This window comes from Mesorhizobium sp. RCAM 05104, assembly GCF_059683645.1.
The window spans coordinates 4,880,529-4,993,200 of the sequence record NZ_CM185033.1; the positions used below are offsets into that span (position 1 = coordinate 4,880,529).

The 112,672-nt window shown below is 62.6% G+C and carries 106 protein-coding genes and 5 pseudogenes (1 of these 111 running past the window's edge); 57 read left to right on the forward strand and 54 right to left on the reverse strand.

The window, feature by feature from the left end:
* Window positions 1-237: 237 nt before the first annotated feature.
* A complete protein-coding gene (locus tag AC56QP_RS23935) occupies window positions 238-1,314 on the reverse strand; it encodes a methyltransferase (RefSeq protein WP_489863212.1) in 1,077 nt (358 codons plus the stop codon).
* Here AC56QP_RS23935 and AC56QP_RS23940 point away from each other — a divergent pair.
* Window positions 1,313-2,704: an alpha/beta hydrolase gene (locus AC56QP_RS23940; RefSeq protein WP_489863211.1), complete on the forward strand. Its 1,392-nt coding sequence runs from the start codon at window positions 1,313-1,315 to the stop codon at window positions 2,702-2,704. The two genes, AC56QP_RS23935 and AC56QP_RS23940, sit on opposite strands and share 2 nt — an antisense overlap.
* Window positions 2,705-2,839: 135 nt before the next feature.
* Here the strand turns inward: AC56QP_RS23940 and AC56QP_RS23945 are convergent.
* Window positions 2,840-2,983 (reverse strand): annotated as a pseudogene (locus tag AC56QP_RS23945) (IS91 family transposase); the annotation flags it as partial.
* A 93-nt stretch (window positions 2,984-3,076) separates the two neighbouring features.
* On the opposite strand from AC56QP_RS23945, the pseudogene AC56QP_RS23950 reads away from it, so the two are divergent.
* Window positions 3,077-3,834 (forward strand): annotated as a pseudogene (locus AC56QP_RS23950) (IS5 family transposase).
* A gap of 263 nt (window positions 3,835-4,097) precedes the next feature.
* Here the strand turns inward: AC56QP_RS23950 and AC56QP_RS23955 are convergent.
* The 3 genes and pseudogenes from AC56QP_RS23955 to AC56QP_RS23965 form a co-directional block, all read right to left on the reverse strand.
* A pseudogene (locus AC56QP_RS23955) lies at window positions 4,098-4,417 on the reverse strand (IS21 family transposase); the annotation flags it as partial.
* Window positions 4,418-4,881: 464 nt separating this feature from the next.
* Window positions 4,882-5,871 (reverse strand): methyltransferase, encoded by a 990-nt coding sequence (locus AC56QP_RS23960; protein WP_489863210.1) that lies wholly within the window; start codon window positions 5,869-5,871, stop codon window positions 4,882-4,884.
* Window positions 5,872-6,034: 163 nt separating this feature from the next.
* Window positions 6,035-7,687, reverse strand: a complete 1,653-nt coding sequence (locus AC56QP_RS23965; RefSeq protein WP_489863209.1) for a hypothetical protein — start codon at window positions 7,685-7,687, stop codon at window positions 6,035-6,037.
* Between the two features lie 247 nt (window positions 7,688-7,934).
* On the opposite strand from AC56QP_RS23965, the gene AC56QP_RS23970 reads away from it, so the two are divergent.
* Entirely contained in the window at window positions 7,935-8,264 is a 330-nt protein-coding gene (locus AC56QP_RS23970; protein ID WP_489863208.1) for a hypothetical protein, read from the forward strand.
* Between the two features lie 45 nt (window positions 8,265-8,309).
* Here the strand turns inward: AC56QP_RS23970 and AC56QP_RS23975 are convergent, their stop codons facing one another.
* Window positions 8,310-8,612, reverse strand: a complete 303-nt coding sequence (locus AC56QP_RS23975) for a DUF736 domain-containing protein (protein WP_489863204.1) — start codon at window positions 8,610-8,612, stop codon at window positions 8,310-8,312.
* A 387-nt stretch (window positions 8,613-8,999) separates the two neighbouring features.
* Between AC56QP_RS23975 and AC56QP_RS23980 the strand changes: the two genes are divergently transcribed.
* From AC56QP_RS23980 to AC56QP_RS24000, 5 genes and pseudogenes are all read left to right on the forward strand, one after another.
* Complete coding sequence (locus AC56QP_RS23980; protein WP_489863207.1) at window positions 9,000-10,226, forward strand: tyrosine-type recombinase/integrase; 1,227 nt, start codon at window positions 9,000-9,002, stop codon at window positions 10,224-10,226.
* Entirely contained in the window at window positions 10,220-11,137 is a 918-nt protein-coding gene (locus tag AC56QP_RS23985) for a tyrosine-type recombinase/integrase (RefSeq protein WP_489863206.1), read from the forward strand. The genes AC56QP_RS23980 and AC56QP_RS23985 overlap by 7 nt, the downstream gene beginning before the upstream one ends.
* Window positions 11,137-12,144 (forward strand): tyrosine-type recombinase/integrase, encoded by a 1,008-nt coding sequence (locus tag AC56QP_RS23990; protein WP_489863205.1) that lies wholly within the window; start codon window positions 11,137-11,139, stop codon window positions 12,142-12,144. Before AC56QP_RS23985 ends, AC56QP_RS23990 begins: the two co-directional genes overlap by 1 nt.
* 327 nt (window positions 12,145-12,471) lie before the next feature.
* Window positions 12,472-12,774 (forward strand): DUF736 domain-containing protein, encoded by a 303-nt coding sequence (locus AC56QP_RS23995; protein ID WP_489863204.1) that lies wholly within the window; start codon window positions 12,472-12,474, stop codon window positions 12,772-12,774.
* Window positions 12,775-12,936: 162 nt separating this feature from the next.
* Window positions 12,937-13,104 (forward strand): annotated as a pseudogene (locus AC56QP_RS24000) (DUF736 domain-containing protein); the annotation flags it as partial.
* An 87-nt stretch (window positions 13,105-13,191) separates the two neighbouring features.
* Here the strand turns inward: AC56QP_RS24000 and AC56QP_RS24005 are convergent.
* The 3 genes from AC56QP_RS24005 to AC56QP_RS24015 form a co-directional block, all read right to left on the reverse strand.
* A complete protein-coding gene (locus AC56QP_RS24005; RefSeq protein ID WP_489863203.1) occupies window positions 13,192-13,722 on the reverse strand; it encodes a Ros/MucR family transcriptional regulator in 531 nt (176 codons plus the stop codon).
* Window positions 13,723-14,270: 548 nt separating this feature from the next.
* The gene (locus AC56QP_RS24010) at window positions 14,271-14,519 is read right to left on the reverse strand and encodes a conjugal transfer protein TraD (RefSeq protein ID WP_489863202.1); all 249 of its coding nucleotides are present in this window, start codon (window positions 14,517-14,519) and stop codon (window positions 14,271-14,273) included.
* A gap of 1 nt (window position 14,520) precedes the next feature.
* Window positions 14,521-14,847, reverse strand: coding sequence for a conjugal transfer protein TraD (locus AC56QP_RS24015; protein WP_489863530.1), 327 nt, complete (start codon window positions 14,845-14,847; stop codon window positions 14,521-14,523).
* A 172-nt stretch (window positions 14,848-15,019) separates the two neighbouring features.
* Between AC56QP_RS24015 and traA the strand changes: the two genes are divergently transcribed.
* Together traA and AC56QP_RS24025 are read left to right on the forward strand one after the other, a co-directional pair.
* Complete coding sequence (gene traA / locus AC56QP_RS24020; RefSeq protein WP_489863529.1) at window positions 15,020-18,073, forward strand: Ti-type conjugative transfer relaxase TraA; 3,054 nt, start codon at window positions 15,020-15,022, stop codon at window positions 18,071-18,073.
* Window positions 18,074-18,201: 128 nt separating this feature from the next.
* Window positions 18,202-18,414, forward strand: a complete 213-nt coding sequence (locus AC56QP_RS24025) for a helix-turn-helix transcriptional regulator (RefSeq protein ID WP_489863201.1) — start codon at window positions 18,202-18,204, stop codon at window positions 18,412-18,414.
* Between the two features lie 283 nt (window positions 18,415-18,697).
* Here the strand turns inward: AC56QP_RS24025 and AC56QP_RS24030 are convergent, their stop codons facing one another.
* Complete coding sequence (locus tag AC56QP_RS24030) at window positions 18,698-19,342, reverse strand: hypothetical protein (RefSeq protein WP_489863200.1); 645 nt, start codon at window positions 19,340-19,342, stop codon at window positions 18,698-18,700.
* A 182-nt stretch (window positions 19,343-19,524) separates the two neighbouring features.
* On the opposite strand from AC56QP_RS24030, the gene AC56QP_RS24035 reads away from it, so the two are divergent.
* Entirely contained in the window at window positions 19,525-19,731 is a 207-nt protein-coding gene (locus AC56QP_RS24035) for a helix-turn-helix domain-containing protein (RefSeq protein ID WP_489863528.1), read from the forward strand.
* Between the two features lie 80 nt (window positions 19,732-19,811).
* Here AC56QP_RS24035 and AC56QP_RS24040 read toward each other — a convergent pair whose 3' ends face one another.
* The 7 genes from AC56QP_RS24040 to htpG all read right to left on the reverse strand — a co-directional run bounded on the left by AC56QP_RS24040 (window position 19,812) and on the right by htpG (window position 28,148).
* Window positions 19,812-21,185, reverse strand: coding sequence for a tyrosine-type recombinase/integrase (locus AC56QP_RS24040; protein WP_489863199.1), 1,374 nt, complete (start codon window positions 21,183-21,185; stop codon window positions 19,812-19,814).
* A gap of 310 nt (window positions 21,186-21,495) precedes the next feature.
* Window positions 21,496-21,771 (reverse strand): hypothetical protein, encoded by a 276-nt coding sequence (locus tag AC56QP_RS24045; RefSeq protein WP_489863198.1) that lies wholly within the window; start codon window positions 21,769-21,771, stop codon window positions 21,496-21,498.
* A 282-nt stretch (window positions 21,772-22,053) separates the two neighbouring features.
* A complete protein-coding gene (locus AC56QP_RS24050) occupies window positions 22,054-23,232 on the reverse strand; it encodes an ABC transporter ATP-binding protein (RefSeq protein WP_489863197.1) in 1,179 nt (392 codons plus the stop codon).
* On the reverse strand, window positions 23,225-24,367 hold the full coding sequence (locus tag AC56QP_RS24055; RefSeq protein ID WP_091577989.1) for an ABC transporter substrate-binding protein: 1,143 nt from the start codon (window positions 24,365-24,367) through the stop codon (window positions 23,225-23,227). Before AC56QP_RS24055 ends, AC56QP_RS24050 begins: the two co-directional genes overlap by 8 nt.
* A complete protein-coding gene (locus AC56QP_RS24060; RefSeq protein WP_489863196.1) occupies window positions 24,364-25,203 on the reverse strand; it encodes an ABC transporter permease in 840 nt (279 codons plus the stop codon). The genes AC56QP_RS24055 and AC56QP_RS24060 overlap by 4 nt, the downstream gene beginning before the upstream one ends.
* Complete coding sequence (locus AC56QP_RS24065; protein ID WP_489863195.1) at window positions 25,200-26,078, reverse strand: ABC transporter permease; 879 nt, start codon at window positions 26,076-26,078, stop codon at window positions 25,200-25,202. The genes AC56QP_RS24060 and AC56QP_RS24065 overlap by 4 nt, the downstream gene beginning before the upstream one ends.
* Before the next feature lie 183 nt (window positions 26,079-26,261).
* The gene (htpG, locus tag AC56QP_RS24070; RefSeq protein WP_489863194.1) at window positions 26,262-28,148 is read right to left on the reverse strand and encodes a molecular chaperone HtpG; all 1,887 of its coding nucleotides are present in this window, start codon (window positions 28,146-28,148) and stop codon (window positions 26,262-26,264) included.
* Window positions 28,149-29,028: 880 nt separating this feature from the next.
* Between htpG and katE the strand changes: the two genes are divergently transcribed.
* Window positions 29,029-31,125, forward strand: coding sequence for a catalase (katE, locus tag AC56QP_RS24075; RefSeq protein ID WP_489863193.1), 2,097 nt, complete (start codon window positions 29,029-29,031; stop codon window positions 31,123-31,125).
* Window positions 31,126-31,502: 377 nt separating this feature from the next.
* Here the strand turns inward: katE and AC56QP_RS24080 are convergent, their stop codons facing one another.
* Window positions 31,503-32,717, reverse strand: a complete 1,215-nt coding sequence (locus AC56QP_RS24080) for a YihY/virulence factor BrkB family protein (RefSeq protein ID WP_489863192.1) — start codon at window positions 32,715-32,717, stop codon at window positions 31,503-31,505.
* A 285-nt stretch (window positions 32,718-33,002) separates the two neighbouring features.
* Between AC56QP_RS24080 and AC56QP_RS24085 the strand changes: the two genes are divergently transcribed.
* Window positions 33,003-33,323 carry a hypothetical protein gene (locus AC56QP_RS24085; RefSeq protein WP_489863191.1) on the forward strand — a complete coding sequence of 107 codons (321 nt, stop codon included), beginning with the start codon at window positions 33,003-33,005 and terminating at the stop codon, window positions 33,321-33,323.
* Between the two features lie 48 nt (window positions 33,324-33,371).
* Here the strand turns inward: AC56QP_RS24085 and AC56QP_RS24090 are convergent, their stop codons facing one another.
* Complete coding sequence (locus AC56QP_RS24090; protein WP_489863190.1) at window positions 33,372-33,536, reverse strand: hypothetical protein; 165 nt, start codon at window positions 33,534-33,536, stop codon at window positions 33,372-33,374.
* A 569-nt stretch (window positions 33,537-34,105) separates the two neighbouring features.
* Between AC56QP_RS24090 and AC56QP_RS24095 the strand changes: the two genes are divergently transcribed.
* Entirely contained in the window at window positions 34,106-35,254 is a 1,149-nt protein-coding gene (locus AC56QP_RS24095; protein WP_489863527.1) for an extracellular catalytic domain type 1 short-chain-length polyhydroxyalkanoate depolymerase, read from the forward strand.
* 90 nt (window positions 35,255-35,344) lie between these two features.
* Here AC56QP_RS24095 and AC56QP_RS24100 read toward each other — a convergent pair whose 3' ends face one another.
* Window positions 35,345-35,947 (reverse strand): general stress protein, encoded by a 603-nt coding sequence (locus tag AC56QP_RS24100; RefSeq protein ID WP_497101007.1) that lies wholly within the window; start codon window positions 35,945-35,947, stop codon window positions 35,345-35,347.
* Window positions 35,948-35,971: 24 nt separating this feature from the next.
* Window positions 35,972-36,721, reverse strand: a complete 750-nt coding sequence (locus AC56QP_RS24105; RefSeq protein ID WP_489863526.1) for a DUF4142 domain-containing protein — start codon at window positions 36,719-36,721, stop codon at window positions 35,972-35,974.
* 240 nt (window positions 36,722-36,961) lie between these two features.
* Between AC56QP_RS24105 and AC56QP_RS24110 the strand changes: the two are divergent.
* The 3 genes and pseudogenes from AC56QP_RS24110 to AC56QP_RS24120 form a co-directional block, all read left to right on the forward strand.
* Window positions 36,962-37,096, forward strand: a pseudogene (locus AC56QP_RS24110) (ATPase domain-containing protein); the annotation flags it as partial.
* Window positions 37,097-37,708: 612 nt separating this feature from the next.
* Window positions 37,709-38,017: a hypothetical protein gene (locus AC56QP_RS24115; RefSeq protein WP_489863189.1), complete on the forward strand. Its 309-nt coding sequence runs from the start codon at window positions 37,709-37,711 to the stop codon at window positions 38,015-38,017.
* A 133-nt stretch (window positions 38,018-38,150) separates the two neighbouring features.
* Window positions 38,151-38,786 (forward strand): outer membrane protein, encoded by a 636-nt coding sequence (locus tag AC56QP_RS24120; protein ID WP_489863188.1) that lies wholly within the window; start codon window positions 38,151-38,153, stop codon window positions 38,784-38,786.
* Here AC56QP_RS24120 and AC56QP_RS24125 read toward each other — a convergent pair.
* The gene (locus AC56QP_RS24125) at window positions 38,783-39,487 is read right to left on the reverse strand and encodes a GNAT family N-acetyltransferase (RefSeq protein WP_489863187.1); all 705 of its coding nucleotides are present in this window, start codon (window positions 39,485-39,487) and stop codon (window positions 38,783-38,785) included. The two genes, AC56QP_RS24120 and AC56QP_RS24125, sit on opposite strands and share 4 nt — an antisense overlap.
* 370 nt (window positions 39,488-39,857) lie before the next feature.
* On the opposite strand from AC56QP_RS24125, the gene AC56QP_RS24130 reads away from it, so the two are divergent.
* The gene (locus AC56QP_RS24130) at window positions 39,858-40,160 is read left to right on the forward strand and encodes a DUF982 domain-containing protein (protein ID WP_489863186.1); all 303 of its coding nucleotides are present in this window, start codon (window positions 39,858-39,860) and stop codon (window positions 40,158-40,160) included.
* Between the two features lie 156 nt (window positions 40,161-40,316).
* Here the strand turns inward: AC56QP_RS24130 and AC56QP_RS24135 are convergent, their stop codons facing one another.
* From AC56QP_RS24135 to AC56QP_RS24145, 3 genes are all read right to left on the reverse strand, one after another.
* Window positions 40,317-40,502, reverse strand: coding sequence for a hypothetical protein (locus AC56QP_RS24135; protein WP_091577971.1), 186 nt, complete (start codon window positions 40,500-40,502; stop codon window positions 40,317-40,319).
* Window positions 40,499-40,732, reverse strand: coding sequence for a hypothetical protein (locus AC56QP_RS24140; RefSeq protein ID WP_489863185.1), 234 nt, complete (start codon window positions 40,730-40,732; stop codon window positions 40,499-40,501). The genes AC56QP_RS24135 and AC56QP_RS24140 overlap by 4 nt, the downstream gene beginning before the upstream one ends.
* Before the next feature lie 101 nt (window positions 40,733-40,833).
* On the reverse strand, window positions 40,834-41,055 hold the full coding sequence (locus AC56QP_RS24145; protein ID WP_489863184.1) for a DUF6894 family protein: 222 nt from the start codon (window positions 41,053-41,055) through the stop codon (window positions 40,834-40,836).
* Window positions 41,056-41,288: 233 nt separating this feature from the next.
* On the opposite strand from AC56QP_RS24145, the gene AC56QP_RS24150 reads away from it, so the two are divergent.
* Window positions 41,289-42,008 carry a Crp/Fnr family transcriptional regulator gene (locus tag AC56QP_RS24150; RefSeq protein ID WP_489863183.1) on the forward strand — a complete coding sequence of 240 codons (720 nt, stop codon included), beginning with the start codon at window positions 41,289-41,291 and terminating at the stop codon, window positions 42,006-42,008.
* 180 nt (window positions 42,009-42,188) lie between these two features.
* Here the strand turns inward: AC56QP_RS24150 and AC56QP_RS24155 are convergent, their stop codons facing one another.
* Window positions 42,189-42,686, reverse strand: coding sequence for a YciE/YciF ferroxidase family protein (locus AC56QP_RS24155; protein WP_269908807.1), 498 nt, complete (start codon window positions 42,684-42,686; stop codon window positions 42,189-42,191).
* 224 nt (window positions 42,687-42,910) lie between these two features.
* Window positions 42,911-43,777 carry a DUF4118 domain-containing protein gene (locus tag AC56QP_RS24160; RefSeq protein ID WP_497101006.1) on the reverse strand — a complete coding sequence of 289 codons (867 nt, stop codon included), beginning with the start codon at window positions 43,775-43,777 and terminating at the stop codon, window positions 42,911-42,913.
* Window positions 43,778-44,598: 821 nt separating this feature from the next.
* Between AC56QP_RS24160 and kdpF the strand changes: the two genes are divergently transcribed.
* The 7 genes from kdpF to AC56QP_RS24195 all read left to right on the forward strand — a co-directional run bounded on the left by kdpF (window position 44,599) and on the right by AC56QP_RS24195 (window position 52,856).
* Window positions 44,599-44,688 (forward strand): K(+)-transporting ATPase subunit F, encoded by a 90-nt coding sequence (gene kdpF / locus AC56QP_RS24165; protein WP_091577964.1) that lies wholly within the window; start codon window positions 44,599-44,601, stop codon window positions 44,686-44,688.
* 29 nt (window positions 44,689-44,717) lie between these two features.
* Window positions 44,718-46,421, forward strand: coding sequence for a potassium-transporting ATPase subunit KdpA (kdpA, locus tag AC56QP_RS24170; RefSeq protein WP_489863180.1), 1,704 nt, complete (start codon window positions 44,718-44,720; stop codon window positions 46,419-46,421).
* A gap of 7 nt (window positions 46,422-46,428) precedes the next feature.
* The gene (locus tag AC56QP_RS24175; protein WP_489863179.1) at window positions 46,429-46,644 is read left to right on the forward strand and encodes a hypothetical protein; all 216 of its coding nucleotides are present in this window, start codon (window positions 46,429-46,431) and stop codon (window positions 46,642-46,644) included.
* Window positions 46,641-48,734: a potassium-transporting ATPase subunit KdpB gene (kdpB, locus tag AC56QP_RS24180; RefSeq protein WP_489863178.1), complete on the forward strand. Its 2,094-nt coding sequence runs from the start codon at window positions 46,641-46,643 to the stop codon at window positions 48,732-48,734. Before AC56QP_RS24175 ends, kdpB begins: the two co-directional genes overlap by 4 nt.
* Before the next feature lie 73 nt (window positions 48,735-48,807).
* Window positions 48,808-49,374 (forward strand): potassium-transporting ATPase subunit KdpC, encoded by a 567-nt coding sequence (gene kdpC / locus AC56QP_RS24185; protein WP_489863177.1) that lies wholly within the window; start codon window positions 48,808-48,810, stop codon window positions 49,372-49,374.
* A gap of 57 nt (window positions 49,375-49,431) precedes the next feature.
* The gene (locus AC56QP_RS24190) at window positions 49,432-52,167 is read left to right on the forward strand and encodes a DUF4118 domain-containing protein (protein WP_489863176.1); all 2,736 of its coding nucleotides are present in this window, start codon (window positions 49,432-49,434) and stop codon (window positions 52,165-52,167) included.
* On the forward strand, window positions 52,164-52,856 hold the full coding sequence (locus AC56QP_RS24195) for a response regulator transcription factor (RefSeq protein ID WP_489863175.1): 693 nt from the start codon (window positions 52,164-52,166) through the stop codon (window positions 52,854-52,856). The genes AC56QP_RS24190 and AC56QP_RS24195 overlap by 4 nt, the downstream gene beginning before the upstream one ends.
* Window positions 52,857-52,990: 134 nt before the next feature.
* On the opposite strand, the gene AC56QP_RS24200 is transcribed toward AC56QP_RS24195, so the two are convergent.
* From AC56QP_RS24200 to AC56QP_RS24230, 7 genes are all read right to left on the reverse strand, one after another.
* A complete protein-coding gene (locus tag AC56QP_RS24200; RefSeq protein ID WP_489863174.1) occupies window positions 52,991-54,427 on the reverse strand; it encodes an MFS transporter in 1,437 nt (478 codons plus the stop codon).
* 204 nt (window positions 54,428-54,631) lie between these two features.
* On the reverse strand, window positions 54,632-55,114 hold the full coding sequence (locus AC56QP_RS24205) for a DUF992 domain-containing protein (RefSeq protein WP_489863173.1): 483 nt from the start codon (window positions 55,112-55,114) through the stop codon (window positions 54,632-54,634).
* A 91-nt stretch (window positions 55,115-55,205) separates the two neighbouring features.
* Window positions 55,206-55,682 (reverse strand): DUF992 domain-containing protein, encoded by a 477-nt coding sequence (locus AC56QP_RS24210; protein ID WP_256751411.1) that lies wholly within the window; start codon window positions 55,680-55,682, stop codon window positions 55,206-55,208.
* Window positions 55,683-55,899: 217 nt separating this feature from the next.
* Window positions 55,900-56,742, reverse strand: coding sequence for a tetratricopeptide repeat protein (locus AC56QP_RS24215; protein ID WP_489863172.1), 843 nt, complete (start codon window positions 56,740-56,742; stop codon window positions 55,900-55,902).
* Window positions 56,743-56,882: 140 nt separating this feature from the next.
* Window positions 56,883-57,161, reverse strand: a complete 279-nt coding sequence (gene rpsU, locus AC56QP_RS24220; RefSeq protein WP_023810129.1) for a 30S ribosomal protein S21 — start codon at window positions 57,159-57,161, stop codon at window positions 56,883-56,885.
* Window positions 57,162-57,341: 180 nt separating this feature from the next.
* Entirely contained in the window at window positions 57,342-57,728 is a 387-nt protein-coding gene (locus AC56QP_RS24225) for an SET domain-containing protein (RefSeq protein WP_091577946.1), read from the reverse strand.
* A 123-nt stretch (window positions 57,729-57,851) separates the two neighbouring features.
* Window positions 57,852-57,983 carry a hypothetical protein gene (locus AC56QP_RS24230; RefSeq protein ID WP_489863723.1) on the reverse strand — a complete coding sequence of 44 codons (132 nt, stop codon included), beginning with the start codon at window positions 57,981-57,983 and terminating at the stop codon, window positions 57,852-57,854.
* A 244-nt stretch (window positions 57,984-58,227) separates the two neighbouring features.
* On the opposite strand from AC56QP_RS24230, the gene AC56QP_RS24235 reads away from it, so the two are divergent.
* The 8 genes from AC56QP_RS24235 to AC56QP_RS24270 all read left to right on the forward strand — a co-directional run bounded on the left by AC56QP_RS24235 (window position 58,228) and on the right by AC56QP_RS24270 (window position 66,010).
* The gene (locus tag AC56QP_RS24235; RefSeq protein WP_489863171.1) at window positions 58,228-59,481 is read left to right on the forward strand and encodes a sarcosine oxidase subunit beta; all 1,254 of its coding nucleotides are present in this window, start codon (window positions 58,228-58,230) and stop codon (window positions 59,479-59,481) included.
* A complete protein-coding gene (locus tag AC56QP_RS24240; protein ID WP_489863170.1) occupies window positions 59,481-59,903 on the forward strand; it encodes a hypothetical protein in 423 nt (140 codons plus the stop codon). Before AC56QP_RS24235 ends, AC56QP_RS24240 begins: the two co-directional genes overlap by 1 nt.
* A gap of 11 nt (window positions 59,904-59,914) precedes the next feature.
* On the forward strand, window positions 59,915-60,226 hold the full coding sequence (locus tag AC56QP_RS24245; RefSeq protein WP_489863169.1) for a sarcosine oxidase subunit delta: 312 nt from the start codon (window positions 59,915-59,917) through the stop codon (window positions 60,224-60,226).
* On the forward strand, window positions 60,223-63,216 hold the full coding sequence (locus tag AC56QP_RS24250) for a sarcosine oxidase subunit alpha (RefSeq protein WP_489863168.1): 2,994 nt from the start codon (window positions 60,223-60,225) through the stop codon (window positions 63,214-63,216). The genes AC56QP_RS24245 and AC56QP_RS24250 overlap by 4 nt, the downstream gene beginning before the upstream one ends.
* A complete protein-coding gene (locus AC56QP_RS24255) occupies window positions 63,209-63,793 on the forward strand; it encodes a sarcosine oxidase subunit gamma (RefSeq protein ID WP_489863167.1) in 585 nt (194 codons plus the stop codon). The genes AC56QP_RS24250 and AC56QP_RS24255 overlap by 8 nt, the downstream gene beginning before the upstream one ends.
* Before the next feature lie 59 nt (window positions 63,794-63,852).
* A complete protein-coding gene (locus AC56QP_RS24260) occupies window positions 63,853-64,083 on the forward strand; it encodes a hypothetical protein (RefSeq protein WP_489863166.1) in 231 nt (76 codons plus the stop codon).
* A gap of 76 nt (window positions 64,084-64,159) precedes the next feature.
* The gene (locus tag AC56QP_RS24265; RefSeq protein WP_489863165.1) at window positions 64,160-64,945 is read left to right on the forward strand and encodes a ThuA domain-containing protein; all 786 of its coding nucleotides are present in this window, start codon (window positions 64,160-64,162) and stop codon (window positions 64,943-64,945) included.
* A gap of 15 nt (window positions 64,946-64,960) precedes the next feature.
* Window positions 64,961-66,010: a Gfo/Idh/MocA family protein gene (locus tag AC56QP_RS24270; protein WP_489863164.1), complete on the forward strand. Its 1,050-nt coding sequence runs from the start codon at window positions 64,961-64,963 to the stop codon at window positions 66,008-66,010.
* A gap of 43 nt (window positions 66,011-66,053) precedes the next feature.
* Here the strand turns inward: AC56QP_RS24270 and AC56QP_RS24275 are convergent, their stop codons facing one another.
* From AC56QP_RS24275 to AC56QP_RS24300, 6 genes are all read right to left on the reverse strand, one after another.
* Window positions 66,054-66,302 (reverse strand): DUF680 domain-containing protein, encoded by a 249-nt coding sequence (locus AC56QP_RS24275; RefSeq protein ID WP_489863163.1) that lies wholly within the window; start codon window positions 66,300-66,302, stop codon window positions 66,054-66,056.
* Window positions 66,303-66,492: 190 nt separating this feature from the next.
* The gene (locus AC56QP_RS24280; RefSeq protein ID WP_489863162.1) at window positions 66,493-67,137 is read right to left on the reverse strand and encodes a TetR/AcrR family transcriptional regulator; all 645 of its coding nucleotides are present in this window, start codon (window positions 67,135-67,137) and stop codon (window positions 66,493-66,495) included.
* Window positions 67,138-67,229: 92 nt separating this feature from the next.
* The gene (locus AC56QP_RS24285; protein ID WP_489863161.1) at window positions 67,230-68,006 is read right to left on the reverse strand and encodes an SDR family NAD(P)-dependent oxidoreductase; all 777 of its coding nucleotides are present in this window, start codon (window positions 68,004-68,006) and stop codon (window positions 67,230-67,232) included.
* Window positions 68,006-69,040, reverse strand: a complete 1,035-nt coding sequence (locus AC56QP_RS24290) for a phosphotransferase (protein WP_489863160.1) — start codon at window positions 69,038-69,040, stop codon at window positions 68,006-68,008. The genes AC56QP_RS24285 and AC56QP_RS24290 overlap by 1 nt, the downstream gene beginning before the upstream one ends.
* Entirely contained in the window at window positions 69,037-69,522 is a 486-nt protein-coding gene (locus AC56QP_RS24295) for a MaoC family dehydratase (protein WP_269905276.1), read from the reverse strand. The genes AC56QP_RS24290 and AC56QP_RS24295 overlap by 4 nt, the downstream gene beginning before the upstream one ends.
* Window positions 69,523-69,561: 39 nt before the next feature.
* A complete protein-coding gene (locus tag AC56QP_RS24300; RefSeq protein ID WP_489863159.1) occupies window positions 69,562-70,377 on the reverse strand; it encodes an SDR family oxidoreductase in 816 nt (271 codons plus the stop codon).
* 122 nt (window positions 70,378-70,499) lie between these two features.
* On the opposite strand from AC56QP_RS24300, the gene AC56QP_RS24305 reads away from it, so the two are divergent.
* The 6 genes from AC56QP_RS24305 to AC56QP_RS24330 all read left to right on the forward strand — a co-directional run bounded on the left by AC56QP_RS24305 (window position 70,500) and on the right by AC56QP_RS24330 (window position 76,420).
* Window positions 70,500-71,741: an acyl-CoA dehydrogenase family protein gene (locus AC56QP_RS24305; RefSeq protein WP_489863158.1), complete on the forward strand. Its 1,242-nt coding sequence runs from the start codon at window positions 70,500-70,502 to the stop codon at window positions 71,739-71,741.
* Window positions 71,742-71,798: 57 nt separating this feature from the next.
* On the forward strand, window positions 71,799-72,836 hold the full coding sequence (locus AC56QP_RS24310; protein ID WP_489863157.1) for a zinc-binding dehydrogenase: 1,038 nt from the start codon (window positions 71,799-71,801) through the stop codon (window positions 72,834-72,836).
* Between the two features lie 219 nt (window positions 72,837-73,055).
* Entirely contained in the window at window positions 73,056-74,222 is a 1,167-nt protein-coding gene (locus AC56QP_RS24315; RefSeq protein ID WP_489863156.1) for a glycosyltransferase family 87 protein, read from the forward strand.
* Complete coding sequence (locus AC56QP_RS24320) at window positions 74,215-75,198, forward strand: glycosyltransferase family 2 protein (RefSeq protein ID WP_489863155.1); 984 nt, start codon at window positions 74,215-74,217, stop codon at window positions 75,196-75,198. Before AC56QP_RS24315 ends, AC56QP_RS24320 begins: the two co-directional genes overlap by 8 nt.
* Window positions 75,195-76,013 (forward strand): ChbG/HpnK family deacetylase, encoded by an 819-nt coding sequence (locus AC56QP_RS24325; RefSeq protein WP_489863154.1) that lies wholly within the window; start codon window positions 75,195-75,197, stop codon window positions 76,011-76,013. The genes AC56QP_RS24320 and AC56QP_RS24325 overlap by 4 nt, the downstream gene beginning before the upstream one ends.
* The gene (locus AC56QP_RS24330) at window positions 76,010-76,420 is read left to right on the forward strand and encodes a GtrA family protein (RefSeq protein WP_489863153.1); all 411 of its coding nucleotides are present in this window, start codon (window positions 76,010-76,012) and stop codon (window positions 76,418-76,420) included. The genes AC56QP_RS24325 and AC56QP_RS24330 overlap by 4 nt, the downstream gene beginning before the upstream one ends.
* 77 nt (window positions 76,421-76,497) lie before the next feature.
* Here the strand turns inward: AC56QP_RS24330 and AC56QP_RS24335 are convergent, their stop codons facing one another.
* The gene (locus tag AC56QP_RS24335; protein ID WP_091578076.1) at window positions 76,498-77,325 is read right to left on the reverse strand and encodes a MurR/RpiR family transcriptional regulator; all 828 of its coding nucleotides are present in this window, start codon (window positions 77,323-77,325) and stop codon (window positions 76,498-76,500) included.
* A 236-nt stretch (window positions 77,326-77,561) separates the two neighbouring features.
* Between AC56QP_RS24335 and AC56QP_RS24340 the strand changes: the two genes are divergently transcribed.
* From AC56QP_RS24340 to AC56QP_RS24395, 12 genes are all read left to right on the forward strand, one after another.
* The gene (locus AC56QP_RS24340) at window positions 77,562-78,377 is read left to right on the forward strand and encodes an N-formylglutamate amidohydrolase (protein WP_489863152.1); all 816 of its coding nucleotides are present in this window, start codon (window positions 77,562-77,564) and stop codon (window positions 78,375-78,377) included.
* A 21-nt stretch (window positions 78,378-78,398) separates the two neighbouring features.
* Window positions 78,399-79,961: an amino acid permease gene (locus AC56QP_RS24345; RefSeq protein WP_489863151.1), complete on the forward strand. Its 1,563-nt coding sequence runs from the start codon at window positions 78,399-78,401 to the stop codon at window positions 79,959-79,961.
* An 87-nt stretch (window positions 79,962-80,048) separates the two neighbouring features.
* A complete protein-coding gene (locus AC56QP_RS24350; protein ID WP_489863150.1) occupies window positions 80,049-81,419 on the forward strand; it encodes a glutamine synthetase family protein in 1,371 nt (456 codons plus the stop codon).
* Between the two features lie 187 nt (window positions 81,420-81,606).
* Window positions 81,607-82,995 (forward strand): aldehyde dehydrogenase family protein, encoded by a 1,389-nt coding sequence (locus tag AC56QP_RS24355; protein ID WP_489863149.1) that lies wholly within the window; start codon window positions 81,607-81,609, stop codon window positions 82,993-82,995.
* Between the two features lie 17 nt (window positions 82,996-83,012).
* A complete protein-coding gene (locus AC56QP_RS24360) occupies window positions 83,013-84,185 on the forward strand; it encodes an iron-containing alcohol dehydrogenase (protein WP_489863148.1) in 1,173 nt (390 codons plus the stop codon).
* A gap of 241 nt (window positions 84,186-84,426) precedes the next feature.
* The gene (locus AC56QP_RS24365; protein WP_489863147.1) at window positions 84,427-85,533 is read left to right on the forward strand and encodes an ABC transporter substrate-binding protein; all 1,107 of its coding nucleotides are present in this window, start codon (window positions 84,427-84,429) and stop codon (window positions 85,531-85,533) included.
* A 186-nt stretch (window positions 85,534-85,719) separates the two neighbouring features.
* Window positions 85,720-86,511 (forward strand): ABC transporter permease, encoded by a 792-nt coding sequence (locus AC56QP_RS24370; protein ID WP_497101032.1) that lies wholly within the window; start codon window positions 85,720-85,722, stop codon window positions 86,509-86,511.
* Window positions 86,508-87,299: an ABC transporter permease gene (locus AC56QP_RS24375; protein ID WP_091577904.1), complete on the forward strand. Its 792-nt coding sequence runs from the start codon at window positions 86,508-86,510 to the stop codon at window positions 87,297-87,299. Before AC56QP_RS24370 ends, AC56QP_RS24375 begins: the two co-directional genes overlap by 4 nt.
* A gap of 16 nt (window positions 87,300-87,315) precedes the next feature.
* A complete protein-coding gene (locus AC56QP_RS24380; protein WP_256751440.1) occupies window positions 87,316-88,380 on the forward strand; it encodes an ABC transporter ATP-binding protein in 1,065 nt (354 codons plus the stop codon).
* Window positions 88,381-88,773: 393 nt separating this feature from the next.
* Window positions 88,774-90,324 carry a cation:proton antiporter gene (locus AC56QP_RS24385; protein WP_489863145.1) on the forward strand — a complete coding sequence of 517 codons (1,551 nt, stop codon included), beginning with the start codon at window positions 88,774-88,776 and terminating at the stop codon, window positions 90,322-90,324.
* A 99-nt stretch (window positions 90,325-90,423) separates the two neighbouring features.
* The gene (locus tag AC56QP_RS24390) at window positions 90,424-91,341 is read left to right on the forward strand and encodes an endonuclease/exonuclease/phosphatase family protein (protein WP_489863144.1); all 918 of its coding nucleotides are present in this window, start codon (window positions 90,424-90,426) and stop codon (window positions 91,339-91,341) included.
* 7 nt (window positions 91,342-91,348) lie between these two features.
* Window positions 91,349-92,194: an EamA family transporter gene (locus tag AC56QP_RS24395; RefSeq protein ID WP_489863143.1), complete on the forward strand. Its 846-nt coding sequence runs from the start codon at window positions 91,349-91,351 to the stop codon at window positions 92,192-92,194.
* Window positions 92,195-92,338: 144 nt separating this feature from the next.
* Here AC56QP_RS24395 and AC56QP_RS24400 read toward each other — a convergent pair whose 3' ends face one another.
* The 13 genes from AC56QP_RS24400 to AC56QP_RS24460 all read right to left on the reverse strand — a co-directional run bounded on the left by AC56QP_RS24400 (window position 92,339) and on the right by AC56QP_RS24460 (window position 107,180).
* Window positions 92,339-92,617 (reverse strand): Dabb family protein, encoded by a 279-nt coding sequence (locus tag AC56QP_RS24400; protein WP_489863142.1) that lies wholly within the window; start codon window positions 92,615-92,617, stop codon window positions 92,339-92,341.
* Window positions 92,618-92,638: 21 nt separating this feature from the next.
* Window positions 92,639-94,267, reverse strand: a complete 1,629-nt coding sequence (locus AC56QP_RS24405) for a GMC family oxidoreductase (RefSeq protein WP_489863141.1) — start codon at window positions 94,265-94,267, stop codon at window positions 92,639-92,641.
* Window positions 94,268-94,279: 12 nt separating this feature from the next.
* Window positions 94,280-95,041 carry a 3-ketoacyl-ACP reductase gene (locus AC56QP_RS24410; protein ID WP_489863140.1) on the reverse strand — a complete coding sequence of 254 codons (762 nt, stop codon included), beginning with the start codon at window positions 95,039-95,041 and terminating at the stop codon, window positions 94,280-94,282.
* A gap of 160 nt (window positions 95,042-95,201) precedes the next feature.
* On the reverse strand, window positions 95,202-96,716 hold the full coding sequence (locus AC56QP_RS24415) for a GMC oxidoreductase (protein ID WP_489863139.1): 1,515 nt from the start codon (window positions 96,714-96,716) through the stop codon (window positions 95,202-95,204).
* Window positions 96,717-96,721: 5 nt separating this feature from the next.
* A complete protein-coding gene (locus AC56QP_RS24420; protein ID WP_489863138.1) occupies window positions 96,722-97,837 on the reverse strand; it encodes an ABC transporter ATP-binding protein in 1,116 nt (371 codons plus the stop codon).
* Window positions 97,838-97,841: 4 nt separating this feature from the next.
* Complete coding sequence (locus AC56QP_RS24425) at window positions 97,842-98,786, reverse strand: carbohydrate ABC transporter permease (protein ID WP_489863137.1); 945 nt, start codon at window positions 98,784-98,786, stop codon at window positions 97,842-97,844.
* Window positions 98,783-99,739, reverse strand: a complete 957-nt coding sequence (locus tag AC56QP_RS24430) for a carbohydrate ABC transporter permease (protein ID WP_489863136.1) — start codon at window positions 99,737-99,739, stop codon at window positions 98,783-98,785. Before AC56QP_RS24430 ends, AC56QP_RS24425 begins: the two co-directional genes overlap by 4 nt.
* 178 nt (window positions 99,740-99,917) lie before the next feature.
* Window positions 99,918-101,171 carry an ABC transporter substrate-binding protein gene (locus AC56QP_RS24435; RefSeq protein ID WP_489863135.1) on the reverse strand — a complete coding sequence of 418 codons (1,254 nt, stop codon included), beginning with the start codon at window positions 101,169-101,171 and terminating at the stop codon, window positions 99,918-99,920.
* A gap of 57 nt (window positions 101,172-101,228) precedes the next feature.
* On the reverse strand, window positions 101,229-102,740 hold the full coding sequence (locus AC56QP_RS24440) for an aldehyde dehydrogenase family protein (RefSeq protein ID WP_489863134.1): 1,512 nt from the start codon (window positions 102,738-102,740) through the stop codon (window positions 101,229-101,231).
* Between the two features lie 16 nt (window positions 102,741-102,756).
* Window positions 102,757-103,533, reverse strand: a complete 777-nt coding sequence (locus AC56QP_RS24445; protein WP_489863133.1) for an enoyl-CoA hydratase/isomerase family protein — start codon at window positions 103,531-103,533, stop codon at window positions 102,757-102,759.
* The gene (locus AC56QP_RS24450; RefSeq protein WP_489863525.1) at window positions 103,526-105,076 is read right to left on the reverse strand and encodes an acyl CoA:acetate/3-ketoacid CoA transferase; all 1,551 of its coding nucleotides are present in this window, start codon (window positions 105,074-105,076) and stop codon (window positions 103,526-103,528) included. Before AC56QP_RS24450 ends, AC56QP_RS24445 begins: the two co-directional genes overlap by 8 nt.
* Before the next feature lie 47 nt (window positions 105,077-105,123).
* Window positions 105,124-106,140: a Gfo/Idh/MocA family protein gene (locus AC56QP_RS24455; protein WP_489863132.1), complete on the reverse strand. Its 1,017-nt coding sequence runs from the start codon at window positions 106,138-106,140 to the stop codon at window positions 105,124-105,126.
* Window positions 106,137-107,180 carry a LacI family DNA-binding transcriptional regulator gene (locus AC56QP_RS24460; RefSeq protein ID WP_489863131.1) on the reverse strand — a complete coding sequence of 348 codons (1,044 nt, stop codon included), beginning with the start codon at window positions 107,178-107,180 and terminating at the stop codon, window positions 106,137-106,139. Before AC56QP_RS24460 ends, AC56QP_RS24455 begins: the two co-directional genes overlap by 4 nt.
* Before the next feature lie 242 nt (window positions 107,181-107,422).
* On the opposite strand from AC56QP_RS24460, the gene AC56QP_RS24465 reads away from it, so the two are divergent.
* The 5 genes from AC56QP_RS24465 to AC56QP_RS24485 form a co-directional block, all read left to right on the forward strand.
* Entirely contained in the window at window positions 107,423-108,577 is a 1,155-nt protein-coding gene (locus AC56QP_RS24465) for a dihydrodipicolinate synthase family protein (RefSeq protein WP_489863130.1), read from the forward strand.
* 97 nt (window positions 108,578-108,674) lie between these two features.
* On the forward strand, window positions 108,675-109,739 hold the full coding sequence (gene gmd, locus AC56QP_RS24470; protein WP_489863129.1) for a GDP-mannose 4,6-dehydratase: 1,065 nt from the start codon (window positions 108,675-108,677) through the stop codon (window positions 109,737-109,739).
* A 12-nt stretch (window positions 109,740-109,751) separates the two neighbouring features.
* Window positions 109,752-110,726, forward strand: coding sequence for a GDP-L-fucose synthase (gene fcl, locus AC56QP_RS24475; RefSeq protein WP_489863128.1), 975 nt, complete (start codon window positions 109,752-109,754; stop codon window positions 110,724-110,726).
* A 6-nt stretch (window positions 110,727-110,732) separates the two neighbouring features.
* Window positions 110,733-112,157 (forward strand): O-fucosyltransferase family protein, encoded by a 1,425-nt coding sequence (locus AC56QP_RS24480; protein ID WP_489863127.1) that lies wholly within the window; start codon window positions 110,733-110,735, stop codon window positions 112,155-112,157.
* A gap of 46 nt (window positions 112,158-112,203) precedes the next feature.
* Window positions 112,204-112,672 carry the 5' portion of an O-fucosyltransferase family protein gene (locus AC56QP_RS24485; protein ID WP_497101003.1) on the forward strand. The gene runs 314 nt beyond the window's last position, so only the first 469 of its 783 coding nucleotides appear in the window; its start codon is at window positions 112,204-112,206; its stop codon lies beyond the right edge, outside the window.

Genomic DNA, 112,672 nt, shown 5'->3' on the forward strand with positions numbered 1-112,672 from the left:
CGGGTTCCTGCTATGGCTTGGACGCCAGTGGCCATATCTCGCAGGGGTCGTAGAAGCCCTTGGCAGCTTCGACCGCCTTGAAATGATGCCGGTCCCGGTTCTGGCGCTGGACGACGATGGGGCCAGGCCAGGAATCATCATTGTTCTGGCGGGTATTTTCCGGGCCAGCAGTTCCCTTCTTCCGACGTGACGCGGAATCATTGAAAAATTCCGCGTTATCACAGCTTGGCTATACCGTTATTCCTTCACGGCCTCGACGATGCCCAGCATTTTTGAGGGGGGATACCAGACCTTGCGGTATTTCCAGCCGGACCTTTCCAGTAGCGCAGCGTATTCCTCTTCCGTGCGTTCCCGGCCGCTGCCCCAAATCAGCATATGAACGTCAAACAGCTTGGAGAAATGCGAGGTGTCCGGGTCCGGGACGACCTGCTCGACGATCAACAGCCTGGCCTGCTTCGGCGCCGTCCGCTGCATGGTGGAGAGAATCTGCAGGCATTCCGAGTCGTTCCAGTCATGTAGAATGCGCTTCAACATGTAGGCATCGGCGGAAGGCACCGCCTGGAACATGTCACCAGCCACGTAGGTGCAGCGATCTCCGACCCTCATCTTCGCTGCCCACAACAACTCTCGATTGGCGATCACGCCAGGCAGTTCCAACACCGTGCCTTTGAGGTGCCGGTATTTGGCCAGCAGGTTACATAGGGCATAGCCATGGCCGCCGGCGACGTCGCAGAGATGCGAGACGCGGGAGAAGTCGTAAGTTTCGAGCGCTTGCAGCACCAGCATATTGTCCATGCCGGAGAAGCTGCTCATCGCCGCGTTAAATACGGCGCCGTAATTCGGATTTCGGGCCGCATACTCGAAGGCGGGCGCACCAAACTCACGAGCAAAGCCGTCCTGGCTCCCTTCTGCGATCAGGGCGCTCAGGTGCTTCCACGCAGCGTAGTGCTCGGGACCTTCTTCCAGCAGGGTCATCGCGCGCAGGCTATGCGGGTGGTCCTCGCGCAACAGTTGGCCGCTCGCGGTCAATGAGAAGGTTTTGGCCCGATCCTCGCTCAACAGCCCCAAGGAACCGAGCGCCCGCATGAGCCGGTACAACAGGTCCGCATCCAACCCGCGCTCGCCGGCGACGTGGGCAGCGGTCTTGGGATCGCTCGCAAGGGCGTCGAAGACGCCCAACTTGGTTCCCGCATAGAGGATTTGGCTCCGCCATCGCCCGAAGATGGTTTCGATCACCTGTCCGCTGGCATCCCCGGCCGGACCGTGCTGAGGCGGCGAAACCTCGACCGGCTCTCGCAATTGCTGTTGCGGCATGGCAATCTCCTTTGCTGAAATCTTTGGTCGCCCCGGAGCGGGTGACCGCGCAGGCATTCAACGCTATGCTGGCGATGGTAGGCGTCGCAGCTCGGCGTGTAACGAAAGGCCGACGATGGTTCGCCGAAATTTCGACGAAAGCGCCCCAAGCCGCACGGACGCGGCGGCATCGCGGATGAAAGCCGACCTGCCCAGAAACCTTTACTTCGCCGGCTGGACCCTCAATCTCGCACGCCTTTCGCTGGAGCGCGAAGGTAGGGAGGTTTTTCTCAGGCCCAAATCATTTGAAGTGTTGCATTACCTGGCGGCGAACTCTGGCCGCGTTATCACCAAAGACGAATTGATGGAGAGGGTCTGGTCCGGGACCATCGTCACGGACGATTCGCTCGTGCAGTGCATAAAGGACATTCGCGAGGCGATCTGCGATCAAGAGCGGCGGATCGTCAAGACCCTTCCGCGACGCGGCTACCTGTTCGCGGCGGTCGTCACGGACGGCGCGACCCCACCAATTTCAGCGGATTCCGTATCCCCGATCCGCTTCGCCAAAAGCGGCGAAGTCCACATCGCCTATCGGGTTTGGGGAGAAGGTCCTCGCCATCTTGTGTTCTGCCCCGGTTTTGTCACCCATATCGAGAACGCGTGGACCGAGCCGAGCATGGCCCGGTTTCTGCGCCGCATGGGACAGTTCGCTCGGGTCGTCATGTTCGACAAACGCGGGACCGGCATGTCGGACCGTGTCGAAAGGGTTCCTGGCCTTGATGCGCGCGTAGATGATTTGCGTGCCGTTCTGGATGCTGTGGACGTCGAACGGGCGGCCATCATCGGTCCGTCCGAAGGCGGCTCGCTCGCCGCCTATTTCGCCGCCACCCAGCCACACCGCTGCGAAGCGCTCGTGCTCTATGGTGCGTTCGCGCACTTTGCCTCTTGGATCAGAAGCGAAGAGGCCTTGCAGAGACTGTTGCAATACATCGATACGAGCTGGGGCAGCGGCGCGAGCTTGCCCATGTTCGCTCCCTCGATGGTAGGAAATGCGGCATTCCAAGAATGGTGGGGACGATACGAGCGGCTCGGCGCGACTCCCGCCGCGGCCATGGCGCTTATGCGTCTGAACAGCGAGATCGATATCACCGGTATCCTTCCCAGCATCCGCGTTCCGACCCTGGTCATTCACCGAACGGCAGACGCCTGCGTTAATATTGAAGGGGGGCGGCAGCTTGCCGCCAGCATACCGAACGCACGTTTGGTCGAACTCCCTGGCGCTGATCATCTCCCTTGGGTGGGCAACAACACTGATGAGATTCTTTGGCTCATTGAAGAATTTTTAGCCGGTCGGGAGCTCGCAGGCGCGGTACCGCCACCACGGCCGTTAAACTATCCAGCGCGGCACTGATGGTATTTTTCGGGTTGCTGACGTCGCCACAGCGCTGCTTATCGTTAAGCATCGCCCGATTGATGTCGATAGTCTCTAAACCCACCAATATTAGATTCAGCCAATTTTCCTCTTTGAATTTTGAATTCAAGATCACGTCTCCGACGCTGCCTTGAACAGCAGGTCGTAGACCAGCGCCTTGTTGTGGAATGCGATGTCAGCGACCTCGGCCGGCAGCGTAAACCCGACATGGACGTAGCCGACTGGCAGCAGGTCGGCCTCGCGCTCGGCCAGCCAAGCGCCGCCAAGCCCTAGGCCGGATCGACATTCAGGATTCCCAAATCATCTGATGTCTGATTCATGAGTTTCCGTGTTCAGGCCACGGAGCGGACGATGGGGATCAAGCGGTACGAATTGGATAAAGCGCAATGGCTGCGGATCGCGCTGCTTCTGCCTGGCAAGGCGCGTGATCCGGGCCGCACTGGCTCGGATAACCGTTTGTTCGTGAACGGTTGTTTGTGGGTCCTGCGATCGGTCGCGCACTGGCGCGACTTGCCCGAACGTTATGGCAAGTGGAAGACGGTGCATCGGCGTTTCAGCCGGTGGTGCCATGCCGGCGTGTGGGAACGCGTGTTCGACACGCTGACCGCTGACCGCGACAACAAGTACCTGATGCTCGACAGTACCATCGTTCGCGCCCACCAGCAGGCAGCGACCGGAAAAGGGGGGCCAAGGATCAGGCGCTGGGGCGTTCCCGAGGTGGACTGACCACCAAGATCCACATGCTCTGCGACACGCTTGGCCGTCCCTTGCGGTTTCTGATCACACCTGGCCAAGCCAATGACATCACCGCTGCTCCTGACCTTCTGAAGGGCCAGGAGGCCTGTGCCGTGCTCGCCGACAAAGCCTATGACAGCAACGATTTACGCCAACGCATCGCCGACATGAAGGCCGAGGCGGTGATCCCCTCCAAGCGCAACCGCAAGGTCGCCATCCCTCACGACACCGACGTCTACAAGCACCGAAATCGCATCGAACGATGCTTCAATCGCCTCAAGCACTTCCGTAGATTCGCCACGCGCTACGACCGACGCACAATTCACTTCACAGGCTTCGTACACCTCGCCGCCGCAATGATCTGGCTGCGGTGAATGTCGATCCGGCCTAGTATTTCGGGCAGTGCCGGTTGCGGCAGGAGTTGTAGGCGATCCGTCATTGGCTGCTGTCAATCGGCCCGCAATTGGGACCCTGGATCGGCGCGCAAAAGGGGGCAGCCTCAATCTCGCTGCATGTGAAGGCTGAAGTCGCGATTTTTCCGAGGGGGAATCAGCGCGATGGAACGGAGATCTGGGCCGACGAAACTTGCGCCGGCGGGCTTCGTCGTCGAGCATGCGAAGATCGACACGTGGCTCTAGTCAAACTGGTAGGCCTCGCTCGGCGGGAAGAACACCGGCACATAAGCTTCCGCCGTCGCTGATCCCTGAGCCTTCGCCCAGGTCTTGGCGTATCGGCGATCCGTTCGTAGCTGCCGTCGTATCCGAGACCGCGAAACTCCTTAAAGATCCGGATCAGCGTTAGCCGCTCGCGCCCAACCTTGCTGTGATTGCCGTTCAAAAATCCATCGAGCCGATCCTGCCAGGGGCCGATCTTCGGCATCGGCTGATGCTCACGCTCGTAGCGGAACTCCGTCGCGTCCGACCGCAGCACTTTCCGGACAACCTTCCGCGATATCCTTCGCGGCAGATCTCCTTGATCGGCGTTCCTCAGCCCATTTTGTGCAAAAGAAGTGCAAAGCTTCTTCGGCTTCATCCTTTTTCATGCACGAGATCATGGTTCGGGTGTTGCTCGAAACGCAAGGCGGTACCGGCTTCGGAGCCGCAGGCTCGGTGATCATCTTGTGTCGAGGTTGGAGTTGTAGGCCGGAAGACGCCGCGTGTCCAATGCGGGCGGTTCTCCATCGAAGCTGCAAACGCCACAAGGGCGGGGTTGCACACGATGTTGAAAACCGCAGCTGATAGATTGGTCTTCTATGACCCTAAAAACCGGCAGCGGCGGTGGGCAAGCTCGCAACACATCTACTCGCAATCGCCAGTCCGCCTTCGATGGTGTTGGCCGGGTCTCCTTTGGCCAAGACCCGGGCTGCCTATTGTGCGGAACCGGAACGTCGTGTGAGAGCAGCCGGCAAGGGCTATCTTTGATTAGGCTGGGCACGCCTCGAGGATGGAAATGGGTCCCCGGGTCTGAATCACTCGTTCAAGGCGCAGCCCAGCGGCGTCGAACAAGCTTGCATATTGGGCCTGCGTTCTCTCCAGGCCGCCAGTGACGGCGAGCATGACCACGTCGATACCCTTGATCTGGTTCGGTTCGTCACCCGGCGGCACGAGCGTCTCGGCCACAAGCACCTTCCCGTTCGGCAGCATTGCCTTGCGGCAATTTCGCAGGATCTCCGCGGCACGCCCATCATCCCAATCGTGAACGACCTTCTTGATGACGTAGACGTCACCGGTGGGAACACTTTCAAAGAAATTACCGGCGACAAATTCGGTGCGCGGCAGGTCGCCTCCGGCACCCTGGCGTGCTGCCGCGACGCCCGAAGGCAGATCGAAAAGCACGCCGTCCAGGTGAGGGTTGCGAGCCAGGATCGCCGAGAGAAGCTGGCCATGTCCGCCGCCAACGTCGACGATCCGCGTGAACGGCTTGAAATCATAGGCTTCGGCAACGGCCTCGTTACTGCCTTGGCTCAGGGCGACCATGGCACGCTGAAACAAGGCAGCCTGCTCCGGATGTTCCGACAGCCAGTCAAATCTTGGGCTCCCGAACACCTTGTCGAAGGCCGGCTTTCCGGTGCGGACAGAATGCAAGAGTTGCTCGAAGGCAAGATAGGCCTCGCTGTTGATCATGCGGACGAAGTTGCGGGGACCCGGCTGATCGGAGCGCAGCACCGCACCAATTTCCGTCAACTGGAAATGACGGGGCAGTACCTCCCTGAAGACCCCTTCAGGCGCGAGAAGTCGCATTACACGATAAAGCGCGTCAGCATCTGACTGAGTGGCAGCCGCTAGTTCATCCACCGATTGCTCGTTGACAGCAAGGAGATCGGGGATGCCGAGTTCGACAACGACGCGCAGCGCCTGCGACACGGCGAATCCAAAGCCTAGCCTCATGATCTGTTGTGATGGGTTGAGCATGACATCCCTCCGATACGGGAGCAACGCTGTTATCGCGCAGGCGCTTCCAGGCATGCCACCGAGCGCTCGAACGCAAGGTGGCCGTCATCGGTCGCAAGTATGAGCTGATGTTCCCGGCGCAGCCCGTTGGACGCGATCTGGGCGATGGTACGCGCCGGTGCGTCTAGCTTTCGAGCTGCTTTTTGCCGATTTCGTCGATGGCGCGTGCTCGTTGCTTCGCGTCCGGGATGCGATCGGCCTGCGAACGCATCGCGGCCCAGAACGCAGCCCAGGTGTCGGCTTTGAGGTTGAGTTCCGGATCGAAGGTCGAGTCGAACTTTGCCGCTCGGGACGGTGGGACCAGGGTGGCGCTGTGCGTGGCTATCAAGAAGATGCCTTCAGTGTCCAAATCCGCCAGCTTCGGCACCAGCGCCCGCATCTCCTGCTCAAGCAGCTTCACGCCCGCCCGGTTCAGGTAGGCAATCATGCGACGGGCATTGGACGGATCGTGTGAAGCCATGATGCTTGCAAACAATTGCTGGCGATGGTCCTGAAACGGCGTGGCGACGTACATCGTCGCCGTCAGCAGGCCGTCGTACTGCCACAACTCCAGCCCCGAAGTGTTCTGGAATGCATCGACGGCTCGTTGTCCCAGCTCCGTGGAGTTGAAAAGGAATGCACGGCATCGGCATTCGGCGGGCGTGGTCAACAAGCGAAGGATCTCATCGTTCAACAGATTGCGCTGCCCGGCATTCAGCTTGTCCGCGAACTTGCCGAGATCGGGCAGACGGCCGCCAAGGACGGAGGGGCTGCCATCGACCAGAATGTTGTAGGCCGCTGCCTTAATCATGTTGTCGTCGACGAAGCCGGCCCTGTCGAGCAGGGCGACGATGCTCAGCCCGCTGCGATGATCGCCTGCGGACACGAGTTCGTATGCATGCTTGGCCAGCGAGACCGAGTTATCCTTCGGCTTGGGCGGCAGAGATGGATCGAATGCATAGATCGCGCCGGCCATGGCCTGCGAAGTAAGGTTGACGTCGCCATAGCTCACCACCTCAAAAGGTCCCTGCCGCGTTTCCCAAACAGATTGCGCGCGGTTGAACGGTCCCATATTCATCATGAACAGCGGAACATAGGCGGGGACACGTGCCGAGATCCTGCGCCATTTAAGGGCGTCCGCCTTCTGTCCGTTCTCAACGACCACCGCCTTGAGTTCAGAAGACCAGGCTGAAGTCTGACGATTGTAGGGCGCATGAAGAATGTGGAGACCGTCCGGGACGGTGGCGAGCTTGGTTATCTTGAAGCACTCGTCGATCCTGCCAACCGTGCGAAGTTCAAATGTCGGGTCGTTTTTGGAGCAAGCTTCGCCGGAGGCCAGTGTCGTCTGCTTGATCGAGTTGATCGGCTTGGCGCGATCGTTGTCCGTGTAGCCGATCTCGACCTGCCGATCCACCACGCCCTCGGTGACAAAGGTGCGGCTGAAATTCAGATAGTCATCGACGACCAGGGTTTTGATCTTCGCCAGGCTCGGATCGATGTCGGGCGGCATTATCTTCGCCGCCTCGAAACTCAGATATACGCGCATGACAACGGAGATCAGGGCCCATCCGCCGAAGAACAGGACCGGCGCCCAGGCATAGCCGGATTTGCCGCGCCGCATGCCGCCCGCGACGAGGAGCAATGCGACCCCGAGAGGCAAGACGAGACTGACGAGCATGCCAACGCCGCCGAGTACCCCCATGGTCAGGGCGGTAATCGCCACCCCGCCATAGGCGCCAAGCCCGCAGGCAACCGCCAGGACGACAATGCCGACGGTAATTTGGCCAGTGCGCTCCATACAGTAATGTTTAGACAGGAGAGAGTTTCGGCTGCGCTAATGGCCATGCTTAAGATGGCTTAAAGAAAAAGGGCGGCATCGCTGCCGTTGTCGACTTCGACGCCTTTGGCTAGCAACGCATCCGCCAGCGCTACCGACTGTGGCGCGAGCGGAACGCCGGCGCCGACCGTTATGAAGACGGGCGGATATCGTTCTGACCGAACGGAAGGACCACCTCGATTATCTTCGGAAGAGGTTCGCGCCATTCGTGAAAAACCTGATTCTACGCGGCGGCGTATCGGCGAAAGATCGCAGAGCAGCCGGCATGGCATTGAATGTCCCGGATGACGATGAGCGGCTGATCCTCGCGACAGGCCGCTATATTGGCGAAGGCTTCGACGATACCCGTCTCGACACGCTGTTCCTGACGATGCCGATCGCCTGGAAAGGAACATTGGCACAGTGTGTCGGCCGGCTTCATCGCGAGCACGACGGGAAAAGGGATGTCCTGGTCGTGGATTATGTCGATCAGACGGTTCCTGTCTTCGCCCGGATGGCTGGGAAGGGACGGACGGGTATCGCGCGCTGGGCTACGTGATCGAGTAGCGGCGCCCCGCCGTGTTGGGAGGCGCCGCGGTGTCGATCAGCGTGACCAGATCAGCGCATATTTGCCATCGTCGCCTTCGAAGAGGTTGGCGTAGATGGGTGCGCTGAAGGAGGGATCGTCGAGCTTGACCGAGTGGTAGGTCCGGTCCTCCTTCGAGGTCCGGCGCCAGGCGGCACCGATCTCGACGCCGGAGACGATGACCCGCAGGTCGGGCGCCTTGTCGCTGGTGACGGCAGGATCGCTGGGGATGAGGCGCGCCTTGGCGTCGATGGCGAGGGTCTTGATGGTGCCAGTGTAGGTGCCGTCGTTGCTGAGGGTGAACGAACCGATCTGGGACATGGTGGAACTCCTGTGCTGTGTTCAAGCCCGCGACCATCGCGGCCTTGTGGCGATCGAGAGCCCCGGGACGGCCGACCCGCACCGTCAGGCCGCAGCGCATGCGAAGGACGGCGCGCGGCGATCTTGTTGTTGGGCGAGGAGCGGCGCAGCCGCGGGGAAGAAGATCGCCGCCGCGCTGTTGCGGGGAACAGGCCGGGTCGCAGACCGCATCGCGGGGCAGATCCGCCAGAACAAGGCCCGTCGGTCGCAAGGCATCACAGCACCCGGCAGAACCAGCCTGCAGAGGGCGTTCTCACGCCACCCGACAGCACCAGGTACTATCGCTGACGTTCCGAATGACAGCCACCTCGGATCATAGTCCCGCCTCCACATGCAAAAGGAGGCGACATGCCAACAGGTGTTTATGTTCGTAAGAACGCGGTCGAGGACCGCTTGAAGGCGGGGATGGCTGCGGAACACGCGGCGGACTTTGCGCAATGGCTTCGTGAGCGACGGTATACGCCACGCACCGTCATTGAGAAGATGCGGCTGCTTGCGAGCTGGACGCACTGGGCGCGCGCGGAGAATTACATGTTTGCCGCGGTCCGTGAGGCGTATGGGGCATCGTTCGCCTTGATCGCAGCGGGACAGTGCCCGCGCTTCCGAGGCGACGTCAACCAGGACGCGGTCGAGACCGCCAAGCTGTTCATCGCCTATCTCGAGGATCGCGGCGTGTTGGCACGCCTGCCGGCCAAACCGGTTGCGCCCCTGGTGACCGAGTTTGCGGCTTGGGCCCGCGAGCAGCGCGGTCTGGCCGAAACGACGCGGGCCACGTATCTTGGGACGATCATTCCCTTCATCGATGCGCTGGGGGAGACGCCGAGCGCCTACGACGCGGTGATGATCCGTGCGTACATGACCGAACGCGCGAAAGCGGTATCGATCGCTCGGATGAAGGGGATATCGGTCGGCATCCGCGCGTTCCTGCGCTTCCTGATCGCGACAGGACGATGCGGGCCTGGGCTCGACCACGCCATGCCCAATGTTGCTGGCTGGCGGCTGGCCTCGATCCCGCGCTTTCTGCCCGAAGCCGATATCACGCGGATCATCGGAGCGTGCGAGGGAGAGCGTCGCCTACGCGACCGGGCTATCATCCTGATGCTGGTCCGGCTCGGACTTCGGGCGAGCGAGGTGGCACGGCTCAGCTTCGGCGATATCGACTGGCGGCAGGGCAGCATCCGCCTGTTCGGCAAAGGCCGGCGCGAAGAACTGCTGCCGCTCACCCAAGAGATCGGCGACGCGCTGCTTGCCTATATCGACCGCAGCCGACCGACGATGGCCGTGCCATCCCTGTTCATTACCGAATATGCGCCGCTGCGACCGATCGACCGCATCACGGTCAAATGCCTGGTCAAGCGCGCGCTGGAACGCGGGGGTGTCGAGAGCCGCTATAAAGGCGCGCATATCCTGCGACACTCGGCGGCCACGGCGATGCTCCGCCACGGCGTCAGCCTGACCAATGTGGGCACGGTGCTGCGCCATCGGTCGCCGGATATGACCGCGCATTACGCCAAGGTCGATATCGCGCTTCTGGCGGCTATCGCGCAGCCCTGGCCGGGGAGGTCGCCATGCTGACCGATGATGCCGATCGTTACATCGAGCTGCGCCGCTCGCTCGGCTTCAAGCTCGCCAAGACGGCCCGACACCTCACCGCGTTCACGCGCTATGCGGTCGACTGGGGCGACACCCATGTTCGCGGCGAGACCGCGCTCACCTGGACGGCGGCCGTCTCGTCGACCCCGCGCAGCCACCAGCGGCGGCTTGGGGAGATCGCGCTCTTCGCCCGCTTCCTGCACGCCGAGGATCGCGCGCACGAGGTGCCGCACCATCATCCCAACCACAGTGCTGCAACACGTCCCGCGCCTTATATCTACACATCCGAGGAACTGGCGCGCATGCTCGACGCCGCAGGTAATCTGCGGCCCCAGAAGCCCAGCCCGCTCAGGCGCCACATCTATGTGATGCTGATCGGGCTGCTGGCGTCGACGGGCCTGCGGATATCGGAGGCTCTGAACCTGAGGTTGGACGATCTGCTGCCCGACGGCGTGCTGCACATCCGCCAGACCAAGTTCAACAAGAGCCGGATCGTGCCGATGCACGCCAGCGTGGTCGAGGCGATGCGGGCCTATCTTGAGGTCCGCCGGCGGTTCGCCGGGACGGACGACCATGTGTTCCTCTCGGTGGATGCCAAACAGATGCCGCTTCGAACTGTCGAGAGTACTTTCCATGTGATCCTGCGCCAGGCTGGCGTCGGTCAAGATAGGTCACGTCGCCCACGTATCCATGATCTGCGCCACACCTTCGCGACTCGCGTGCTGGAGCAATGCGCGACGCGCCGGGATGATGTTGCGCGGGACTTCGTCGCGCTCTCCACCTATCTCGGCCACGCAAACATCCGGCATACCTACTGGTATCTGGAAGCCACGCCTGACCTCATGGCCGACATTGCGGGGGCTGCCGAGGCGCTGATCGACGGGAGGCGCTAATGACGCCGCTCGCTCCGCTCATCACCAGCTTCATGCGCGTGCACATGCCGCAACAGCGCGGCTACAGTCCGCACTCTTGCGAGGCCTACGCATACAGCTTCCGGCTGCTGTTCGCCTTCGCTGCCGGGCGCTTGCATACGCGCCCGTCTTTGCTCCAACTCGAGCAAATCGACACGGAGATGGTGCTCGCGTTCCTGCATCACATCGAACATGATCGCGGCAACGGAGCGGCGACCCGCAACCTGCGGCTCGCCGCGATCAAGGCGTTCATGCGCTATGTCGAGCTCCGGCACCCAAGCGCCCTGGAGCAGATCGCCCAGATCAACGCTATCCCTGGCAAGCGTCATGACCACAAGCTCATCCGCCACCTGACCATGGACGAGGTCCGCGCCGTGCTCGATGCGCCTGATACAACGACGCGCCTGGGTCTGCGGGACCGGGCGATGCTGCACCTCTGCTTCGCCGGCGGCCTGCGCGTCTCTGAGCTGGTCGGCCTCGCCCTGGAGAACGTCACGCTGCAACCCAGTCCGAGCATCCTGGTGTTCGGCAAGGGCCGGCGCGAACGCAGCCTTCCGCTCTGGAAAGAAACGGCCCGCGACGTGCGAGCCTGGCTTGCCGTGCGCGGAAAGCCACCGGCGACGGAGCTGTTCGTCAATGCGCAAGGGATGGCGATGACCCGCGCCGGCTTCGAGTACATCCTCGAAAAGCATGCAAAAGCCGCCGCGGCTCGATGCCCGACGCTGGTCGGGCGCACACTGTCGCCACACCTTCTGCGGCACAGTTGCGCTGTCCTCATGCTGCAGGCCACACGCGACATCCGTAAGGTCGCGCTCTGGCTTGGCCACGCCGATATCCGCACTACCGAGGTGTACCTGCGGATGGATCCGTCCGAAAAGCTCGAGGCCATCGAGGCCGTGTTGCCGCCGGCGCTTCGTCGCGGTCGGTTCAAGGCGCCCGACGCATTGATCGCATCGCTGATGGCCGATGCGTATACCGTGCCGACATGAGGCGGGATGGGCCGTGTGAGCATCATGGCAATGCAGCCTGACCGGATCTGGGTGGTCCTGCTGGGTGCCGTGATGCCTTGCGACCGACGGGCCTTGTTCTGGCGGATCTGCCCCGCGATGCGGTCTGCGACCCGGCCTGTTCCCCGCAACAGCGCGGCGGCGATCTTCTTCCCCGCGGCTGCGCCGCTCCTCGCCCAACAACAAGATCGCCGCGCGCCGTCCTTCGCATGCGCTGCGGCCTGACGGTGCGGGTCGGCCGTCCCGGGGCTCTCGATCGCCACAAGGCCGCGATGGTCGCGGGCTTGAACACAGCACAGGAGTTCCACCATGTCCCAGATCGGTTCGTTCACCCTCAGCAACGACGGCACCTACACTGGCACCATCAAGACCCTCGCCATCGACGCCAAGGCGCGCCTCATCCCCAGCGATCCTGCCGTCACCAGCGACAAGGCGCCCGACCTGCGGGTCATCGTCTCCGGCGTCGAGATCGGTGCCGCCTGGCGCCGGACCTCGAAGGAGGACCGGACCTACCACTCGGTCAAGCTCGACGATCCCTCCTTCAGCGCACCCATCTACGCCAACCTCTTCGAAGGCGACGATGGCAAATATGCGCTGATCTGGTCACGCTGATCGACACCGCGGCGCCTCCCAACACGGCGGGGCGCCGCGCACATCAGCCCGTTATTGTGCGGCGCGAAACAGCCACAAAAGCCCCGGGATACCGGGACCTCCAGCACGCGACTCCGCATAATCCCGCGCTACGCATAATCGGTGTTATGCGGTGCACCGCATAACACAGAGTTCGGGGCGGCATGGAAGAAGACCTCGCGCGAGGGACGCGACTACCACTCCGTAAAGCTCGACGATCCCAGCTTCCCCGCTCCGATCTATGCGAGCCTAGTCGAGACCGACACCGATGGCGACTTCTCGCTCATCTGGTCCCGCCGCACCGCAGAATGATCCATCTCAACACGAAGCCCCACCGCAAGGCGGGGCTTCGCCATGTTCAGGTCAGGCGCAGCCTAGGCCTCTGTCAGATGCAGCAGGTTACGCTTTGGCCCGCGCCTTGCGCGCCTTCTTCACCGGCGACTTGATTGCCGCCGCAGTGGTTCTCGCTGCCGCCGCCCTGACGGCCGGTTTGCGTTTTTCTGCCGCGGCAGACGTGGGCGTCGCCGCCTTGCGCCCAAGTCCAATTGATTTCGCCAGGGCCGACCGGGTCGCCGCATAGTTAGGCGCCACCATCGGATAGTCCGCTGGCAGGTTCCACTTCTGCCGATACTGGTCGGGGGTCAGGTTAAAGTGCTGAAGATGCCGCTTGAGCGATTTGAATTTCTTTCCATCTTCCAGACAGATGATGAAGTCGGGCGTTACCGATTTCTTGATCGAAACTGCCGGCTCCTGTTTTACCACGGGTTCTACCGCCGGCGTGCCAATGCCATTCAGGGCGGCGTGGATGTCGCCGATTAGTTTCGGCAACTCGCCAACCGGTACTGGATTGTTCGATACATAGGCCGCGACAATGTCAGCCGTTATCGACACGGTATCCAGTTTGTTGCCTTGCTCGAGAGCAGTGGTCATATAATTTCCCTTTTTTGTATCGGATTAATTGAGCGACGATTGATTTTTCTGCCCTGCCCACGACGCAAATAGTACGTTTCTTCGTAAAATCCACCTCTCTTGCGCAACATGACAAGAGTAAGTTTCGCTTCTGTCATTCCATCGGCTGGGATGCCTTTGAAGATCTCATCTAAAGCGAGGAGCTTCCCTCGCTTTTCCGCCCGTTCCAGCTGTGCAGAGCAGTGCTGGCTCGCACCCTGGCTATAGAGTTTGTATCAACGCGCAGTGTGCATGATCGCATCTGTGGGGCGTGGGAGGTTTCGAGGGGAACACGATCTGGCATTTGAAGGTTGCTGATAGGGCAGCACCTGCTTTGACGAGCTTCGCCTACTCAAGTTTTGCGCCCTTCATCATCTGGATCAAGGCCTCGCGAGAGAAGATTGTCGCCGGTAGCGAGGAAGATCGCGAAAGCCTCCTGCGCAAGCGCTTGACTGCGGCGTCGGCGCTGGCGCACCGGCGGAAGTCTGCTGTTAGGGCTTCGTGCCGGCCGCTGCTCGCGCCAACTGTGGCTACGTTCGCCGTCCCATCTGCTCTTCACGCCGTTCAGCATCGAACGCCTGCCTACCCTTCGCAGTCCATAATCGTTGTGCTTGCTCTCCTTCATGGCTCTGCAGCTTCGCAGCGATCCAGAGCATCGCGCCGTAGATGGTAGCGCGATCTTCGTTGGTGAGCTCGACGATGCCTGCCTTGACGACGAGACCGCCAAGTTCGATCAGATGTCGCGTGCGCTGGCGTCGCTCGACCTGCCACCCGCGCATGTCACTGCGAGCCTGTGCCGCTTGCCGGCGATTGTGGGCTGCCCGGTTGTGTTGGAGCGCCGAGTGGGTTGCGCTGAGATGCCGGAGCAGTTCGCCGGGACCCGCTCTCGAAAAACATCACTCCACGCTTGGCCCATGCCTCACGCTTTGAGGTGTCTTTCGTCTCAGTGATCGCGACCAGCGCGCCGGCCAGTTCGTCGCTGCTGAGCTGATCGGCGCCGGTGGCAATCACCAGCTCGCCAAGTTGCTGCACCTTTCGCGTTTTGAGCTCTCGCGCTCTGTCTTCCAGCGCCTTCAGTTCGGCGTCGAAATCGCGTGGTTTACGCATGGCTGTCTCCATCGGTTGTCGATCGGAGGATGATAGGGGAGCGCCTGCGGGAAGGCTTCAGTGTTGCCGAGACAGCCCGGGACGGGCTGGTCCATCCCGAGATTTTTTCGAGGGAGGGCGCGCTTATACGTCGTGCCGACGTGCGCTTTGCCGTGCAAATGATCCCGTCGTGATGGCGATCTATCATCTTCATGTCAAAGTCATTGGCCGCAAGGCAGGCTCGAGCGCTGTCGCGTCGGCGGCCTACCGCTCGGCGTCGCGACTACGTGACGAGCGGATCGAACGCACTCACGATTTCTCGGCCAAGCGCGGCGTCGTCCATTCCGAGGTGATGCTGCCGGAGGATGCTCCGGAGGCCTGGCGCGACCGCGAACGGCTGTGGAACGATGTCGAAGCCTTCGAGGTCCGCAAGGACGCCCAGCTCGCCCGCGAGGTCGAGTTTGCGCTTCCACGTGAACTCAGCCAGGCGCAAGGCATCGACCTGGCGCGCGACTTTGTACAAGTCGAGTTTGTAAGCCGAGGCATGGTGGCCGATCTCAATGTGCATTGGGACAGCGCAGAGGATGGCAGCCCCAAACCGCACGCTCATGTCATGCTCACCATGCGGGCCGTGGACGAGAACGGTTTCGGGGCCAAGGTTCGAGACTGGAATGCTACCCAGATGGTCGAGCGTTGGCGCGAGCGGTGGGCGGAGCTGGCCAATGAACGCCTGGCCGAACTCGACATCGACGCCCACATCGATCATCGCAGTCTGGAAGCACAGGGCATTGCCCTGGAGCCGCAGACGCAGATCGGTGCGCCAGCCCAGCGCATCGAGGGCAGTGGCCTTGCTGCTGGCGACATTGAAGCCGATCGCGCCGAACTGCATCGCGAGATCGCGCGCAACAATGGTGAGCGCATTATTGCGGTACCGTCCGTGGCGCTCGACGCCATCACCCATCAGCAATCGACCTTCACCCGAAAGGACATCGCGAAGTTCTCGCATCGCCACAGCGACGGAATGGAGCAGTTCAACGCGGTCGTGACAGCCATCAGCAATGCACCCGATCTGGTCGAACTCGGCAAGGACGGACGCGGCGAAGACCGCTTCACCACTCGGCAGATGATCGAGACCGAACAGCGCCTTCACCGCGCGGCGGAGCGTATCGATTTGGACGAGCGCCACGCGGTGAGCAACGCACATCGCGAGGCAGCACTGGCGCGGGCTGCGCAACACGGGCTTGTCCTTTCGGGCGAGCAGGTCGATGCGCTTGAGCACATCACCGATGGTCGCGGTCTGGGTGTCGTCGTCGGCTTTGCCGGAACGGGCAAGAGCGCCATGCTGTGCGTTGCGCGCCAAGCATGGGCAGCGGCGGGCTATGAGGTTCGAGGCGCGGCACTCTCCGGCATTGCGGCCGAGAATCTGGAAGGCGGTTCAGGTATCTCGTCGCGTACACTTGCCAGTATGGAGCATAGCTGGGAACAGGGCAGGGATCTGCTCACCGCGCGCGATGTCCTGGTGATCGATGAGGCCGGCATGGTCGGCACGCGCCAGTTGGAGCGCGTGCTTTCCCATGCCGCGGACGCCGGCGCAAAAGTCGTCCTCGTCGGCGATCCGCAGCAGTTGCAGGCAATCGAAGCCGGTGCCGCATTCCGCTCGATTCACCAGCGGCATGGCGGCGTAGAGATCGGCCAGGTGCGTCGGCAGCGCGAAGATTGGCAGCGTAATGCGACCCGCGATCTCGCAACCGGCAGGATCGGCGCCGCGATCAGCGCCTACGACGCGCAAGGCATGGTGCACCAGGCTGCAACGCGCAATGAGGCGCGCAGCAATCTCGTCGCGCGCTGGGATCGAGACAGGCAGGCGCATCCAGAGGCAAGCCGGATAATCCTCACCCACACAAACGACGAGGTGCGCGCGCTCAACAACGCAGCGCGCGAGCGTATGCACGCTGCTGGCGAACTCGGCGACGAGGTTCAGGTGAATGTCGAACGCGGTGCAAGGGCCTTCGCCAGCGGCGACCGGGTCATGTTCCTGCGCAACGAGCGCGGGCTTGGCGTCAAGAACGGCACGCTTGGCATCGTGGAGGAAGTCAGCACCCAGAGCATGACCGTTCGCGCCGACGATGGGAGGTCGGTACACTTTGACCTGAAAGACTATTCCCACATCGACCACGGCTATGCCGCAACCATTCATAAGGCCCAGGGCATGACCGTCGACCGGACCCATGTGCTCGCCACGCCAGGCATGGATGCACATGGCAGCTACGTCGCCCTCTCGCGACATCGCGAAAGGATGGACCTGCATTACGGCGGAGAGGACTTCGCGACCCGCGAACGGCTCGTCCGGACGCTGTCACGCGACCGCGCCAAGGACATGGCGTCGGATTACGATCAGCTCGACCCGGCGCAGAGCTATGCCGAGCGGCGCGGGATCAAGTTCCGCGAGCGCGTGGTCGAGATCGTGCGCCGGATCGTTCCGGAGAAGCTGCGCGACAGGATCGGCGGACTGCTGGACGGGTTGCGCTCGCCTGGAGACGGCGAGCCCATGCAGGAACGTGGACCTGGACCGGAAAGGGAAGATGTAGGGGTGCGGATCGGAGATGCAGGCCCGACGCCCGGCAGAGGAAATCTCGCCACCGGCGTGCCGCGCGACACGAATGTGCCGGTGGACGCGGAAACAGAAATGCGGCGAGCCCGCACCCAGTCGCTTGTGCGTCACGCGCGCGCTCTCGACGCGATCCTCAGTGCTGGAAATGCCAACGGGCAGGGCAGTCCCGAACAGATCCGCGAGTTGAGGGATGCGCGCAACGCTTTCGAGAAGGTGCGGCCTCATGGCTGGCGCGATGCCGAAGCGGCCTATGTGAAAAATCCCGAGCTGGTTCGTGAAGCAAGCGCCGGCCGTGTCAGCCGCATCGTGCTTGCTCTACAGCTTGAGACGGAAATCCGCACCAGGATGGACATCGATCCCGTCCGCCGCGCCGACCGTTTCGTCGAGCGTTGGCAAAAGCTCGACCGTGCGGGACGGGCGCAATATCAGGCCGGCGACATGACCGGCTACAAGGCCACGCGATTGGCGATGGGTGACATGGCCAAAAGCCTCAAGCGCGATCCGCAGCTTGAATCCCTGCTTGCCAATCATAAGAAGGCGCTTGGCATCCAGGTCGAATCCGGCCGCCGCCTTGGTGCGGAACTCGCATTCACCCACGGCATCGACCTCGGGCGGGGCCGGGGCATTGGACTCTAGACAGTCCTATCTGCCGCCGTCTCTATGCCGGGGTACTATGACGCGGAAAACCCTCTTGCGCGCCCGCAAGTGTCTGTCCTCTCTTGATCAGGAGCAGTCAAAAACAACCAGCAGGAGGCAGTGCGTCCATGCGCGAACCAGACCGTATCATCCGCCTGAAAACCGTCGTCTCCCGGACAGGTCTGTCCCGGTCCACCATCTATCGCAAGATCGCCGACGGCACCTTCCCACGCCAGATCCAGATCAGTATCCACGGTGCAGGCTGGCATGAATCCGACATCAGTCGCTGGATCACCAATCCCGTTTCGTGGCGTCCGCAAGACCAGGGCGACAAATTGTGATCAGGGTGATGCACAATTCGCGGAAAGCTGGCCTTCACCGAGACGCAGCTGTCACGGCGGCAGGGTTACTGCCGTGTCCGTCAGGCGCGCCGCCGAGGCGAGCGAAAATGGCAAACCAGAAACGATGGTCGGCCTCGCGACTATCAAGATGGCTTGCTCAAGCAGGGCAACTTTGGAGCGAAGCGGCCGTAACGGGCTGCCTCCGATCCGGCTTCCTTCGAAGCAGGCTGCATCCTCACCCCTTATAAGGTCCGTCGGCTAACGATTGCCCGATCGATCGCGATCATCGCCGGATCGATATTTTATGGTGGCGGCCGAGGTCATCCAGCACCGAACGGATATGAGGCCAAGGGAAATCGGCGGGATGTTCCCAATGCTCACCGTCATGCAAGATAACGAGCAGCTTGGCTAAAATGCCCTCGATGGAGGTAGCGGCTGTCTGCGGTAGATTATCCAGAAGTTCGCTTTCGGCTATTTCGGATTGCCGTATCAGTTCGTCTGCTTTCGAATAGCCGATCTCAGCATCGGCGGCATCCCAACGCGCCTGGTGTGCCGCGAAGTCGGCAACCGCCCTGTTCCATTCGACTTCAATTTCATGAGAGTACGCGTCGTTCAGGCCTTCCATGGAATGGAGCGTTGATTCCGTACCATCGGCAAGCCGTACCTTGGCGCAGGGAAAGCCGACCGTCCTGGCGAGGTGTGTCTCCAACCTTTGCTGTTCGCGGCACAGCGCCAGTGTCTCGTTGTGGATCTTTTGCCAGTTCCCACACAGACGGAGAGCAGGATCAGCCGCGCTGCTGCCGTCCGTCAGTTCGGCGGCCCGTGACTTTACATGGAAGGGCCATGCCACGGCGGCCGTGGCCGTGCCCGCCAGCAAGCGCCGCCGGGTGACGAAAGACAAACTCGTGCTATTGTCGGAATCATCCATGATCCGAGCTCCATGAAAGCTGGGGTTGTGGTTAGGTTGGACAGGTGTGACCGCACCTGTCCAACCGCTCAAGATGCTTGTCGGCATCAACGGTAGTATCAGTGTTACTATCTATGGCCAGCAAATGCAACAACTTAGTAACAGGGTTACTACGAATGGCAATAACTTCGGCCCAGTGTCGGATGGCGCGGGCAGCTCTTCATCTAGGCATTCGAGAGCTTGCTGCCCTCGCCAAGGTCTCTCCCAACACTATCGCGCGATTGGAGCGCGGCGAGGTTCTGTTCGACACCACGCTGCAGGCGGTAAAAGGTGCCCTGGAGAACGCTGGCATCGAATTCATTCCAGAGAATGGTGGTGGGCCCGGCGTGCGCTTAGCCAGCCGAAATTAGAGGCGGCGTCACGCAGCACCCATCGAACTGAGCGGAACAACTCAGCGCCACCGCTGATAATTCCGGTTCGCCCAATACGATCAGCGACCGATATTGCTGAACAGCTTAGCGTTCCGTTTTTCTCGCGAGCTTATAGCCTTCGGCCAGCGTTGCCGAGGCTCATGTCTTAGAGCTTCGGTCCGTTCCCGCCCCCGCAAAAACGCAGCCCAATCGCTCATCATGGCGCGGCGCTTCTCAATCATGGTTTCGCGCCGGTATGCGGCCTCGACGTCGCTATTGATGGCGTGGGCGAGCGCAAATTCCCGCATGTCTCGGGGATAGTCGGACAACTCCCCTGCCCAATCAGAAAACGTTGACCGCAGCCCATGGGGCACGGCTGGACGCTTCGAGTTTTTGTCGAGCCAGCCCGTGCGGCCCGCCTCGATTTCGCTTTCGTGCATCCGTCTCATGGTGGCGCTCAACGTCATGTCGGACAGCATGCCGCCACGGATCGCTGGAAACACATATTCGGTATCGGCGGTCGCGGCCTCTTTCATCGCAGTTAGGATTGCCATTGCCGCATCGGATAGCGCCACAACGTGCGGGCGCCTCATTTTCATTCGCGATGCCGGCACCGCCCACAATTTGGCGCCCCAATCGATTTCCGGCCATTCCATGCCGCGTACTTCGCCGGATCGCGCAGCGGTCAATGTCGCGAATTCCAATGCCCGTGCACCCGTGCCTTCGCGTTTGCGCAATGCTGCGAACCACGTGGGCGCGTCTTTCAACTGAACGGCGGGCTGATTATCGACTGTCGCAACCTTGCTTGGCTTGGACAACATGGCATTGAGATTGCCCTTCCACTGTGCCGGATTGTCGCCCTCGCGGTGTCCGTGTGCCTTTGCCCAATCAAGCACCCGTTCGCAACGTTGCCGCAAACGCGTGGCCGTCTCCGTCTTGGTCGTCCAGATCGGCTTAAGGATTTCGACCATGTGATGTTTGGTGACTTCGGAAACGGCAAGATTGCCGATGACGGGCATTGCATACGTGTCCAGCGTGGATTGCCATTGCTTCCGATGCTTTTCGTTCCTGAATTCCGCCAGCGTGTCGGCAAGGAATTTGTCAACGGCATCGCGGAATGTGAGATGGCGCTTTGCGGCCTCGATCGCGGCTTTGCGACGCTCGCGCTTCTCTTGAAGCGGATTGATGCCGTTGCGGATTTTGTCTTTGGTCGCCTTCGCCCGCTCGCGGGCTTCGCCCAATGATACGTCATGCCCGCCAAGACCCATTTCGCAACGCCGGCCATTGACGTTTGTTGTGCGCAATAGCCATGACCGGCCGCTGCCCGGCGTGATTTGGAGCATGAGCCCGGCAACACCGCCAACAGCAAACACAGCGTTGCCCGGTGTGGTCGATCCGGGGTGTTTCAAGTTCTTGACGGCTAGTGCTGAAAGTTCCTTCGCGATCTTCGGCATTTCTCAATCCCATCATCTTACCCGCCAAAAATAGTGGCATTGGATGATACAGATTGCAACGGCGCGAGACAGCTATTTTAGATTAAAGTATTGATATTGCCTTATTATGTTCATTGGTTGAGACGACATGAGACAGCAATATGGCTGTCGCTCTCTCCGCCATCAATCCGATTGCCACATATGTTATTGATTTCACAGCAATTTAATCAACGTACTCAGTTGGCGGTGCCCCAAGGCGGTGCCCCAAAATATGGCTATTGTGACGCACGCATTTGGAACTGTGTGATAAATTCGAGCGCGTCCATCGCGGTTAGCCCCTCGTTTTCCCACGCTTTAACTGCGGATTCGAAATACGCCTCTTTTTTCTTGCTTCCGCAATCTTCCAAAGCTCCTCGCCGGCCTTTGTGAATAGAGCATTGCCGCAGATGAGAGTGTTGCCGGTTGGTGGCAGTGGGGCGTCTCCATCCGCAAACCTAAAAAAGATGGTTTTGTCGAAATAAGTGCGGGGCGCAATTGGGCCAAAACCTTGGCGCGAGAAACCACCCAGTGCCTCAAACGAGATAAGACCCGCTTTATCGAGATGCAACAACCCCTCATAAATCTGTGCAGAAGGGCTGTCACGGGCGGGTCATGACGTAAATAGCTTTCGTACGACTTGCAGGTCGAATGCAATCGCCTTGCTGGCAGAACTCCTCATAGCTGCCTCAGCCAAGGGAGCTGCCGACTGCGGAACCATAATCCCATCATGCATCGGTAGGGCCGCTATCCCCAGGGCCGGCCGCCGAATTAATTGCCGTCGTTCCGCTGTCGGCCCCTTCTCGGTATTCCCCATCTATGAGTTCACGGCCCGGGTCCTCGGCGATTTGCATCACGAAATCCGCTGACCATCCTCGTCGAGGAGAACGCAGCCCTCGGGATCGAAGCCGAGGTCGATCGCCTCGCCTTCGCGAAGCACCCGGCCACTAATCGGCGCATTGGCGCGGATGCTGGTCTTACCGCCGATATCGATCTCGTAGATGGCGCTACCGCCCAGATACGAGGCAGAGACGACGCGGCCGGGCAGACGGTTGGCGCTCGCCGCCGCGCCGACCGACAGTTTCTGCGGCCGCACGACGACAGTGACTTTGCTGCCGTCGGCAAGCGGCGTTGGACTGGCCACGTTGATCGTCTGGCCGGTGGCAAGCACCACCGCTGTTCCTTGGCCGGATCTCCTCACGGTCCCTGCCAGCATGTTGGCCTTGCCGAGGAAGTCGGCGACGAAGGCCGTGGCTGGTGCCTCGTAGACCTCCTGCGGGGTTCCGATCTGCTCCACTGCGCCGGCGTTCATCACCACGATGCGATCCGACATTGAGAGCGCTTCTTCCTGGTCGTGCGTGACGAAGATAGCGGTGATGCCGGTTTGCTTCTGGATCTTCTTGATCTCAACGCGCATTTCCTCGCGCATGTTCGCGTCGAGCGCCGACAGCGGCTCGTCGAGCAGCAGCACCTGCGGCTCGAAGACGATGGCGCGGGCGAGTGCGATGCGCTGCTGTTGCCCGCCCGACAGTTGCGAGGGCAGCTTCTTCTCGCTACCCGGCAGCCGCACCATCTCGAGCGCCTGGGCGACCTTGCGCGCAATTTCGGGCTTCGGCACATTGCGGTACTTCAGGCCGAAGGCGACATTGTCGAACACGTTCTTGTGCGGGAATAGTGCGTAGCTCTGGAAGACCAGCCCGATATTGCGCCTGTAGATCGGCACGTCGTCAACCCGCTGCCCATCGATCATGATCTGGCCGCCCGAAATGTCGACCAAGCCTGCGATGGAACGCAGGATCGTGGTCTTGCCGCAGCCCGAAGGCCCGAGCAGGGTGACGAAGCTGCCCTTGCGGATCGACAGCGAGAAATCGCGCACCGCCACGAACTTGCCATAAGCGATGTCGATGTCGCGGAACTCGACCGCCGGCTGGCTCGTCTCCGCGCCGCCCTGAGCGGATCCGCCCGCACCGGACCTTGCCACCCCGGCCGCGGCCGGCCGGGGTACCCCTGAAAAGTCGTGGCTGTCAGGCACCTTTCGAGATCCTGTGCCACTGCTTGTTCCAGGCGTCCTCATTGCTCGCCCAGTAGACCGGGTCGGCGAAGGTCAACGCCTTCATCGTGCCCGTTTTGTCAAAGGCCGGCAGCTTCTCGATCTTCTCGGTCAGCTTGACTTTTGTCGGGTCGAGCGATGGCGGATAGCTCTGGCCCTCCGCCACCGCGATGGCGGTCGCCGGGTCGAGCATGAAGTTGATCAACTCCTCACACTCGGCCATCGGCGAGCCTTTCAGGATCAGCATGTCCTCCATCCAGGCATAGGAACCCACGGGGTCGAGATAGCCGATCGGATGGCCCTGGTCCTGCAATGCGGCGACGCGGCCCGACCATGCGTCGGTTACCACGATCTCGCCCTTGGAAAGCAGGTCCATCAGTTCCGCGCCGGAACTCCAGAACTTCTTGGCGAGGTCTCGCGTCTCGCGCACCTTGGCCCAGATCGCGTCCATGTCCTTGAGGTTGTTCGGGTCCTGTCCGGTGGCGAGTGCGGCGTACCAGACGCGCGTGGTCATGTCGTCATAACCGCCGACCTTGCCCGCGTATTTCTTGTCGAGCAGCAGTGCGGCACCCTTTTCCTTGGCTTCCTCGGGCGAGATCACCTTGGTGTTGTAGGCGATGCCTGTCGTGCCGTAGTCATAAGGCACGGCCGAGAGTTTCGGCGTCAGCTTGCGGAACGGATCGATCATTGGCTGCAGCACATTCGCCATGTTCGGAATGTTGGCCTCATTGATCTCCGAGGTCAGGCCGCCGTTCACATATTTGATGTAATAGTTGACGCCGGAAGAATGGATGACCTGGTAGTCGCCGGGCTTGGCGGTCTTGATCTTGGTGATGATCTCGTCCTCGTCGCCGAACGTGCCCTGGACCACCTTGATCTTGGTCTTGGCGGTGTAGGGCTTGAAGGCATATTTGTCGATCGCATCCTGAACCGTGCCGCCCCAGCCGTCGAAGCGGACCTCTTCAACCGCGGCGAGGGCCTGCCTCATCCAGGGCATGTCGAGGCCCACCGCGGCCGCCGCAGCGGCGGTCAGCGTCAGGAAAGTACGGCGGCTCAGATCGCCGTTTTGATACCTATCGTGCAGCCGTTCAAGCCGCTTGCCGTTGGACAGTTTCATCGTGCTTCCTCCTTGGGTTCGCCGCGTCTTTTCAATCTGGTCAGGCTTTGCAGAACCAGGCCGCCGAGCAGCGGGATGCCGACGGTCACCAGGATCATCACGGTGCCGAGTGCGTTGATCTCCGGGCTGATCGAGATCTTGAGCATCGAAAGGATCTGGGTGGGCATGGTCTCGACACCCGCCGGCCGCCAGAACAGGCTGGCCGACGTATTGTCGAACGAGATGGTGAAGGCGAGCAGCGCGCCGCCAACGACGGCGGGGATGAGCAGCGGCAGCGTGATCTCGCGGAAGGATGAAAAGCGCGAGGCGCCGAGCGAAAGTGCCGCTTCCTCATAAACGCGCCGGATACCGACCATGCGCGCCTGGGTAATCAGCACCACATAGGGCACGGCGAGCAGGATATGGCCGAGCACCAGCAAAAGCATGGTTCTCGGCTGGTCGATCGCCTTGATCAGCACCAAAAGACCGACGCCGAGAATGGTTTCCGGCACCAGCGCCGGCAGGATCACCAGCGTGCTCAACGCCTGCTTGCCAGGGAATTCGAAGCGTACCAGCGCGAATGCCGTGACGACGCCTATTGCCGTGGTAACGGCGGCGGTGACCACCGCGATCCACAGCGAGGTGCGGAAAGCGGTCAGCACCTGCTCATTGGCCATCAGCTTGCCGTACCATTGCAGGCTGAAGCCGGTCATCGGGAAGCCGCCGAACATCGAGGCGTTGAATGACAGGATCACCGTCGCCACGATCGGCGCGAACATGAAGATGTAGACGCAGAGCGTGACGAAGCCGGTCAGACGCCAGCCCCATCTTCCTTCCTGCTTGCGCCGCGCCTTCATCCACCCAGTCCTTTGACGATCTGCGACATGCCCATGTAGCGCGTGTAGGCAGCGGCGAAGAAGCCGAGCACGATGAACAGCACGATCGAAAGCGTGGCACCCATCGGCCAGTTCAGCTCACCCATGATCGTGTCGTAGATCAAATTGCCGAACAGCGCGTCGCGGCCGGAACCCAGCAATTGCGGCGTTACATAGCTGCCGGCGGCCAGCACGAAGCAGAGCAGCAGGCCTGCCGCGAGGCCCGGCAACGAAAGCGGCAGCGTCACCTCGCGGAACGCCTGCGCGCTGGTGCAGCCCATCGAGCGGGCCGCCGCGATCAGTGTGCGGTCGATGCTTTCAAGGCTGACATAGACGTTGAGGATCATGTAGGGCAGCAGGAAGTGCAGCATGCCGAGGATGACCGCGCCCTCGTTGTAGAGCATCGGTAGCGGCTCGCTGATGATACCCAATTTCATCAGCGCAACGTTGATGACGCCCTGTTCGCCCAGGATGTTGATCCACGAAAAGGTGCGGATGGTGAAGCTGATCCAGAACGGCACGATGAGCAGTAGAAGCAGCAGCCATTTGTGCTTGAAGGTGGTCGCCCAGATGAAATAGGCCGGAAAATAGCCGAGCACCCCGCAGAGCACCGCCGTGATGGCCCCGACCCTCAGCGTCTTCAACAGGAAGCCGGAATAATAGCTGTCGGTCAGGAATTCATGCCAGTTCGCCGTCGTCAGCGCGCTGGTTTCCACGCCGGCGGTGACGAAGGTAAAGAAGGTGTAGGCCGCCATCACGGCTATAGGCAGCACCAGGAAGAAGATCAGCAGCAAAAGCACCGGCGCGACCAGTAGCCAAGCCAGTCGCGGATCATACAATGTCCATCGTCGTTTCATGACCACCCGGTGCGCTTTCTTTGAAGCGCCTGTTTGTTCCCGGGCCAAGATTGGGTGATTGGAGGCCCGATGTCTACAGTCGGCGATTGAGCCAGTGGACATCGGGTGCGCACCGGCTGCAATGGACGCCGAAACTCGGTCGGCGAACGGCATCGCAGCAGCTCCGGTGGTCGCCAGGGAAGCTCAGCCCTTCGAGATGCCGCGTGCGATCAGCCGCGCCAGACGCTGCGAAAACGCCCGGGCGTCCGCCGGCTTGTCGCCGTCGAGTACGCGTGCCTCGTCATAGAGAAGATGAGCCGCGTCGTCCTTGAAGGCCTGCTCGTCGTCGCCGAGGCTGGCTAGCGCCAGCACGCGCTCGTGGCGCGGGTTGATTTCGAGGATCGGTTTGGCCGCCTTGTCGAGGCGGCCGGCGGCGTTCATCAGCCGTTCGAACTGCCGGTCGGGGCCATGTTCGGGCGCGACGAGGCAGACCGCGCTTTCGGTCAGCCGGTCGGAGGCTTTCACATCCGAGACGGCGTCACCAAGCGCCGACTTGACGAAAGCGAGGAAGCCATCGACCTCCGGTGGAGCCGCCCCGTCCGGCTTCTTTGCGTCGTCGAGCAGCGGGATGTCGGACAGTTCCGCCACGCCCTGGGTCACCGACTTGAACGGCTTGCCGTCGAAGTCCGGCGCCATCGTCACCCAGAAGCTGTCGACAGGGTCAGTGAGCAACAGCACCTCGATGCCGCGCGCCTTGAAGCCTTCGAGCTGCGGCGAGGCTGCGAGCCGCGCGCGGTCATCGCCGGCCATGAAGAAGACCGCCTTCTGGCCTTCCTTCATCGCAGCGATATAGTCGGCCAGGCTGCGCCAGCCTTCGCCTGATGTGGTCGAGCGGAAGCGGGCGAGCTTCAGCAATTGCTCGCGCCGCTCGTAATCCTCGTAGAGCCCTTCCTTGAGAACGACGCCGAAATTGTCCCAGATCTTGGCATAGGCCTCGGCCTCGTTCTCCGCCAACTTGGCGAGGTCGCCCAGCACGCGGCTGGTCAGGCCCTTGCGGATGGCGGCCAGCAGCGGGCTTTCCTGGATCATCTCGCGCGAGACGTTGAGCGGCAGGTCGGCGGAATCGACCAGCCCGCGCACGAAGCGCAGATAGCGCGGCAGAAGGTCGGCATCGTCGGTGATGAAGACGCGGCGTACATAGAGCTTCATGCGGCCCCTGCGGTCCTGGTCGAACAGATCGAACGGACGCGAGCCCGGCACGAAGGCGAGCACGGAGTATTCCTGCCGGCCCTCGGCGCGGAAATGGATGGTGGCCGCCGGCTCGTCATACTGGCCGGCGACGCTACGGTAGAAATCGGTGTATTCCTCGGGTTTGATCTCGCTCTTCGGCCGCACCCAGAGTGCCGTGCCATCGGCGATGTCGCGCGCCTCGGCGCCGGGTTTTTCGACGAGCGTGATCGGCACCGGCACATGGCCCGACTGCGACTTGGCCAGTTGCTCGAGCCGGTAGGAGCCGGTGTAGGAGACGGCGTCGTCCATCAGATGCAGCACCACGCGGGTGCCGCGCTTGGGTGCGGCTTCGAGCGGGGCGGGTGCGATCTCATACGAACCCTTGCCGTCGGACGACCAGCGCCAGGCCTCTTCGCTTCCCGCGAGGCGACTGATGACGTCGACCCGCTCAGCCACCATGAAGGCGGAGTAGAAGCCGACGCCGAACTGGCCGATGAGCTGCGTGTCCTCTGTAGCTGCGCCGACGCGCTCGATAAAGGCGCGCGTGCCCGAGCGGGCGATCGTGCCCAATGCCTCGGCCATGTCGTCGCGGCTCATGCCGATGCCGTTATCCTCGACGATGATTTCCTTGTTGTCTGGATCGGCCGAAATCGAAATGCGCGGCTTGGGGTCGTCGCCCAGCAGTTCGGGGCGGCTGACAGCCTCGAAACGCAGCTTCTCGCAGGCGTCTGCGGCGTTGGAAATCAGCTCGCGCAGGAACACGTCCTTGTCGGAATAGACCGAGTGCACCATCATGTGCAGCAGCCGCGAGACATCGGCCTCGAATGCCTTGGTTTCCGTCGCTTTCGTATCCGTCGTCATTCAGATTTTCCCACGTAATCGTTCTGCCCGCCGCGCCATGCACGTTCCGGGCTCGTCCTTCAACCATTTTCAATTACGCCGGCAACCCTGTTCCGCAAGGCCGGCGCGATCGACAATATCGTAGCGCGATGCGAAGGCGACAAGGGGGTGAGGAATGATCCGCGCGCCGGAAAGCCAAATGGGTTTCTCGTATTGGCGTGTCCGCAACGTTCAAACGCTTGGCGACGAGTGACGTTCCTCATCCGTTGCTCGAACGTCGAGATATGGCGGTCCGTTCTGGTCTGGTTCGGCGTTGCCAGCATATGCGCGGCTGAGTGCAAATCGTCTGTCTGCAAGCCCTTCCCAAACCGCGCGGAAATTGGCTGGAGAAGTGCTCGGGCCGCCTCGTGCCGCGAGCACCTGACAGGGAGGCAAGGTCGACAGCGGTCCGCAACTCCCATGCCAGCGCTCCCTGACGATTGCTGAGCTCCAACGACAGGCGAACAGAGCTCCGCGTCTTCGTCTGGATCAGGGCGCGGAGCCGCGAGAAACAGGCTGCCCTTCACGCGCAGCAGCTCCTGCATCCAGCAAAGATCGCCGCTTATCTCGGCTTGCTGGATCGTCTCCTCGATAGGTGAAAATGCTTCCGCGGCTTGGCCCGTCGCTGCAAGGCCCTGAACGAACGAGATGTTGAGCGGTGTGGTGAGCAGTTCGTAGGGAGCGGCGTGAAGCTCGGCGAGGCAGGATCAAAGGCTCTCGACACCGCTGCGTGGTCGCAGGCGCCGTTTGCAGGCCGAATGCGTGGTTCGATCGCCGAGGGAAGCCTTCAAGGAACGCATTGTCGTCCGGGACATTGAGGAAACAGCGCAGCCCGCGCGTTCAACCTCAAGGAATTCCCGGCATGGCGAAGCAAGTATCAAAATCGGCCACGATCCACGATCAGAAACTGAACCGCGGCGAAGGTGGGGAATTGCACCAGGTCGCAGCCGGCTCGACGCCGGTGCTTACGACCGCACAGGGCGGGCCGGTCTCCGACGACCAGAACTCGCTCAAGATCGGCGCCCGTGGCCCGACAACACTCGAGGACTTCCACTTCCGCGAAAAAATCTTCCATTTCGATCACGAACGCATTCCCGAACGCGTCGTCCACGCGCGTGGCTACGGTGCCCACGGCTACTTTGAAACCTATGAATCGCTGGCGAAATACACGCGGGCCGATATTTTCCAGCGCGCTGGTGAAAAGACGCCGGCTTTCGTCCGCTTCTCAACCGTTGCCGGCAACAAGGGCTCGGCCGACCTCGCGCGGGATGTGCGTGGCTTCGCCGTAAAGCTCTACACCAAGGAGGGCAACTGGGACATTGTCGGCAACAACATCCCGGTGTTCTTCATCCAGGATGCGATCAAGTTTCCCGACCTGATCCATGCCGCGAAGGCGGAGCCGAACAGCGACTTCCCGCAGGCGCAGACCGCGCATGACAATTTCTGGGATTTCATTTCGCTCACCCCCGAAAGCATGCACATGATCATGTGGGCGATGTCCGACCGGGCCATACCACGCTCACTGCGCTTTATGGAAGGTTTTGGTGTCCATACGTTCCGGCTGCTCAACGCCAGGGACGAGTCGACCTTCGTCAAGTTTCTGTGGAAGCCAAAGCTTGGCCTCCAGTCGGTTGCCTGGAACGAGGCGGTCAAGATCAACGGTGCCGACCCCGACTTCCATCGTCGCGACCTATGGGACGCGATTCATGCCGGCAACTTCCCGGAGTGGGAGCTGCAGCTCCAGCTGTTCGACCAGGCCTTCGCCGACAGTTTCGACTTCGACATCCTCGATCCGACCAAACTCATTCCCGAGGAGGTGCTGCCGCCGATCGCGGTCGGGCGCCTGGTGCTCGATCGCATGCCCGACAATTTCTTCGCCGAGACCGAGCAGGTGGCGTTCATGACGCAGAACGTCCCGCCCGGCGTCGACTTCTCCAATGATCCGCTGCTGCAGGGGCGGAATTTCTCCTATCTCGACACGCAGATCAAACGGCTCGGAAGCACCAACTTCACCCACCTTCCGATCAACGCACCAAAGTGCCCCTTCCACAACTTCCAGCAGGATGGGCATATGGCAATGCGCAACCCGGTCGGCCGCGCCAACTATCAGCCGAATTCATGGGACGAAGGCCCGCGTGAATCGCCGGCCAAGGGGTTCCGGTCGTTCGCTGAAGTTGAAGCGGGACCAAAGGCGCGGTTGCGGTCGGAGACCTTTGCCGACCACTACAGTCAGGCGCGACAGTTCTACATCAGCCAGCAGCCCGTGGAGCAAGACCACATCGCCTCGGCGCTGACATTCGAACTGAGCAAGGTGCGAACTCCGGTCATCCGCGAGCGTATCGTGTCCCACCTTCTGAACATCGATGACGGGCTGGCCGGCAAGGTGGCGGATGCGCTAGGCTTGAAGGCGATGCCGAAGCCGGCCGATGCGGCTGTGCCGACGCGCCGGGACCTCGGTGCTATGGACTCGCTCAGCATTCTCAAGAACGGCCCCGGTCGTTTCGAGGGCCGCAAGCTCGGAATTCTGGTGACCGACGGAACGGACGCCGGCTTGCTGAAGGCGATCGTGCAGGCGCTGACCAAAGCCGGCGCAAGCTTCGAGATCATCGCGCCAAAGGTCGGCGGCGCCACGGCGAGCGACGGCAGCTGGATCGACGCACAGCAGATGATATCAGGCGGACCTTCGGTGCTCTACGACGCGGTCGCGCTGTTGCCGGCAAAGCCGGCAATGGCCGACCTGCTGAAGGACTCGACGGCCCGCGACTTTGTCGCGGACGCCTTCGCGCATTGCAAATTCATCGGCTTCGTCGAGGCGGCAGCGCCGCTGCTGGCGAAGGCGGGCGTGGTCGAGGATGAGGCGGTTGTCCGGCTCGCGTCGGTCAAGGATGTCGCGGGATTTGTCACCAGGCTTGGCGAACTGCGCTGGTGGGCACGTGAGCCAAAGGTCAAGCTGGGCTAGCCCTGCAATCGGATTGGCTGTGCTCACTGCCCACCTGGCACAGCCAAATCCAGCCGCATTTCCCTGGCGATCGAAAAGCCGGGGGCGAGATTAGACGCCCTCGCCGACATCGGAGGGGTGAAGGACTGCCATCGTCCAGCCGATCGTTCTCAAATGATCGACGCCAGGCTGCACAGGCTGCATAAGAGTGGCGGCCCCCGTTTCGCCGCGCGGCAGACGCGCCAGATGTGTTGAAGTTAGGTCACCAGAGGCCCCATTGGTCTCCCACCCGGAACGATTCCCTCGATCGCCAATTCGACACCCCTCAGCCTACGGGACGTAACGCAGCGATCCAGCGACGGGCTGTTGCGTCGACGAGACCTGAGCCAGAAGGCACCTCAATCCGCAATCTTGCCCAGAGTGTCGGCAACCACTGCACCGCGCTCCCCCATCGGCCGCGCCGGGCCCGTGGTGGAGTCCACCGCCGTCTGGTGTTCCATCTCGGCATTGACTGCGGCTCCAGCGATGAGAATGATGACTGAAATCCACGTCCACATCATCAAACCGACGACCGCGCCAAGCGATCCGTATGTTGCGTTGTAATTGGCAAAATGCTGCAGATAGAACGAGAAGAGCCATGAAGCTGAGATCCACACCGCTGTCGCGATGAAAGCGCCCCAGCTCAGCCATCGCCACTTCGCACGCTCGCGGCTTGGACCGAAGCGGTAGAGCAGGGAGATGCCGGTCAGCATCGCGCCCACCAATATTGGCCAGCGAGACACCGCAACGAGCGCTTCCGTCCACCCATCCAGGTAGAAGTAGCGCAGCAATGCAGGAACAACGCCCACCGTCAGCAACAGGACGATGCCGATCATCAAGGCTCCGACCGTGAACAGGATCGACATCAGGTTGAGGGTGATGAAGCTGCGCTTCTCGCGTTCCTCGTAAGCTATGTTCATGGCGTCGAAGAGCGCCTTCATGCCGCTGTTGGCACTCCACAGGGCGATGCCGAGGCCGACGAAAAAGCCGGTCCCGAGAGCGCCCGGCTTCTGGCTGGCCAACGCCTGCAACTGGCCGCGAATGAGATCGAGGCCGCCTGATGGCAGCAATCCGCCGAGATAGGCGACGTGATCTGCGACAGTGACAGGATCGGCGACAAAACCATAAATTGAAATGAACGCCGCCAGGGCCGGGAACAGCGCCAGCAGCAGATAGAAGGTTGCGCCGGCCGCGACTAGCAGAACCCGGTCCTTGTTGAACTCTTCCCACAGCCGCCAGAAAATATCTTTCCAGCCGAGCGCCGGGATCTGCGATGGCCAGGCCGCGTCGCGCCCACGCTCGCCTTGCTCGGATTTCAAGCTGGCCTTACTGGCCTCTGTGGTTGATGCAGCGCGACTGGCCGCTTCTCCATCGATCAAGGAGGAGCGGTTGCCGGGCGGCTGCTGGTTCTGCGTTACCTTCGAGGCCACTGGTCGCGCCCTATTCAGCAGCGCGTGCAGACAGGACGCCCGCAGAGGGGCCATCCCGACAAAGGCCTTTTTGGCCCGGCCAGGAGGTCTTGCCTTCGCCTCGTGCGCTGCTGGCAGCAATTCGCGGGCGGACGGATAGTGCATCCTGTGTCTGGCGCGCGACCCGCAGCGCATTGGCGCATTCGCGCGGGCGCACTTTGCCCGATGTCTTGAACACTAAGTCATTCATCGCCCGCCGCCTGACGTCCTCGAACCTGTTCCCGAAGCGTGACTGACAACGCGGGTGCGTGACACCTGTTCCCCTGACGTTGAATCCGCCCGCCTGGCTGATGGACCAGCAAAGGGGGATGACAATAATTATCGCCAACCCAGTGCATCTTTGGGGGCGGACGGGCGTTTGAGAATAAGTCCATCAACGCGGTGAGTTCCATGAATGCGTCGACCGAGCATGATCCAAAGGGCGAGGCGGACCTGTCCGAAGATGCCGATCTCATGGTCAACCGCACCGCGCATTTTGTCGGAGACTGGATCGAGGAGCACGTAATCGAGAAGCCCACCATCGTGCCGGTTGGTGTCGACGCCGCGGAAGAACTGGCCAGCCAATGCATTGCGGATGCCAACGATAAAGGCATCGCCGCTGAAGACATTTGGGATGAGGTAGGCGACCTGAAGGAGTACATCGCAAAGGCAATCGACGAGGAGATTGACCCGGCGGTTTCTACCCATACCCAAGAGAGCCAAAGGTCATAACAGGAGCGGACTGCCTCTACCTGCGTGTTGCCGGCGGGCGTGGGGGCGCTAGCCTTCGGCCTTGAAATTCTTTGCCTTTTCGGCGGCCTTCTTCTTGTCGTCGCCATGCTCGCGCAACAAATCCTTCGCCTGCTTCGGCGATACGTCCGTCGTCTCTGCGAGATGCATCGCCTCGCGATCCGTATCCTGGGCTTTGTTCTGGTCCTTCGGCATCGGTGATATCTCCGGTTGTGTGAAGAACAACAAGGAACTCGCAGGACGGTTCCCCCAATGTCGACCCGCCAGGTTCATGGAAATGAAACTGGCTCAGCAGGGCAGTTCGCTTTCAGCCGACCAAGAACACCCGGCAAGGCGGGGTGGAACGCGTTTCCTTCTTCACTTAGGCGCTTTCTTCCTAGCGGCTTGCGGGTTTTGCCCGGTGGCAGCGGAGGTTCTTGCGTCCGTGGAGTGTGCCGCGAGGGCGGGCCCCGCGCCTGTCGCCTTGCGCATGTCTCCCGTTTCCTTCCTGTCATCCGCTCTTCTGCCGGTCAGACCCGAAAACACCTTGCTGAAAAAACCCATTTCGTCCTCCTGAATGTCCGATGCGCGCCCTCGCGACGCTCAATCCATGAAGCTCCTCCCAAGACTTTGGTTCCTTCGGACAGTCGATGCCAAGCTCGGCCAGCGCTTCGTGCCCTGGTTGCCTGACCCAACGTAAGCTTGTTATTGTGCAGTGCAGCAACGATGTTGCCTGAACGTGCATTGTGCGCGGTTTCGCCACCCTGGCGGTCAAGGATCTCGATTTGCGAAACATCTCAGACACAATCACCCGCCTGACCGCAATGCGGGGCCGAACGGTTCTTTCACCGCAACGCCACGACGACCGCTTGTCCGACATAGCTGGTTTCGGATCCAATCCCGGTGCCTTGGGTGCGCGCTCATACGTTCCTGAGAATCTCACGCGTGGCGCTGCGTTGGTTGTCGTCCTGCATGGCTGTACGCAGACCGCTGATGGATACGATCATGGATCCGGGTGGTCGAAGCTGGCGGCCGAACAGGGGTTTGCGCTGCTCTTTCCGGAGCAGCGGCGTGGCAACAATCCTAATCTCTGCTTCAACTGGTTCGTGCCCGAAGATGTAACACGCGACCGCGGCGAAGCGCTCTCCATCCGCCAGATGATCGAAGCCATGGTGACAAGGCATGGCCTCGACCGCCGGCGCGTTTTCATCACCGGGCTCTCCGCCGGGGGAGCGATGGCAACGGCAATGCTGGCGACATACCCTGACGTGTTCGCCGGCGGAGCGATTATTGCAGGACTTGCCTATGGCAGCGCATCGACGATCCCCCAGGCTTTCGATCGCATGCGCGGCCATGGCGGCCCATCGAAGACTGGGCTCCAGCAGCGCTTGAGCGCCGCGTCCCCGCACGAAGGGATTTGGCCAAAGATCTCGATCTGGCAGGGCACGGCCGACAATACTGTGGCGTCTTCCAATGCCGATTCCATTCTTGCCCAGTGGCAAGGGGTACACGGAGTGGACGCTGGCCCAACGCGAAAAGAGGCGGTCGATGGGCACATGCGACAGGTGTGGTGCGATGCCGATGGCAACGAACTGATCGAAACATACACCATCGCTGGCATGGGCCATGGCACACCCTTGAAGACGTCGGGTGATGATGGCCTGGGCGTCGCAGCGCCATTCATGCTGGATGTAGGAATATCATCAACACGCCGGATCGCCGGCTTCTGGAGACTTACCGATGCCAGTGAGCCTGATCTCGAGAAGGCCCCGAGACGACGCGCATCGGGAACGGCTCTGCTCCCTTATACGCCGGCGGAAAATGTGCGGGCAGCGCGCGTCGCGCAACCGCAGCCCGACCGTCGAGCGGACTCGGTCAAAAGTGTTTCCAAGGTGATAGAGGACGCTTTGCGCGCAGCGGGGCTGATGCGTTAGCCGGGATGTCCCCGGCCGTCGGGAACGTACTGCGCATGCAACGAAACCTCCCGGACGAAGTTCGAAGTTTCGACCGGGAGGTCTTCTCAACTAGACTCGATTGACGTCGCGGCCACGGTCGCGCCCGATTTCATTTGCCGGGTAGCTTTCCGCGTCAGCATCAAAGCCGGTCCAGCCGCCGGCCTGATATTCGCCTCTGCGGTCTTCCAGATTTACGGACTTGGACTGGCTCAGAATCCGTTCGGCATTGGGAGCCAACTGTTCGTCGACCTTGGCTGTTACCAATGTGCCGCCGCGACGCACTCCCTCGGCATAGACATGGGCATCGTCTTCCGTGACGCCGGAATCCGTGAGAGCGCCGACGAGCCCCCCTGCGGCGCCCCCGACGACTGCACCACCGACAGCGCCAACCGCGGTGGCAGCCAGCCACCCAGCGGCCACGACCGGGCCAACACCAGGTATGGCCATCAAGCCAAGCCCTGCCAGCAGTCCGCCAGCTCCGCCGATCGCGGCGCCAAGGCCCGCGCCACCGGCGGCATCGTCTGCAGCCTTGGAGCCATCGCGATGGACGCGGTCTTTCGCGTTGTTGGCGACGATGCTGATATCCGAGTGCGGAACACCGCTGGCCTCAAGTTTGGCGACGGCGCTAGAGGCATCATCGTAGTTGTCGAAAAGTCCGGTTACCGTTTTCATGCTTTGGTCTCCTTGATCGTTGTTTTACTTGGTTCCGGCAACGACGTTGCCCTTGTAGTCCAGTGCCACGGTGGTGCTCTTGCCGTCCTTGTTCGCCTGTCCGCGCCAGATGCCTTGATCGTCCTTTGTCAGCTTCGAGACATCCGAGAAGCCCGCATCCTGGATGCGGCCTTTGGCCTGGTCCTCGGTGAAGCTGTTCGCGCCGGACAGGGGAGGGGTCGCATCGGGCGTGTCGCCGACCGTAACTTTCGGCGTCTCTGAACTCGACGTCTTGGTGTCGAGGGCCGCCGCGATTTTTTCGATCATGTCCTTGTGTGCCTTGAGTGTCGGCACGGTCTCCTGGGCGAACGTCTTCAGCTCGGCGTTGTCGCCCTCCTTGGCATAGCTCTCGAACAGCGTCACGGCGTCGGAATGGGCATCGCGTTGCATCTGGACGTACGATCCGTCGAAGGGGTCCTTGCCATTTTGCAGAGCGTCCAGATCGCCTTTGTGTTTGGCATCCAGTTGCGTCGGCACTTTCAGCTTCTGCTCGCCGGCGATCGTTGCCAGCTTGGCATTGGCCGCGCCATGATCTTCAATCATCTTGTGCGCGAAATCCTTGACGCCTGGATCCTGTGCTTTGCCTTCGGCGATCTTGCTCGAATCGACTTCGAACATTCCGCCTGCGGCGGCCTTGTCGACAAAGTCTTGCGCGCTGTCGGCGGCGAAGCTGGGCAGTGCGAAAGCCATGGCTGTGGCTGTGGCCAACGAGGCCAGCATTAGGCGAGTTTTCATACGATCGTTCCTTGTTTGGGCACACATGTGCTGTCGACCTAATCTGCGCCCATCGCCTTTGTTCCAGGCGATTGGCGATAAACAGGGCTGGATATTTTTCGGGTGCGGCCTAGTCCCGGCGATACCCGTTGGATCGAACCGGCCGCAGCGCCATGGCGGGTGACGGGCAACCATCAACGGGCTTCGCTGTCGGGGGAACCATTGAAAATCCACGGCGTTACGCAGTCCCTAAGGGGCAGCGTGATCCTTGACGATGCAACACCAATAGCTTCGGGCGTAGAAGGCCTCGACCATGTGCTAAGAGGGGGATACGCGAAGTTTCGGTCTCATCTCGTCGAAGGGAGACCTGGTTCCGGCAAGACCACGCTTGGCCTTGGGGACTGGCAGCTCGTCCGGCAGCAAATCGGGGTCAGGTTCACGCACGTCAGGCGTCCAGGTCGGCGCGTCCACCGGCGGTTCTTGGTCTGGCTCTGGTCTGGGCGGCATAGCTATTCTCCTGATCTGTGGTGGGACGTGGCGTCTTGCGGCTCACTGGTCGCGGTCGCTCCGTCTCCTGGGGTTCGGGTCTGCACGTGAGCCCGCGTCCTTGCCCGCCGCCGGCACTCTCCGGCTCCCTAACGATTGCCTCGCCAGGATCTTTGATCCTGGCCATGCCCGCTATCTCTTTTGCTGGCCAACCACCGGCAGCCAGGAATGTTCCAAGGACGGGGAACTCGCAGCACGCGGGGCTGTTATCGGTCATCACACTGGAGAACCGAAAATGTCTGGCAATGAAAACCGTCGCGAAACTGGAGCAACAAAATATCCCGCCAAGACAGGCGCCGACCCGTCGGATGCATTTTCCCAGGATGCGGCTGGCAACAAGAAGCCCAGGAGCGGGATTGGACTGACGCGGCCTACCGATGAAGTGAACGACAAGACGCATCAGTCAGATGGGCAAGATCCAGCGAGTCGGGGAACCTCGAGCAGCGGAAAAAGTGCTCGGCCATGAATGTCGCCAATCTTCAGCTCGAGGGGGTGATGATGGCACTCGCCTCGATCAACAATTTGCTGGTCCACAAAGGCCTGCTTTCGATCGACGATATCGACGCCGCCCTGCAAAAGGCGGAGGCCTCCGTCAGGGGTGACGAGCGGACCTATAAAGATATGTCGCCAGCCAATCGCGACGCGATCTGCTTCCCGATACGGCTCTTACAGATCGCAAACAGCGCACAAGGCGAAGCGGACATCCCGTCATTTTCGGAACTGGCGAAAATGGTTGGACAAACGAAAGAGCCTCACCACGATCAGATGTGATGGCCCTTGTGGCGGCGGCCTGCATTGTTCTCGACAATGCCGGCTTCGCCATCTGTGAGTGACGGACTGTGACGGCATTGCTACAGCTTTTTCGAAGCCGCGCGTTTATGGTGGGGTTGGGTTGGGGCATTTCATGATCAAAGTTTTCTATGCATCCGTTGCTCTTGCGGCTCTTGTCGCGCCAGCAAATGCGCAAGACGTCAACTGGACCGGCTATTATGCGGGTGCCGAAGTCGGGGCAGGATTTTCTCACCCGGGTTTTGATGGCGGTTTCGCCGTAAGCGGCTCGGACTTCAACGAGAACGCATTTGTCGGTGGTGTTTTTGTCGGTCACGATTGGCAGTCTGGCCAGTTTGTATACGGTGGCGTGGCGAGCTTCGACTTCCTCGGCTTTCATGACCAGACGGCAATAGACCCACTGTTCGGCGGCAAGACCAATTCGTATACCTATGACCTGGACTGGGTCGCATCGGCGCGTGCACGCGCGGGTTTCCTGGCTTCGGACCAACTGTTGCTCTACGGCACGGCAGGTGTCGCGGTCACCCGTGTTGAAACGTCGGCGGATTTCGCATTCGGCGGGACCGAAACAGTGAACAAGACGCTTGTTGGTGGCGCATTCGGCGCTGGCGCGGAATATGTCTTCGCACCAAACTGGTCATTCAAAACGGAATATGTCGAGTACCTTTTTGACAAGGTGGATGTCGCCAACTCCATTGACTTCAAACCGAGATTCGGAACCTTGAACTTCGGAATTTCGTACCGGTTCTAAGTCTGCTTACGACCATACGACCTGGCTATTTCGCGCACGAAGTTTCGCCTCAGGTCCGGTCCCTCGAAAACGGGAAGTTTTGCCACCGCACGTACCCGGTTTTTGAACTCGTCAAGCGTAAGCGCGAAGATCAACTGATCCAGTCGCTCGCCAGTTTTGGAATCGAGCCTGTGCGCGAGCAGTTCGCCTTCCTGGCGCAGCATCCCAAGCCGACATGCGGCCACCGCTGCCTGATTGCGGGCGAGCGGCTCGAACATCAATTTCTCCACCCCACGTTCAACGAACATGTGCCAGATCGCGATGCGCGTCGCCTCGAACGAAACCTGAAGCCGTCGATGTGCCGCGTCACCGACTATCAGGTGTAGCGACCCAATGCGGTGGCGAGGATCAATTTCCGTCATGATCAAGCCGATCGGCTCGTCGTCATCGAGAGTGCGGATCGCCAGCAAGTTACGCCGCACGTTGTCGAAACTTCCGACATAGGCGCGAAACGATTCGAGGCCCAGCGGTGCAGCGGTCGTGTTCAATCCTGCTGCGACGGCGGGATCGGCCAACCAGCGTGCGAAGCGCTCATTGACTTCGCCTGGCCGCAAGGTGCGAATTCGACAGCTTTCGCCGGATCGCTCGACGAGGACCGGCTTCTGGGTTGGGGCTGCCGATGGAAAATTCAGGCGTTGGCCGGCCTGAGGCATTTTGGGCATTTGCGGACTCACTCCGAACTCAAACTTTCACCGGTTGCAAAATCCTATGACTGGTGGCGCGACGGCCGCTAGGCGAGGGCCTAGATTTCGTTCGATGGGGCGTCAGAATATCCAGCCGGATTATTATCTCCATTGCATCCTCAGCCGCCAGTGAAAAGGGCGGCGCGCCTGGCGGGTATGCCGCCGGTCGGCGCTAGCGGAAGCCAGGTCTGGCAGGCATCTGATTTGATCTGACGGGCCGCCGCGGCAGACAGCAGGAACAAGGGTGTCCGTCTGGAACCTCCCGCCTCGCAACGCGTTTCCTGGCGTCCCGTTCGTGGACCAGCCCGGATATCTCTCCAGACGCTGCGATAGATCAGGAGCCCGCTTCATGCACCACAAGCTGTTTCATTCACCGGTCGCACTGACCGTCGGCCTCGGTTTCAAGCGCGAGATTGCCTCGCTGGCCGAAATGCACGATTTCCTGACCGAGTGGACGACCTCCCGCCGGGGTCCGCTCTACCGCAACGCAGTGCAGGCATGTGACCTCGCTATTCCGGGCTATGTCACCATCGAGCAGGCGCGTCATGCGCTGGTTGAATTCGCGCAAGCGGCCGGCATCCTCTGGCCGGATATCGAACCGGTGGTCGGCGCCCGCGCCGTCGCCCGCGGCTATGGCGGCTACGCCGCATGAGGATTGAGGCCGCTTCCCATCGTGGTGGCTAAATCAGCCGCCACGGAATGCCCGGCTTGGCCTTGCCGGGTCGGGATTTCACGTTGAGACCCACAAATAGCTCGCAGCAACCCCGTGGTTGGGTCGATGAAGTTGGCCGTGCGCCTTGCGCGGCAATCAACCGCGCCGGCGCCCCGGCTCGCGGGCCGTGGACGCGGGCTCGTCCGCCTGTTGCGCGGCAAGGCGCAGCGCTTTCAGCTTGGCCGTCTTTTCTTCACGGGCAGCGCGCTCGGCGGCGATCACGATCTGCGATTCACGCTTGGCGCGTTCGTCGCGCTCGGTGTCGACTTTCGCACGTTTCATTTGCCGCTGCCCCTTTCGGTCCGGATATCGAAATCAATGCTCCTGCCGCGCTCGACGGCAAGCTCAGCCACGAGGGTCACCAATTCCTGGTCGGAGAGGGCGCAGTCGGGCATCGCCGATTTCAGCGCCTGCAACGCATGCTTCGTCGATATCGGCGTCGCCAGAGTTCTTCTGCTGTCGACATATTGGGCCGCGATCTGCCGGTACGTCATTTTCGGGAACATCGTCATCTCAATGCATCCTCCTGCCGGGATGGTGCGGCAGCGTGGCAGCATTGGCGATTACAAATGATGGCTGGCTCAATTTCGTCTCGACATGGGCTGAGAAATTCTCAGTCGCACCATTGCGTGGAGATGACCAGCGATGCCACGAGGACGCGATTTCCGCTCTCGTCCCGCACCTCGAGGGTAATAGCAGCGCCGTCGCCGTCGAGCATCTCGTCGCGGATGATGTCGGGCAGGATGCGGATCGCCTCGCGCCGCAGCCGCTCGGGCGTATCGAACAGCTGTCCTTCTTCGTCGACCGTGAGGCCGTCGCAACTGTGGAGATCCATGAAATATCTTGGCATCTACTCACTGGACCCGACTTGATGGAACGTTGAGTGGTTCAACCTTCAATCTGCAAACCGGGTTGTTGTTCCATCAGCGGTGGCATTGGCCGACGAACAAGCGCACTCTAACAAATGTTAATGCCCATCATCGTCCGAAGGCCTAGTGCACCCCCAGCCGCTCCCGGCTTGCGACACACTTGGCGATCGGCCCTCAGGCCTCTTCGCTGGAGATTGCGGTGCTTGAACCCCTGTATCTGAACCTCGGTCAGCACGACGCCCTTTCCGATGCCGAAAAAGCGCTGCTGGCCAGCGCGATGACGTTCGAGAGGCATTTTGCCATCGGTCAGGATATTGTCGCTTCCGGATCGCGGCCGACCTACTCGACGTTGATCCTCGACGGCTTGGCGGCACGCTACAAGGTGCTCGAAAATGGCGGCCGGCAGTTCACCTCATTGCAGGTGCCGGGCGACTTCGTCGACCTCCACGCCTTCCTGCTGAAGACCATGGATCATGGCATCGTCGCGCTGTCGCCCTGTCACGTCATCTTCGCCGACCACAGCAGGCTTCGCGCGATCACGGAGGAGGCGCCACACCTCACCAGGCTCTTGTGGCTGGACACGCTGGTCGATGGCGCCATCCATCGCGAATGGATCGTTGCGATGGGACGACGCTCCAAGACATCGCACCTCGCCCATCTCGTCTGCGAGCTGTTCGTGCGGCTGCAGGTGGTCGAACGCACAAATGGCATGAGCTTCCATTTGCCGTTGTCGCAAGCGGAACTGGCCGACGTGCTCGGTCTCTCGGTCGTGCATATGAACCGCGTCATCGGCGCCTTGCGCAAGGTCGGCGTCGTCAACTGGGCAAACCATACGGTGACCATCCTCGACTGGCATCGGCTGCAGGAAATCGCCGAGTTCGATCCGACCTATCTCAGCATGATGCGTGAGCCGCGGTAAGGTGTATCGTCATTCAGGCGATGCCGGCCGCAAACGCCGGGCTTCCGCTTCCGGTGCTCACGGACTTCATGTCCGCTCCGGTTATCGAAACCCGGCATTTGCGGCTCGGCCCGACCTGAATCTCAACACACCTTAGATCATTAGATCATTGCAGACATGGCGACCGATCCTTGCGGATATCTATGCGGCCTCGGCTGCCACGTTCACGGCCGACTCCGCGATCTGCGTCAGGGCTTCGTCCGTGGCCTTCTCTTCCTTCAGTGTCGCTTCGAGAAGTGTCACCGCCTCGTTGAGGCCGAGTTCACCGGCCCAGGTCCTCAGCGTGCCATAGCGCGAGATCTCATAGTGCTCGACCGCTTGCGCGGCGGCCAGCAGCCCGGCGTCAAGGGCGGGGGATCCCTTGTACTCCTCCATGATCTCGGCGCCTTCCTCGGTGATGCCCATGATGGCGGCGCAGGTCTTGCCCGCGGGCTTCCTGCCGATGACGCCGAAGACCTTCTCCAGCCTCGCGACATGTCCCTCGGTTTCGGTGCGGTGCTTTTCGAAGGCGGCTTTCAGGTCGGCGCTTTGTGCCGCCTTGGCCATCTTGGGCAAAGTCGCCAGGATCTTCTTTTCGGCGAAATAGATGTCTTTCAGCGTGTCGTGAAACAGGTCGTCGAGCATTTTCTGTTTTGCCATTGTCATCTCCTTTGGTGAGGCCCTCAGGTCGACAATCTCGCATTGGAGGATTTGTTCCCCTGCTTCTCCAAAGTGCGTTGCGCTTCGCGAAACAGCTAACCCCTTGCCAAGGCGCCTTCCATGGCCGTTGCCATCCTGCCAGCGGTAGGACGAGCGAGTTTCAGTTTCCAGTCTAGAAATCCAAGGTGGTTCGCGGACCTTCCCGTGAACCCCTTGGGTTTGATTTACGGTCGAGCCTCGCGGCTAACCCGGAAATGCTGACGATCAAGGGCCAGGGCCAAAAAACGCGCCACGATTTCGACTAACGTGGAGGGTGCCGATGGACGTTCATCGGGGTCGAATAAGAGCCCAATGGCAGCCCCCGGCCCTCCTGCTGTTGTTGCTACAGGCCAAAAGTCAAAGCGTGAGGCCAACGCCGGGTAGACTCCGGCGCTCACGACAAGCCCTGTCGTCAACGCTGATCGCGCCACCTCGATTTCGGCCTCCTGCGGCTCTACGTCACCGACTCTTTCAATGGAAACCACGTTGCCATCCAATACGACAATGACGACGACAGGAGCCTGGAAGAGCGCGGCAAGAGCTTGGGACGTGATTGAGACGATGGCCTTCGCATTGTCGGCTGCCGCGACGTCGCGGCTGTAGCCTTGTAGCACTGTCGTTTGTCGCCTCAGAAGTGCCGCTTCGGTAGCCCTGCGCTGGGAGGTAAACGCTACGCCGCTCACGATGAGTCCGACGACAAAAAGCAGTCCGATCGCCCAGACGTTTGCCGGGTCGTCGACGATCAGCGTGTAGCGAGGCTCTGTCAGGAAGAAATTGTAAGCGAGAGCACCAAGTATCGCCGAGCAGAGCGACGGACCCAAGCCTAAGCTAACGGCCGCTATGATCACCGGCACCACAAATACGAGGGAGAGGTTCGGGATCGTCACCCTGCTGTCGATACCGACAGCCACGGTCGTCGCGGCGGCGGTCATCGCAACAGAGGCAAGGTAGCGGACTACAGCGGGAGCTTCCGATAGCGCTAGGCCCAAATCCGGATCGGCATCCGGTGACAATGTGATGTCCCCTCGCAGCTTCGATCTGGCATCGGCCATTTGTTCAGCCCCCCGTCCTCTGATCTGTAGATCAATCCTGGCTCGACAATTCATTCCCCAGGAGAAAACGATTCGACATCGTACCCCCCATCTCCAAGGCCTGGTGCAACACCGACGTAGTGATAGTGGTCGCCGAAAGTGTCTATGACAGTGGAAAAAATTGGCCGGTCAGCAAGGTAGCCGACGACTTGGCTTTCACTGGGCCGCTCGGCGACGGGTGCGACGATCCTGATTGCATAGAACTCGATCGGAACGCTTCTCGCACCGAGACGCATCGGCTTATTCCTCATCAAAGGAACGCAGTGAGGCAGTATGCTCGCGTGAGTTCGATAAATCCACCCGCATAAATGGCGTTGATAGCTGGGATAGCTTTGCCGTCTTGTCCCAAGTCAGCCGGATCCGGGGCAGCTAGTTGCGGCAGCCATCCGAGCTTGCGTCATCTTGCCTGCCGGCTAAGTCCATGCGCGGTTTCGATTAAACGGGGCCCTGCAGAGCGCTGAATTTCACGCTGACGGGTGGGGGTCGGAATAGTGAAAAACCTTTATAAAATTCCTATTTCTTTCCGCCCCGCGCCGTCTCGAATCTTTATGGCGTTTTGATGCATATCATACACGGAAGCGTATATCTCGATCACCTTGTCATAGGTGACGGAATGCCTTTCGTATGATTTCGATCCTGCCGAACTCGGGTGCCAAGCACAAAACAAAAATAAGGAAAATGCACGATGGACATCGTCGTTCTCGGGATAGGGGTTTTGTTTTTCGCCCTGTCCTTCGCCTACATCAAAGCCTGCGACATTCTTTAAGCCGGAGGATCGAAACATGTTTCTCGACTATATCCTCGGCGGCGGTGTGACCTTGTTCCTGCTCGCCTACCTGACATACGCCCTCGTTCGCCCAGAACGCTTCTGACGGCAACTGGTGCAAGGAAAGCTACAGCCATGACTCTCACTGGATGGATACAGATCCTCGCCTACTGCGTGGTCGTCGTTCTGCTCGTGAAGCCGCTCGGCGGCTACATGTATCGCGTTTTCAACGGCGACCGCACATTGCTCTCGCCGATCCTCGGGCCCCTCGAACGCGGGCTTTATCGCATTTCGGGAACCAGCGAGCGCGAAGAGCAGCACTGGACCACTTACGCGGCAGGCATCATGTTCTTCAGCCTGGCCAGCTTCCTGGTGCTCTATGTCATGCAACGGCTGCAGGGCGTGCTGCCCTATAATCCGGCCGGCATGACGGCAGTGGAGCCGAACCTCGCCTTCAACACCGCCGTCAGCTTTCCGACCAACACCAACTGGCAAAACTATGGCGGCGAGGGCACGATGTCCTACCTCGTGCAGATGGCCGGCCTCGCGGTGCAGAACTTCATGTCCGCGGCCGTCGGCATCGCCATCGCGGTCGCGCTGATCCGTGGCTTTGCCCGCGCGTCGGTCAAGTCGATCGGCAATTTCTGGGTCGATATGACCCGCTGCACGCTCTACATCCTCCTGCCGCTCTGCATCGTGCTGACCCTTGTCTATGTCTGGCTCGGCGTACCGCAGACACTCGGCCCTTACGTCAGCGCCACGACGCTGGAAGGCGCGCAGCAGACGATCGCGGTTGGTCCCGTCGCCTCGCAGCTCGCCATCAAGATGCTCGGCACCAATGGCGGCGGCTTCTTCAACGCCAATTCGGCGCATCCTTTCGAAAACCCCGACGCGATCTCCAATTTCATCCAGATGGTCACGATCTTCGCCCTCGGCGCGGCGCTGACCAATGTGTTCGGCCGCATGGTCGGCAACCAGCGCCAGGGCTGGGCGATCCTGGCGGCGATGGGCGTGCTGTTCATCGCCGGCGTCGCCATCTGCTACTGGGCGGAAGCGTCAGGCAATCCGCTCGTCCATGCCCTTGGCATCGACGGCGGCAACATGGAAGGCAAGGAGAGCCGCTTCGGCATCGCCCTGTCGGCGTTGTTCGCGGTCATCACGACGGCTGCGTCCTGCGGCGCGGTCAACGCCATGCATGACAGCTTCACCGCGCTCGGCGGCTTCATCCCGATCATCAACATGCAGCTCGGCGAGGTCATCGTCGGCGGTGTCGGCGCCGGTTTCTACGGCATCCTGATGTTCATCGTGGTTGCCGTCTTCGTCGCCGGCCTGATGGTCGGCCGCACGCCCGAATATCTCGGCAAGAAGATCGAGGCCAAGGAGGTCAAGATGGCGATGCTGGCCATCCTGTGCCTGCCGCTGGCGATGCTGACCTTCACGGCAATAGCGGTCGTCCTGCCGACCGGCGTCGCCTCCATCGCCAATGGCGGCCCGCACGGCTTCTCCGAGGTTCTCTATGCCTACACCTCGGCGGCGGCGAACAACGGCTCGGCCTTTGGCGGCCTGAGCGGCAACACGCCCTGGTACAACATCACGCTCGGTATCACCATGCTGATGGGCCGGTTCCTGGTCATCATCCCGGCCTTGGCGATCGCCGGCTCGCTGGTGGCGAAGAAGACGGTCCCGGCCTCGGCCGGCACCTTCCCGACCGACGGTCCGCTGTTCGTCGGGCTGCTGGTCGGCGTCATCCTGATCGTCGTCGGCCTCACCTTCTTCCCGGCGCTGGCGATCGGGCCGATCGTCGAACACCTGGCCATGATCCATGGGCAAACCTTCTGAGGCCGCCATGTCCCGGTTCAACATCATGCGACGCAACGTTGAGCGTCGGACCGACAAGGAGGGGGAGACAATCTCCCCTCCCTTTCCGACCATATCCACATTCCTGGGCATCGCGGCCGTCATGATCGTGATCTGGCTGCTGGTCTACGGGCCGCCGCATCTTCATTCGGCATCCGATCGATCGGTGCCTGCCAACAACATCGATACTGGAGCCAACAAATGAGCCAGTCCAAATCCGCGGTCATCATGGATGCCCGCATCTTGTGGCCTGCCATCGGTGGCGCCTTCAGGAAACTGAACCCGCGCACGCTGATCAGGAACCCGGTGATGTTCGTCGTCGCCGTCGTCTCGGCGCTGACCACTGTCCTGTTCGTCAGGGATCTCGTCACCGGCGGCGGCGATTTCAGCTTTACGCTGCAGATCATCATCTGGCTGTGGTTCACCGTGCTGTTCGCCAATTTCGCCGAAGCGGTCGCCGAGGGCCGCGGCAAGGCGCAGGCCGACTCGTTGCGCAAGGCGCGCACCGAGACCCAGGCCAAGCTGCTGGCCGGCGAGGACCGCGCCAAGTTCAAGCTCGTGCCCGGCACCAGCCTGAAGGTCGGTGACGTCGTCCTTGTCGAAGCCGGAGACATCATCCCGTCGGACGGCGAAGTGATCGAAGGCGTCGCCTCGGTCAACGAAGCCGCGATCACCGGTGAATCGGCACCCGTCATCCGTGAATCCGGTGGCGACCGCTCGGCGGTCACCGGCGGCACGCAAGTGCTGTCCGACTGGATCCGCGTGCGCATCACGGCGGCTTCCGGCCACACCTTCCTCGACCGCATGATCTCGCTGGTCGAAGGGGCGCAGCGCCAGAAGACGCCGAACGAGATCGCGCTCAACATCCTGCTCGTCGGCATGACGCTGATCTTCGTACTGGCCACCGCGACGATCCCGAGCTTTGCCTCCTATTCGGGCGGCTACATCTCGGTGACCGTGCTGGTCGCCCTGTTCGTGACGCTGATCCCGACCACCATCGGCGCGCTGCTGTCGGCCATCGGCATCGCCGGCATGGACCGGCTGGTGCGCTTCAACGTGCTGGCCATGTCGGGCCGTGCCGTCGAGGCGGCGGGCGACGTCGACACGCTGCTGCTCGACAAGACCGGCACGATCACGCTCGGCAACCGTCAGGCGACCGAGTTCCGCCCGGTCAAGGGCGTCACCGAACAGGAACTGGCCGACGCGGCCCAGCTTGCCTCGCTCGCCGACGAAACGCCGGAGGGCCGCTCGATCGTCGTCCTGGCAAAGGAGAAATACGGCATCCGCGCCCGCGACATGGCAACGCTGCACGCGACCTTCGTTCCCTTCACCGCGCAGACCCGCATGAGCGGCGTCGACATCGACGGCTCGTCGGTCCGCAAGGGCGCCGTCGATTCCGTGCTTGCCCATGTCAATCAGTCGACGGTGGCCGCCCACGGGACCCGCCCCGGCAGCGACACCGTCAGGGATCTCCAGGCGATCGCCGACGAGATTGGCAAGTCTGGCGGCACGCCGCTGGCGGTCGAGCGCGACGGGCGCCTGCTCGGCGTCGTCCACCTCAAGGACATCGTCAAGGGCGGCATCAGGGAGCGCTTCGCCGAGCTGCGCAAGATGGGTATCCGCACGGTGATGATCACCGGCGACAATCCGATGACGGCGGCGGCGATCGCGGCGGAAGCCGGCGTCGACGATTTCCTCGCCCAGGCCACGCCCGAGGACAAGCTGAAGCTCATCCGCGACGAACAGGCCAAGGGCAAGCTGGTCGCCATGTGCGGCGACGGCACCAACGATGCGCCCGCCCTTGCCCAGGCCGATGTCGGCGTCGCCATGAACACCGGCACGGTCGCCGCGCGCGAGGCCGGCAACATGGTCGACCTCGACAGCGATCCGACCAAGCTCATCGAGATCGTCGAGATCGGCAAGGCGCTGCTGATGACGCGCGGCTCGCTGACGACCTTCTCGATCGCCAATGACGTTGCCAAGTATTTTGCCATCATCCCGGCGATGTTCGCGGTCTTCTACGTCGCGCCGGGACAGACGACCGGCCCGCTGCAGGCGCTCAACATCATGCATCTGGGCACGCCGCAGAGCGCCATCCTGTCGGCCATCATCTTCAACGCGCTGATCATCATCGCGCTGATCCCGTTGTCGCTGAAAGGCGTAAAATATCGTGCCATCGGCGCCGGCGCGCTGCTCCGCCGCAACCTGCTCGTCTACGGCCTCGGCGGCATCGTCGTCCCCTTCGTCGGCATCAAGGCGATCGACATGATCGTCACCGCCCTCGGCCTCGCTTAACTCATTGTTTTAACGCAATTCCGGACGGAAACCGTTTCAAACTTTTCCTGGAATTGCTCTGAGGAATATGTCCATGCTCACCCAGATACGACCCGCGATCATCATGATCGTCTTCTTCACGGTCCTGACGGGCCTGATCTATCCGATCGGCATGACCGGCATCGCCCAGGCGCTGTTCCCGCGCCAGGCCAATGGCAGCCTGATCGACAAGGACGGCAAGGTCATCGGCTCCGAGTTGATCGGCCAGGGCTTTGCCAGCGAGAAGTATTTCCATGGCCGGCCTTCGGCGGCCGGCAGCAACGGCTACGACGCGACCGCCTCCGGCGGTACCAATCTCGGCCCGACCAACCCCAAGCTGATCGACCGCATCAAGAGCGACGCGGAAAAGCTGAAGGCGGAGAATCCGAACCAGCCTGTTCCTATGGACCTGGTGACGACGTCCGGTAGCGGGCTCGATCCGCATATCAGCCCGGAGGCCGCCTATTTCCAGGTGCCCCGCGTCGCCAAGGCGAGGGGGATCGATGAAGCCAAGGTCAAGGCGCTTGTCGACAGCCAGGTCGAGGGTAGGGAGCTCGGCTTCATGGGAGAACCGGTGGTCAATGTGCTGGCGCTCAACCTAGCGCTGGACGCCGCGAAATAGTGGATGGTAGGGGCCGGGGATCGACAGCATCCCCGGCGCCATCCATGATCGGTTCCGATGGCGGACGACAGAAGCAACGAAACCAGACCTTCCCCGGACGCGCTGCTCGAGCATGCCGAACGCGAGGGGCGCGGCCGTCTGCGAATATTCCTGGGTGCAGCACCGGGCGTCGGCAAGACCTACGAGATGCTGATGTCTGGCCGCGCCAGGCTGGCCGATGGTGTGGACGTGGTGATTGGCGTCGTCGAGACGCATGGCCGCAAGGAGACGCTGGCCCTGGTCGAGGGCTATGAAGTCATTCCCCGCCGCAAGGTCGAATACAAGGGGCGCATCCTCGAGGAGATGGATATCGACGCCATCATCACCCGGCGGCCCGCGCTGGTTCTTGTCGACGAACTCGCCCACACCAACGCGCCTGGCAGCCGCCATCCCAAACGCTACCTCGATGTCCAGGAGATTCTGACCCAGGGCATCGACGTCTACACGACGCTCAACGTCCAGCATGTCGAAAGCCTGAACGATGTCGTCGCCCAGATCACCAAGGTCAGGGTGCGCGAGACGGTTCCCGATTCCATCATCGACCAGGCCGACGATGTCGAGATCATCGATCTCACTCCCGACGACCTGATCAAGCGGCTCGAGGAAGGCAAAGTCTATTTCCCCAACACCGCGCAGCGGGCGATCGAGAACTATTTCTCACCCGGCAATCTGACGGCGCTCAGGGAGCTGGCGCTGCGCCGCACCGCGCAGCGTGTCGACGACCAATTGCTGATCCATATGCAGGCCCACGCCATTCCCGGCCCGTGGGCCGCAGGCGAAAGGGTCCTCGTCTGCGTCGATTCGCGTCCGGGCGGGGCGGCCCGCATTCGCTATGCGCGCAGGCTGGCCGACCGGCTCCGTGCGCCCTGGACGGCGCTTCATGTCGATACGCCTCGCTCGGCAGGCATGTCCGAGGAAGACAAGGACCGGCTCGCGACGAACCTGCGCCTTGCCGAGCAGCTCGGCGCCGAGGTGACGACCATTCCCGGGCAGAACGTCGCGCAGGAGATCGTTCGCCATGCGACGGCGAACAACTTCACCCATATCGTGGTCGGCAGGCCGACCCGGTCGCGCTGGCGGGAATTGATCGAAGGCTCGCTGACCTATGATCTCATCCGCAATGCCGGCGACATCAGCGTCCATGTCATTTCGGGAACCGAACGCAACACCGAGGCAACGTCGAGAAACGTCAAGGCGGCCGACGAGCAGTGGCAGTTCCAGATCCGGCCCTATCTCAAGGCCACGGCCTTTGTCGCCGGCTCGCTCGCCTTCGCCGTCCTGCTCGACCAGTTTCTCGACGTTCGCAACCTGGCGATCATCTTTCTCATCGGGGTGCTGACATCGGCGGTGACCGGCGGTCTCTGGCCGGCACTGTACGCCTGTCTCATCAGCGCCCTTGCCTTCAACTATTTCTTCCTGGAGCCGCGCTACACGCTGACGATCCGGGATCCGGAGAGCATTGTCGCGCTCGGCGTCTTCCTGGTTGTTGCGGTCATCGCCAGCAATCTGACGGCACGCGTGCAGCGCCAGGCGGTCGCCGCCCGCTCACGGGCGCGGGCGACGGAGGACATCTATCTCTTTTCAAAGAAGCTTGCCGGTGCCGGCACGCTCGACGACGTTCTCTGGGCCACCGCCTTCCAGATCGCCTCGATGCTGAAATTGCGCGTGGTGCTGCTCCTGCCGGAAGACGGAACGATCACCGTCAAGGCCGGCTATCCGCCCGACGATACACTGGCGGAGGCCGACATCGCCGCCGCCCGCTGGGCCTGGGAGCACAACCGCGCCGCAGGACGCGGTGCCGACACGCTTCCCGGCGCCAAGCGCCTCTATCTGCCCTTGCGGACAGGGCGCACCGCAATCGGCGTTGTCGGCCTCGACAACGACAAGCAGGGCCCGCTGCTGACGCCCGAGCAACAGCGCCTGCTCGACGCGCTGGCCGATCAGGCAGCGGTCGCTATCGAGCGCATCCAGCTCGTCGCCGACGTCGATCGCGCCAGGCTCGCCGCCGAGGCGGACAGGCTGCGCTCGGCGCTTCTCACCTCGATCTCGCATGACCTGAAGACGCCGCTCGCCGCCATCATGGGTGCTGCAGGTACGCTGCGGGAGTTCGCGCCGGCACTTCCCGAAAATGATCGGGCGGAGTTGCTGACGACCGTGCTCGACGAATCCGAGCGCTTGAACCGCTTCATCGCCAATCTGCTCGACATGACCAAGATCGAATCCGGCGCGATGGAGCCGAACTACGCTTTCCACTATGTCGGCGACATGGTCGGCTCCGCGTTGCAGAGAGCCAAGAAAATCATCGGCGAGCACAAGATCGAGACGGACATCCCTTCGGATCTGCCGATGTTGAAGGTGGACCCCGTCCTGTTCGAGCAAGCGTTGTTCAATCTCCTCGACAATGCGGCAAAATACGCACCCGCCGGATCGACGATCCGCTTGCAGGGCTGGACCGACAACGGTTCCGTCATCTTGCAGCTCATGGATGAAGGGCCGGGCATTCCTCCCGGCGATCTGGAACGGATTTTCGATACCTTCTACCGGGTGCGCAAGCGCGATCAGGTCCGCGCCGGCACCGGGCTTGGGCTGTCGATCTGCCGTGGCTTCATCGAGGCGATGGGCGGCACGATCTCGGCGGCGAACCGCACCGACCGTTCGGGCGCGGTTTTCACCATCAGGATGCCGAGGCCGGCGAATCCGCCGGATCTCGATGCCTCCACTACGGACGACCACGATGTTGGTGACTTTGCATGACAAACTCAAACGTCAGGATACTGGTTGTCGATGACGAACCGCCGATCCGCAAGCTGCTTCGCGTCGGCCTCGGCAGCCAGGGCTATGCGATCAGCGAGGCGCCGAACGCCAGGGTGGCGATCGAATTGATGGAGGCGGAGAAGCCCGATCTCGTCTTGCTCGACCTCGGCCTACCCGGCATGGGCGGCCATGAGCTGTTGCGCAAATGGCGCGACGACGGCCTCGATATACCGGTGGTCATTCTTTCCAGCCGCACTGACGAGGCCGGCATCGTCAACGCACTGGAACTTGGCGCCGACGACTACGTCACCAAGCCTTTCGGCATGAACGAGCTGATCGCTCGCATCCGCGTGGCGCTGCGGCACAAGTTCCAGCAACAGGGCGAGAAGCCGGTGTTCCACACCGGCGACCTCAGCGTCGATCTGGTCAAGCGCATCGTCAAGGTCGAAGGCAAGGACGTAAAGCTGTCGCCAAAGGAATATGACATCCTGCGCATCCTGGTGCAGCATGCCGGCAAGGTCCTGACCCACCATTTCCTGTTGAAGCAGGTCTGGGGCGATTCGACCGACGTGCAATATCTCAGGGTCTATGTCCGGCAGCTGCGGCAGAAGATCGAGAAGACCCCCGACCAACCGCGCTATATCACTACCGAGACTGGTGTCGGCTACCGCTTGCGAGAGGTCGAATGAGCGAGAGTCCATTCGACCTCTCGGGATTCTGTCCTAGAGCAGTTCACCGTTTCACGGAAACGGCAAACCGCTCTAACTCTTTGTTTTGACGCAATTCCGGAAGGAAACCGTTTCACACTTTTCCTGGAATTGCTCTAACTGATAGCCTCCTGCAGCCGGTTTGCCGTCGTCGATGTCCGCAAGGCCGCCAGGCAGCCGACAATGCCGAGCGGCACGAAAGCGAGGAACAGCCAGGTCGCGACATTCGCCGCGGCGTCATGGCTCAGTCCCTCCGAAAAGCCGCTGGCATTGGCGACGATCCCGGCAAGCGCGGCGCCCACGGCATAGCCGATGCGCTGCATGGTTGGCACCGCCGCGGAGGCGATGGTCTGTTCGTCGTGTCGCGCCGACGCCACAATGACGCGCGTGAGGAAGGGCCAGGCGATGCCGAAGCCGCCGCCTTGCAACAAGGCGCACATCAGAATCAGAGGAATGGACCCCACCGGTATCGTATAGGCAAAACCGGCGATGCCGGAGGCGATCATCACCGCGCCGCCGACGATGATCAGCCGTTCGCGCCGCGGCGGCGCATTGGCGACGAGGATCGACAGGATCGACCAGGCGATCGATTCGGCGGCGATGATGTAGCCGGTGGTCAGCAGCGGAATGTCGTGCAGGCTGGTCAGCAGCAGCGGTCCGTAGACGCCGAAGGAGCAGGTCGCCACCGAAAAGGCGGCGACCATGGTCATGCCGGCACCGACCGGCGTGCGCCACGAGAACAGTCGCGCCGGGAAAAGCCGAGAGCGCGGCTTCAGCGCGTCGATATAAAAGAACAGCGCCAGGCCAATGAGGCCGAGGACCATCAGCAGCGAGGAGCGCAGCAAGGCGATGTCGACGCCGGCCGAGGCGATCAGCACCACGGCCATGGCAAGGCAGCCGAGCGCGATGAAGGGGAAGGGCGGTGGCTTGCCGCTGGTCGCCTGCGGCCTTTTTGCCTCGGGCGTGTTGAGGACAATCACGCTGGCCAGGGCCATGGCGGCACCACCGAAGGTGAAGATGCCGAAGGCCCAGCGCCATGACAGGAGTTCGGTCATGATCGCACCGAGCATCGGCCCGCTGAAGGCGGCGACGCCCCAGATCGCCGACATGATGCCGAAGAGCTGCGGCCAGATGGCGCGTGAAAACAGCCGTTCGACCGAGACGAAGGCCAGCGACACCAGCGCGCCGCCGCCAAATCCCTCGATCAGGCGGCCGGCAAGGAACAATTGCATGGAAGGCGAGATGGCGCAGACCAGTGCCCCGGCGGCATAGAGCAGGGCCGCGACCACCATGTTGGTGCGCAGTGCGACATAGCTCACCAGCCGTCCGGCCGCAGCACCAGCGACGATGGCGCCGAGCTCGTAGATCGCCAGCGACCAGCCGACGAGCTGCACGCCGGCCAGTTCTCCGACCATGGCGGGCATGACGGTCGCCACCATCGTCTCATTGGTGGCGTGCAGCAGGATGCCGAGGCTGATGAAACAGAAACGCGCCAGGTCGCCGCTTGCCCACAATGCGCGCCAGTCGACCCTGTTCGTGCTGATTTCGGCCATTCTCGCTTTCCATATCTCGACGCGAGCGCACGACACCAGAAGCCAGTACGGGTTTCCGGCAGGACCATGCGCATCAGCAACGCCCGGCAAGGCGCTGCTCTATTCGGGGCAGGCTTGTAAAACCTCAACCGTGGTTGAGCTCAAGCAGTTTTTTGAGAGCCTGTTCTCGCGGCCGTCTTCCAGGATTGGCGGCCTTTATTGGGGTCAATTCTCGGTGCTGCGCAACTGGAACTGGCTGACGCCGATCGCGAGGTTGATGCCGGTCTGTGTCTGCAGGCTGAGCGGCTGCAAGGTGAAGGCCCGCGAGGAGCCGCCGACCAGCAGATTGGCACCGGCGCCGACGGCGGCCGTCACTTCGGCGCTGGCGCCGACATAGTCTCCAGCCAGCGCGCCCGGCGCGTAGATGTTCTTCAACGGCGTCAGCACCAGCCACTGCATCACCGACTGCTTTGTGGTGCCGATGTCGAGGCCGTATTTGTTGACCGCGCCGAAATAGGCTTCCGGCGCAAAGCTCTTGTCGGCTGGGGTGAAGGTGCAGCTCAAATCCTTGCTCGAGCCGAAGATGAAGCCGGTGCCACCGCCGATGGCGCAATCAAGCGTGCCGAGCTCTATGCCCCGGTCCTGCGCCTGAGCCGCGCCGGCAAGCACGGTTGCGATTATGGCAGCGGCGAAGGCTGTCTTCGGCATGGCGGTCCCCTCAAAAATCAAACGGCGCGGAACCATCCTATCCGGTTCCGCGCCGCAGGGTGAGGGGCATGGAGCACTTGGCTCCATGCATTTACTTGAACGAGTGGATCAGCTCGAGCGAGGTCACGGCGACGGCAAGATTGACGCCGGTCTGTGCCTGGACGCTGAGCGGTTCCAGCATGAAGGCGCTGTTCAGCCCACCGACAAGCAGGTTGGCGCCGCCACCGGTGACAACGCTCGCTTCGGCGTTGACGCCATAGTAGCTGCCGGCGAGATCGCCTGCGTCGCGGTTGCGCGTTGCCGCCAGCACGGCCCAGACGAGCTGTCCCTGATGGGTCTTGCCGACATCGACGCCGATCTTGGAGATGACGCCGGTATACATCTCCGACGGACCGCCATGATGCGGCCTGAAGGTGCAGGACACGCCCTTGTTGGACGCGACGACGTAGCCGGTGCCGCCGTCTATGGTGCAGTCGAGGGTGCCGAGTTGCAGCTTGCCGGCGCTGGCCGGGGCGGCGGCGAATACCGTCGTGGCGAGGGCAGCGGCGCAGGCGAGTTTCTTGATCATGGGTGGGTCCTTTCGCAAATTGCTTCGAAGTAACGGCTTGGATGGCCAGACCGTTCCGCCGAAAACTTGGCGCGAACAAGGCAAGGGCCGGCGACCTGCCGCCGGGGCTAGCTCGCGGTTGCCGGATCGACGGCGATCCGCGGCGCCGCGTGTCCTTTCGAACACGCAAAGACACCGCGGCATTTGGATGGATGCAGGGGCGCTGCTGAAATCGATATCAGCTGACGCGGGCCAGGCCGTCCTTGGCTGGCTGGTAGGTGGGGTCGAGGTGAACGGCTTCGCGATAGGATTTCGCCGCCTTGACCTTGTCGCCGCGCCGCTCGTAGATCAGCGCCTGGTTGGCCCAGGCCTCGGCGTTCTTGCCATCCAGCTTGATGGCCATGTTGAAGTCGGCGAAGGCATTGTCCTCGTCATTCATCGCCAGATAGGAGAGACCGCGGCCGTTGTAGGGCTCGGCGGCATCAGGCGCGAGCGAGATGGCGGTCGAGAAATCCTCGATGGCGAACTTGTGCTGGCCCTGGCTCTGATAGATCAGGCCGCGATTGTGGTAGGCACGGGCATCGGTCGTGTCGAGCTGGATCGCCTTCTGGAAGTCATTGAAGGCCTCCTGGGTGCGGCCCGCCTTGCGATAGAGATTGCCACGGCCGATATAGGCGGCGTCATAATTGCCGTTGATCTGGATCGAGCGGTTGTAATCGTCGAGCGCGGCCGCCTGGTTACCGAGGAAGCGCTGGATGAGCGCGCGGTTGGAATAGGCCTGGAAGAAATTCGGGTTGAGCTGGATCGCGGTGTTGAAATCCTTGAGCGCCGCCTGGTACTGGCCGCCCCGGCCATAGGCGGAGCCGCGCACATTGTAGCCTTCGGGATCCTGGGGATTGCGCTGGATCACCGCCGACAGCGAGGAGATGTTCTCGCTCGACCCCTGCGCCTTGTCGATGTTGTTGAATTCGCCGGTCGGGCCAGCTGTCTGGCAGCCGGCAAGCGCCAGGCCGGAAAGCAGGGCTGCCGTCAGGGCGAAACCACGCAATGCGGTCCCGCGCTCCACGCTTGTTGCGTTCATGTCTGCCCTGTCCTCACTTGTGCCGCGTCGTTCAGGTCCGGTTCCCCCCTCCGGGCCGGGTCACAATCAAAACAAAAAGGTGGCGGCGATTCCACATCGCGCCACCTTGGATATCCTTGGAAAAGGACGAAAAATTGGCGTTAGAACCGCGGCGGACGCGGAGCACCACCTGCACCGCCGGCAGCACCAGCGGCAACCGGGCGAGGCGTCATCGGCAGCAGGCCTTCGCGCTGTGCGCGCTTGCGGGCCAGCTTGCGGGCGCGGCGCACGGCTTCCGCCTTTTCACGGGCGCGCTTCTCGGAAGGCTTCTCGTAGTGACCGCGCATCTTCATTTCGCGGAAAATGCCTTCACGCTGCATCTTCTTCTTGAGAGCGCGAAGCGCCTGATCAACATTGTTGTCGCGGACGAGTACCTGCACGGGCAATCCTGTCTTTCGGGTTTGATATCAACAGGCAAGCGGACATAGCCACTAGCCTCCGCGGCGATTTACACCACGAATTGTGGCGGCTGATAGCAGAATCATCCCGCGCTGTCCACAGCCGAAATGAACTTGGACGGCCAAACAGCGGCCGGTTTTGCCGCAGGATAAGGGAGCCGGCTACGCCGTGGCCAGGTGAAGCCGCTCGAAATCCTCGAAGAACTCGCCGTAGTCACAGGTGATTTCCTCGCCCGCGGCGATGTCGCGGGTGGCGGTTGCGCCGCCATACTGCGAAAAATCCGTGTTTGGATTTCCAGCATGGTTCATGAAGCGGCCATTGTCGACTTCATAAACCATGAAACCCGGCCGGTCGGGGCTCGGATAGGCATAGCGGTCGAGCAATTCCCTGAGGTGCGGGGGTGCTGCCTCGTATTTCTCCGTCGGCACCAGCCGGTCGAAGTCCGGATCGAGCCGCCAGATCGAGGCGCCTTTCCGGATCGGCTCGGCGGCGAACACGCCGACGCCCTCGATCGCGCTCGCAGCCACATAGGTTCTGATCAGCATCATCGTTCCAGGCCCCGTTTTTCGACAGGAATTCGACAGGAGACGGAATCGCCAAATCGCGCGGAAAAAGCAAGACCGACCGCCTGCGTCACGGCGACGAACAGGCCTGTTCGCCGCAAAAACCCTTCACGTCCGGTTGATCGACACGCCGCCGTCGGCGAACAGCGCGGTTCCGGTGGTGAAGCTCGAGGCGTCCGGGAGGCCCCAACCCGCGATGCCGAGGCCGAGCAAGGCGGCCAGCTCCAGCAGGAAGCGCAATGTCAAATTCCGCCGGGCATTGCCCACAATCTTGCTCCAAAGGTTCGGCAACACGAATAGTGGCCGAGGGCCGTTGCGTCGGCCAGTCCGGATGCGTCTTTTTTGTCGCGGCGCAAAACGGCAAGCGCCGTCGCAAACAGCGCAAGGGTGGAAGCCCGGTTTCGCTAGTGATACACCTCGCGCGCCGGGACCGACTGAACGCCCGGCTGCAATCCGCGAGATCTGTTGGCGCGAGGCTGGGACGTTGAAGAAATATTCGGTATTCGCCATCGCCCGCGAGGCCATGCGCGGCCACAAGGGCTGGGAGGAACAGTGGTCCTCGCCCGAGCCCAAGAAGGAATACGACGTCATCATCGTCGGCGCCGGCGGTCACGGCCTGGCCACCGCCTACTATCTCGCCACGGTCCACGGCATCACCAATGTCGCGGTGCTGGAAAAGGGCTGGCTGGGCGGTGGCAACACCGGCCGCAACACCACCATCATCCGCTCCAACTATCTCTATGACGAGAGCGCCGGCATCTACGACCATGCGCTGAAGCTGTGGGACGGGCTCAGCCAGGAGCTCAACTACAACGTCATGTATTCGGCGCGCGGCGTCATGATGCTGGCCCACAACGTGCACGACGTGCAGGTGCTGAAGCGCCATGTCCACGCCAACCGGCTGAACGGCATCGACAATGAATGGCTGTCGCCGGAGCAGGCGAAGGAATTCTGCCCGCCGCTCAACATCGCCAGGGATGCGCGCTATCCGGTGGTCGGCGCGGCGCTGCAGCGCCGTGGCGGCACGGCGCGCCACGATGCGGTGGCCTGGGGCTATGCGCGCGGCGCTTCGGCGCGCGGCGTGCATATCATCCAGAACTGCGAGGTCACCGGGGTCAAGCGGGCACCGAACGGCGCGGTCATGGGTGTCGACACGACACGCGGCTTTATCGGCGCCAAGAAGGTCGGCGTCGTCGCCGCCGGCCATTCCTCGGTCATCATGAACATGGCCGGCGTGCGCATGCCGCTGGAAAGCTACCCGCTGCAGGCGCTGGTGTCCGAGCCGGTCAAGCCGGTGGTGCCGTGCGTGGTGATGTCGAACACGGTGCACGCCTATATCTCGCAGTCCGACAAGGGCGAGCTGGTGATTGGCGCCGGCACCGACCAGTATGTCTCCTATTCGCAGACCGGCGGCCTGCACATCCTGCAGCACACGCTCGACGCCATCTGCGAGATGTTCCCGATCTTCACGCGCATGAAGATGCTGCGTTCATGGGGTGGTATCGTCGACGTCACGCCTGACCGCTCGCCGATCCTGGCCAAGACGCCGGTGCCCGGCCTCTATGTCAATTGCGGCTGGGGCACGGGCGGCTTCAAGGCAACGCCGGGCTCGGGCCACGTCTTTGCCCACACCATCGCCAGGGATGACCCGCATCCGATCAACGCGCCCTTCACCATCGAACGCTTCCGCACCGGCCGCCTGATCGACGAGGCGGCGGCGGCGGCCGTGGCGCATTGATGATGGCGCAGATGGCTGTCGCGATGCCGCTGATGCTGGCGGGGGAACAGGGCATGTTCCATTTTCCTTCGGCGGACGAAGTGCGCACGCAGCCGATCAGCCGCGTCGGGAACGAGGCCAACTGGCCGTTCTCCGTGGACGACGGCGTGCTCGCCTGCGTGTGGAGCGGCGGCCAGAAGGTGGTCATGTTCCTGGAGAACAGGCCTTCCGATCTTGGCGAGGACGACACATTCGAGCCACGTCGGGTCATCGTCACGACCGATCCGGTGCAACTCACCATCGGCAACATGGCGTATCGCGACCTGTTTCGCCCGGCCGCGAGCGTGGAGGAGCGCATCCGGCTCGTCGCGCCTTTTGCGGCGATGGGCCAGAGGCTTTGCGACCAACCGGCAGGCGCCCGCGTCGGCCACGGCGAATTGTAGGAACGAACACGATGCTTCTCATTCGTTGCCCCTATTGCGAGGAAGAGCGCCCGGAGCTCGAATTCCGAAATGCCGGCGAAGCGCATATCGCGCGCTCGGCCAACATTGCCGGCGAGAGCGACGACGATTTCGAGAAATTCTTCTTCATCCGCTCGAATCCCAAGGGCCTCATCCATGAGCGCTGGCGGCACATGCATGGCTGCGCCCGCTTCTTCAACGCCGTGCGCGACACGGTCACCGACAAGTTCATCATGACCTACAAGGCCGGCGAGCCGAAGCCGTCGAAGCTGCCCAAAAACTCCAACGAAGTGGTTGCCAAATGAGCGGCGCGTTCCGCATTCCCAGCGCCGGCCGCCTCAGCCAGGCGAAGACCGCGCGGTTCAGCTTCGATGGCCAGTCCTACGCCGGCATCGAGGGCGATACGCTGGCTTCGGCGCTGCTCGCCAATGGCGTCCACCTCGTCGGCCGCTCGTTCAAGTACCATCGTCCGCGCGGCATCCTGTCGGCGGGCGCGGAAGAGCCGAACGCGCTGGTCGAGATCAAGCGCGACGCGGCGCGCAAGACGCCGAACGTGCGGGCCACCGTGCAGGAGCTCTATGACGGGCTTGCCGCCCAGTCGCAGAACCGCTGGCCGTCGCTGTCCTTCGATGTCGGCGCGGTCAACGATGTCGCCTCGCCACTGTTTTCCGCTGGCTTCTACTACAAGACCTTCATGTGGCCGAAGGCGGCCTGGAAGAGCCTTTATGAGCCGAAGATCCGCGCAGCGGCCGGTCTTGGCGTTTCCCCGGATCAGCCTGATCCCGATCACTATTCATCGCGCTATGCGCATTGCGACGTGCTGGTACTGGGCGGTGGTGCCGCCGGCATCGCGGCGGCATTGGCCGCGGCCGAGACCGGGGTGCGCGTCATCCTCGCCGACGAGCAGGCCGAGTTCGGCGGCAGCCTGCGTTTCGAAAGCGGCGCCAGGATCGACGGCCAGGACGGTTTTGCCTGGGCTCAAGGTGCGGTGGCGAAGCTCGCCGCCATGGACAATGTCCGCGTGCTCTCGCGCACCACCGCCTTTGGGTACTACGCGCAGAATTTCGTCGGCCTTGTCGAGCGTGTCAGCGATCATCTCAAGACCCCCGGCCGCGAACTGCCGCGCGAGCGGCTTTGGCAGGTTCGCGCCAAGCGCGTCGTGCTGGCCTCCGGCGCCATCGAGCGGCACATGGTGTTCGCCGACAACGACCGGCCAGGCATTATGCTGGCGGGCGCGGCGCGCACCTATCTCAACCACTATGGTGTGGCGGTCGGCAAGAATGTCGGCGTCTACACCGCCAATGATTCGGCTTACGCGGCGGCGATCGACTTGAAGAAGGCCGGCGTCAATGTGGCGGCGATCGTCGATTTGCGCGACAATCCGGCCGGTCCAGTAATCGACGAGGCACGGGCGCTTGGCATCGAGGTCAATTTCGGCCGCGCGGTGATCCGCGCCGGCGGCAAGCTCAGGGTATCGTCGATGACCGTGCAGCCGAAGAATGGCGGCGGCGAACGCACCATTCCTGTCGACGCGATCCTGATGTCGGCCGGCTGGACGCCGTCGGTGCATCTGTTCTCGCAGTCGCGCGGCAAGGTCGCCTTCAACGACGAGACCAAGCGCTTCGTGCCGGGCATTTACGCGCAGGACTGCGTCTCGGTCGGCGCCTGCAATGGCACGGATGGGCTGTCGGCGTCGCTCGACGAGGCCTATGCGGCGGGCGCCAAGGCGGCCAAGGATGCCGGCGCGAAAACCGCCAGGGGCATGAAGCCGAAAGTCGATGCCTCGGAGAGCTGGTCGCGCGGCATGCTGGGCGCCGCTCCCGGCGCCGGGCCGGATACGACGGTGAAAGCCTTTGTCGATTTCCAGAACGACGTCACCGCCAAGGATATCCGCCAGGCGGTGCACGAGGGCATGCGCTCGATCGAGCACGTCAAGCGCTTCACCACCAACGGCATGGCGACAGACCAGGGCAAGACCTCCAACATGCACGGCCTTGCGATTGCCGCCGAGACGCTTGGCAAGCCGATCCCGGAGGTCGGCCTGACCACGTTCCGGGCGCCCTATACGCCGGTGACGTTCGGCGCGATCGTCAGCCACGCGCGCGGTCCGCTGTTCGACCCGACACGCAGAACCGCGATTCATCCGTGGGCCGAAGCCCAGGGTGCGGTGTTCGAGGATGTCGGCCAGTGGAAGCGCGCCTGGTATTTCCCCAAGGCGGGCGAAGACATGCACGCGGCGGTCGACCGCGAGTGTGTGGCGGTTCGTACGACAGCCGGCCTGTTCGATGCCTCGACGCTCGGCAAGATCGAAGTGGTCGGGCCGGACGCGGCCAAGTTCATGGAACTGCTCTACACCAATCCGTGGGAGAAGCTGGAGCCCGGCCGCTGCCGCTATGGCATCATGCTGCGCGAGGACGGCTTCATCTATGATGACGGCGTCGTCGGCCGGCTGGCGCCCGATCGTTTCCATGTGACGACGACGACGGGCGGTGCGCCGCGCGTCATGAACCACATGGAGGATTATCTCCAGACCGAGTTCCCGCATCTCAATGTCTGGCTGACCTCGATCACCGAGCAGTGGGCGGTCATCGCCGTGCAAGGTCCCAAGTCCCGCGATATCATCGCGCCGCTGGTCGAAGGCATCGACATGTCCGACGAGGCGCTGCCGCATATGTCGGTGCGCGAAGGCAAGATCTGCGGCGTGCCGACGCGGCTGTTCCGCATGTCGTTCACCGGCGAGCGCGGCTTCGAAGTCAATGTGCCGGCCGACTACGGCCAGGCCGTATGGGAAGCTTTGTGGGCCGAAGGGCAGAAGCATGGTGCCGCCGCTTACGGCACCGAGGCCATGCACGTGCTGCGCGCCGAAAAGGGCTACATCATCGTCGGCCAGGATACGGACGGCACGGTGACGCCGAACGACGCCGGTCTCGACTGGGCGGTCGGCAAGAAAAAGGCCGATTTCGTCGGCATCCGCGGCATGGCGCGGCCGGACCTGGTGGCCAAGGGCCGCAAGCAACTGGTCGGCCTGAAGACCAAGGACCCGAAGGTGGTGCTCGAAGAAGGCGCGCAGATCGTCGAGGATCCGAAGCAGGCGATCCCGATGAAGATGATTGGCCATGTCACCTCGAGCTACTGGTCGCAAAATTGCGGCCGCTCCATCGCTCTGGCGCTGGTCGCCGGCGGCCGCGACCGCATGGGCGACACGCTCTATGTGCCAATGCCGAACGGGGTGATCGAGGTGGAGGTTACCGGCATGGTGTTCTTCGACGAGACTGGAGGGCGCCTCAATGGTTAAGGCCGCCGTGAAAAAAGCAACAACTGTCGCAACGCCGTCGGTCGAGCGCCGCCCAGCGCTGGCCGGTCGCACCACCTCCGCACCCGCCGTCAAGGTCGAGGTGCTGCCGCCGGCCGAACGCATATCGCTGCGCGCGCCGGAGGCTTCGGTCGCCGCGCTTTCGAAGGCACTCGGCGTGACGTTGCCGAAGAAGCCGAAAACCTCGGCTTCGAAAGCCGGACGGACCGCCCTGTGGCTCGGCCCCGATGAATGGCTGGTGATCGACGAGGCCGGCAACGATCCGCTCGCCGACTGCGCCGGGGTTTCCGCCCTGCACTCGGCTGTCGGCATCTCGCATCGCAACGTCGCGATTGCCGTGACGGGTGCGGGAGCTGCGGCGACGATCAATGCGGGCTGTCCGCAGGACCTGTCGCTTGATGCCTTTCCGGTCGGTGCGTGTTCACGCACCATCCTGGGGAAGACCGAGATCGTGCTGTTGCGCAATGCCGCCGATGCCTTCCGGGTCGAGTGCTGGCGTTCCTTCTCGGACTATGTCTTTACTTTCCTGTCCGAGGGATCGCGGGACGCAGCGGTCTGAACTCGGAACGTTTTGCAGGGCACGCTCGTTCTGCATTCGCACGCCGAGGGAGAATGCCGATGCCGTCGAATTCCACGCCAAGATCACAGGCCAAGAAGTCGCCGGCCGTTCGCTCCCTGGAGCATGAGCAACACGAAGAGCCGAGTGCCGAACAGGAACTCGAGGAGGGGCTCGAGGACACGTTCCCGGCCAGCGATCCGATATCGATCACGGGAACGGCCATTCCCGGCGCACCGGCGAAACCGGGCAAGGCCAAGAAAGTGGCCGGGCGCAAGAAGCGCAAGACTTAATTTTCGTCGGACAAGGCTGGATCGGACCTTCTCAATCCCATTGGGCATGCTATTTAAAGCGCTTTGGGAGACAAAAATGCCGATAAAAGCCGTTGTTTGGGGCGAAAATGTCCATGAGCAGACCAATGCCGCCGTGCGCGACCTCTATCCCTTGGGCATGCATGGCACCATTGCCGCCGCGCTCAACCAGGACAAGGGCATCGAGGCGACCACAGCCACTTTGCAGGAACCCGAACATGGCTTGAGCGAGAAGCGCCTGGCCGCCACCGATGTCCTGCTGTGGTGGGGTCATGCGGCGCATGGCGAAGTCAAGGACGAGGTCGTCGAGCGCGTGCAGAAACGGGTCTGGGAAGGCATGGGGCTGATCGTGCTCCATTCCGGCCACTACTCGAAGATCTTCAAGCGGCTGATGGGCACGCCCTGTTCGCTGAAATGGCGCGAGGCGGGCGAGCGCGAGCGTGTCTGGGCGATCAACCGCGGCCACCCGATCGCGCAAGGCATCGGCGAATGCCTGGAGATCGGCGAGACGGAGATGTATGGCGAGCCGTTCGCGGTGCCGGAGCCGCTCGAGACGGTGTTCGTCTCCTGGTACGAAGGCGGCGAGGTGTTCCGATCCGGGCTGACCTATCAGCGCGGCGCCGGCAGGATCTTCTACTTCTCGCCTGGCCACGAGACCTATCCGATCTATCACAATGAGGGCGTGCAGCAGGTGCTGCGCAACGCCGTGCACTGGGCGCACAATCCGGCGCCGGCATGGTCCGGCATCACCAATGCGCCCAACGTGTCGACGGAGGCGGCCAAGGAGAAGATCGTCCAGAAGGGACTGCGCCTGCATGCCGATGGCGACAAGGGCTTGAGTTGATTGGGGCCTGATCTGATGCATCGACTGCTTCTGCTCGGCACCGGCGGCATCGCCGGGCATCATGTCGAGGAATTCGCCAGGATTCCCGGCTGTACCATCGTCGCCTGCGTCGACCAGGTGCCGGGCCGCGCGGCAGCGTTCGCCGCCGCCAACAGAATAGGCGATTTCTTCGAGAGCCTGGAAGCAGCGATTACCTGGGGCGAGTTCGACGCCGCCATCAACGCGACGCCGGACGGCGCGCACAGGGCAACGACACTGGCGTTGCTCGCCGCCGGCAAGCATGTCTTCTGCGAAAAGCCGCTGGCGCCGAACCATGCCGACGCACTTGATATGACGGAAGCGGCCGAGGCGGCCGGGGTCGTCAACATGGTCAACCTGACCTATCGCAACTCACCGGCGATCCAGGAAGCACGGCGCATGGTGCAGGCCGGTGAGATCGGCGAGTTGCGCCATGTCGAGGCGAGCTACCGGCAAAGCTGGCTGGTCAGCAAATCGTGGGGCGACTGGCGGGTCGAGGACAAATGGCTGTGGCGCCTGTCGAGCCGGCACGGTTCGACCGGCGTGCTGGGCGATGTCGGCATTCACATCCTGGACTTCGCTACCTATGGCGCCGCCCAGGAAATCGTCAGCCTGCATGCGGATCTGGTGACGTTTCCGAAGGCCGAGGGAGAGCGGATCGGCGACTATGTGCTGGACGCCAACGACAGCGTGGCGATGACGGCGAGGTTCAAATCCGGTGCACTCGCCACGATCGTGGCAAGCCGTTACATGACCGGCCACGCCAACGATTTGTCGCTGGCCCTGCACGGCACCAGGGGCGCCATCAAGGTCGAGACCGACGGCAAGACATCGCACCTGTCCGCTTGCCTGGGCAAGGATGTCGACCAGCAGTGCTGGCGAACGCTTGTGCTGCCGGATGTCAAGCGCAACGCCCGGCGTTTTGCAGAGGCGCTGGATGCAGGCCGGAACGGCGATCCGTCCTTCCGGCGCGCCGCTGACATGCAGAAGCTGATCGACGCGGCCTTCGAGAGTTCAGCGGTCAAATTGCCGGTCCCGGTCGCCTGAAGCTGGCCGGGTCGTGCCGGCCAGAAGTGATTTCAAGCTGATATCAGAATGCGCTCGGCATAATCCACGGATTGATGCTGATGCCGAGCCGCGGGCCCTTGCCGTCAGCGGTGTTTTCCGTGGAGCTTTTCTTCTCGACCGATCCGGTCGAAGCGCAATCGAGCTTCACATGGGTCCTGGTGTCGACGCAGGTCGCGGCCGGCGCGTGCTTGACCGGCTGGCTGGCGCTGGCGGCGAAGGCCGAGCCCGAAAGTGCCAGCACGGCGGCGAGGGTGAGGAGTGTCTTTTTCATCGTCAGTCTCCGTTTTTCGACGGGTGAATTCCCTCCGTACATGTACGGTGTGGCGTACAAATACGACCATCGATCGCGAAGTTCAAGTCGGAATCGTACGCGTACGATAAACTTTTTGTTAACCAAGAAACTCGCCCCCCGTTTGGCTGCGGAGGATGGTGAGGACTATGGAAACGAAAGGAGCTGGCGTTCAGCAGTTGACCGGTGTCTCGCTCAGCGGCGGCACGTTCTGCGTGCTGAGCGAGGCAAGCGTGAAATCGCACATCCGCTTCACGAAAGCCTGCGGGTCGCCAAAGGGGTAGAACGGAAAGGTGATCAGCAGCGAGATCGTACCGTGGCCCACCGCCCACAGCATGGTGGCGATGGCGCGCGGATCGCCTTGCAACTTGCCAGCGGCGACGCAGGCCTCGACCCGGCTGATGAGCACTTTCATCGCCGGGTTGCCTTCTTCCATGTCGTCGTAGCTCCTGCCTTCCGGCAGCCTGGTCTTTTCGGTCATGAAGACGGTGCGGTATTCGTTGGGATTGCCGAGCCCGAAGGCGGCATATTCCGTCATGACCGCCTGCAATGCCTCGATCGGATCGTCGGACGAATGCTCCTCGATGCGCCGGGCAAGCGTCTCGAACGCATCCTCGGCCAGCGCGAACAGGATGTCCTGCTTGTCGGCGAAGTAGGAGTAGACCGACATCGGCGCGTAGCCGACCCGCTTGGCCAGCTTGCGGATGGTCAGGCCTTCATAACCCTCTTCCTGGACGAGCTTGTGCGCGGCCTCGACCAGTTCGGATCGCAGTTCGGCTTTTTGTTTCTCGCGGCGTGTCTGGACGCTTGGCGGCAAGATCTCGTGCCTTCGTTTGGTTGGTGCGCGGCTAAATTATATACGCTGTACGAAAACGAACAAGGGCGCGACAGGTTCCCAAACGGCAGGTGTCAGATGGCGCCGATGCCGCCGTCGACGGCCAGCGCGTGGCCGGTCATGAAGGAATTGGCGGGGTCGGCGGCGAACAGGATGGCGGTGGTGATCTCCTCGACTTCGGCCACCCGCTTCATCGGCACGCCACGCGTCAGTTCGGCCAATGCCTCCGCCTCCGGCATGCCGGAGAGGCGTACGAAGCCGTCCACCATCGCCGTCCTTGTGTGGGCGGGGCAGATGGCGTTGATGCGCAGGCCCTTGGTGGCGTATTCGATCGCGGCCGAGCGGGTCAGGCCGATGACGCCGTGCTTGGCGGCGGCGTAGACCGAGAGTTTCGGCGCGCCGGACAGGCCGGCGGCCGAGGCGATGTTGACGATGGCGCCACCCTTGCCAGTCGCCTTGAACTGCCGCTCCATCTGCGGAATCTGGTGCTTCATGGCATAGAAGACGCCGAGCAGATCGATCTCCAGCACGCGGCGGGCCTCGTCCGACGCGACATGCGGCAGGCGCACGAAGCTCTGGACGATGCCGGCATTGTTGACCGCGATGTCCAGCCGGCCGAATTTCTCGACCGCCAGCCTGACCAGATCCTCGGACAGGCTTTCGTCCGCTATGTTGCCGGCCAGGATCGCCGTTTCGGCCCGCAGCGTCCCGGCAAGATCGGCCAACGCCGTTTCGTCGATGTCCGACAGCACCAGCCGCGCGCCCTCAGTGGCAAAGCCCTTCGCGGCGCCCTGGCCGAGCCCGCCGGCGGCACCGGTGATCAGCACGGTTGCTCTGTCAAAACGGCCCATCACGCCTCCTTGTCGATCAGTTTCGAAGCGAGATGCGAAAGCAGCTTCACGGCTTCGCCATAGGTCTTGGCCTTTTCAGGATTGGAGGCGTTGCCGTCCAGCGCCCGCTTGTAGACACCCTGGCAGATCGCGGCCAGCCGGAAGAAGGAGAAGGCCAGGAAGAACGTCCAGTTGCCGATGCCGTCCAGCCCGCGCCGCCGGCAGTAGGCGGCGACGTAGGCCTCTTCCGAGGGCAGGCCGAGTGCGGGGCGGTCGACACCACCCAGGCCGCGAAAACCCGAGGCGTGCGGCAAGCGCCATTGCATGCACTGATAGGCGATGTCGGCAAAGGGGTGGCCAAGAGTCGACAGTTCCCAGTCCAGCACCGCCAGCACCTGGGGCCGATCCGGGGCGAAGATCAGATTGTCCAGCCGGTAGTCGCCATGCACCAGCGAGACGCGGCCGTCATCGGCGGGCATGTGCTTCTCCAGCCAGGAAATAAGCCGGTCCATGTCGGCGACGGTGCCCGTCTCCGAGGCGCGGTACTGGCTGGTCCAGCGCGCCAGCTGCCGCTCGAAATAATTGCCCGGCCGGCCGAATTCGCCGAGTCCCACGGCCTCGACATCGACATCATGCATGGCCGCGAGCGTGACGTTCATGGCATCGTAGATGGCGGCGCGCTCATCGTTGTCGCGAGCTTCCGGCAGCGCCGGATCCCAAAAGATGCGGCCGTCGAGGAAATCCATCACGTAGAACATACGGCCGATCGGCGAGTCCTCCGCCGACAGGTGCAGCATTCGCGGCACAGGCACGGCGGTTCCGGCAAGCGCGCTCATCACGGTGAATTCGCGGTCGACCTGATGCGCCGATTTCAGCAACTGCCCAGGCGGCTTGGCGCGCAGCACGTAGCGGCCACTTGCCGCCGTTATCAGATAGGTCGGGTTCGATTGGCCTGATTTGAATTTTTCGATTGCAGCAAGCCCGGAAAAGCCGGGGATGTTCGCCTCAAGGTAAGGCGCTAGAGCCGCCTGGTCGAGAACGTTCGGATCGCTCATGCGGTCTCAGGCTGGCGTTCGATCAGGGTCAGCGTCAGCCAGCGCGCGGTCAATGCCGGCTTCTTCGAGCCCTCGATCTCGATCGTCACGTCATGGGCCGTCTGCACCCAGCCCGACGGCCTGACCTTGACGTCGGCCAGCACGAAACGGGTGCGGATGCGCGCCCCGGTCTTCACCGGTGCCAGGAAGCGCAGCGAATCGAAGCCGTGGTTGACGCCCATCTTGCTGTTTTCGAGCGGCGGCATGGTCTCGAAGGTCATTGCCGACAAAAGCGACAGCGACAGGAAGCCGTGCGCGATGGTGCCGCCGAACGGCGTCTCCCGCATGGCCCGCTCCGGGTCGCAATGGATGAACTGGTGGTCGTCGGTGGCGTCCGCGAACTGGTCGATCATGCGTTGCGTGACCACTCGCCACGGCGACACGCCAACCTCCTTGCCGACACTGGCCAGAAGCACATCGAGACTGATCGGTTCCACGCTGATGTCCTCCAGTTCACTCCCGGCTTCTGCGGCCGGAAAATGTCATTCCTTGAACAAGGTCAGCCCATGCTGCACCGACTGTCCGCCGTCGATCGGCAGGATGGCGCCGGTGACATAGCTGCCCGCACGGCTGCACAAATAGAGCGTTGCGCCGGCAATGTCATCCGGGGCGCCGATACGACCGATCGGAACATGGCTGCCGACGCGTTTCGCCTGTTCATCGCTGCCGGTGGCGAAAGCCGTCATGCGGCTCTGGAAGGGGCCGGGGGCGAAGGCGTTGACGGTGATGCGTCGGGCGGCGAACTCGAGCGCCAGAGTGCGTGTCAGATGGTGAACCGCGGCCTTCGAGGCGGTGTAGGAATAGGCATCGTCGGCCAGCGGCTGCGTGCCCATCACCGAACCCAGGTTGATGACCCGGGCCGGATCGGCATCACTGGCGGCGGCTTCCAGCAGCGGCAGCAATTCGCGGGTCAGATGGAAGACCGCGGTAACGTTGACGCCGAGCACCTTGGCCCATGCCGAATAAGGAAAGCTCTCCAGCGGCGCGCCCCAGGAAACGCCGGCATTGTTGACCAGAATGTCCAGTTTCACGGTCCGCGCCTTGACCTCGGCCACCAAGGCAGCGATGCCAGCCTCGCTGGAGACATCGCCGGCGAAGCCTTCGGCCCGACCGGAAGCGCCAATCCCGTTCAACTCGGCGGCGACCTTGACGCAGTCCTCGCCCTTGCGCGAAGCGATCATCACGCTGGCGCCGGCCCTGACCAGCGCGGTTGCGGCCATGCGGCCGATGCCGGTCGCGGCGCCCGTCACCAGCGCGGTCTTGCCGGCCACCGAAAACAGCTCGTCCAGATAGCTCATCACAATCCTCCGCGCCTTGCCCCGGCATGCGGGCAAAACAGTTCGCGTTGACAAGGCTATCCGAAGTACGGTCATCCTTGCCACGGGTAAAGTGCCCGGCGTGCATGAAGGGTTAGCGACCAATGACGGAGATGAATCTCGGCATGACCGAGCGGCTGAAGCCGATCCACGCGCGTGTCGCGGCGATGGTGCGCGACGAGATCATGCCGCTCGACAAGGAATTTCTCGGCGAGGTGGGCAAGGCCGGCGACCGCTGGGTCTATACGGCGCGCCAGAGCGAGATCCTCGAAGGGCTGAAGAAGATCGCAAGAGAGCGCGGCCTGTGGAATTTCTGGCTGACCGGCTCGGAACGCGGCTACGGTCTTTCAACCGTCGAATACGCCTATCTGGCCGAGGAGATGGGCAAGGCGCATCTCGGCGCCGAGACCTTCAACTGCTCGGCGCCCGACACCGGCAACATGGAGGTGCTGGAGCGTTACGGTTCCGCCGAGCTCAAAAAGGCATGGCTGGAGCCCCTGCTCGACGGCAAGATCCGCTCGGCCTACCTGATGACCGAGCCGGATGTCGCTTCGTCCGACGCCACCAACATTTCGATGCGCTGCGAGCGGCAGGGTGGCGACTATGTGCTCAACGGCGAGAAATGGTGGGCCTCCGGCGCCGGCGATCCGCGTTGCGCCATCTATATCGTCATGGTCCGGACGGGCGGCGATGAAGAGCCGCAGCACCGCCGCCATTCGATGGTCCTGGTGCCATCAGACACAAAAGGCGTGACCAAGGTCAGGGCGATGCAGGTCTATGGCGACGACGACGCGCCGCACGGCCACATGCACCTCCGCTTCGACAATGTCAGGGTACCGGCATCGAACCTGATCCTCGGCGAGGGCAGGGGCTTCGAGATCGCGCAAGGCCGGCTCGGGCCCGGCCGCATCCATCACTGCATGCGCGCCATCGGCCAGGCCGAGATGGCGCTGGAGATGCTGTGCCAGCGTTCCGTGCGCCGCGAGGCCTTCGGCCAGAAGCTGGCGAAACTCGGCGCCAATTTCGACATCATCGCCGAATGCCGCATGGAGATCGAGATGGCCCGCCTGCTCTGCCTCAAGGCGGCGTGGATGATCGACCAGGGCGATGCGCGTGCCGCAGCGCCCTGGATCAGCCAGATCAAGGTCGTGGCACCGCGCGTCGCGCTCAAGGTCACCGACGAGGCGGTGCAGATGTTCGGCGCGCAAGGCATCAGCCAGGACACGCCGCTGGCGCGCTCGTGGACGCATTTGAGGACATTGCGCCTGGCCGACGGGCCCGACGCCGTGCATCGCCGGCAAGTGGCGCGCACCGAGCTGAAGAAATACACGCAGGAAAGGGTCTGAGCAGCGGCTCAGCGCGGCCGCGTTGCGGTCTTACTGCCGGTACCAAGGAGCGTTCCGATGACTGTCCCGTCCGAAATGAAAGCGCTGCTGCTGATCGGCGACGGCTACACCAGGACCCCTACCGGCAGCGTTCTGGAGGCGATGGAACCCTACCTGCAGCCTGGCAGTATCGCCGTGCCGACGCCCGGGCCGACGCAGGTTCTGATCAAGGTCAGCCTGGCTTCGATCAATCCGTCCGATGTCATGTTCGTCAAGGGCCAGTACGGCCAGCCACGCGCCAAGGGACAGCCGGCCGGCTTCGAGGGGGTCGGCACAGTCGTCGCCAGTGGTGATGAGCCTTATCCCAAAAGCCTGATCGGCAAGCGGGTCGCCTTCGCCACCGGCGTCACCAATTGGGGCTCATGGGCCGAATATGCCGTCGCCGAGGCGGCGGTCTGCATCCCGCTCCTCGACACGGTGCGCGACGAGGATGGCGCGGCTATGATCGTCAATCCGCTCACCGCGCTCGCCATGTTCGACATCGTCAGGGAAGAAGGCGAAAAGGCCTTCGTCATGACCGCAGGCGCCAGCCAGCTCTGCAAGCTGATCATCGGTCTGGCCAGCGAAGCGAGTTTCCGGCCTGTTGTCACCGTGCGGCGCGACGATCAGATCACGGCTCTGAAAGAGCTTGGCGCGGCGCACGTCCTCAACGAAAAGGCGCCGGATTTCAAGACGGCGCTGCGCGAGGTGATCAAAGCCGAGCAACCGCGCATCTTCCTCGACGCGGTGACCGGGCCGCTGGCCTCGGCCATCTTCGACGTCATGCCAAAACGGGCGCGCTGGATCATCTACGGGCGGCTCGATCCCGAGCCGACAGTCATCCGTGAACCCGGCCAGCTGATTTTCCAGCACAAGCATATCGAGGGCTTCTGGCTGAGCGAGTGGATGCGCCAGTTCCGCGACCGCCGCGGCCCGGCGATCCTGGAGGCGCAGAAGCGTTTTTCCGATGGGCGCTGGTCGACCGACGTGACGGCTGTCGTGCCGCTCTCCGAGGCGATGGCGCGGGTTCCGGCCGAACTGGCCAAGCCCAACGGCAAGGTGTTCATCCAGCCTTAGCATCATTTGAAAGGACGCCAGAAGCTCGAATGCCAAGCTTTCCAAACGGCTCTTGATGGTCAATAAAAAGCCGGTGTCCTGTCGCCACCAGGCAGGCGGGACAGATATCCGCGTCTTTCAGTCCCTATGCCACCCTGCTTTGTCCGTGATATGCCGCCGCCATCGAAATGCCGGACGGCGCAGGCAAGGGCCTGTTGCGGGGTCGTGTGGGGTGACTTGATGACGATTTCCAAGCCGGTTTTCGACCGTTTGGGACTTAGCATGTGGATCGGAGCGTTCCTGATCGTTCTTGTCCTGGTGCTGTGGTCGCCCGACACGCGCACTGTGTTGCAGGCCTACAGATACGGCAGCGAGGAATTTCTGGCCGGCCGGCCGCTGTACAATATTCAGTCCGAGATGGGGTATCTCTACGCGCCGGCCTTTGCCGCGCTCTATGCTCCACTGTTCAAGCTGGGACCGCAAATAGGCGGGCTGCTGTGGCATGTTCTCGGCTTTGCAGTGCTGACCTTCGCCGCGGTGCGGCAGGTGCGCAAGCTCGGCGGCGGGGAATTGACCTGGCTGCTTTCGTTCGGTCTTTTCCTCGCCCTGCCGATGGCGCTCGGTGCGATCCGCAACGGCCAGGCGACGATCCTTTTGACCGGTGCTTGCTGGCTTCTCACCTTGTCGGCACTTGAAGGGCGGCGCGCCGAGACGTTTTTCTGGGCCTCGCTTGCCATCATCGCCAAGCCGACCGCGATCATCATGCTGCTGCTGGCTGGAGCGCTGCGACCCCGGTTGATACCGGTGCTGCTGCTGGGGGTGCTGTTCGTGCTCGCCCTGCCTTACGCCTTCGCTCCCGCCGGCTACCTAAACGACCAATATCGTGATTTCGCCCACATGCTGACCTCAATGGCCGTCGACAACACCAGCCACTTTGTTCCCACCGATTTCACCGCGCCCTTCACGGCGATAGGACTGCCCATTCCTGAATTCGATGCCACGATCGTGCGCATGGTCATGGCCCTGCTGACACTTTCGGCGGTCATCTGGTTCGACCGCAAGCTCGAACAGGGAACGGCGGGGCTGGCGATCTTCCTGACAGCCACTTTCTACATGTGTGTCTTCAACCCGCGCGTCGAGCCCAACACCTATGCCATGATCGCCGTACCCGCCGGTCTCGCCATCGCCCTGTTGTGGCGCGAAGAACAAGGCGGCGTCCTGGCCTCGGTGCTGTCCATAGCGCTGTTCCTGACCGGACTGACCGGCGTCGAGCGACACGTGCACGATTTCTTCTATCCCTGGTTCCGGCCGATCACGGTCACCTTCATCGCCTGTTCGCTGATGTGGTGGTTCTGGGCCAGGGCACGGGACAAGGTGGCGAATGAAGGGCCCGTTGCACATGGCTGAGTTGCGACCCACTCTCGATATCGTCGCACCGTTCTTCAACGAGGCGCAATCGGCATCGGCCTTCGCCGGGCTGCTCGACAAGCTCGAGGCGGCGGTATCACAGCGCTTCGGCATGACTGTCCACAAGATCCTCGTCGATGATGGCAGCCGCGACGATGGCGCCGAACGGTTCTCGCATGTGCTGTCGGGATCCTGGGAGATCGTCCGCCTCAGTCGCAATTTCGGCAAGGAAGTCGCCGTGCTTGCCGGCCTCGACCAGTCGCGCGGCGACATGGTGCTGATCATGGACGCCGACCTCCAGCATTCGATGGACATCAGCCTGAAACTGATCGCCGAACTGGTGGAAAATCCGGACATCGACGTCGTCTTCGCGCAGAACGACCGGCGTGAGGCGAGTTGGCGGCGCAGCCAGCTGGCCCGGCTTTTCTACAGCCTGATCAACAGCAGCCAGCGTTTCGACATTCCCGAGAACGCGGGAGATTTTCGCGTCATGCGTGGTGCCGTGGTGCGCGCGCTGACGAGCCTGCGGGACAAGCGGCGCTTCAACAAGGGCCTGTTCGCCTGGGCCGGCTTCCGCCAGAAAGCCATGCCCTATTCGCCGGAGAACCGCGCCGTTGGCACGTCGAAATGGAGCCGGCTCAACCTGATCGCCTTCTCGCTGGAAGGGTTCACGTCCTTCTCCGTCATCCCGTTGCGCATCATCAGCCTGAGCGGAATGCTGGCGGCGTTGGCGGGCCTCGTTTACGGAGCCAAGGTGTTCTTCGAGGTGATGTTCTACGGCATCGCCGTCCCCGGCTATCCCAGCCTTATGGTCGCCGTCGTCCTGCTCGGCGGCCTCAACCTCACGCTGCTCGGCCTGATCGGCGAATATGTCTGGGTGACGCTGAGCGAGAGCAAGGATCGGCCCGTCTACATCGTGCGCGACGTCGTGCGCGGCGACGTTTCGGACAGGCCTCCAGGCGCGTCCGGCGCATGACGCGGCGCATCCGCCTGATCGCCGACGACTACGGCCTGGCGCCCGGGGTTTCCGCAGCGATCCTCGAACTGCTCGATCGCGGCCGCTTGACGGGTACCAGTTGCATGACCGGCTTTCCAGAATGGGAAGGGGAGGCGGCGCGCATAAAGCCACTATGCGACCGTGCCGCGATCGGGCTGCATCTTACCTTGACCGACCAGCCAGCCATCACCGGCCCGTCGAGCCTGGCGCCGGAAGGCCGGTTGCCGCCGCTCCGCTCGCTGGCATTGCCGATCCTGAGCGGCCGTGTCGACGACCGCGACATCCATGCCGAGCTCGACGCCCAGTACGGCCGCTTCGTCGAGGCGCTGGGCCGCCGGCCCGCGTTCGTCGACGGGCACCAGCACGTGCATTTCCTTCCCGTCGTCCGCAGATGGCTGCGCGCGCGCCTTGCCGAAGGCGCCGGCAGGCCGGCGCTGCGCGGCGCCCCGGCACTGGCCGGTGGAGTCGCGGCGCCGAAAGTTGCCGCGATCGCGGCGCTCGCCGCCGGCTTCAACCGGTCGATGCAGCGCGCCGGCTTCACCATTTTCGAGCCGCTCGCCGGTATCTATGACTGGCGGCAGCCCGAAAGGTTTGCTCCAGTGCTGCTAGCCGCCGTGGAGGCGTTGCCGGAGCGAGGGCTGTTCATGTGTCATCCCGGCCATGTCGACGCGACGCTGCGCGCGCGTGACCCGATGCAAGGCGTGCGCGAGGTCGAGTTCGCGTTCCTGGCATCGGACGATTTCGGTGCAAGCCTGTCCCGTGCCGGCGTCGAGATCATGGGCGGCAAGGAATGAGCGATGCCGACCGGCCCGGGCGTTCGACCGGCAGCAAGATCGTTCGCTTTGCCATCGTCGGACTGGCGAACACGGCCATCGACCTGGCCGGCTTCTTCGTGCTGCTCAAGCTGCATGTCCCGCCGCTGCCCGCCAACATCGCCGCCTGGTTCATCGCCGTCACCTTCTCTTTCGTGGCGAACGGCCTCTGGTCGTTCGAGCGCGATCCGGCCATCCGGCCGCGCGATGCCTTCCTTCGCTTCGTTTCGCTTGGGGCGCTGATTTCGCTCGGCGTCTCCAGCCTTTCGATCGCGCTGTTCGCCGGTATCGTCGGGGTTTGGCCGGCAAAGCTCGGCGGTGTCATTATGGCGGCGGTGCTGAATTTCCTGGCCGCGCGCTGGTCGATCGAGGGCCGCTTGCTGAAATAGCGGCGCCGTGATCGACGTTGAACTGGATGGTGACGCGGCTCGGGCCGAGGAGGTCGACTCGACGTAACGTTGGCGGCCTAACGCAGGCTTTCCATCTCGCGGATGCGCTTGGCGCCTTTTGCTTCCAGTTGCCTTGTGACGGCGCCGATCAGCGTTTCGGCGACGACGAACAGGGCGGCGGAGGAATCCCATGCCGAAGGCACCGCGGTTCGTCCTGCGATGACATGGCGGGCAAAGCGGGCGATCGGCGACAGCCACTGGTCGGTGAACAGCACGATCTGCACGCCGCGCTGATGCGCCTTCTCGGCGAAGCGGACGAGGCTGTCCTGGTAGCGCCTGATGTCGAAGATCACCAGCACGTCGCGCTTGCCCATGTCGATCAGCCGGTCGCGCCACATGCTTTCCTGTCCCGCGAGGTGAAAGACATCAGGCTGAATGATGGCGAGGTGGGCGGCCATGTAACGCGCCAGCGGATCGGTGAAGCGGCCGCCGATCAGGAAGGTCTTGCCGCGCCGGTCAGCGAGCCGGGCCGCGATGTCGGCAAGCTGCTTGTCGGACAGGTGCCTGAAAGTCTCGCGCATGTTGTCGAGCGTCGCTTCCAGCATCGGTGACACGGTGCCGCCGCCGGGCGAGGGCGGGTTGAGCGTCCTTGTCGCCGGCGATTGCAGTTGCGCCGCCAGTTCGTCCTGCAGGCTCGACTGGAATTCCGGATAGTTCTGGAAGCCGAGCCGGGCAACGAAGCGCAGGATCGTCGGCGAGGAAACGCCGGCCGCGGCCGAGAATTCGGCAACCGTTTTCAGGCCGATCATAGGATAGCTGGCGATTAGCGTCTGTGCTGCCCGCCGTTCGCTGGCCGGCATCGTGCCAATACGGTCGGCGATCAATTCGGCAATGCTGGAAATCATCTTTTCCCCATCCCTGGAACGGGATGGTGAACCCATCCCGTTCCGTCTGATTGTCCTGGCCGCATTTCTGCGACGCCAAGTGATTCCACTTGGCTGCAAAATGCTTCGGCCTGGTCCACGGTCTTTTCCGAAATCGCATTTGACAAAGCCGGGCAAACTGTATGAAATCATCCACAGGGACGCAATGAGGCAAAATACGTAACATACGATACAGCGCTCCCCGGGGACGGCAGACTATGGAGAAAGCACGGCCCGCCAGCCTTGCATCGTCTGATACCGTAAGGGTGACGAACCCGGGCGGATCGAGCCCTTTCGTGCTGACCTGCGATCACGCCTCGAATTTCCTGCCGGCCGAATTCGGAACGTTGGGCCTCGCCTCCGAAGACCTGTCGCGCCACATCGCCTGGGACCCGGGCGCACTGCCGGTTGCGCTGCGCATGGCCGAGGCGCTTGACGCGACGCTGGTCGAAACCCGCATTTCTCGTCTCGTCATTGACTGCAACCGGCCGCTTGACGCGCCGGACCTGGTGCCGCCGGTCAGCGAGACCACGGCGATACCGGGCAATACCGGCCTGTCGGAACAGCAGCGCGCGGCGCGTGTTGCCCTGTCATGGCAGCCGTTCCATGGCGCCATCGAACGCATTGTCGAAGACAGGCTGGGGCGCGGGCAGGAGACCCGCCTGGTTTCCGTGCATTCCTTCACACCGGTCTACAAGGGCCGCAACCGGCCATGGCATATCGGCATCATCCACGACGATGATCGCCGGCTGGCGTCACCGCTGATTGCCGCGCTGAAGCGGCTTGCCGGCGTCACCGTCGGCGTCAACGAACCCTATTCGCCGGCCGACCGCGTCTATTTCACGCTGGAACGCCACGCACGTTCGCGCGGCTTGCCGTGCGCGATGATCGAAATCCGCAATGACGAAATCGCCGGCGAAGCCGGGCAGCGGAAATGGGCGGATCTGCTCACGGGCATTTTTTCGGATCTGGAGCCAGAGGAGGCCAAGGGCTCTCGACCAGCAGTCAGCAAGTCAGTTCAATCGGCCAGCTAAGAACCAACAGGGGAAATCAAAATGGCAGCACCGGGTTATACAGACGTTGACAAGAAGGAGGACCTCAAGGTTCTCCACGGCATGGGCTATGCCCAGGAACTGTCGCGAAGCATGAGCCGCTTCTCGAATTTCGCGATCTCATTCTCTATCATCTGTATCCTGTCGGGCGGCATCAATTCCTTCGCCCAGGCCATCTCTTCGATCGGTGGCGCCGGCGCCGGCATCGGCTGGATTGTCGGTTGCGTTGTTTCAGGGTTCTTTGCCCTCGCCATGGCGCAGATCGCTTCGGCATTTCCGACAGCTGGCGGGCTCTACCACTGGTCATCCATCCTTGGAAATCGCTTCACCGGCTGGCTGACAGCCTGGCTCAATCTGCTCGGCCTGATCACCGTGCTGGGTGCCATCAACATCGGTACCGCATTCTTCTTCGTTGGAACGTTCGGGAGCTGGTTCGGCATTACCGGCACTCCGGGCGAGGTCGTTGGATTTGTTGCCGTCATCACCGTGATCCAGGCGCTCTGCAATCACTTCGGCATCAGACTGACCGCCATGCTGACCGACGCATCCGGCTTCCTGATCCTTGGCGCAACTGCTGTGTTGATCGTTGCTTGCCTGGTGTTTGCTCCGGCAATCGACGTCACACGGCTGTGGACGTTCACCAACTACTCGGGCGACGCCGGAGGTGGTGTTTTCCCGCAGTCGGATTCCATGAGCTACCTGTTCCTGCTCTGTCTGCTGCTGCCGGTCTACACCATCACTGGATATGATGCGTCGGCGCATACTTCGGAAGAAACGCTGAAGGCAGCGCATTCCGTTCCGCGGGCGATCGTTTCGTCCGTGCTCTGGTCGTCGCTGATCGGCTGGGCGATGGTCTGCGCGATCACTCTGGCGATCCCCGACCTAGCGGCCGGCGCCAAGCAGGGCTGGAGCGTCTTCTTCTCGACGATGGATGCAATCCTGCCGGTCTGGCTGAAAGAGCTGCTCTATCTGGCAATCCTGATCTCGCAGTTCCTCTGCGGCCTCGCCACGGTGACCTCGGCCTCGCGCATGTTGTTTGCTTTCTCTCGTGACGGTGGCATGCCGGTCGGTTCGGCCTCGCTCGCCAAAGTCAGCCCAACCTGGCGCACGCCGGTCAACGCCATCTGGACCGCCGCGATCCTCGAGATCATCTACGTCTTTCTTGCTCAGTTTATTTCAGTCGGCGGCACCAACATCTACACCATCGTCGTCAATTCGACGCTGGTGTTCCTGTTCCTGTCGTTCGTCATTCCGATCGTACTCGGCATGATGGCTTTTGGAACGGCGAAATGGCCGACTCCAGGCCCGTGGAATCTCGGCGCCGGGCTGTTCAAGCTGTTTTGCGTCCTGTCGGTCGTCGGCATGGTGATCATCTTCTACATCGCCATCCAGCCGCCGAACGACAAGGTGCTTTACATCACCATTGGCTTCATTGTGTTGACCGCCGTGCTTTGGTTCGGTTTCGAGAATCGCCGCTTCCAGGGCCCGCCGATCGGCGACCAGATCGCCAAGCGCCAGGCTGCCATCGCGGCTGCCGAGCTGGCGGTCGGCGAGACTGGCCACTGAACTCAGTCATCATCGTCATGGCCGGCATCGTGCCGGCCATGGCTCTGTTTACCCCTTTCAAACGATAAGCGCTGGAGTGCCAAAGGAATGGCCGGAAATTTCTCGTTCGATCAGTTGAAGAAGGCGGTCTCCAGCGGCGAGATCGACACGGTGCTGGCCTGCATCGTCGACATGCAGGGGCGGCTGGCGGGAAAACGCTTCCTGGCGCAGTACTTCGTCGATTCCGCGCATGACGAGACACATGGCTGCAACTATCTCCTGGCCGCCGACATCGATATGGAGCCGGTGCCTGGCTACAAGGCGGCGAGCTGGTCGAAGGGCTACGGCGATTTCGTCATGAAGCCGGACCTGGCAACATTGCGGCGCATTCCGTGGCTGGAGAAGACGGCGCTGGTGATCTGCGACGTGCTCGACCACCACACCCATGACGACCTGCCGCATTCGCCGCGCGCCATCCTGAAGAAGCAGGTCAAGCGGCTGAAGGAGCGCGGCTATATCGGCTATTTCGCTTCCGAGCTTGAATTCTACCTGTTCAACGAAACCTACGATTCCGCCCGCAAGAAGCACTGGCAGGGCCTCGACACCGCATCGCCCTATATCGGCGACTACCAGATCGGCATCACCACCAAGGAAGAAGGCGTCATGCGCCGGCTTCGCAACGAGATGGAAGCAGCCGGCATCCCGATCGAGAACTCCAAGGGCGAGTGGGGCCCGGGCCAGGAAGAGATCAACGTGCGCTATGCCGAGGCGCTCGACATGGCCGATCGCCACGTCATCCTGAAGAACGGCGCCAAGGAGATCGCCGAGTCCGAGGGCAAGGCGATCTCCTTCATGTCCAAGTACAATTACGGGTTCGCAGGGAATTCCAGCCACATCCATAATTCGCTGTGGAGCGCCGACGGCAAGACGCCGCTGTTCTTCGACAAAAAGGCCGACTGGACGCTGTCGACGCTCGGCCAGCAATGGGCGGCCGGGCAGTTGAAGTACGCCAGGGAGTTCACCTGGTTCCTGGCGCCTTACATCAATTCCTACAAGCGCTTCCAGGCCGGCACTTTCGCGCCGACCAAGATCATGTGGAGCGAGGACAACCGCACCGCCGGCTTCCGCCTGTGCGGCGAAGGCACCAAGGGCATCCGCATGGAATGCCGCATAGGCGGCGCCGACCTCAACCCCTATCTCGCCTTTGCCGCGCTGATCGCCGCAGGTCTTGCCGGCATCGACGAGAAGCTCGAGCTGCAGAAGCCTTTCGTCGGCGACGCCTATCAGGCGTCACGACTGCCGGAGATACCAAAGACGCTGCGCGATGCCACCGAGACTCTGGCGAAGTCGAAGATGCTGAAGCAGGCGCTCGGCGATGACGTGCTCGAACACTATGTCCATACGGCAAAGTGGGAGCAGTTCGAATACGACCGCCGCATCACGGATTGGGAACTGCACAGGGGGTTCGAGCGGTATTAAGGTAGCCTGCGAACGTTGACGCCGCCCCTCACCCTTACCCTCTCCCCGTGAAGAACGGGGGGGGACGCCAGCGCTGGAGCGTTTCCCTTCTCCCCTCACATACGGGAGAAGGTGCCGGCAGGCGGATGAGGGGCGGCGCCAAGCCATGCGATTTGTTGATTGTTGCAGAAGTGCGAGGACTTACAAAATGACCGAAACGGTCAAAATAAAATCCCCCGTCGATGGCTCGATCTATGCCGAGCGGCCGATAGCGACTGACCAGGCGATCAATGCCGCGGTCGAGCGCGCGAAGGCGGCGCAGGAGAAGTGGACTGAGACGCCGATCGTCGAACGCGGCAAGTACATGCTCGCCATGCTGGAGGCGCTGGTCGCGATGACCGACGAGATCGTGCCGGAGATCGCCTGGCAGATGGGGCGTCCGGTGCGTTACGGTGGCGAGTTCGGCGGCGTCAAGGAACGCACCAACTACATGGTCGAGATCGCCGAGGCGGCGCTCAAGTCCGTGCCGGCCTCCAATCCGAAGGAAGGGTTCCGCCGCTATGTGAAGAAAGATCCGCTCGGCGTGGTCATGGTGATCGCGCCGTGGAACTATCCTTACCTCACCGCCGTCAACACCATCGTGCCGGCGCTGATGGCCGGCAACGCGGTCATCCTCAAGCATGCGGCGCAGACGCTGCTGGTCGGCGAGCGTTTCCAGCAAGCCTTCGACAAGGCCGGCCTGCCCAAGGGCGTGTTCCAGAATGTCGTCCTCAACCACGCCCAGACCGAAAAGCTGCTCGGCTCGGGCAAGATCGACCATGTCAATTTCACCGGTTCGGTCGCCGGCGGCCGCGCCATCGAAAAGGCGGCGGCGGGCACCTTCATGACGCTCGGCCTCGAGCTTGGCGGCAAGGATCCGGCCTATGTGCTGCCGGACGCCAAGATGGATCATGCCGTCGCCAACCTGGTCGACGGCGCCTTCTACAATTCCGGCCAGTGCTGTTGCGGCATCGAGCGCGTCTATGTGCACGAGAAGGTCTATGACGAATTCGTCGAAGGCTTCATCGCCGAGGCGAAGAACTACGTGGTCGGCAACCCGCTCGACCAGGCGACGACGATGGGGCCGATGGCGCAGGCGCGCTTCGCCGACCTGATCCGCGAGCAGAAGGCCGAGGCGCTGCGCAAGGGCGCCAAGGCGCACATCAACATGAAGGTGGGCAACGACAAGGCCGGCTCGCCCTATCTGGCGCCGGAAGTGCTGACGCAAGTCAATCATCAGATGAGCGTCATGCGCGAGGAGAGCTTTGGCCCGATCGTCGGCATCATGAAGGTGCGCAATGATGAGGAGGCGATCGCGCTGATGAACGACAGTCCCTATGGGCTGACGGCTTCGATCTGGACGCGCGACACCGAGCATGCGGTGGCGATCGGCAACCGCGTTGAGACCGGCACGGTGTTCATGAACCGCTGCGACTACCTCGATCCGGCATTGGTCTGGACCGGCGTCAAGGACACCGGGAAGGGCGCGGCACTGTCGGCCATTGGGTACGACAATCTGACAAGGCCGAAGTCATTCCACCTGCGTGAAGTCATCTGATTTATTGAAAGACAAAAATGTCCAAGCTGATCTCCAAATGGAACTACCCCACCACCGTCCGCTTCGGCGCCGGGCGCATCAAGGAACTGCCTGAGGTTCTGGCGGCGACCGGCATCAAGCGGCCGCTTTTCGTCACCGATCCGGGCCTGGCGAAATTACCGGTCGTCGCTTCGACCTTGAAGATCCTCGACGATGCCAAGGTTCCCTATGGCGTCTTCTCCGAGGTGAGGCCCAACCCGGTCGAATCCAACCTCACCGCCGGCATCGCGGTGTTCAAGAAGGGCAAGCATGACGGCGTCATCGCCTTCGGCGGCGGCTCGGCGCTCGATCTCGGCAAGCTGATCGCCTTCCAGGCCGGCCAGACGCGGCCGGTATGGGACTTCGAGGATGTCGACGACTGGTGGACACGCGCCAATTCGGATGCGATCGCACCGATCATTGCGGTGCCGACCACGGCCGGCACCGGATCGGAGGTCGGCCGCGCCGGCGTCATCACCAACGAGGCGACGCACACCAAGAAGGTCATCTTCCATCCCAAGCTGCTGCCGGCCATCGTCATCGCCGATCCGGAACTGTCGGTCGGCATGCCGGGCTTCATCACAGCCGGCACCGGCATGGACGCGCTCGCCCACTGTCTCGAAGCGTATTGCGCGCCGGGCTATCATCCGATGGCCGACGGCATCGCCGTCGAAGGTGTCCGGCTCGTTTTCGAAAACCTGCCGAAGGCCTACGCCAACGGCAAGGATCTCGTCGCGCGCGCCCATATGATGAGCGCCGCCGCCATGGGTGCCACCGCCTTCCAGAAGGGGCTTGGCGCCATCCACTCGCTGTCGCATCCGGTCGGCGCGCTCTACGACACCCATCACGGCATGACCAACGCCGTGTTCATGCCCTATGTGCTGGCCTTCAACCGCGATGCCATCGAGGTGCGCATCGCGCGGCTCGCCGCCTATTGCGGCATCAAGGGTGGCTTCGACGGCTTCGCCAAGGCGATCATCAAGCTGCGCAAGGAATTGAAGGTGCCGCATGCGCTGCCGGGCCTGATCAAGGGTCTCGACATGGACAAGAAACGCAAGGGGCTGATCGCCGACATGGCGGTGGTCGACCCGACCGCCGGCGGCAACCCGGTCAAGCTGACCAAGAAGGCCGCGCTGGCGTTGCTCGAAAACGCCATCGCCGGCACGGTCTGAGACGTTTTCCGCACAGGAAATTGATCTGAAAAGGGGCTACGAAAACAAGGGGGAGGATGAAGGGCAAGGCAGAAACTAGTTAGCCGGAAAAAGAATCGCGAGGCGATTGCTACATCAGGTTAAAAAGAGTTTACTTTTCGTACTGCGAGCAGCCGGTTTCACAAAGCTTTCATCTGGCTGTCACATGAAAACGATACCGCATCGCAGGCGTCCAACGGCGTCAGTTCAACGGAGAGAACACATGTTCAAATTCACGGGGAAGGTGCTTTCCCTTTCGGCCGCGGCGCTTTTTGCGTCGACGGTGATTTCGTCCTCGGCTTCGATGGACGATCTCGTCAAGGCCGCGAAGGCAGAAGGCCAACTCACCACCATCGCCCTGCCGCATGACTGGTGCGGCTACGGCGATGTCATCGCCGGCTTCAAGGCGAAGTATCCGGAAATCACCATCAACGAACTCAACCCCGATGCCGGTTCCGGCGACGAGGTCGAGGCGATCAAGGCCAACAAGGACAACAAGGGTCCGCAGGCTCCCGACGTCATCGACGTCGGCCTGTCGTTCGGTCCGTCCGCCAAGAAGGATGGCCTGATCCAGGCTTACAAGGTGTCGACCTGGGACTCGATCCCCGACAGCGCCAAGGATGCGGAAGGGTTTTGGACCGGCGACTATTACGGCGTGCTTTCCTTCCAGGTGAACAAGGACCTGGTCAAGGAATCGCCGAAGGACTGGGCCGACCTGCTGAAGCCGGAATTCGCCAACTCGGTTGCCCTTGCCGGTGATCCGCGCGCCTCGAACCAGGCCATCCAGGCGGTTTACGCCGCCGGCCTGTCGTCGGGTGCGGCCGCTGGCGAAGCCGCTGGCACCGCCGGCCTCGACTTCTTCAAGAAGCTCAATGCCGCCGGCAACTTCGTGCCGGTCATCGGCAAGGCCGCCACGCTCGCCCAGGGTCAGACCCCGATCCTGGTCACCTGGGACTACAACGCGCTTGCCGGCCGCGACACGCTGAAGGGCAACCCGCCCGTCGACGTCGTCGTGCCGAAGACCGGTGTCGTCGCCGGCGTCTATGTACAGGCGATCAGCGCCTTTGCGCCGCACCCGAATGCAGCCAAGCTCTGGCTGGAATACCTCTATTCCGACGAAGGCCAGATCGCCTGGCTGAAGGGCTACTGCCACCCGATCCGCTTCAACGATCTTGCCAAGAACAACAAGATCCCGGCGGACGTGCTGGCCAAGCTGCCTCCGGCCGAGTCCTACGCGGCCGCGGTGTTCCCGACGCTCGACGAGCAGGGCAAGGCCAAGGAAGCCATCACCAAGAACTGGGACGCCGTTGTCGGCGCCAACGTCAAGTAACACTTGAAATCGATCCGGGCGGCCGCATGGCCGCCCGGACTCCCTCGATGACGGTAGCTGGCGCATGACCGATCTCTCGCTTTCCAATCAGGCCATCGCGGGGAAGACCGCACCCCCGGTGAGGCGCGCGCCTTGCGGCTGCCGACGCAATGGCTTGGCGTCGCGCCGTTCTTCGTCTTCGCCATCATGTTCCTGATCCTGCCCACGCTTTATCTAATGCTGGGCGCGTTCCAGAATGATGCGGGCGAGTTCACCTTCGAGAATATTGCGGCGCTGGCACAGCCGTCGATCGTCGCCGCCTACTGGATTTCGATCAAGGTCAGTCTGGCCTCGTCGATGATTGGCGCCTTTGCGGGGCTGGCGATTGCCATCGCCATCGTGCGCGGCGGCCTGCCGGACTGGATACGTTCGGCGACACTGACGTTTTCCGGCGTCGCCTCCAATTTTGCCGGCGTGCCGCTGGCTTTCGCCTTCCTTGCCACGCTCGGCCGGCTCGGCCTTGCGACGGTGCTCCTGAACACCTTGTTCGGCCTCAACATCTACGCGCACGGCTTCAACATCCTGTCGTTCTGGGGCCTGACGCTGACCTATGTCTATTTCCAGATCCCGCTGATGGTGGTCATCATCGTGCCGGCCATTGACGGGTTGAAGAAGGAATGGGGCGAGGCCGCCGCGACGCTGGGCGCGACCATGGCGCAATACTGGCGCATGGTGGTCATTCCGGTGATCTGGCCGAGTTTCCTCGGCACCGTGATCCTGCTGTTCGCCAATGCCTTCGGCGCCATCGCCACCGCCTATGCGTTGACCGGCTCGTCGCTCAACATCGTGCCGATCCTGCTCTATGCCCAGATCCGCGGAGACGTGCTGCACAATGCCCATCTCGGCTATGCCATAGCCTTCGGCATGATCGTCATCACCGGTCTTGCCAATGTCTTCTACATCTGGTTCCGCACCCGTTCCGAGAGGTGGCTCAAATGAAGGCTGGCAGGTTCTGGGCCTGGGTCGTCTTCGCGCTGGGCGCGGCCTATTTCTTCATTCCGCTGATCGCGACAGTGGAGTTCTCCATGCGCATGCGGCGCGGCGTCTATTCCTTTGACGCCTACAAGGTTGTGTTGGGCGACGCACGTTTCCAGGCGACGTTCGGCTATTCGGTTCTCGCCGCTGTCTTCACCATCATCCTCGGCGTGCTTATCGTGGTGCCGGCTGCCTACTGGATCCGGCTTCGCCTGCCACAGCTCAGGCCGGTCGTCGAGTTCATCACGCTGCTGCCGCTGGTCATTCCGGCCATCGTCATCGTCTTCGGCTATATCAGAATGTATGGCTCGAATTCACCGCTGCCGTTCCTGGCGACCGACACGGGCACCAATGCCTTGCTGGTCATCGGTTATGCGACACTGGCGCTGCCTTATATGTATCGAGCCGTCGATACGGGTCTGCGGACCATCGATGTGCGCACGCTGACGGAAGCGGCGCAGATTCTGGGCGCCGGTTGGGGTACGATCATCACCCGCGTTATCCTGCCCAACGTGCTGATCGCGGTGCTCTCCGGCGCCTTCCTCACCTTCGCGATCGTCATCGGCGAATTCACCATGGCGAGCCTGCTCAATCGGCCGGCCTTCGGTCCATACCTGCAGAACATCGGTGCCAACCGCGCCTACGAGCCGGCGGCCCTTGCCATCATCGCCTTCGCCATCACCTGGGGGTGCATGTCGTTGATCCAGATCCTGTCCCGCTTCGCGCCGAAATCGGCGAACCGCCCGAACTGATCGAAAGAACAACTCCATGGCCGACCCGTTCCTCTCCATCCAGCATGTTCGAAAGTCCTTCGGTGCCACCACGGTCGTGGAGGATTTCAATCTCGACGTCGAGCGAGGCGAATTTGTCTCCTTCCTCGGGCCGTCTGGCTGCGGCAAGACCACCGTGCTGCGCATGGTCGCCGGCTTCGAGGAGCCGAGCGCCGGCAAGATCGTCGTAGGCGGCAAGGACATCACAAGGCTGAAGCCCAACCAGCGCAATGTCGGCATGGTGTTCCAGGCCTATGCGCTGTTCCCGAACCTGACCGTGGCGCAGAACATCGGCTTCGGCTTGAAGGTGGCGGGCATGTCCAAGGCGGACATCGATGCCCGTGTCGCCGAAATGCTGGGCATCATCAAGCTGCCGCAGATGGCGGACCGCTATCCCTACCAGCTCTCGGGTGGTCAGCAGCAGCGCATCGCGCTGGCCCGCGCCATCGCGCCCAAGCCGAAATTGCTGCTGCTCGACGAGCCGCTGTCGGCGCTCGACGCCAAGGTGCGCGTATCGCTGCGCGAGGAAATCCGCTCGATCCAGAAGAAGCTCGGCATCACCACCATTTTCGTGACGCACGACCAGGAAGAGGCGCTGTCGATCTCGGACCGCATCGCCGTGATGTATGGCGGCAAGGCCGAGCAGGTCGGTACGCCGTTCGAGATCTACAACCGCCCGGCGACCAAGTTCGTCGCCAATTTCGTTGGCACGCTGAACGTGCTGGAAGGCACCGTCACCGACGCCGCGTCGGGCAAGGTCCGCGTCAACAGCGAGGAAGTCCTGCTCAAGGGCAAGCTCAACGGGTCCAAGTCGGGCGATACGCTGTCGCTGGCGCTGCGGCCCGAGGCCATTTCGCTCGGTCGCCAGCCCGGCCGCGACTCCAGCCTTTCGGGCGAAATCTCCGAGGTGCATTTCCTCGGTTCGGTGATCCGGGTTCGGGTCGGCATAGGCGGCAACACGGTGTCACTCGACACGTTCAACAGCCCGGCAACGCCACCACCAGCGGTCGGCGAGAAGGCCGAGATTTCGTTTTCGTCGAGCGATATGCTGGTGCTGCACTAGGCTGTGCCGATATTCGGGTGATGTCGGCCTGCAAATGGCGGTTTCCTGCGCTTCCGGCGCTCACGTATTTTAAGTACGCTCCGCTCCGGTTCTCGGAAGCCACCTTGTTTGGTCGCTTCGCGCCCGTGTTCGACGCCGACTCGGCCTGACCTCAATCTCGACACCCTGGCTCGCCTAAATCGGGCGTTTTCGAGCCGGCCCCATGAACGGCTACACCACTATCTGAAAGTCAGGCAGCGCTTCCATCCGCGCGGTGTGGGCTCATGCGGCAGGCCGGGCGCAGTACCCCACAAGTTCCAGGGGTTGTGCCTGTCGGCCTGTACGCGACGACCAATCAACGGCATGTTGTTGGCCAGCTACTGCCGACAGTTCTGGTTCCGGATATAACGAGCCATGGCTCTTTTCGAACTCACACTCGTCCTCCTGCTGATAGCCGTCGCGCTGACGGCACTGTCGCGACGGCTGGAGATTCCTTACCCGTCCCTGCTGGCTTTGGCCGGGGTTGGGATTGCCTTCGTGCCCGGCGCGCCGACGATCGAAATCGACCCGGAACTGGCGCTGGCGCTGTTCATTGCGCCGGTGCTGCTGGATGCGGCCTACGACACATCGTTGCGGGATCTCAACCGTTATCGGCTGTCGCTCGTGCTGCTGGCGCTCGGCGCCGTCATCTTCACCACGGCGGTCGTCGCCTTCGTCGGCTGGAAGATGGCCGGGCTGCCGATCGCGGCGGCAATAGCGCTCGGCGCCATCGTTGCTCCGCCGGATGCGGTGGCCGCAAGTGCCGTGCTCGGGCAATTCAAGGTGCCGCACCGCATCACCGCCATCCTGCAGGGCGAGAGCCTGCTCAACGATGCCACAGCGCTGTTGATCTACAGGTTGGCGGTTTCGGCGACGCTCGGCTCGATCATGCTGAGCAACGCCATTCCGACGATCCTGCTGTCAACCATAGGCAGTCTGGTCGCGGGTTATCTGCTTGGCCGCTTTTCGCTGTTGACGCTTACCCGTATCGAGGATGCGGCAAGCAGCACCGTGGTGCAGTTCGCCGGGACATTCGGCGTCTGGATCCTGGCCGACAGGCTGGGCCTTTCGGCCATCATCACCATCGTCGTCTATGCCATGACGCTTGCGCGCCGCGCGCCGCGCCACATGTCGGCGAGGAGACGCGTCAGCACCTATTCGGTGTGGGAGTCGGCGGTCTTCGTGCTCAACGTGCTGGCCTTTGTGCTGATGGGCCTGCAGGCGCGGTCGATCGTCGGCCGGCTTGCCGGGGACGGCCAGGGCGAAGCATTCGTCTTCGCCGCAACGGTGCTGACCGTCGTCATCGTGTCGCGCCTCGCCTGGGTGTTGGGTTACGGCGTGATCATCAGATGGCTTGCCCGGTACGGCAGCGAAGACCGAAGGCGAGAAGCGCCGTCGGTACGCGGCGGCTTGCTCGTCGGCTGGTGCGGGATGCGCGGGCTGGTGACGCTGGTGGCCGCCATTGCCCTGCCGGCCAATTTCCCTGGCCGCGATCCGATCGTGCTTGCCGCCTTCGCGGTCGTTCTCGGCACGCTGGTGCTGCAAGGTATGACGCTCAAGCCATTGCTGAAGGCGCTCAGCCTTGATCCGGACACGACAGTCGACCGCGAAGTGGCGCGGGCGCGTGTCGCCGTCATGCAGGCCGCGCTCAACGTGTTGAGCGGCAAGACATCGAATGCCGCCGCTGCCGTGCGCGAGCAATATGCGGCGCAGCGTACGATCGCCGAAAACCCGGAAAACGCGCAGGCGGCGACGGAGTATGACCGGCTGCGCCTTTATGCCATAAACAGCCAGCGTGACGCGCTGGAGGAACTGCGCCGCAACGGCACGATCGGCGACGAAGCCTACCATCGCCTGGAAGAGGAAATCGACTGGTCCGAACTGGCGGCATCGCCCGCTGGGCGCTTCCAGCCTCTTACCACATAGGTGGTGTCTTCTCCTGGCCCAGCCACGCCATCGTGGCGGTCCATTGCAAGGCCATCGTCGAACCGTTACTGCCAACATCGAAATTGAGCCGGATAAGCAATGAAGCTGGTCAGCTACAACATCCAGTACGGATTCGGCGGTGACGGTCGCTACGATCTTTCGCGTGCCGCGCGCATTGTTGCCGGTGCCGATATTATCGCCTTGCAGGAAGTCGAGCGCCATTGGCAGCGCAGCAATTTCGACGACCAGCCGGAGCTGCTTTCCCGCCTCTTGCCGGACTATCACTGGGTCTATGGACCGGCCTTCGACATGGACGCCAGCGAACGGCGTGACGGCCGGATCGTCAACCGTCGCCGGCAGTTCGGCACCATGGTGCTGTCCAAGCTGCCGATTGTCTGGTCACGGCTGCATGCGCTGCCGATGCGCCGCACGCTGCGGCCGCTCAACACCCGCAACGCGGCGCTCGAATGCATGATCCGCACGCCGGCGGGTCCGGTGCGGGTGCTGTCGCTGCATCTCGCGCACATCGCGGCCGAGGAGCGACTGGAGCAGATCGACTATCTGCTTGCCGAGCACCGCCGGGCGCCTTCCGATGGCGGCCCGTGGAGCGGCATGGATGACGAGCCGGCGCGCAACTGGACCAGCGGCGAAGCCGAGCCGGAAAACCCGCTGGCGGCGATCTGGGTGGGCGACTTCAACATGGAACCGGGCAGCGCCGAATACCGCCGCATCGTCGGCAGCACTCCCTATCATCGCGGGGCCGCCTATCTGGACGGCTTCGTCGATGCCGTTGCCGTCGCCAGCGAGCCGGCCGCGGATTTCCACACCCATGTGAAGACCATCGACGGCAAGCTGACCAAGCGCCGGCTTGATCATTGCTTCGTCGGCGGCATGTTCGCCGGGCGCGTGCGCTCGGTCAGCGCCGACATCGGCGAGGTTGCGTCGGACCATTTCCCGCTGCGGATCGACATCGATCTGGAGACATCGGGCATCGCCACCACCTCTGGAGGCCGATGAGGCGCACATGACCTTGTTCGTCTTTTTCGCGGTGCTCGCCGCCGCCGCCATGCACGCGATCTGGAACGCGCTGGTCAAGGTGCATCTCGACCGCTTCCTGTCGATCACGCTGATGACGCTTGGCATGGGCACTGCCGCCCTCGTGGCGCTGCCTTTCGTCGAAGTGCCTAAAGCCGAAGTGTGGCCCTACATCATCGCCTCGGTCTTCTTCCACATGGGCTACCGGACATTCCTCATCGGCGCCTACAAGGCCGGCGATTTCGCCCAGACCTATCCGCTGGCGCGCGGCACCGCGCCATTGCTCGCCGCCCTCGGCGGCATGGTGGTGGTCAAGGAGGTTCCGGCTCCGCTCGCCATTCTCGGCATCGCTCTGTTGTCGGCAGGCACGCTGGTGATGTCGTTTCGCGGTGGCGCGCATCTGGAAAAGCTGAACCTGCGCGCTGTCGGTTTCGCGCTTGGCACCTCGATCTTCATCGCCAGCTACACGCTGTCGGACGGCAGTGGCGCGCGGTTGGCGGCGACCGCGTCGAGCTATGCCGCTTGGCTGTTCATCTGCGACGCGCTATGGGCGCTGGTCCTGTGCATCGTCTTCCGCGGGCCGCGGTCGCTGCCAGTGCTGGCGCGCGACTGGAAGACGGGACTGTTCACCGGTGTGCTCAGTGGCGCTGCCTACTGGATCGTGATGTGGGCGATGACCAAGGCACCGATCGCCTCGGTGGCGTCGCTGCGCGAGACCTCGATCCTGTTCGCGATGATGATCTCGGTCTTCGCGCTCGGCGAGAAGATGACCGGCTGGCGCGGCGCCGCCGCGCTCAGCATCGTCGCCGGTGTCGTGGCACTGCGACTGGGTTAACCGCCGTCAGCTGAGCACGGTCATCACCTAGCCGCGTCGCTCCGGACTGAAGCGGATGACGACCGGTTGGCAAAAGAGAACAGCGATCAGCCGGCTTTCGAAAAACCGGCGGTCACTTTTTCGTAAGATCGAGATCGAAGACCATCAATCCATCCGTGCCGCCTTCGCGACCAGCCGGGCACCGGCGCGCTGGTGGGCTTCATGCACCAGATAGGCGTCGCGCACGGCTGCATCGCGGAAATCGATGGTGAAGCCATGGGTGAAGCCGCGGGCGAACGGTTCGGGGCTGACATTGGCGCTGAATTGGACCGCATCCATGCCGTCGATCACCTGTCGCAGGGCCTCGAGGTCGGCGTGGATCGCCTTGCGTTCGCCGGCGCCGACATCATTGCGGAATTTGACGAAGACACAGTGCCTGATCATCGGATTGTTCCTTCTCGGCTGTCACGCCGCGCGATTGCCGGAAAACACCGCCGGCGGCAGCGGCTCGCGGCCGAGGACCAGATCGGCACCCTTTTCGCCGACCATGATGGTTGGTGCATTGGTGTTGGAGGAGGGCACGCGCGGCATCACCGAAGCATCGCAGACGCGTAAGGCTTCGATGCCGCGCAGCCGCAGATCCGGCGTCACAACCGCCATGTCGTCGTGGCCCATGCGGCAGGTGCCGACCGGATGGTGATCGGTCTTGGAACTACGGCAGGCATAGTCGAACAGCTCTTCGTCGCTGGCGAGTGATGGGCCGGGCAGCACTTCGCGCAGCACATAAGGGGCAAGCGCCTTCTGCCGCATGATCTCGCGCGCCAGCCTGAGCCCCTTGATCGACATGGCGCGATCATAGGGATCGGACCAGTAGTTCGGGTCGATCAGCGGATGGTGGGCCGGGTCGCCGCTCTTTAGCCGCACCGTGCCGCGCGAGCGCGGCCGCAGGAAGGCCGAGTTCAGGGTGACACCCGGATTGTTCAACTTCTCCACGCCGGCTTCGATGCCGGAGCCGAGGCCGAGATGGAACTGGATGTCGGGCGAGGCGGCTGTCGGATCGGCGTACCAGAAGCCGCCGGTCTCGAACAGGCTGGAGGCGACCGGCCCCTTCTTCAGCAGCAGGTATTGCAGACCGGCCCAGGCCGTGCGGTGCAGCTTGGCGTAGTTGTCGTAGGTGTGGTCGCCAGTGCATTCGGCGATGACGAACAAATCGAGATGATCCTGCATGTTGGAGCCGACACCGGGCAGATCGTGCACCGGCGTGACGCCGACGGATTTCAGGTGATCGGCCGGGCCGATGCCGGACTGCATCAGGAGCTTGGGCGAGCCGATGGCGCCGGACGAGACGATCACCTCGCGCTCGGCGCGCAGGATCGTCTTCTGTCCGCCTGGTCTGTCGACGATTTCGACACCGATGGCGCGGCCTTTCTCGACGACTATGCGAGTCACCAGCACATCGGTCCTGACGGTCAGGTTATTGCGCGCGCGGATCGGCTTGAGATAGGCAACCGAAGCGGAGGAGCGCCGGGCATCCTTCTGGGTGAGCTGGTAATAGCCGACGCCTTCCTGGCTGGCGCCGTTGAAATCCGGATTGAAGGGAATGCCCATCTCCTGGCCGGCGCGGAAATAGGCCTCGCAGATCGGCAGCGGCGAAATCGGGTTGGACACGCCGAGCGGCCCCTGGTCGCCGTGGAAATCGTTGGCGTAGCGCTGGTTGTTCTCGGCCCGCTTGAAGTAGGGCAGCACGTCGCGATAGCCCCAGCCGGTCAGGCCCTCTTCCTTCTCCCAGGCGTCGTAGTCGCGGGCATTGCCGCGCGTGTAGATCTGGGCGTTGATGGAGGAACCGCCGCCGACCACCTTGGCCTGCGTGTACCAGAAGACGCGGTCCTTCATGTGCTTCTGCGGCACCGTCGACCAGCCCCAGGAAGCGATGCCCTTGGTCATCTTGGCAAAGCCCGCCGGCATGTGGATATAGGGGTGCCAGTCCTTGCCGCCGGCCTCCAGCAGCAGCACCGAATTCGCCGGATCCTCGCTCAACCGGTTGGCCAGAACGCAGCCGGCCGGGCCGGCGCCCACAATGATATAGTCGGTCATGACACTATCCACTTACAGTCGCGGCACGGAGAGCGCGCCGTCGACGTTGATGATCGAGCCGGTCGAGAAGCCGAGCTTGCCGCCAGCCAGGGTCGCCACCACGGCGCCGATGTCGGCGGCCTCGCCCCAGCGCTTTGCCGGCACCAGTCCACCGTCGATCAATGCGTCGTATTTGGCGGCCACGCCTGCCGTCATGTCGGTGCGGATGATGCCCGGCCGCAGCTCGAACACGCCGATGTTCTCGGCGGCAAGCCTGAGCGCCAGGGTCTTCACCCACATCGAAAGGCCAGCCTTCGAGATGCAGTAGTCCGATCGTTCAGGCGAGGCCATTTCGGCGCTGACCGAGGTGATGGTGATGATCGATCTCGGCCAGTCGGCAGGTGCCGCCAGCATGGCCCTGGCCACCGCCTGGCTGAGGAAGATTGTGCCGCGCAGATTGACGCCGATCGCGCGGTCGAAATTCTCCGGTTTCAGTTCGAGCAGGTCGCCGCGCACGACGGCGCCGATGCCGGCATTGTTGACGAGACAGTCGATGCGGCCGAAGGCGCGCATCGCCGCGTCGACGAGCGTGGTGTGAGCGGAGAGATCGGCGATGTCACAACGGACATAAGCGAATTTCGCGCCGTGCGTGTTGATCGCCCGCGCAAGTCCGTCCGTAGCTTGTTCGGCAAGATCAGCAACAAGAATGTCGAAGCCAGCATCCGCCAGCGCCTGGGCACAGGCAAGACCGATGCCGCGTGCGCCGCCGGTGATGATGGCTGCGGGCCGGGTCATACGACCATGTCCCTTTGGACGTCAGCGCTGCCCCTCATCCGCCTGCCGGCACCTTCTCCCCGTATAGTGACGGGGAGAAGGGAGATGGCCGCAACGCTGGCGACCCCCTCTCCCCGTTCTTCACGGGGAGAGGGTAAGGGTGAGGGGCAGCGCCAACCGATCATGCCGCCAGCTCCGTCTTGCGGATGTGGCCGGCGACGCGCAGCGCTTGCGCGGCGATCGACAGCGCCGGATTGACGGCGGCCGAGTTCGGCAGGAAGCCGCCGTCGACGACGAACAGGTTCTGGTGGTCGAACGAGCGGCAGAAGGGATCAAGCGGCGCGGTCGCGGGATCGTCGCCCATCCTCACCGTGCCGCACTGGTGGGAAGGGGTGCGCTTGTCGAAGGGGCGCGACAGCACGATGGGATAGCCGCAGGCGCGGAAATTCTCGCGCATCACCTTGGTCAGGCCGTCGAGCGACTGCATGTTGGAGCGCCGCCACTGCATGATGATGTCCTTGCCGTCGACCATGATGCGGCTTTCGGGATCGGGCAGGTCCTCGCACATCAGGTACCAGTCGATGGCGTGGCCGGCCATGAAGTCGAGGGCGAATTTAGGCGCGAACTTCACATTGGCCCTGAGCATGTTGCCGTCGATCTTGCCGAGCAGCTGGACGTTGCCGAGCGGCTTGCAGCCCTTGCCGTCGGACAGATAATAGTCATTCAGCATCAGCGTCTTCTGGTAGACAGCATCGTTCCGGCGGCGCGGGTCGATCGCCAGCATGGCGCTCGAATTGTGATTCATGAAATTGCGGCCGACCTGGTCGGAGCGGTTGGCAAGACCTTTGCCACCTGCCTTCCCATTGGGTGAGGGCGAGCGCAGCAGGATCACGGCGGAATTGACCGCACCAGCTGAGAGGATGACCAGTTTCGGCGAGACTTTCTTCGCCTCGCCGTTCTGGCGATAGTGAATGGCCGATATGGTTTTGCAGTCGGGCGACGCTTCGAGATACTCGACATAAGCGCCGGTCTCGAGCTTGATGTTCTGGTCGTTCAGCGCCGTCGTCAGCGGTCCCGTTTGCGCGTCGATCTTGCCCTGGCCAGTGTTCGGGAAAGCGTCCCAGCCGGTCTTGCCTTCCTTCAGCCAGGTGTCGATGTCGACGCCGAGCGGCAGCGAGGCGGGGTGCAAGCCAAGGCCCTTGAGCTCGGCGCGGGCGCGCGCGATCGGCGCTTCGTCGGGCACCGCCTTGAAGGCGTAGGGGATCGAGTGGAACGGCTCGGTCGGGTCTTCGCCCAGGCTGCCGCGGACGCGAAACAGTTGCTCGGCTCTGGAATACCAGGGCTCGAACTCATCGTAAGAGAACGGCCAGGCGGGGGAGACACCGCCAAAGTGTTCCATGGCCGCAAAGTCTTCCTTGCGGTAGCGGATCAGAACCGCGCCATAGAACTTCGAATTGCCGCCGACATAGTAGTAGTTGCCGGGGTTGAAGGCGGCACCGCCGGCTTCGCGCCACATCTCCTTCGGCCGGTAATGGCCGTCGACGAAGATGGAACGCGTGTCACGCGCATGCGGCGTTGTCGGCAACGGCTCGCCGCGTTCCAGCATCAGGATCGAGGCACCACTGCCGGCAAGTCCGGAGGCGATCGTGGCGCCGCCGATGCCGGAGCCGATGATGACGATGTCCGGATTTGTCATAGCCGTCAGCGAATGCGATTCTCGGTCGCCGGATCGAAGAACACCGCCTTGGTCAGATTGAAGGCGAGCGGGGTGTTGGTGCCCGGCTGGATGTTGGCATCGGCGCGCAGCCGCGCCACCACGCCCTTGCCGCCGAGATTGGTGACCGCGAACGTATCGGAACCCGCCGGCTCCACCACTTCGATATGGCAATCGGCGGTGGCGATGTTGGAGGCGTTGCGCTCGGCGCCTTCCGGATCGGTGAGGGCTTCCGGGCGAACGCCGAAGATGATCGGCTTGCCCTGGAACGCCGACAAGCCGGCCGGTGCATTTGCCATCGGCAGCGAGATCGGCTCGCGCGCCTCGCGCTGCAGCACGACGGACAGCGCATTGCCGTTGGTGCCGATCGTCGCCGGGATGAGGTTCATCGCCGGCGAGCCCATGAAGTCGGCGACGAAGAGATTGGTCGGGTTGTTGTAGATTTCGGCCGGCGTGCCGAACTGCTGCACCTCGCCATCGCGCATCACGGCGATCTTGGTCGCCAGCGTCATCGCCTCGATCTGGTCGTGGGTGACGTAGACGATGGTCGTGCCGGTGGTGGCATGCAGGCGCTTGATCTCGATGCGCATGTCGACGCGCAGCTTGGCATCGAGGTTGGACAGCGGCTCGTCGAACAGGAACAGTTTGGGGTCGCGCACCAGCGCCCGGCCCATGGCGACGCGCTGGCGCTGGCCGCCCGAAAGCTGGCTCGGCTTGCGCTGCAGGAGATGGCCGATCTGCAGCACCTTGGCCACCTTGTCGATCGCCTTCTGCCGCTCCGCCGCCGGCACGCCGCGCATCTCCATGCCGAAGGAGATGTTCCCGGCCACCGTCATGTTCGGGTAGAGCGCATAGCTCTGGAACACCATGGCGATGTCGCGCTTCGACGGATGCAGATCGTTGATCGTGCGGCCGTCCACTCGGATTTCGCCCGAGGTGATCGTCTCCAGCCCGGCAATGGTGTTGAGCAGCGTGGACTTGCCGCAGCCGGACGGGCCGACCAGCACCAGGAAGCCGCCCTTCTCAAGCTCGACATCGATCCCCTTGAGGATCTCGACCTGGCCGAAGCGCTTCCTCAGACCATCAATTTCAAGAAAAGCCATCGGGTTATCCTTTGACGGCGCCGGCCATGAGACCGCGCACGAAGTAGCGGCCGGCGAGCACATAGACGAGAAGGGTGGGGAGTGCGGCGATCATCGCGGCGGCCATGTTGACGTTGTATTCGACGACGCCGGTCGAGGTGTTGACGACGTTGTTGAGCGCCACCGTCATCGGCATGGCGTCGCCGGTGCCGGCGTAGGCCGAGGCGAACAGGAAGTCGTTCCAGATGTTGGTGAATTGGTAAATCACCGTGACGACGAAGATCGGCATCGAATTCGGCAGCATGATGCGGCGGAAGATCTGGAAGAAGGAGGCGCCGTCGACCTGAGCCGCCTTGACCAGTTCGGTCGGGAACGCCTCGTAGTAATTGCGGAAGAACAAAGTGGTGAAGCCGATGCCGTAGACGACATGGACGAAGACCAGATTGACCGTCGAATTGCCGAGGCCGAAGCTTGTTCCGATCGAGTTCTGCAGCGTCACGCCGAAGCGGCCGACGCTGCCGAGGATGGTCGCCATCGGCAACAGCACCGACTGGAACGGGATGAAGCAGGCGAACAGCATCAGCCCGAACACCAGCGTTGCGCCACGGAAGCGCCATTTGGTCAGCACGTAGCCGTTGAGGGCGCCGAGCATGGTCGAGATCAGCACGGCCGGAACCACCATCTTGATGGAGTTCCAGAAATAGCCCTTGATGCCGGCGCAGGTCAGGCCGACGCAGGTCTCGCCCCAGGCCTTCAGCCACGGATCGAAGGTCGGCGCCTTGGGCAGCGCCAGCATGTTGCCGCTCTGGATCTCGTCCATGGTCTTGAACGAGGTCACCAGCATGACGAACAGCGGCATCAGGTAGAACAGCGCGAACAGCGCCAGCAGCCCGTAGATGACGATGCGGTTGAGGGTCTTGACGCTCATGCCGCCGGAGGCCTGGCTGGCGGGAGTGGTGACGGCGCTCATCGCGGCTTCTCCCGCAGTTCCGAATAGAGATAGGGCACGATGATGGCGACGATGGTCATCAGCATGATCACCGCACTTGCCGAGCCGACGGCCATTTCGTTGCGCTTGAAGGTATACTCATACATGAAGTTGGACGGCAGCCAGGCCGAGCCACCCGGCCCGCCGCTGGTGAGCGCCACGACAAGGTCATACGACTTGATGGCGAGGTGCGCGAGCACGATGAAGGCCGACAGGAAGATCGGCCGCAGCAGCGGAATGACGATGCGGCGATAGAGTTGAAAGGTGGTGGCGCCATCGATCTGCGCCGCCTTCATGATCTCGCCGTCGATGCCGCGCAGGCCGGCCAGGAACATCGCCATGATGAAGCCAGAGGCCTGCCAGACGCCGGCGATGACCACCGTGTAGATGACGAAATCCTTGTTCTTGATCCAGTCGAAATGGAAGCTGGTCCAGCCCCACTGATGCAGGGTCTGCTCAAGGCCGAGGCCGGGATCGAGGAACCATTTCCAGGCGACGCCGGTGACGATGAAGGACAGCGCCATCGGGTAGAGGTAGATCGGCCGCAGCACGCCTTCGCCGCGGATCTTCTGGTCGAGCAGGATGGCCAGGAACAGGCCGAGCGCCAGGCAGATCAGGATATAGAGAAAGCCGAAAATGCCCATATTGGTGATCGACGTGTACCAGCTCGACGGCGGGTCGGTGTCGAAGGTCCAGCCCCACAGCCGCTGATAGGCGCGCGGGCCGGTGATGACATAGGACGGGAAGGTCTTGGAATTGGTGAAGGACAGATAAATCGTCCACAGGATGAAGCCGTAGACGAAGACGATGGTGATGGCGAAGCTCGGCGCCAGCACGATCTTCGGCAGGGCGTCCTGCAGGCGCGAGCGCACCGAGGCGCGTGGCCGGGCTTGCTCCGGCGTCAGCTTGATCTGGCTTGTCGCTACCGTACTCATGAGGCTCCTCCCGTTTCGGGTCGTCCGTCCCTTGCCGTCATGCGGCAAGCCGGCCCCCGTTCAGGCGGGGTTCTGGTCGGCATGTTGCTGAGCATCGGATTTCCCGATGCTCCAAGCCAACCAACTATGAGGTGGATCCTTCCCCGCCGGAGCGGGGAAGGTCATTCATGCGTTGCGCTTACTTGGCGTCGTCGATTGCCTTGACCAGCTCGGTCACGGCCTCGTCCGAGGTCTTGATCTGACCATGGACGAACTTCGAGACGACGTCCTTGTAGGCGTTTGCGACCGCCGGAGGCGCGCCATAGCCCTGGGCCAGCGAGCCGAACAGCGTGCCGCCGTCATTGGCTGCCTTCAGGTCGGCGATGCCCTTCTTGCCGCAAGCGTCGAAGTCGGTGTCCGGAACGTCGGTACGAGCCGGAACCGAACCCTTGACGACGTTGAAGGCCGACTGGAAGCTCTTCGACAGGGTGGCGGTGGCCAATGCGACCTGGGCGGCCTTGCGGTCGTCCGGAACGTTGAACATGCCGAACATGTCGGAGTTGTAGATCACGGAGCCGTCGGTGCCCGGGAAGCGATAGCACAGGAAGTCCGTGCCCGGGGTCTTCTTGGCGGCGTGGAACTCACCCTTGGCCCAGTCGCCCATGACCTGCACCAGGGCATCGCCCTTGATGACCATGGCGGTGGCAAGGTTCCAGTCGCGGCCCGAGAAGTTCGGATCGACATAGGTGACGAGCTTGGCCAAGTTGTCGAACGACTTCTTCATCGTGTCGGACTTGAGCGAAGCATCGTCGAGATCGTTGAAGGCCTTCTTGTAGAACTCAGGTCCGCCGGTCGACAGCACGACCGAGTCGAACATGGTGGCTTCCTGCCAGTTCTGGCCGCCGAGAGCGAGCGGGATCACGCCTGCCGCCTTGGCCTTGTCGAGCAGTGCAATGAAGTCGTCGAAGGTCTTCGGCTCGGTGCCGCCGATCTTGTCCATGACGGCCTTGTTGATCCACAGCCAGTTGACCGAGTGGACGTTGACCGGAGCCGCGACCCACTTGCCTTCATAGACCGAGAACTTCTGCAGGGCGGCCGGAACCGACTTGTCCCAGCCTTCCTTCTTGGCCGTCTCGGTCAGGTCGCCCATCACGCCGGCCGCGGCATAGTCGAGCACGGTGTAGCCGAGCATCTGCGAGGCGGTCGGGTAGTTGCCGGCCGCGACCATTGCCTTCAGCGCGGTCATGGCAGCGTCGCCGCCGCCGCCGGCGACAGGCACGTCCTTCCAGGCAAAGCCTTCCTTGGCCAGGTCGCCCTTGAGGACGTTGAGAGCAGCCGCTTCGCCGCCCGACGTCCACCAATGCAGCATCTGCACTTCCTTGACGTCCTCGGCATGGGCCGCGAAAGCCAAGCCCGATGCGAGAGCCGTTCCGATAAGCAGTTTGCGCAACATGTACTTCCTCCCTTGTTGCATTACACGACCGGTGGAGCCCACCGGGTTCTTCCCAACTCAGCCGACCCACCAACCGGTGCGCTGGCCGCGATGAAACTGGATTGTCTTTTCCTCGGTATAATCCTCGACGGCGCGTTTGCCGAGTTCGCGTCCGAGACCGGACTGCTTGTAGCCTCCGAAAGGCAGCTCGGGATAACCTTCCATGAATGTGTTCACCCAAACCGTCCCCGAACGCACCCCACGCGCCACCGACATGCAAGTGTCGATGCTGGCGCTCCACACGCCCGCCGATAAACCATAGGGCGTGTTGTTGGCGATGTGCAACGCCTTTTCAATCGATTCAAAAGTCAGCACGGAAAGCACCGGGCCGAACACTTCTTCGCGCGCGATGGCCATGTCCTCGGTGACACCACGGATGATGGTCGGATCGAGGTATTGGCCGGCATTGGAAGCCAGTTGCTTGCCGCCGCTGTAGACGCTGCTGCCATTGCTTGCTGCTGCCGTGACGTAACCGGCGACTTTGGCCAGGTGGTCCGACGAGATCATGGCGCCGACCTTGGTGCGATCGTCGAGCGGGTCACCAACAACCACCTTGGACGTAAGTGCCTTCACGGTGCTGAGGAAATCGTCGGCGATCGCCTCGTGCACGATCAGCCGGCTGCCGGCGTTGCAGCACTCGCCGGCGTTGAAGAAGCCGCCGAACACCGCCGCGTCGGCGGCCGCCTCGAGGTCGGCGTCGGGGAAGACGATCTGGCCGTTCTTGCCGCCGAGTTCCATCGAGACTTTCTTCAGCGACTGTGCGGCTGATGCCATGGTCATCTTGCCGACGCGGGTGGAGCCGGTGAACGACACCATCTCGACCAGGGGATGGCTGACCATCGGCGCGCCGACATCGGCGCCCAGGCCGGCAAGGATGTTGACGACGCCGGCCGGCAGGCCGGCCTGCATCAGGATGTCGCCGAGGACGAAGGTCGATGCCGAGGTCATTTCGCTCGGCTTGACCACAGCCGTGCAGCCGGCGGCAAGCGCGAAAGGCAGTTTCTGGCTGACGATCAGGAACGGGAAATTCCACGGCGTGATGATCGAGACAACCCCGATCGGTTCACGCAGCACGACGCCCAGCATGGCGTCGCCGAGATTGGCGTAGGATTCGCCATGCAGGGTGCGGGCGAGCGATGCGGCATAGCGCCAGATGTCGACGGCGCCACCGATTTCGCCACGCGCCTGGGCGATCGGCTTGCCGGATTCCAGCGCGTCGAGCCGGGCGACCTCTTCCAGCCGCGCCTCGATCAGGTCGGCCGCCTTGAGCAGGATCGCGGCGCGTTCGGCCGCTTTCATGCGCGGCCACGGGCCGGTCTCGAACGCCTTGTGCGCGGCCTGGACAGCAGCTTCCACTTCCGCCGCGCCGGCCTGTGCATAGTGCGAAACGGTAAAACCATGACCGGGGCTTTTGCGTTCCAACATGCGGCCATCGCGGGCATCGACATGCTTGCCGTCGATCAGCAGCCGATAGGTTTTTGGCGCTGCGGATGCCTCGGCGGGCATGGCGATATTGAGGGGTGCGTTCATCAGATTTTGTTCTTCTCTAGGATCTTGAAAATGCCGGCTTCTGCTTGCTCTTGAAAGCGCCGACGCCGGCCTTGAGGTCGCCGGTCAGGGCGATGAAGCCACTGGCCAGTGCTTCGACGGCGGCGGCACTTTCCTCGCCTTCGGCGACCGCGATCATCAGCTTGGCGGCTTCCGTGGACAGCGGCCCGCGCTCGGCGATCTTTTCGGCCCAGGCCTTGGCCTCCGCATGACCCTTGCCGGTTTCGACCACCCGGTCGACCACGCCCAAGGCCAGCGCTTCGGGAGCGAGGAGAACCTCGCCGCCAAGCGCCATGCGACGCACCGTCTGCGCGCCGAAGCGGCGCACCGCGCGCTGCGTCCCGGACCAGCCGGGCACCACGCCGATCGAGGTTTCGGGGAAGCCTACTTTCATATGCGCCTCGGCGACCCGGAAATCGCAGGCGACCGCCAATTCCAACCCGCCGCCCAGCGCATGGCCCGACAGCACGGCGATGGTCGGTTGCCGCAGCCGCGCCAGCCGATCGAAGACACGATGGCCGTAGCGCACCCATTGCACCTGGAAATCGGCGGCGCTCATCGCGGCCCACGCCTCGACATCGCCGCCGGCACAAAAGCCCTTGCCCTCGCCGCGCAGCAGCACGACACGCACGTCGACTGCCGTCTCCGCTTCGTCGAGTGCTGCCTCCAGCGCGCGCAGCATCGGAATGTCCAGCGCGTTGAATTTCTCCGGCCGGCGCAAGGTGACGATGCCGATGGCGCCGTCCTGCTCGAAGGTGACGAGAGGCTCAGCCATGCGTGCCTCCAAGTGACGCGCCGCCATTCAGCGACAGGCCGATCGGCTGGTCGCGATAGAGCGCTTCCGGAGTCGTCTTGAGGTCCTTGGCGACGGCCAACGGAATTTCCGACTGCGCCAGCACGTCGCGCTGCAGGTCGATGCCTGGCGCGAGTTCGGTGACCACCAGACCTTCCGGGGTCAGCTTCATGACGCAGCGCTCGGTGACGTAGGTTATGTCCTGTCCCTGCGCGACGGCGCGCTTGCCGGAGAAGGAGATGTGCTCGACCTCCGCTACCACCTTCTTGACCTTGCCTTCCTGGTCGATGCGGATGCCGCCATCGGCCAGCGACAGCTTGGCACCGGCGTTGAAGAAGCCGGAGAACACGATCTTCTTCGCCCGCGCGGTGATGTCAACGAAGCCGCCGGCGCCGGCGGTGACATGCGGCCGCGCCGAGAGCTTCGACACGTTGACCGAGCCGTGGCGGTCGATCTGCAGGAAGGACAGCAGCGACGCGTCGAAGCCGCCGGCCTGGAAATAGATGAACTGGTGCGGCGAGGGCATGATGGCCTCGGCATTCGAGGCGCAGCCGAACTTGAAGTCGAGCAGCGGCACGCCGCCGACCGCGCCCTGTTCGATCACCCAGGTGACCTTGCCGTGCTGGCCTTCTTCGAGAAGGATGCGCGGCACATTGGCCGAGATGCCGAAGCCGATATTGACGGCCATGCCGTCCCGAAGCTCCATGGCGACGCGGCGCGCGATCACCTTCTGGACGTTCATCTCGGCGTTGCGGAAGCTCGACAGCGGCCGGAAGATCTCGCCGGAGATCGCCGGATCGTAGGGCGTCAGCGTCGTCTGCAACTGATCGGGGGCGACGACGATATGGTCGACCAGCACGCCCGGCACGCGCACGTCATGCGGCTTCAGCGTGCCGTTCTCGACAACGCGCTTGACCTGCGCGATGACGACGCCACCATTGTTGCGGGCGGCCAGCGCCTGCTCGAGACCGCCGAGATAGGCGCCCTCATGCTCGTAGGTGAGGTTACCGCGCTCGTCCGCTGTGGTGGCGCGGATGATTGAGACTTGTGGCACGATCGAGCGGAAATAGAGCCACTCCTCGCCGTCGAATTGCTGCACCGAAACGATCGGCTCGCTGGCGGCGGCGTTCATGGCGCAGCCCTGATGGCGTGGGTCGGCGAAGGTGTCGAGACCCACCTTGGTCAGCACGCCCGGGCGCTTGGCGGCGGCCTCGCGGTGCATGTCGAACAGGATGCCGGACGGGACGTTGTAGGCGGCGACCGAATTGTCGCCGATCATCTTCCAGATCTGCGGTGGCTCGGAAGAGGAGGGACCGGACGGATAGGAACCGCACAGCGTTCGCTTCAACAGGCCGGGCTTGGCCAGATGGTCAATGCCCTTGATGCCATACATGTCACCGGCGGCGATCGGGTGCAGCGTGGTGATGTCCTTCGGATGGCCTTCGCTGTCGAAGCGCTCACCGATCGCGGCAAGCACGGCGTCCGGGCAGCCAAGGCCGCTCGACGACGACACGGAAACGACCATGCCGTCCTTGATGAGGCCCGCTGCCTGCGCTGCCGAAACGACCTTGCTCAATTCATGCTCCCGAGTTTCGGGTCAATCTTGACGGCCTTGCCGGAATTGGCCGACTGAAGCGCTGCCTCGGCAGCGGTGAGCGACCAGATGCCGTCCTCGCCAGTGGCGGAAGGCCGGCCCTCGCCACGGATCGCGGCATGGAACTGGCGTAGCGACCGGGAGTAGAGGTCCTCGCGGTCGAAGCTCAGTTGTTCCTCGCCCTTGGCGGTGCGCAGCATTACCGAGCCGACCGGCTTCTGCGTCATCACATTGCTGGCGATCAAGGAGCCATCCGAGCCATGCACTTCGAAGCCGGTGTCGGCGAATTTGGTGGTGAAGCCTTCATGCGACTGCGCGATGACGCCCGACTTGAAGCGCCAGATGCACATGGCGCCGTCCTCCAGCCCGCGGCCAGCCATTCCCGCCGATTGGGTGAAGGCCGAAACCTCGAGGGGATCGTCGTCAAGCACGAAGCGCAGCGTGTCGGCGTCATGCACGGTGATGTCGAGCACCACGCCGCCGCCCGCTTCCGGGGTGGTGATGCGCCAGCCCTGCAGGTTTTCCGGCAGATAGACGGAATGGAAGACACGCGCCGCGACCGGCTTGCCGATGCGGCCGGCGGCGATCGCCTCGCGCATGGCGCGATGCGCGCCGGCATTGCGCAGATGGTGGTTGGTGCCGAGTATGACGCCGGCAGCCCTGGCGGCGGCAACCATTGTGCGCGCATCGGCGCTGCTCAGCGCCAGCGGCTTCTCGCACAGCACATGCTTGCCCGCCCTGGCGGCGGCGAGCGCCTGTTCGAGATGCAGTTCGTTTGTGGTCGAGATGTAGACCGCATCGATGTCGGATTTGAGCAGGGCATCAAGCGTCGAAACGGCGGCTGGAATGCCATTTTCCCTGGCATAGGTCGTGGCGCGCTCCGGGCTGGAACTCATCACCGCCGCGATCTCGCCATCGGACTGCGCCCGGATGGCGTTGATCATGAACTGCCTGGCAATCGTGCTGGCGCCGACCAGTCCCCATCTGACGCTCATGCCGCGTCTCCCAGGTCCGCGGATCGATTTGGGCCGCAGCTTTCCCTGACGACCAGATTGACGGCGCCGATATGGTCTTCGGCGCGGGTGGTGCGCGACTGGATCATCTTCAGCATGACGTGGGCGGCGCGTTCGCCCAGACCTGCCGTATCCACCGAGACGCTGGTCAACGCCGGCATGTAGTGCTCGGCCTCGACCACATCGTCGAAACCGACGACGGCGAAATCCGTTCCCGGCTCAAGCCCACGCTTGCGCAATGCCAGCATGACGCCAAAGGCGACGGCGTCGTTGAAGCAGAGGGCCGCGGTCGGCGGCTCAGCCATCGCGAGAGCGGTCTCCAGGCAAGCGATGCCACCTCTGCGGCTGGTCTCGCCCTGGACGACAAGCGTGTCGCGGGCGGCGATGCCGAGCGTCTCGCAGGCTTCGCGAAAACCGCCCAGTCGTTCCTGATAGACCACCAGGTCCGAAGTGCCGCCGAAGAAGACCAGCCGGCGATGCCCCTTGCCGATCAGATGAGCGGTGGCGAGATAGGCGCCGCGATGATTGTCGGGTGCGATCACCGGGATGCGGCTTTCAGGCAGCCGACGCATGGCGAAGACGACCGGCACGCCCGCCGTCTCCAGGCGCCGGAAGGCGCCAGGGGTGGTGCCGCGAGCCGGTGACACGATGAGGCCGGCGACGCCTTGCTCCATCAGCGATTTCAGCACCTCTTCCTGGCGCACGGGGTTCTCCGCCGTGTTGGCGATGAAAGGCACGATGCCGGCCGACTGGAAGACACGCTCCATGCCGACTGCCAGTTCCGCGAAGAAAGGATTGGTGAGATCGTTGATGACCATGCCGATGACGTTGGAATGAGCCTTGCGCAGATTGGCGGCGCCGCGGTTGTAGACGTAACCGACATCCTCGATCGCCTTGCGCACCTTGACCGCGGTTTCAGGCCGGATCAGCCCGCTGCCCTGGAGCACGAGCGATACCGTCGATTTGGACACGCCCGCCTCGCGGGCAATGTCGAATATCGTCGCCTTGGCCCGGCTGGCCATCCCGATGTGTCCTCCCGTTGTTTCTCGGTCAAATCTATTGGAACGTTCTAATCCTTGCTCCTATGATGAGTCAATCGGGATTTTTTCTCGATCTAGAAACCTGATCGCCGGGGGCTGCATGCCATGCGCTTTAACGGTTTCTGTGTTGCATTGCAGCATTTTCCTCTGGATCGACGATGAATCGCAAAGGTCCTTGATTTATTGGAACGTTCCATTTATAGGCGCGATAAAGGGAGAGTTCGATGGACATTGCCTTGCCTGGTCAGGAGGACCACAGCGCCCGCTACCATCTGGTCGGCCAGCCGGCGCGGCCGGTGATCGGCGCGCGGTTTTCCCGCATCGCCTATGCCGCCGCGCATGTCGTTGCCGACCCGCTTGCGATGACCGATCCGTGGTCGCGGCCGGTAGTCGACTGGGAACGGACCATGGCCTTCCGTCACCATTTGTGGCGGCTCGGCTTCCGCATCGCCGAAGCCATGGACACGTCGCAGCGCGGCATGGGTTTCGACTGGCCAAGCGCACAGGAATTGATCCGGCGATCGATTGCCGAGGCGCGTACGGTCGATGGCGCCGACCTTGCGTCGGGCGCAGGGACGGATCATCTGGCGCCGGCCGCCGCCAAGACGCTCGACGATGTGATCAGCGCCTATGAGGAGCAGTTCGCTTTCATCGAAGGCCTTGGCGGCAAGGCGATCATGATGGCCAGCCGGGCGCTGGCGGCTGTCGCCAAGGGCCCGGAAGACTACGCCAGTGTCTATGACCGCATTCTGAGCCAGGCCTCCGGCAAGGTCATCCTGCATTGGCTGGGCGACATGTTCGACCCGGCGCTGAAAGGTTATTGGGGCAGTAGCGATTTCGAAACCGCGCTGGACACGGTCGTCGCCATCATCGAACGCCACGCCGGGAAGGTCGAAGGGATAAAGATCTCCCTGCTCGATGCTGGCAAGGAGGTCGCGCTGAGGGACCGGCTGCCCGAAGGGGTCGTCATGTTCACCGGCGACGATTTCAACTATCCCGAGCTGATCGCCGGCGACGGCAAGAAACACTCGCACGCGCTGCTCGGCATCTTCGATGCGATTGCGCCGGTCGCCAACGCCGCGCTGGCGAAACTGGCGAGCGGCGATCGCGCCGGCTATGACGCGCTGATGGCGCCGACGGTACCGCTGTCGCGCAAGATCTTCGAGGCGCCGACCGAGTATTACAAGGCCGGCATCGTCTTCATGGCATGGCTGAACGGCCACCAGGACCATTTCTCGATGATCGGCGGCATGCAGTCGGCCCGCGGCATCCGCCACTATGCCGATGTCTTCCGGCTCGCCGACCAGGCGGGATTGCTGGCCGACCCGGAACTCGCCATCACCAGGATGAAGAGCCTCTGCGCCATCGCGGGCGTCTGAGCTGCACGAAGTTGGGCTAAAAGAATCCCCGCACGGGGATTTGCGTTGTTGGTTTGAATCTGTATTGCGGGAGTGCAGATCAGGGACCAATAGAGCGATGGCAGACAAAGTGGCGCTCATCACCGGTGTAACCGGCCAGGACGGGGCTTATCTGGCACAGCTGCTTTTGCAGAAGGGCTATGTCGTCCACGGCATCAAGCGCCGCTCGTCTTCGTTCAACACCGAGCGCGTCGACGACATCTATATCGATCCGCATGAGCGCGACGCTCGTTTCTTCCTGCACTATGGCGACCTTACGGACGCCACCAACCTGATCCGTCTGGTGCAGGAGACGCAGCCGGACGAGATCTACAATCTCGGCGCCCAGAGCCACGTCCAGGTGAGTTTCGAGACGCCTGAATACACTGGCAATGCCGATGCGTTGGGGACGCTCAGGCTGCTGGAGGCAATCCGCATCCTGCGGCTGGAAAAAACGGTGCGTTTCTACCAGGCATCGACGTCGGAACTCTATGGAAGAGCACTGGACGTTCCGCAGCGCGAGACGACGCCCTTCCAGCCGCGCTCGCCCTATGCCGCCGCCAAGCTCTATGCCTACTGGATCACGGTCAACTATCGCGAGGCCTATGGCATGTTTGCCGCCAATGGCATCCTGTTCAACCACGAGAGCCCGACCCGTGGCGAAACCTTCGTCACCCGCAAGATCACGCGCGCCGTCGCGTCAATTCATCGTGGCCTGCAGGAGACGCTCTATCTCGGCAATATCGACGCCAGGCGCGACTGGGGTCATGCGCGCGACTATGTCGAGGGCATGTGGCGCATCCTGCAGCACAACGAGGCGGACGATTTTGTGCTGGCGACGGGCGAGGCGCATTCGGTGCGCGAATTCGTCGAACTGGCCTTTTCTGAAACCGGGCGGACCATTCGCTGGCAGGGCACGGGCGTGGACGAGATCGGCATCGATGCCGGCTCGGGCGCCGCGTTGGTGCGCATCGACCCGCGCTATTTCCGGCCGACCGAGGTCGACCTGCTCGTCGGCGACGCATCCAAGGCCAGAGCGAAGCTCGGCTGGTCGCACGTGACCGGTTTCAAGGACCTGGTGGCGGAGATGGTGCGGGCCGATCTGGCACGCGTCGCCGCTGATGCCAGGCACGGCTATTCCTGATACGGCAGGGCGATGAACGAGACCTTCGACCTCAGGGGCAAACGGGTTTTCGTGGCCGGACATCGCGGCATGGTCGGCTCCGCCATCGTGCGCAGGCTGGCAGCCGAGGATTGCGAGATCCTGACCGTAGGGCGCGACGAACTCGACCTCCTCGATCAGGCCGGCGTGCGGCGCTGGATGGCCGATCATCGGCCTGATGCCGTGGTGATGGCGGCCGCCAAGGTCGGCGGCATCCTGGCCAATGACAGGTTTCCGGCCGATTTCCTGTATGAGAATATCGAGCTGCAGACCAATGTCATCGAAGCTGCTTTTCGCAGCGAGGTGGGCAAACTGCTGTTTCTCGGCTCGTCCTGTATCTACCCGAAATTCGCGCCGCAGCCGATCCCGGAGGATGCCCTGCTGACCGGGCCGCTGGAGCCAACCAATGAATGGTACGCGATCGCCAAGATCACCGGGCTGAAACTCTGCCAGGGCTACCGGCGCCAGCACGGCGTCGACTATATCTCGGCGATGCCAACCAATCTCTATGGTCCAGGTGACAATTTCCACCTTGAATCCGGTCACGTCATACCCGCATTGATGCGCAAGGCGCATGAAGCAAAGCAGGCTGGTCGCAAAAACCTGCAGGTATGGGGATCGGGCAAACCGATGCGCGAGTTCCTGCATGTCGACGATGCAGCCGATGCGCTGGTCTTCCTCTTGAAAACCTACACCGGTGAAAGCCACATCAATGTCGGCACGGGTCAAGACATCACCATCGCCGAACTGGCCAGGACGGTCGCCTCGGTCGTCAGCGGCGACGCGAAGATTACATTCGATACGACCAAGCCGGATGGCACACCGCGCAAGCTGCTGGACGTCTCGCGGCTGTTTGCCACCGGCTGGCGCCCTCGCTACTCGTTGCGCAGCGGGCTGGAGCAGACATATGCATGGTTCCTCCGGCATATCGAAGCCGGCCAGGTCCGGCTGTCAGCGCCCGAAAGTTGATGCCGCTTGAGCGATTTCTCCATGATGACATTGGCGGCGACCAGGGCAGACGGCCTTGGAGGCCGCCTGCTCGCCATGGTCAACGCAAAATGTCTCGCCGACAAACTGGGGTGCCGTTTCGGCTTCACCTGGAACCGCCGATCCCTCGACGACATGCAATTCCACATTGTCGATTCCGTCGACAAGGTTTTCGCCACCGGCTTTATCGAGAAACACTGGCTGGGCGAGAAGATCGACGTTTCCCGGTACGGTGTCCTCGACGGGACACCATTCACGCGGTCCAGCCTGGCAGCCGATGCCCGTCGGAACGGTTCCCAAGGATGGATCTGCGATGATTTCCGCATCCTGAAATCGTTCCGGCAGGGCTGGTTCAGGGCGATGCTGCCAGCCAACAGGTCGGCCCGATCAAGGCATCGGACGTTTGGCACGCTTGGCTTTTCCGAACCCGTGAGAGCAACCATTGCAGCCGCTGACGGGCGTCGGGTTTCCCGGCCAATGGCGGCGCTGCATCTGCGCAGCGGCGACATCATCCACGGCAACTACCGCTCGCGGTTGGAGTTTTGCGAGAAGGTCATTCCCGCACCGCTAGCCAAGGCGATCGTATCGAAACTGGCGTCAAAAGGCCTGGCGACGCTGGTGATCGGCCAGGATCGGGCAACGCTCGACTATCTGAAATCGGAGACGGGAGCTTTCCTCTCCGACGATTTCGGAGCGGGCCAGTTCGAAGACGAGACACTCAAGGCGTTTTTCGAAATGGCATTGATGGCTCGGTGTCGGCAGATCTATGCGGGAAGCAGCGTGTTCGCGACAATCTCCTCGGTGATGGGCGGTATCCGCGCCCTCCGACCAAAAGCCTTGTTCGGCGAACGTGGAACAGCGACGGCCATCCTGGACGAATTGAAGGTTCGGCAATCCGATTACCATCCGCTGGAGGCGGCCTTTGGCTATCAGTCGGCCTTCCTGCTTATGGAGGACAGCATCAGCCCAGCGCAGGCGCGGGGAATTCTCGAAAAGGCGGCCGCGCTCGATCCGCCGAACCCCGCCTATGCGCTGAAGATGGCGGCCGGCTATTTTCGGGAACAGAATTATCGAGGCGGCGAGGCAATTCTGAAAGCGTTCATGCTCAGGGAAATCGATGTCGGCGCCGAAGATTCCATGCAGATCATGCAGGTTTTGACCGGCGCCTCGTGGCGCGGCCATGTCATGGCCCGTGACTTCGAACTCTACTTTGCCGCGGCCAAGGCTGGCTGTGCCTACGCCGCGGCATGCTCTGCCCATATCCTTCACACGGTTCTGGGCAGAACCGAGGCCGCCTTGGCAATGGCTGCGCTATCACTCAAGGCGGAACCCGCCAACCAGCTTTTCCGGGAAATCGAATTGGCGATCCGGACAGCCGCGACGGCAAATGACAGCTCGCTCTTGCGCGTTTAGCCGCCGGTAGGCGCCTTCGAACTTCGCAGTGGATTGGAACAGACATATGCATGGTTTCTCCGCCACATTGAAAAGGGCGATGTCCGGCTCGGGACCGCATGACGACAGGTCGATGTTGATCGCCGTCAACAGGGATGACGGGCTCGGCGGCCGCCTGCTGGCCATGGCCAACGCAAAGTCACTCGCCGACAGGCTCGGCTACCGTTTCGGCTTCACCTGGAACAGCAGCGCCATCGTCGACCAGGAATCCCATACCGTCGACGTGGTCGGCAAGATCTTTTCCGCCGACTTTATCGAGAAGCACTGGCTGGGCGAGAAGATCAAGACCTCCGATTTCGGCGTTCTTGGCGGCGCCGCGTTCACGCCGTCGGACCTTGATGCGGAGGCACGACAGGGAAGGCAGCGCGGCTGGATCTGCGACGACTTCGACGTCCTCGATTTCTTCCGCGACGATGATGCCGCACCGATGCGAAGGTCCGAAACGCTGCGGGCCTTCGGTTTCTCGCCGGCCGTGC

Bases quoted from the DNA above. Each gene is read 5' to 3' on its own strand.
- AC56QP_RS23940 (WP_489863211.1), top strand. From the start codon at position 1,313: ATGGCAATCTCCTTTGCTGAAATCTTTGGTCGCCCCGGAGCGGGTGAC.
- AC56QP_RS23935 (WP_489863212.1), bottom strand. From the start codon at position 1,314: ATGCCGCAACAGCAATTGCGAGAGCCGGTCGAGGTTTCGCCGCCTCAG.
- AC56QP_RS23960 (WP_489863210.1), bottom strand. From the start codon at position 5,871: ATGCTCAACCCATCACAACAGATCATGAGGCTAGGCTTTGGATTCGCC.
- AC56QP_RS23965 (WP_489863209.1), bottom strand. From the start codon at position 7,687: ATGGAGCGCACTGGCCAAATTACCGTCGGCATTGTCGTCCTGGCGGTT.
- AC56QP_RS23975 (WP_489863204.1), bottom strand. From the start codon at position 8,612: ATGTCCCAGATCGGTTCGTTCACCCTCAGCAACGACGGCACCTACACT.
- AC56QP_RS23980 (WP_489863207.1), top strand. From the start codon at position 9,000: ATGCCAACAGGTGTTTATGTTCGTAAGAACGCGGTCGAGGACCGCTTG.
- AC56QP_RS23985 (WP_489863206.1), top strand. From the start codon at position 10,220: ATGCTGACCGATGATGCCGATCGTTACATCGAGCTGCGCCGCTCGCTC.
- AC56QP_RS23990 (WP_489863205.1), top strand. From the start codon at position 11,137: ATGACGCCGCTCGCTCCGCTCATCACCAGCTTCATGCGCGTGCACATG.
- AC56QP_RS23995 (WP_489863204.1), top strand. From the start codon at position 12,472: ATGTCCCAGATCGGTTCGTTCACCCTCAGCAACGACGGCACCTACACT.
- AC56QP_RS24005 (WP_489863203.1), bottom strand. From the start codon at position 13,722: ATGACCACTGCTCTCGAGCAAGGCAACAAACTGGATACCGTGTCGATA.
- AC56QP_RS24010 (WP_489863202.1), bottom strand. From the start codon at position 14,519: ATGCGCGGGTGGCAGGTCGAGCGACGCCAGCGCACGCGACATCTGATC.
- AC56QP_RS24015 (WP_489863530.1), bottom strand. From the start codon at position 14,847: ATGCGTAAACCACGCGATTTCGACGCCGAACTGAAGGCGCTGGAAGAC.
- traA (WP_489863529.1), top strand. From the start codon at position 15,020: ATGGCGATCTATCATCTTCATGTCAAAGTCATTGGCCGCAAGGCAGGC.
- AC56QP_RS24025 (WP_489863201.1), top strand. From the start codon at position 18,202: ATGCGCGAACCAGACCGTATCATCCGCCTGAAAACCGTCGTCTCCCGG.
- AC56QP_RS24030 (WP_489863200.1), bottom strand. From the start codon at position 19,342: ATGGATGATTCCGACAATAGCACGAGTTTGTCTTTCGTCACCCGGCGG.
- AC56QP_RS24035 (WP_489863528.1), top strand. From the start codon at position 19,525: ATGGCGCGGGCAGCTCTTCATCTAGGCATTCGAGAGCTTGCTGCCCTC.
- AC56QP_RS24040 (WP_489863199.1), bottom strand. From the start codon at position 21,185: ATGCCGAAGATCGCGAAGGAACTTTCAGCACTAGCCGTCAAGAACTTG.
- AC56QP_RS24055 (WP_091577989.1), bottom strand. From the start codon at position 24,367: ATGAAACTGTCCAACGGCAAGCGGCTTGAACGGCTGCACGATAGGTAT.
- AC56QP_RS24060 (WP_489863196.1), bottom strand. From the start codon at position 25,203: ATGAAGGCGCGGCGCAAGCAGGAAGGAAGATGGGGCTGGCGTCTGACC.
- AC56QP_RS24065 (WP_489863195.1), bottom strand. From the start codon at position 26,078: ATGAAACGACGATGGACATTGTATGATCCGCGACTGGCTTGGCTACTG.
- htpG (WP_489863194.1), bottom strand. From the start codon at position 28,148: ATGACGACGGATACGAAAGCGACGGAAACCAAGGCATTCGAGGCCGAT.
- katE (WP_489863193.1), top strand. From the start codon at position 29,029: ATGGCGAAGCAAGTATCAAAATCGGCCACGATCCACGATCAGAAACTG.
- AC56QP_RS24080 (WP_489863192.1), bottom strand. From the start codon at position 32,717: ATGCACTATCCGTCCGCCCGCGAATTGCTGCCAGCAGCGCACGAGGCG.
- AC56QP_RS24085 (WP_489863191.1), top strand. From the start codon at position 33,003: ATGAATGCGTCGACCGAGCATGATCCAAAGGGCGAGGCGGACCTGTCC.
- AC56QP_RS24090 (WP_489863190.1), bottom strand. From the start codon at position 33,536: ATGCCGAAGGACCAGAACAAAGCCCAGGATACGGATCGCGAGGCGATG.
- AC56QP_RS24100 (WP_497101007.1), bottom strand. From the start codon at position 35,947: ATGAAAACGGTAACCGGACTTTTCGACAACTACGATGATGCCTCTAGC.
- AC56QP_RS24105 (WP_489863526.1), bottom strand. From the start codon at position 36,721: ATGAAAACTCGCCTAATGCTGGCCTCGTTGGCCACAGCCACAGCCATG.
- AC56QP_RS24115 (WP_489863189.1), top strand. From the start codon at position 37,709: ATGAATGTCGCCAATCTTCAGCTCGAGGGGGTGATGATGGCACTCGCC.
- AC56QP_RS24120 (WP_489863188.1), top strand. From the start codon at position 38,151: ATGATCAAAGTTTTCTATGCATCCGTTGCTCTTGCGGCTCTTGTCGCG.
- AC56QP_RS24125 (WP_489863187.1), bottom strand. From the start codon at position 39,487: ATGCCCAAAATGCCTCAGGCCGGCCAACGCCTGAATTTTCCATCGGCA.
- AC56QP_RS24130 (WP_489863186.1), top strand. From the start codon at position 39,858: ATGCACCACAAGCTGTTTCATTCACCGGTCGCACTGACCGTCGGCCTC.
- AC56QP_RS24135 (WP_091577971.1), bottom strand. From the start codon at position 40,502: ATGAAACGTGCGAAAGTCGACACCGAGCGCGACGAACGCGCCAAGCGT.
- AC56QP_RS24140 (WP_489863185.1), bottom strand. From the start codon at position 40,732: ATGACGATGTTCCCGAAAATGACGTACCGGCAGATCGCGGCCCAATAT.
- AC56QP_RS24145 (WP_489863184.1), bottom strand. From the start codon at position 41,055: ATGGATCTCCACAGTTGCGACGGCCTCACGGTCGACGAAGAAGGACAG.
- AC56QP_RS24155 (WP_269908807.1), bottom strand. From the start codon at position 42,686: ATGGCAAAACAGAAAATGCTCGACGACCTGTTTCACGACACGCTGAAA.
- AC56QP_RS24160 (WP_497101006.1), bottom strand. From the start codon at position 43,777: ATGGCCGATGCCAGATCGAAGCTGCGAGGGGACATCACATTGTCACCG.
- kdpF (WP_091577964.1), top strand. From the start codon at position 44,599: ATGTTTCTCGACTATATCCTCGGCGGCGGTGTGACCTTGTTCCTGCTC.
- kdpA (WP_489863180.1), top strand. From the start codon at position 44,718: ATGACTCTCACTGGATGGATACAGATCCTCGCCTACTGCGTGGTCGTC.
- AC56QP_RS24175 (WP_489863179.1), top strand. From the start codon at position 46,429: ATGTCCCGGTTCAACATCATGCGACGCAACGTTGAGCGTCGGACCGAC.
- kdpB (WP_489863178.1), top strand. From the start codon at position 46,641: ATGAGCCAGTCCAAATCCGCGGTCATCATGGATGCCCGCATCTTGTGG.
- kdpC (WP_489863177.1), top strand. From the start codon at position 48,808: ATGCTCACCCAGATACGACCCGCGATCATCATGATCGTCTTCTTCACG.
- AC56QP_RS24190 (WP_489863176.1), top strand. From the start codon at position 49,432: ATGGCGGACGACAGAAGCAACGAAACCAGACCTTCCCCGGACGCGCTG.
- AC56QP_RS24195 (WP_489863175.1), top strand. From the start codon at position 52,164: ATGACAAACTCAAACGTCAGGATACTGGTTGTCGATGACGAACCGCCG.
- AC56QP_RS24200 (WP_489863174.1), bottom strand. From the start codon at position 54,427: ATGGCCGAAATCAGCACGAACAGGGTCGACTGGCGCGCATTGTGGGCA.
- AC56QP_RS24205 (WP_489863173.1), bottom strand. From the start codon at position 55,114: ATGCCGAAGACAGCCTTCGCCGCTGCCATAATCGCAACCGTGCTTGCC.
- AC56QP_RS24210 (WP_256751411.1), bottom strand. From the start codon at position 55,682: ATGATCAAGAAACTCGCCTGCGCCGCTGCCCTCGCCACGACGGTATTC.
- AC56QP_RS24215 (WP_489863172.1), bottom strand. From the start codon at position 56,742: ATGAACGCAACAAGCGTGGAGCGCGGGACCGCATTGCGTGGTTTCGCC.
- AC56QP_RS24225 (WP_091577946.1), bottom strand. From the start codon at position 57,728: ATGATGCTGATCAGAACCTATGTGGCTGCGAGCGCGATCGAGGGCGTC.
- AC56QP_RS24240 (WP_489863170.1), top strand. From the start codon at position 59,481: ATGATGGCGCAGATGGCTGTCGCGATGCCGCTGATGCTGGCGGGGGAA.
- AC56QP_RS24245 (WP_489863169.1), top strand. From the start codon at position 59,915: ATGCTTCTCATTCGTTGCCCCTATTGCGAGGAAGAGCGCCCGGAGCTC.
- AC56QP_RS24250 (WP_489863168.1), top strand. From the start codon at position 60,223: ATGAGCGGCGCGTTCCGCATTCCCAGCGCCGGCCGCCTCAGCCAGGCG.
- AC56QP_RS24255 (WP_489863167.1), top strand. From the start codon at position 63,209: ATGGTTAAGGCCGCCGTGAAAAAAGCAACAACTGTCGCAACGCCGTCG.
- AC56QP_RS24260 (WP_489863166.1), top strand. From the start codon at position 63,853: ATGCCGTCGAATTCCACGCCAAGATCACAGGCCAAGAAGTCGCCGGCC.
- AC56QP_RS24265 (WP_489863165.1), top strand. From the start codon at position 64,160: ATGCCGATAAAAGCCGTTGTTTGGGGCGAAAATGTCCATGAGCAGACC.
- AC56QP_RS24270 (WP_489863164.1), top strand. From the start codon at position 64,961: ATGCATCGACTGCTTCTGCTCGGCACCGGCGGCATCGCCGGGCATCAT.
- AC56QP_RS24275 (WP_489863163.1), bottom strand. From the start codon at position 66,302: ATGAAAAAGACACTCCTCACCCTCGCCGCCGTGCTGGCACTTTCGGGC.
- AC56QP_RS24285 (WP_489863161.1), bottom strand. From the start codon at position 68,006: ATGGGCCGTTTTGACAGAGCAACCGTGCTGATCACCGGTGCCGCCGGC.
- AC56QP_RS24290 (WP_489863160.1), bottom strand. From the start codon at position 69,040: ATGAGCGATCCGAACGTTCTCGACCAGGCGGCTCTAGCGCCTTACCTT.
- AC56QP_RS24300 (WP_489863159.1), bottom strand. From the start codon at position 70,377: ATGAGCTATCTGGACGAGCTGTTTTCGGTGGCCGGCAAGACCGCGCTG.
- AC56QP_RS24305 (WP_489863158.1), top strand. From the start codon at position 70,500: ATGACGGAGATGAATCTCGGCATGACCGAGCGGCTGAAGCCGATCCAC.
- AC56QP_RS24310 (WP_489863157.1), top strand. From the start codon at position 71,799: ATGACTGTCCCGTCCGAAATGAAAGCGCTGCTGCTGATCGGCGACGGC.
- AC56QP_RS24315 (WP_489863156.1), top strand. From the start codon at position 73,056: ATGACGATTTCCAAGCCGGTTTTCGACCGTTTGGGACTTAGCATGTGG.
- AC56QP_RS24320 (WP_489863155.1), top strand. From the start codon at position 74,215: ATGGCTGAGTTGCGACCCACTCTCGATATCGTCGCACCGTTCTTCAAC.
- AC56QP_RS24325 (WP_489863154.1), top strand. From the start codon at position 75,195: ATGACGCGGCGCATCCGCCTGATCGCCGACGACTACGGCCTGGCGCCC.
- AC56QP_RS24330 (WP_489863153.1), top strand. From the start codon at position 76,010: ATGAGCGATGCCGACCGGCCCGGGCGTTCGACCGGCAGCAAGATCGTT.
- AC56QP_RS24335 (WP_091578076.1), bottom strand. From the start codon at position 77,325: ATGATTTCCAGCATTGCCGAATTGATCGCCGACCGTATTGGCACGATG.
- AC56QP_RS24340 (WP_489863152.1), top strand. From the start codon at position 77,562: ATGGAGAAAGCACGGCCCGCCAGCCTTGCATCGTCTGATACCGTAAGG.
- AC56QP_RS24345 (WP_489863151.1), top strand. From the start codon at position 78,399: ATGGCAGCACCGGGTTATACAGACGTTGACAAGAAGGAGGACCTCAAG.
- AC56QP_RS24350 (WP_489863150.1), top strand. From the start codon at position 80,049: ATGGCCGGAAATTTCTCGTTCGATCAGTTGAAGAAGGCGGTCTCCAGC.
- AC56QP_RS24355 (WP_489863149.1), top strand. From the start codon at position 81,607: ATGACCGAAACGGTCAAAATAAAATCCCCCGTCGATGGCTCGATCTAT.
- AC56QP_RS24360 (WP_489863148.1), top strand. From the start codon at position 83,013: ATGTCCAAGCTGATCTCCAAATGGAACTACCCCACCACCGTCCGCTTC.
- AC56QP_RS24365 (WP_489863147.1), top strand. From the start codon at position 84,427: ATGTTCAAATTCACGGGGAAGGTGCTTTCCCTTTCGGCCGCGGCGCTT.
- AC56QP_RS24370 (WP_497101032.1), top strand. From the start codon at position 85,720: ATGTTCCTGATCCTGCCCACGCTTTATCTAATGCTGGGCGCGTTCCAG.
- AC56QP_RS24375 (WP_091577904.1), top strand. From the start codon at position 86,508: ATGAAGGCTGGCAGGTTCTGGGCCTGGGTCGTCTTCGCGCTGGGCGCG.
- AC56QP_RS24380 (WP_256751440.1), top strand. From the start codon at position 87,316: ATGGCCGACCCGTTCCTCTCCATCCAGCATGTTCGAAAGTCCTTCGGT.
- AC56QP_RS24385 (WP_489863145.1), top strand. From the start codon at position 88,774: ATGGCTCTTTTCGAACTCACACTCGTCCTCCTGCTGATAGCCGTCGCG.
- AC56QP_RS24390 (WP_489863144.1), top strand. From the start codon at position 90,424: ATGAAGCTGGTCAGCTACAACATCCAGTACGGATTCGGCGGTGACGGT.
- AC56QP_RS24395 (WP_489863143.1), top strand. From the start codon at position 91,349: ATGACCTTGTTCGTCTTTTTCGCGGTGCTCGCCGCCGCCGCCATGCAC.
- AC56QP_RS24400 (WP_489863142.1), bottom strand. From the start codon at position 92,617: ATGATCAGGCACTGTGTCTTCGTCAAATTCCGCAATGATGTCGGCGCC.
- AC56QP_RS24405 (WP_489863141.1), bottom strand. From the start codon at position 94,267: ATGACCGACTATATCATTGTGGGCGCCGGCCCGGCCGGCTGCGTTCTG.
- AC56QP_RS24410 (WP_489863140.1), bottom strand. From the start codon at position 95,041: ATGACCCGGCCCGCAGCCATCATCACCGGCGGCGCACGCGGCATCGGT.
- AC56QP_RS24415 (WP_489863139.1), bottom strand. From the start codon at position 96,716: ATGACAAATCCGGACATCGTCATCATCGGCTCCGGCATCGGCGGCGCC.
- AC56QP_RS24420 (WP_489863138.1), bottom strand. From the start codon at position 97,837: ATGGCTTTTCTTGAAATTGATGGTCTGAGGAAGCGCTTCGGCCAGGTC.
- AC56QP_RS24425 (WP_489863137.1), bottom strand. From the start codon at position 98,786: ATGAGCGCCGTCACCACTCCCGCCAGCCAGGCCTCCGGCGGCATGAGC.
- AC56QP_RS24430 (WP_489863136.1), bottom strand. From the start codon at position 99,739: ATGAGTACGGTAGCGACAAGCCAGATCAAGCTGACGCCGGAGCAAGCC.
- AC56QP_RS24435 (WP_489863135.1), bottom strand. From the start codon at position 101,171: ATGTTGCGCAAACTGCTTATCGGAACGGCTCTCGCATCGGGCTTGGCT.
- AC56QP_RS24440 (WP_489863134.1), bottom strand. From the start codon at position 102,740: ATGAACGCACCCCTCAATATCGCCATGCCCGCCGAGGCATCCGCAGCG.
- AC56QP_RS24445 (WP_489863133.1), bottom strand. From the start codon at position 103,533: ATGGCTGAGCCTCTCGTCACCTTCGAGCAGGACGGCGCCATCGGCATC.
- AC56QP_RS24450 (WP_489863525.1), bottom strand. From the start codon at position 105,076: ATGGTCGTTTCCGTGTCGTCGTCGAGCGGCCTTGGCTGCCCGGACGCC.
- AC56QP_RS24455 (WP_489863132.1), bottom strand. From the start codon at position 106,140: ATGAGCGTCAGATGGGGACTGGTCGGCGCCAGCACGATTGCCAGGCAG.
- AC56QP_RS24460 (WP_489863131.1), bottom strand. From the start codon at position 107,180: ATGGCCAGCCGGGCCAAGGCGACGATATTCGACATTGCCCGCGAGGCG.
- AC56QP_RS24465 (WP_489863130.1), top strand. From the start codon at position 107,423: ATGGACATTGCCTTGCCTGGTCAGGAGGACCACAGCGCCCGCTACCAT.
- gmd (WP_489863129.1), top strand. From the start codon at position 108,675: ATGGCAGACAAAGTGGCGCTCATCACCGGTGTAACCGGCCAGGACGGG.
- fcl (WP_489863128.1), top strand. From the start codon at position 109,752: ATGAACGAGACCTTCGACCTCAGGGGCAAACGGGTTTTCGTGGCCGGA.